The sequence below is a fragment of the Streptomyces cellostaticus genome (genome assembly GCF_023630175.1).
Classification (GTDB): domain Bacteria; phylum Actinomycetota; class Actinomycetes; order Streptomycetales; family Streptomycetaceae; genus Streptomyces; species Streptomyces cellostaticus_A.
On the sequence record NZ_JALLIN010000017.1, the window covers coordinates 1 to 115,343 of the forward strand.

Here is a 115,343-nt window from a genome sequence, read left to right on the forward strand (position 1 = left end):
GCGCCGCGGCGGTGAGCCGGCCGTCGTGCGTCGGGCCGGTGCCGGTTCACTCTCCGTCGCGGGGCCAGTTCTCGGCCTCGAACATCCAGCGCTGCTTCTCCAGGTCGGCCGTGACGGCGATCAGCAGGTCCTGGGTGACCGGGTCCGGCTCGTCGGTCGCGGCGACCCGCTCCCGCAGCCGGCCGATCGCCGACTCGAGGGCCGACACCATCAGCGCCACCACCTCGGTGTCGCGCAGCCAGCCCTCCTTGGCGCCGGGCAGGGCGAGAGCGGCGGCGACGGTCTCGGGCCGCCCGTCCGGCGGCAGGCCGAGGGCGGCGGCGCGCTCCGCGACCGTGTCGGAGTGGGCGCGGGCCGTGTCGACCACCTCGTCGAGCTGGAGGTGGATCGAGCGGAACCGCGGCCCGACGACGTTCCAGTGGGCCTGCTTGCCGATCAGCGACAGACCCAGCAGGTCCACGAGGGTGTCCTGCAGGGCGGTCCCGGTGATCCTGAGCGCCTCGTCGGACAGCGTGCTCTTCACCACGGTCATGGCGCTGTTCTCCCCTTCCGTCGTTCTCATGCGAGTCGTTCTTATGCGTGACGTACCGGTTCACGGCGTCGCGTCCGGCTTGATGCCGTGACGTCCGGCTTCGTGGGGTCACGTCCGACGATGCGGGTGCCCGGCGTCGTGTCGGGGCAAACGTGCCTGATCAGCGGGGGAGTGCCTGGTCCAGGAACCGGATCACCTCGGCGAGGACCTCCGCCCGGTTCGTCTCGTTGAACACCTCGTGCCGGGCCCCGGGGAAGATCCGCTCGGTCAGCCGGCCGCCGCTGAGCCGCTGCACGCCGACCCGGCTGCCCGGCAGCGGCACCAGCCGGTCGTCGTCGCCGTGCAGCCACAGCAGCGGCAGCGCCCCGACGTCCCCGCCCCGGTCGACGGCCTGCAGGGTGCGGGCGAACGCCTCCAGCGTCGGCCGCTTCATCGGGCCGTGCCACACCAGTGGGTCGGCGGCGTACGCGGCGCCCACGGCGGGGTCGCGGGAGAGCGCGGCGGGACTCACCGGGGTGTCCGGGATCTCGTCCAGGGCGAGCAGCCGCCCGGGCAGCTCCCAGGCGCCGATCACCGGCCCGGACAGCACCAGGGCGCTCAGCCCCGAGCCGTGGAGCTGGGCGTACCGGGCCGCGATCAGGCCGCCCATGGAGTGGCCGACCATGACCAGCGGCAGTCCGGGACGCGCGGCCCGGGCCAGGGCGGCCGTCCGGTGCACGTCCCGCACCACGTCCTCGAAGTCCTCGATCACCACCCGCTCGCCCGCCGACCGCCCGTGGCCGACGTGATCGGGGCCGAACACGGCCGCCCCATGGCCGGCCAGCGCCCCGGCCAGGCCGTCGTACCGGCGGACGTGCTCCCCGTACCCGTGCACCACCACGGCCAGGTACCGCGGTTCCGGGTGCGGCCACTCGGTCACGGCGATGCCGTCGAGGTCGTGCTCGCGGACGTCGGTCATCTCTCCTCCAGCCGGCTCGGCGCGGGTCACGGGAGGATCTTCCCAGGGGGCGGGTGGTGGGGCTATAGTCCAAAACTAGCAGTGCTAATTAAGGGTGCTGCCGAACGGACCCAGGTCCGTGCTGATCCACAACGTCGTCGGTCAGGAGTCCCAGCCGTGCGTCCCGTCCACTTCGCGGCCGCCCGCCGCACCCCCATCGGCAAGCTGCGCGGAGCCCTCTCCACGGTGCGGCCCGACGACCTGGCGGCGACGGTGATCCGCCGGCTCGTGGCCGACCTGCCCGCCCTGGACCCGGCCCGCATCGACGACGTCTACTGGGGTGCCGCCAACCAGGCGGGCGAGGACAACCGCAATGTCGCCCGGATGGCCGCGCTCCTCGCGGGCCTGCCCGAGTCCGTGCCCGGCGCCACCGTCAACCGGCTGTGCGCCTCCGGCCTGGAGGCGGTCACCGCCGCCGCCCGCACCATCGCCGCGGGCGAGGCCGACATCGTGCTCGCCGGCGGCTCCGAGTCCATGAGCCGTGCCCCCTTCGTGCTGCCCCGTCCCGACGAGGCCCTGCCGCACCGCATCGAGACCCACGACACCCGGCTGGGCTGGCGCCTGGTCAACCCCGCCATGAAGGAGCTGCACGGCCTGCTCGCCATGGGGGAGACGGCCGAGGAGGTCGCCGAGCGGTACGGCGTCTCCCGCGCCCGCCAGGACGAGTTCGCCCTGCGCAGCCACCAACGGGCCGCCGCCGCCCGCAAGGACGGCCACTTCGACGACGAACTCCTGCCCGTGGAGCGCCCCGACGGCCTCACCGTCGACCGGGACGAGTGCGTCCGCGAGGACACCTCGCTGGAGAAGCTCGCGCGCCTGAAGCCGGTGTTCCGCGCGGGCGGCACGGTCACGGCGGGCAACGCCTCCCCGATGAACGACGGCGCGGCCGGGCTGCTGCTCGTCAGCGAGGAGGCCCTGCACGAGCTGGGCCTGGAGTCCCTCGGCCGCTACGTCGCCGGCGCCTCGGCGGGCGTCCACCCCGACGTGATGGGCATCGGCCCGGTCCCCGCCACCCGCAAGGTGCTGGCCCGGGCCGGCTGGACGATCGGCGACCTGGGCGAGGCCGAGTTCAACGAGGCGTTCGCCGCCCAGGCCCTCGCGTGCGTGGACCAGTTGGGCATCGACCCCGACCTGGTGAACCCCACCGGCGGCGCGATCGCCCTCGGCCACCCGCTCGGCTGCTCCGGGGCCCGCATCCTCACCACCCTGCTGCACCGGATGCGGCGCACCGGCGCCGAACGCGGGCTCGCGACCATGTGCGTGGGCGTCGGGCAGGGCAGCGCCGTGCTGGTCGAGCGGCACTGAACGGCCGTCCCGCAACCCCCCTGATCGACGGCCGCCCCCTGCTCCTCGGCGCCGCGCTCGTGGTGTTCGTGGTGCCCGGCGTGCTCATCGGCCGATGGGCCGTGAAAAGGATCGACCAGCGGCTCCTCGGGCGACTGGCGATCGCCCCGACGGTCTTCGGCGGTGCGCGGCTACTGCTGCGCCAGGCCCAGCAGCGCCGGGAGGTCCGCGAAGGAGTCCACGACGTGGTCGGGCCTGCCGCTCGCGTTCTCGTGCGTCTCCGGCCGGTACTTCCCGGTCCGCACCAGGACCCCGGTGAGCCCGGCCCGCTGCGCCGCGAGCACGTCCGACTCCACGTCGTCCCCCACCATCAGCGCCTCGTCCGCACCCGCGCCGAGCCGGGACAGCGCGGCCTCGAAGAACGCCCGGGACGGCTTGCCCGTGACCTCCGCCTCGACCTGCGCCGCCCGTTCGAGACCGAGCAGGAAGGCACCGGAGTCCAGTTGCAGCCCGGCGTCGGTCCGCCAGTACAGGTTGCGGTGCATCGCGACCAGCCGCGCCCCGCGCTGCACCTGCCCGAAGGCCCGGTTCAGCGCCGCGTAGCCGAACTCCGGCCCCGCGCCGCCCACCACGACCACGTCCACGCGATCGTCGTCGGCCACGGTGATGTCGCCCAGGTCCGCACCCACGTCCCCGCTGTTGAGGAGGGCGCAGCGGGCGCCCGGGTAGTGCTCGGCGAGATGGACCGCCGTGGCGGCGGGCGCGGTCAGCACGTCCTCCACGGCCACCTCGAAGCCGGCCCGTGACAGCGTCCGCGCGATCGACGCCCGGGAGCGGGACGTCGTGTTGGTCACCAGGACCACGCCGAGACCGGCCCCGCGAATCCTCGCCAGCGCCTCCACCGCGCCCGGCAGCGGCTGCCAGGAGACGCTGAGGACACCGTCGATGTCGATCAGGACGGCACGCACGGATTCCATGCTCCGACGGTAGCCGTCCCGCGCGGCGCACCGGCCGTACGACGCCCCGGGCCCGGGCCGGCCGCGCCGCCCGGCGTGGCGCGACGGCCGGGCCTCAGCTCTCCCCGGGGTTCCGGCGCAGCAGATACGTGTCCATGATCCAGCCCTTGCGCTCCCGGGCCTCGGCACGCACCCGCTCGATGCGGGGGCCGGCCTCGGCGAGCGGACCGGAGACCAGGATCTCGTCCGGGGTGCCCAGGTACGCCCCCCAGTAGATGTCGACGTCCTGCTCCGCGTACCGCCGGAAGGCCTGGTGCGCGTCCAGCATCACCACGACGTCGTCCACCCCCTCCGGGAACCCCTCGGCCAGCCGCCGCCCGGTGGTGATCTGCACCGGGCGGGCCACCCGGTTCAGCCCGGTGCGGTGCCTGGCCACCAGGGAGGAGACGCTGCTGATGCCGGGCACCACGTCGTACTCGAACGCCACCGCGCCCCGGTCCAGCACCTCCTGGAGAATGCCGAGCGTGCTGTCGTAGAGAGACGGGTCCCCCCACACCAGGAACGCGCCGGTGCCGTCCTCGCCCAGTTCCTCGGTGATCAGCCGCTCGTAGATGCCCGCGCGCGCGAGACGCCAGTCCCCGACCGCCGGGGAGTACGCGGTCCCGCCCGCCGTACGGTCCCGCTCCGGGTCGCGGGCCGTCACCACCCGGAACCCGCCCTCGGGCAGATGCGCGTCGAGCATGTCCCGGCGGAGCCGGGTGAGGTCGCTCTTCACCTCGCCCTTGTCGAGCAGGAAGAACACGTCCGTGCCCCGCAGCGCCTTGACCGCCTGAAGGGTCAGCTGGTCGGGGTCGCCCGCGCCGATACCGATGACATGAATCTTTCGCACGCACAGAGTCTGCCGCATGCCACCGACAGTGATCCCACCGCCTCCGCGGCGGCGGTGCGCCGGGGAGGGCGGCGGAGGCGGTCAGGAGGCCAGCCGGGGCGCCTCGTCTGCCGCGTCGACGGGCCCCGGCCCCCGCTCCACCCGCCCGGCCAGCTCCCGTGCCCACACGACCAGCCCGGCGAGGTCGATCCCGTGCGGCCGGCCCTCCTCCCGCGCGAGCTCCCACTCCTCGACCGCGCCCGCGCCGCGCCGCAGCAGCCGCGCCCCGCCGGTGGCGTTGCCCCGGGCCGCGTGCGTGAGCCCCACGGCGAGCTGGGCGAGACCGCGCCACAGCGTGCGCTCGACCGCGGGCCCGGACTTCCAGGCGTCCTCGAACACCTCGTGGGCGTGGAACGGCCGGCCCGCGTCCAGCAGCGCCTGCGCCTCGGCGACCGTCTCCCGCGCGGTCCGCACGACCCCCTCCGGCTGCCGTTCGACCCCGTCGGCACCGTACGGCAGCGGCCGCCCCAGCCCGTCCCGGGGCCGGGCGTTGCGCGCCCGCCCGTCCGCGTCCCGGTCCCGCCCGTCCGCCGCACCGCCCGACGCCGTGTCCGCATCTGTCATAACCCCATTGTCCCGGCTCCGCCCCGGGGTCCTCTTCGGCGCACCCCGGCGCGTGGGGTAAAGTGCTGTTCGCGCGATCACGCGGATCACCGCGAGTGAGCGCACCGGGACGTGGCGCAGCTTGGTAGCGCACTTGACTGGGGGTCAAGGGGTCGCAGGTTCAAATCCTGTCGTCCCGACGGGAATCTTTTCCATAGTCGCAGCTCAGGGCCGGGTTCGGAGACATCCGAACCCGGCCCTTGATCGTTCTCCGCAATGCCGCCCGCCAGCGGACACGAACCCTGCGCCTGCCGCCCCTCGCGTCCGGGGAGTGCCGGAGTTCTCCGGACGTGAGGGGCGAACGCCCCCTCTTGCGGCGCGGGACGTCTCCGCCGGGCGCAGTGGGGAGCAGGGAAGCACCCTGCGTCGCTGAAGCCCGGCGGGGCGGGTGCGAGCCGGTGGAGTGATGGGCGCGACGCGATCTGCGTCGGCTACCAGACGGGTGTGATGCGCCAGTTTATATACGGGTATGACCATTTCGGCACGTGGGGGAGAGCTGCCCACCCAGTCTCGTGTCCCTCCGATGCTCGGTCAGGATCCGCCGATCCTCCGGGCCGGTGCGGAGGCCGCAGATCCGCCGTCCGGCCTCGCAGGCCTCCGGGACACCGCGGGACACACGGCACACGCCCCGCTGCGGCACGCGACTCTGGCCGTGGTCGGGCTTGGATACGTCGGGCTGCCCACCGCGCTGGCCCTCTTCGCCGCCGGCGCCGACGTCATCGGTGTCGACACCAGCCCGCACCGGCTGCAGGCGATCCACCGGGGCGCCGTCGATCTCCTCCCGGTCCATCGTGCGCAGCTCGCCCGTGCCGTCGGGAGCGAGAAGTTACGGCTCACCGGGAGCGTCACCGAGGCCGGTGACGCGGACGCCTTCGTCATCTGTGTGCCGACCCCCGTCGACGGGAGGCGTGAACCGGATCTCGCCGCACTGTCGTCCGCCTGCTCCTCGGTGGTGCGGCACGCCCGTGCCGGTCAGCTCATCGTGCTCACCTCCACGAGCTACGTCGGGACCACGCGCGACCTCCTGATCCGGCCGCTCGCCGAGCGGGGGCTCGTCGTCGACCGGGACGTGTGGGTGGCCTTCTCGCCCGAGCGCATCGACCCCGGCAACCAGCGCGACACCCCCGAGCGCACGCCTCGGCTGGTCGGCGGCGCGGGACCGGAGAGCACGCGCGTGGCGACCGCCCTCCTCGCGCCCACGGCCTCGCGCATCCATCCCGTGGACAGTCCCGAGACGGCGGAGATGGCCAAGCTCTGGGAGAACACCTACCGTGCCGTGAACATCGCCCTGGCCAACGAACTCTCCGACGCCTGCCGTGCGTTGGGACTTGCGCCACTGCCCGTCATCGAGGCTGCGGCGACCAAGCCGTACGGCTTCATGCCGTTCTACCCGGGCCCCGGCGTCGGCGGGCACTGCATCCCCTGCGATCCCCACTACCTCCGGTGGCAGTTGCGCGGCGCCCGGCACGAGACCCCGCTGATCGACACCGCTCTCGTGGCCAACGGCAGACGGCCGGCCCGGGTGGCCGACGAGGCCCTGTGGATGCTCGCCGAGGCGGCGGTCCCCGCCGAAGGGGCACGTGTGCTGATGGTCGGCGTGGCATACAAGGCGGGTGTGGCGGACATCCGGGAGAGCCCCGCGCTGGAGATCCTCGCCAGGCTCGGCGCGGCCGGCGCGATCGTCGCGTACAGCGATCCCCTCGTGCCGTCGGTCGAGGTGGCCGGGGCCCTGCTGGCCGACGTCCCGCACCCGGACCCCGCGGACTGGGACATGGTCGTCGTCCACACCAGGCAGCCGGGGCAGGACCTGACCTGGCTGGACGACGCCGCACTTGTTCTCGACACCGGGGAACGCCGGAACCGCACCAGGAACGGAGCGGAGCCATGACCGGGCCCCTCCGTCCCCCGTCGGCCGTCGGACGGGACGACTCGCCCCACGGACCGGCTGGTTCGAGCCCGGGGGCGGGGGTCCTCGCGGACTTCGACGCGCGGAACCCCGGGCCGCTCGCCGCACCCGTACTCCCTCGGCCGCGGTTCTCCGGCCTCACCGGTGCCGACCGCATCCGGGCGCGGCTCGACGCGCTCGACACGGACACGCGACGCGGTGCGGTCCGCCTGCTCGTGCTCGTCGCACTGCTGCCGCTCCTCGCCGTCCTCGCCACCAAGGCGGTGCGTCTGTCCCACGGCTTCGGCCTCGCCATGGTCTACGGGCCGGCCGTGCTGACCGGCACACTCTGCCTGCTCTACGCCGCCTACAGCCGCTACGACGACCCCGCGGTGCGGGAGCTGCGCCGGCGTCCCCGCGACCACGCCTCCTTCCCCGCTCTGCCCGAGCGGCCGCGCGTCAGCTTCCTGCTGGCCGTCAAGGACGAGCGGGACCACATCGAGGCCTGTGTCCGCTCCATGGCCGCCGTCGACTACCCCGACCTGCAGATCGTCGTGGTCGACGACGCCTCCGAGGACGGCACCGGTGAGCTGCTGGAACGCGTCGCACCCGAACTGGGCATCGCCCTGATCCGGTTGGAGGACAACGTCGGCAAGAAGGCCGCGCTCGTACGGGCCTGTGAAGTGGCCGACGGGGACGTCCTGTTGTTCACCGACTCGGACTGCGTCGTCGCGCCGGACGCGGTGACCCACTGCGTGGCCGCCCTGGTCCGACATCCGGAACTGGGCGCGGTCAGCGGTCACTGCCGGGCGCTCAACGCGGACTCCAGCCTGCTGGCCCGGGTCCAGGACGTCTGGTACGAGGGGCAGTTCCGGATCTCCAAGGCCGCCGAGGCGTCCTTCGGATCGGTGTCCTGCGTGTCGGGCCCCCTGGCAGCCTTCCGCCGCGAGGCGATCCTCAACTACCTGCCGGCCTGGGCGCAGGACACCTTCCTCGGAGCGCCCTTCCGCTTCGCCACCGACCGCCAGCTGACCGGCTACGTCCTCGGTCAGGCCTGGTGCGGCAAGGCCCTCAAGGAGCGGCACGCGGACTCGCCCTTTGTGCGAGACCACGACCACCCCGAACGTGCCTGGCAGGTCGGGTACACCCGCTCGGCCAGGGTATGGACCAGAGTGCCTTCCCGTCCCGGGTCGTTCCTGCGCCAGCAGATCCGCTGGAAGAAGAGCTTCATCCGAAACCTGTTCTTCACCGGATCCTTCATGTGGCGACGAGGACTCGCCCCCGCCGCTCTGTACTACGGCCACGCCCTGTGGGTCCTGGCGGCACCTCTCCTCGTCGCACGGCACCTCATCTGGGCACCGCTGCACCTCGCGGGCCTCCTCACGCTCCTCTACCTGTGCGGTGTCGTCCTGAAGGGCTGCGTCTGGGGCCTTGCCTACCGCGTCGACCATCCGACGGACCGCGCCTGGCGCTACCGGCCCCTGATGAGCCTGCTGTCGTGCTGTGTGCTGGCCTGGCTGCTGCCCTATGCCGCCCTCACCCTGCGCCGCAGCATCTGGTCGAGGAGCGCCTCGTGAAGGCATCCCTGCGTGCCCTGGGCCGCGCGGTCGCCGTCGCCGCCACCGCCCTGTTCATCGCACTCGTCTACCTGATCGTCATCACCCGGGGACAACCGTTGTGAAACGCACGGCCCCCCGCGGGACCCGGCCTCGGCAGAGCCCGCCGCGAAACCTCCACGATGACTTCGTGGCTGGTCAGCGGGCGGCCGGATATGCACCGGCGCCGGATTGCGCGGTTGACGGGAGGTGCCCCGCTCTTGTGGAGGCCCCGGCCGGCGTCGTCGACTCGGCGGCCTCTTCATGATTCCGACCGCTCGCTTCGAAGTGAAATGTGCGGGGGATCCCGGACAGCCCGAAAATGAAAGAAGTGAATCCGGTTGCGGGGCGGGCCGTCACGGTGCGCCCCGGAGACCTGGTCCCCCGGGGCTTCGGGGTGACAGGAGGTGCCGATGGCGCTCACAAGCCAGGCTCTCTACGGTCGCCTGTTCGATCGCTATGCCGCGGCCGCGGACGGCAAGCGACTGGTCGGGGCTGCCCTCGTCGAGTTGTTGCGGGCCCGCGGCGTGCGCACCGTCCTCGACGTGGGCGCCGGGGACGGACGACTGACCTCGTCCCTGGCGGCTGGTGGCCTGTCCGTGCTCGCCGCGGAGCCGAACCCGGACTTCGACGGTGCCCTGGCCGCACTGCGACCGCTGGGGGTGACCGCGGTGCGCGCCCGGGTGCAGGAATTGCCTCCCGATATCGGTCGGTTCGACGCCGTGCTGCTGTCCTACGTGCTGGACTCGGTCCCGGAGGAAGAGATCCGAGCCGTCCACACGGCGCTCCGGCGGGTCGTGGCGCCCGGGGGTTGCTTCCTGGGTGTCACGTATGCGGAGCAGTCCCCTTGGCGGACGTACTCGGCGGCAGTGGAAGCGGACATCGGCCCATGCCTGAGCGGCGGTCGGACGCGGGTCTTCACCGCGTTGGAGCAGGCGGGCCGCACAGTGCTCCCGCTCGTCACGGTGACCACGGGCCTCTACGCCGCCTCGCCGTACGAGCTGTTCGACGGGCTGGCCTTCTTCTACCGGCGTCGGCTCACCGCCTACCGGGCGGCTCGGGAACGGCTTCTGCCGCGGCTGGCACGGTTGGCGGTCACCGGCGGAGGCGTCTGCCGGCTGGCTGTCGACGAGGTCGTCTTCGAGTGGTCGTGAGTCCCGTCGCGCCGGGTGACGCTCACGTCAGATCCAGGACGAGACAGCCGACCGCGCGGTCGAGCTGCCGATATCGCTTGGTGAGTTCGCGTACGGAGGCCGCGACCACGGGCTCGTGTACCGGCAACTGAATGACGGCGAACCGCCGTCCGGAGCGGTCGGAGCGGGTGATGTGCTCGACCAGCTCGCCGACGGGCGGGTTGGTGCGACGCAGGTCCAGGCCCCTGTCGAAGGAGAATGCCGGTCCCCACGGCGGGGCCAGGACGAACAGGGTGGCGTCGACATCCGGCAGAGGGTCGAGGAAATAGGACGCCCATGACCCCAGGCGCATGGACGCGGGGAGATCGAGCACGCCGAAATTGCCGCGGGTCAGTTCGAACACCACCGGATCCGCGTCCATGCCCACGCAGGACGTCCCCAGGACGTCGCGGACATGGAGCATCAGGTTCCCGGAGCCGGCGAACAGGTCCACCACCCCGATCCGATCGAGGGTCGTGACAGGGGCCAGAGAGCGCCGGACGGTCTCGGCGACGCGACGGCTCGGCCCGTTCAGCGCAGCCTCCACGCAGGTACGCCCCGCGATCCGGACCCCGGCGGCGTACCAGTCGCCGGCCGGCATCCCGTAGAGGCCGATGCCGTCCGGCGCGCCGCAGAAGGCGAGCCCGGCCCGTTCGAGCTCCGCCATATCGAGGACCTCGTGTCGTCGAGGTCCGAGTAACTCCAGGCGAAGCTCATCCGCCCGACGGCGAGCCCGCAGCGAAGACAGGGGCTCCGCCGGACGGGATCCCGATGGCCGACGCGAGCAGGACCCGGTAGTCCCTGCCGACGCAGAACTCATCATATGCATCAGAATACCGCAATTATCACAGACCACTCCGAGCGTCACCGGGCGCCGATACCGCGGTGCGGGACCGGGTGCGCCGTACGGGGGCGCCGTGGCCGCGCCGCATCTCGTGAAAGCCCGTCCTTCTTCTCCAGCTCGGCGACCATCGCTGCCCGCGCGTCGACTGGATTCGCTTCGGCACCCGAAGGCGGACCTGTCGGCCGGCGGCCCTGCTCGCCCCGGTGTCCGGTCGACCGCGGCTGGGCTCGCGTCCAGGGCCGTCATCGTCCGTCCCGCCCCATGTGCGAGTACCAGCGCCCCGTGAGCACTTCGTCGATCGGGCTTCGGGACGGCCGGGGTGCCGGACCAGGCGCGGGCCCGGAGGAGGAGGCCGGTACGCGGGCGGGCGGACGGCGAGTCCACGGGGTGGACGAGGTGCACGAGCTCGGCGTGACCCGGCTCGATGATCAGCCTTGTTTCCACCTGAGCCTCCCGGATCAGGCATCCGATCGCTTCTTCCAGGTGGAGGTGGACACCCACGATGTGGGGCTCGGTCCCCTCCGGCGCCTCGTCGCTCAGCAGCCGGGCTCGCAACCGCCGGCCGGTCCCGCACGTCCCTAGGGGTGTACGGGACCGTACGAGCGCACGGGAGGGCCGAGTTGACGAACGAGGCGCACGAGCCGCACACGAAGCGTACGCACGAGCCGAACACGTCGAACCAGGCGCACGAGCCGAACGGGAGTGGTGAGCCGCGCGCGGTGCAGCGGCGGTCCGGACCGGACGCCGCCGCGACCGCGCGCCGGGCCCGGTTCGGCACCCTGCCGGATCGCGTCCGGCCCGAGGACACGGTCGAGACACGGCCCGCCACGCCGAGGGACCCGGCCCGTGACGCCTACAACCCCGACGAATGGCTGGTCCGCTACTGCCTGTGAGCCGCGCCCGGCTCGTCGTCCGGCGGGAGCGGACAAGGCGCGGTCAGTCCGACCGCACCTCCGCGACCCTCACCGGCCGGTGCTCGCGGAGAGACAGGACGCACGCCTCGGCGATCCAGCCCGCCTCGAGAGCGTCCTCGACCGTGCAGGGGGAGGGGCGGGCACCGGCCACCACCTCGGTGAACGCGGCGAGTTCGGTGCGGTAGGCGGCTGCGAAGCGGTCCATGAAGAAGTCGTGCGGGGTGCCGGACGGAAACGCCACCCCGGCCTCGGCCGAGCGCAGCGGCAGCTTGTCGTCCAGGCCCACCGCGAGGGAGTCCTCGAAGCCGAGCAGCTCCATGCGGACGTCGTACCCCCGCCCGTTGTGACGGGAGTTGGAGACCATGGCGAGCGTGCCGTCGTCCAGGGTGAGGACCGCGCCGGTGGTGTCGGCGTCGCCCGCCGCCCTGATGTGCCCGGCGCCCCGGTTGCCGCCCGCCGCGTACACCTCGGTGACCTCGCGCCCGGTCACCCAGCGGATGACGTCGAAGTCGTGGACGGAGCAGTCGCGGAAGATGCCGCCGGAGGCCGCGACGTACGCGGCGGGCGGCGGCGCTGGATCCAGGGTCGTGCAGCGGACCGAGTGCAGCCTGCCCAGTTCACCGCCCTTCACGGCCGCCCGGGCGGCCGTGAAACCCGCGTCGAAGCGGCGGTTGAAGCCGATCTGCACCGGCACCTCGCGGGCCCGGACCGTCTTGCGCACCTCCAGGCCCTCCGCCATGGTGCGGGCGACCGGCTTCTCGCAGAAGACCGGGACACCTGCCTCCACCCCGGCCCGGATCAGCGCGGGATGGGCATCCGTCGCCGCCGCGACGACCAGAGCGTCCACCCCGGCCGCGAGCAGCGCCTCCGGCGAGTCCGCGATCCGGGCACCGAACCGCTCGGCGGCGGCCCTCGCCGCGTCGGCGAACGGGTCGGCGACGACCAGCGATTCGACTGTGTCCAGCCCCGAGAGGGTCTCGGCGTGGAAGGCGCCGATGCGGCCGAGGCCGAGGATTCCGATGCGCATGCGAGGCAGCTCCTTGGTCGCCGTCGAGGCCACCTTTGTGCGGACATGCCCGGTGTGTCAATCCGGGCGCGGCCGGCCGGCCCGCGCGCGGCGCCCCTCACAGACTGATGGAATAGGCCTTGCGCAGCGTCTCGTGCACGGTCCACGTCGTACGGTCGCCCGCCCGCAGCACGGCCAGGTCGCCGGGTCCCACCCGCAGTGTGGGGCCGCCCTCGACCTCGATCGTCGCCGACCCGCTGATCACCACGAACAGCTCGTCCGCCTCGGTGTCGGTGACCACGCCCGGCGTGATCTGCCAGACCCCGTGGATCCGCCGGCCGTCCGCCGACTCCCACACCACCTTGCCCGTCACCTCCGGGGTCCCGGAGACGATCTGCGCCGGATCGAGCGGCTCGGGTTCGAGTTCGGCGTCGGGGATGTGGAGAGCGAAACTGTGCGTCATGCGGCGACCCTAACCAGCCGGGCCGCCGCTCGGCCGTCGACAGTGTGTGCGTCATCGGGCCCGGCGGCCGGACACTTCGTCGTGCCACCCGCGCCCGGCGCGGCCCGACGCCGCCCCGCCCCGGGCCGGACGCGGGCGACGGGGCCGGCGAGGACACCCGCCCGGGTGCGGTAGGGTTTGACCTGCGTGATCACGCGGCAGGGCCGCGTGGCAGGGCACCGGGACGTGGCGCAGCTTGGTAGCGCACTTGACTGGGGGTCAAGGGGTCGCAGGTTCAAATCCTGTCGTCCCGACTGGAGACAGTCGTAGAGCGGAGCCGGTTTCGGAGATGTCCGAAACCGGCTCCGCTCATTTCTGGGGGCCGGCGCCCTTGATGTGGGTCGGCGGGACACGACGATCAGGCGACCGGTGTGCGTTGCGTAACCCGATGGCGCGGTGGCGGTGTTCGCTGGCGGCTGACGAATGCCTGGCGGAGCGTTTCAGCGGTTCGGAAGCCGCACCGTGCGGCCAGGCTCGCCACGGGCAGTGAGGCGGAAGCCAGGAGGTCAGGATTCACGGAGGTGGCTGAACGGGACGTGGGCACCTCCCGTATGCAGGGGCGGGGCGGGCTGGCGACGGGCGACAGGGCGCTCCCGGAACGCGGAGGTGTACGACTCGTGGCCATCGGCCAAGCGGCCCCGCGGGACGAGCGCACCGGCCGGCCACCCCCGCCGGAGCAGCCGAGGCGGCTGACGTCTCCGCTCGTCCTGACCCTGCTGCTGCTCCTGCTCGTACTGCTGCAGAGCCCCATCCGGCGTGCCCTGTCCGCGCCGATGATGCAGAGCTGGACGACGGTGTTCGTGGCCGTCGTCATCCAGGCGCTGCCCTTCCTGGTGCTGGGTGTCCTGCTGTCGGCGGCGATCGCGGTGTACGTTCCCCCGTCCTTCTTCGCCCGAGCCCTGCCCTCCCGCCCCGCTCTGGCCGTCCCGGTAGCGGGCATGGCGGGCGCGGTGCTGCCGGGCTGCGAGTGCGCGTCGGTCCCGGTGGCGGGGGCGCTGGTCCGCCGGGGCGTGACCCCGGCCGCCGCTCTTGCCTTTCTGCTGTCCGCGCCGGCGATCAATCCGATCGTCCTGACGGCGACAGCCATCGCCTTCCCGCGCCACCCGGAGATGGTCGTGGCCCGTTTCGTGGCGAGCCTGCTGGTGGCGTGCGCGATGGGCTGGCTGTGGCAGCGCCTCGGCCGCCCCGGCTGGATGCGGACGCCGACGCACGCGCACCACGAGGGTCGGACCAGGGGCGCCGCGTTCTGGGACTCGGTCCGGCACGACGTGATGCACGCGGGGGGCTTCCTGGTGGTCGGCGCGATGGCGGCGGCCACGCTGAAGGCGGTCGCCCCGGACAGTTGGCTGCGCACGGCGGCCGGCAACCCGCTCCTGGCGGTCCTCGCCCTCGCCGTGCTCGCCGTGGTGCTGTCGATCTGCTCGGAGGCGGACGCGTTCGTCGTGGCCTCCCTGACCCAGTTCTCGCTGACCGCCCGCCTGGCCTTCCTCGTCGTGGGCCCCATGATCGACCTGAAGCTGTTCGCGATGCAGACGGGCACCTTCGGCAGCGCCTTCGCGCTGCGTTTCGCCCCGCTGACGTTCGTCCTCGCCATCGCGTCGGCCGTGCTGACCGGAGCGGTGCTGCTGTGAACCGACAGTCCCAGGCGGCCGTCCTCTTCCTCCTCGGCGTGGCCCTGCTGCACGCCGGCACCACCGACCTCTACCTGCGCTACGTCAAGGCGGGACTGCAGCCGCTGCTGCTGGCATCCGGATCGGTCCTGATCGTCGCCGCGCTCGCGACGGCCTGGTACGAGCGCCGCAGGGCCAAGGAGATGCGGGCGCCGAAGGGGCCCGCGCATCCCGAACCCGGAGTCTCCTGGCTGCTCGTACTGCCGCTGCTGGCCTTGATGCTGGTCGCCCCGCCGGCCCTCGGCTCCTACGACGCGACGCGCACCGGCACTGCCCTCCAGGAACCCCTCGCCTACCCGTCGCTCCCAGCCACCGACCCGCTGCGCCTGAGCGTGGTGGACTACGCGGGACGGGCGGCGTACGACCACGGCCGCACGCTGTCCGGGCGCCGCGTGCAGATCACCGGGTTCGTCGCCCTGGACCGTGCCGGGACGCCGTATCTGGTGCGCATGGCCCTCAACTGCTGTGCCGCGGACGCGCAGCCGGTCAAGATCGGTCTGATCGGCGACACCCCGCCGGTTCTGCAGCCGGACACCTGGCTGACCGTCACCGGCACCTACACCGCCCGCGAGTCCCGGGACCCCGTGAACGACGGGCGCATCCCGTTCCTGGACGTGCTGACCGCGAAGCCGGTACCGACGCCGCGCGACCCCTACGACGAGTCGTACAACAACTAGTGCGTCTGCAAACGGATCTCGCCCAGAGGAGGAACGACGCGAGACACGGACGGGTCGAACTTCGCTCAGCGGCCTCCGGTGCCAGGGGTGCGGTCAGATGCCCGCCCGGTCCAGGGCGCTCTGCAGGGACTGCCGGTAGCCCGCGCTGGTGTAGCTGGCGCCGGACACCGTGTCGATGTTCGCGCTCTGCGCCGCCAGGGTCTCCTGGTTGAGCTTGGGGACGTTGGTGGAGGAGATGTCCTGGCTGCGGGCCATCTCGTCGGGGTACTGCACGGCTCTCGCTCCGGTGATCGTGCTGCCGGAGAGGGTGATCCGTACCTGGACCGGGCCGTACTTCGTCGACGCGGTGGCCCCGGTGACGGTGCGGGTGGCGGGTTTCGGTGCGGCGGAGGTGGGCTTCGGCGCGGCCGGGGCGCTGGTGGTCCGGGCAGGGGCCGTGGAGACGGAGCGCGAGGCCGACGCGCTCGGGGACGACGAGGCACGCTTGTCCTTGGCGCTCTTCGACGGCGAGGCCGACGCCGACGGTGAGACCGCGGAGGCGGCCGGGGACGGGGACGCGGTCGGGGACGGGGAGGCCGTTGCCGTGGCCTGGACGCTGGGCGTGCCGCCGGCCTCCACGACGGCCGCGGGGTCGGTGCGGGGCTTGAGCGCGAGCAGCAGCACGATGGTGGAGACGGTGGCGGCGCCGAGCAGCACCGTGCGGCGCAGGGGGTGGTTCTTCCTCACATGCCTCATAGCGCACGCGGCCCGGGAACCGTCACCTTCCGCGTCGGCGTCGAAGCGGTTTCGGAACGGCTCGAGAGCGAAGTCAGAACTCGAAGGACTCGTGGTGGATACGCCGGTCGGGCACCCCGACCTCGCGCAGGGCGGCGTAGGACTCCTCCGCGAGGCCGGGCGGGCCGCACACGTACACGTCGTGGCGGGCGATGTCCGGCAGGATCCTGCGCGGCATCTTCGCCGTGATCGCCGGTCGCCTGCCGTCCGGGCTGTCGACCGCGTACAGCAGCTGAGCCCCGCGCTCGTCCGCGATCGCCTCCAGTTCGTCCCGCAGCGCCAACTCCTCCGGCGTGCGGGCCCGGTAGAGCAGGGTCGGGTCACCGGGCGCGCCGGGCAGCGTCTCGAACAGGGCCCGCAGCGGTGTGATACCGGCGCCGCCTGCGAGCAGCAGTACCTTGCCGCGGCTGCGACGAGCGCCGGTCAGCGCGCCGTACGGCCCCTCCGCCCACACCCGGGTGCCCGGCCGCAGCCCGGCCACGGGCCTGCCCTGTCGCGACGCGGCCGCCGCAGGTCCTGGCCGCGACCGCGGTGCCGCGGAGTCCGCGCCGGCTGCCCGGCTTCGAGACGGTCCGGAGGCTTCGGTGCGATCCGCGGCCGGGTCCCGGCGGGCCCGGGTCCGCGCCACCGCCGCGGACGACCGCCGCCCGGTACCGCCGGTCGCCCTCCGCGCCCGGGCGGCGGAGTCCGCCTCGCGGTCCGGCGCGGTCAGTCCCCGGCCGCCGCCCACAGGCCGCGCACATGGCCGAGGTGCCGGGTCATGATCTCGTGCACGGCCTTCTCGTCCCGCGCCAGCAGCGCGTCCAGGAGTTCGAGGTGCTCCTCGGCGGAGGCGAGCAGCCGGCCCGCCTCGACCAGGGACGTGAGGCCGTAGAGCCGGGAGCGGCCACGCAGGTCGGCCACCACCTCCACCAGGTGGGCGTTGCCGGCCAGGGCGAGCAGGCTGAGATGGAAACGGTTGTCCGCCTCCACATAGGCGATCAGGTCACCGGCCGCGGCCGCGGCGACGATCTCCCGGGCCGCCGGGCGCAACGCCTCCAGCGAGACCCGGTCGGCCGTCCGGGCCAGGTCCGCCACCGTGGGTGTCTCGATCAGCGCGCGGACGTGCGTGTACTCGTCGAGCTGCCGCTCGGAGACCACGGTGACCCGGAAGCCCTTGTTCGGCACCGTGTCGACCAGGCCCTCCTTGGCCAGGTCCAGCATGGCCTCGCGCACCGGCGTCGCCGACACCCCGAAGCGGGCCGCGAGCGACGGCGCCGAGTAGACCTGCCCTGGCCGCAGTTCGCCCGCGACCAGCGCGGCTCGCAGCGCGTCGGCGACCCGTTCGCGGTAGCTGCTCCGCCGGCCGCCCAGGCGGGGGAGCGCGGGTTCGTCCACGCCCTGCGGGCTCTGTGCCATGTCACGCATCGGCGAAGTCTAGAGGACGAACCCCTCCGGGAAGGGGTCGGCGGGATCGAGCAGGTACTGGGCGGTGCCCGTGATCCAGGCGCGGCCGGTGAAACTCGGCAGCACGGCGGGGAGCCCACCTACCCGCGTGGTGCCGAGCAGCCGCCCCGTGAAGCGGGTGCCGATGAAGGACTCGTTCACGAACTCGGTGTGCAGCGGCAGTTCGCCCCGCGCGTGCAACTGCGCCATGCGCGCGCTCGTCCCCGTGCCGCAGGGGGAGCGGTCGAACCAGCCCGGGTGGATGACCATCGCGTGCCGTGAGCGGCGGGCCGTGGAGTCCGGCGCGTACAGGTGGACGTGGTGGCAGCCGCGGATCGACGGGTCCTCGGGGTGCGCCGGCTCCGACTCCGCGTTGATCGCCCGCATCAGCGCGAGGCCGGCCGCCAGGATGTCGTCCTTGCGGGCTCGGTCGAAGGGCAGGCCGACGTCGCCGAGCGACAGGATGGCGTAGAAGTTGCCGCCGTAGGCGAGGTCGTAGGTGACGGCGCGGCCGTCGGGGAGCGTGATCGTACGGTCCAGGGCCACCGCGAAGGAGGGCACGTTGCGCAGGGTCACGTCGCGCGCCGCTCCGTCCTCCACCCTCACCTCGGCGACCACCACCCCCGCCGGGGTGTCCAGGCGGATGGTCGTCACCGGCTCCACCACCTCCACCATGCCGGTCTCGACCAGCACGGTCGCCACGCCGATCGTGCCGTGCCCGCACATCGGCAGGCAGCCGGAGACCTCGACGTAGACGACACCCCAGTCGCAGTCGGGCCGGGTCGGCGGCTGCAGGATCGCGCCGCTCATCGCGGAGTGCCCGCGCGGCTCGTTCATCAGCAACCGCCTGAGGTGCCCGCGGTGCTCCTGGAAGTACAGCCGCCGCTCGTTCATCGTGGCACCGGGTACGGTGCCGACCCCGCCGGTGATCACGCGGGTCGGCATGCCCTCGGTGTGCGAGTCGACGGCGTGCAGGACGAGTCTGCTGCGCATGCTCCGGCCTCCTCCGTGGCGGCGTCGGGCTGGTAGGGGCTTCTCGCCCCGGCGTGGGTGTCAGGCGAGACCGGCGGCCACGGCCTTCTCCGTGGCCGCGCGCACGGCCGCCTCCTGCTCCGGCCGCAGCGGACCGCGTGGCGGGCGCACCGGCCCGCCGCGCCGCCCGGCCACGTCCATGGACAGTTTGATCGCCTGCACGAACTCGACCCGGGAGTCCCAGCGCAGCAGCGGGTGCAACCGCCGGTACAGCGGGAGCGCGGTGCCCAGGTCCCCGGCCGTCGCGGCGCGGTACAGCTCGGCCGAGGCGCGGGGCAGCGCGTTGGGGTACCCGGCCACCCAGCCCTTGGCGCCGGCCACGGCGAGCTCCAGCAGGACGTCGTCGGCGCCGGCCAGCAGATCGAGTTCCGGGGCGAGTTCGGCGATCCGGTAGGCGCGGCGCACGTCGCCGGAGAACTCCTTGACGCCGTGGATGTGGCCCTCGCCGTGCAGCCGGGCGAGGAGTTCGGGCACCAGGTCGACCTTGGTGTCGACCGGGTTGTTGTACGCCACCACCGGCAGACCCGCCCGGGCGACCTCGGCGAAGTGCGCCAGCACGGACCGCTCGTCGGCGCGGTAGGCGTTGGGCGGCAGCAGCAGCACGGCCGCACAGCCGGCCTCGGCCGCCTGCTCCGCCCATCGCCGGGCCTCGGCCGAGCCGTACGCCGCGACGCCCGGCATCACCCGCGCACCGCCGACCGCGGCGACGGCCGTCCGCACGACCTCGGCCCGTTCCCCGGGGGTGAGCACCTGGTACTCGCCGAGGGAGCCGTTCGGCACGACGCCGTCGCAGCCGTTCTCCACCAGCCAGGCGCAGTGCTCGGCGTACCGGTCGTGGTCCACCGAGAGGTCCGCGCGGAACGGGAGCGCGGTCGCCACGAGGACGCCACGCCAGGGGCGGCGCTGCCGGAGGGTCATGAGGGTCCCCAATCCAAGGAGGTGTGACATTTCACTGAGACCGTGAGAGCGAGGCGGGGGGCGGGGGCGTACGGGTGTGGTCGTGGTCCGGTGGGCGGATCCCGGTGCCCGGTCCCTGGATTCCGGGTGCGGGCACCGGCGCGCTCAGTCCGGTCGCGGCTCCGGAAGGCCGGCCAGTACACCGAGCGGCACCGGCCGGGCGAACGGGCGGCGTCCCGGCGTGAGGGGGCAGCCGGTCAGGCCGGCCACCGCGGGGCCGCACATCCGGCCCTGGCACCAGCCCATCCCGGCGCGGGTGAGCAGCTTGACGCTGCGTGCGTCCCCGGCTCCGAGGGCGCCGACCGCCTCCCGGACCCGCCCGGCGCCGACCTCCTCGCACCGGCACACCGTCGTGTCGTCCGTCATCCGGTCGACCCAGTCCGAGGGCGGCGCGTACACCGCGTCCAGTGCGGCGGCGAACGCCCGCAGCCGGGTACGGGCCCGGTCGGCGACGGCCCAGGCACGTGGATCCGGAGCGGTGCCGCGCAGCCGGGCGGCGATCGAACGGCCGGCGATGTGGCCCTCGGCGAGGGCGAGGTCCGCGCCCCCGACGCCGGTGGTCTCCCCGGCCGCCCAGACGCCCGGCACGTCGGTGCGCTGCTCGGTGTCGACGCGGACGTCGGTTCCGGACAGGGCGCAGCCGAGCGTCTCGGCCAGGTCGGTGTGGGGCAGCAGCCCGTGCCCGACCGCGAGGGCGTCGCACCGGACGCGGCGGGCGGTGCCGGGCGCGAGCCGTCCGCCCCGGTCCAGCGCGGCGACGGTGACCGCCTCGAGCCGGTCGGCGCCGTGCGCCTCGACCACCGTGTGCCGGGCCAGGGGCCGCACCCCGTACCGCAGCAGCCGGGCCGCGTAGTGGACGCCCTCGGCGACCTTCCCGGGCTGTCCGGCCAGCGCGGGAGCCCTCCGCAGCAGTGCCCGCGGACCGGCGGACTCCACCAGCGCGGCCACCCGGGCGCCCGCCTCCGCGAGTCCGGCCGCCACCGGAAGCAGCAGCGGACCGGTGCCGGCGACGACGACCGTGCGACCGGGGAGCACCAGTTGGCCCTTGAGCACGGCCTGTGCGCCGCCCGCGGTGACGACGCCGGGGAGCGTCCAGCCGGGGAAGGGCAGCACGCGCTCGTAGCCGCCGGTGGCGAGCAGCACCGCGTCGGCACGCACGGTCACCCCCTCCTCCTGGGCGGGGCCGCACAGGGCGTGCACCGCGAACCCGCGGGAGGCCGGAAGGCGCTCCACACACCAGACGTGATGCTCGGTCAGGTGGGTGACGGTCCCGGCGGCACGGTACCGGTCCAGCGCGTCCCGCAGCCGTTCCCAGGTGTGTTCCCGGGGGTGCGGCGCGGGCGGGCGGCGCGCGGCGAAGGCTTCCGCGGGCCGCCGGAAGAACTGGCCGCCCGCCTGCTCGGCCGCGTCGACGAGGGTCACGCGCACACCGCGCGCGGCCGCGGCCAGGGCGCCGGCCAGTCCCGCCGGTCCCGCCCCGACGACGGCCAGACGCGTTCGCTCAGCCATCCTCGTGTCCCGTCCCCTCCTGTGTGCGGATCACATCGCCCGGCCGCAGCGGAACCAGGCAAGCCCGTTGGTTGGGGCGTCCGTTGACGGTGACGAGGCAGTCGAAGCACACCCCGATCCCGCAGAACACCCCGCGTGGCCGGCCCCCGCCGCGAGTGCCGCGCCAGGCGGTCACCCCCGCCGTCCACAGCGCGGCCGCGACCGTCTGCCCCGGCGACGCCGCGATGGGCAGGCCGTCGAAGGTGACGGTGAACACGGCGGCCGGACGCGACCCGGCGGGCTGCGCGGGGCTCATGGCGTCTGGCCTCCACGTGTCGCCGGGGACGTTCCCGGCGCCCCGAACCGGTCCGGGCGGAAGGGGCCGAGGTCCAGTTCCGTCGCCTCGCCGGTCAGCGCCTGTGCGATCAACCGCCCGGTCCCGGTGGCCAGCCCGATGCCGGCGCCCTCGTGTCCGCAGGCGTGCAGCAGCCCGGGCACCCGCGGATCCGGGCCGATCGCCGGGAGGTGGTCGGGCAGGTAGGGGCGGAAGCCGGCGTACGTCCGCAGCGCGCGCACCGGCTCCAGGAACGGGAACAGGCCGATCGCGCCCGCCGCGAGCGCCCGTACGGCCGGCAGGGACAACGCGCGGTCGAAGCCGATCCGTTCACGGCTCGCCCCGATCAGGACCGGCCCCGCGGAGGTGCCCTCGACCACCGGCGAGGTCCGCAGCGCGGCCGAGTCGCTCGCCACGTCGGCCACGTAGTCGGCGGCGTACACCTTGTGCCTGACCATCCGCGGCAGCGGCTCGGTCACCAGCACGAAACCACGGCGGGGGAGCACCGGCAGGTGGGTGCCCGCCAGGGCGGCGAGTTCGCCGCCCCAGGTTCCGGCCGCGTTCACCACGGCCGGGGCGTGGATGTCGCCGCGGGCGGTACGGACCCCGCGAACCGCGCCGCTCCGGCCGCGCAGCACGCCGGTCACGTTCGAGCCCGTGTGCAGCCGTGCCCCCGAGGCGCGGATCACGTGGGCGGCGGCGAGGGCGGGCATGACCTGGGCGTCCTGGGGGTGCAGCACTCCGCCCGCGAGCCCGGGGGACAAGTGGGGTTCCAGTTCCGCCAGTTCCCGGGGGCCGACCCGGACGGCGGCCACGCCCGCGGCCCGTTGGCGTTCGGCGAGGCCGTGCAGCGCGGAGAGCTCACCCGGCGTCTTGGCGACGACGAGGCCGCCCTTGGGTTCGTACTCGACGGCCGGACCCAACTCGTCCGCGAGCCCCGCCCACAGCCCGGCCGACAGCAGGGCCAGTTCGAGTTCGGGACCCGGGGCCTTGTCGGAGACCAGCAGGTTGCCCTCGCCGGCGCCGGTGGTGCCCCCGGCGACCTGGCCACGGTCCACCACGCACACGTCGAGACCCGCCCGCGCGGCGTACAACGCGCAGGCCGCACCCACCGCACCGGCCCCGACGACCACGACGTCACAGGTCAGTCGCATCGCCACGCCAGTAATATGTCACATGACGCACCGTCGGGACAGGCCCCCGGCGCGAGCACGGTCCCGAACCGGCGGTCAGTCCAGCGTCGTCGGGGTCGGCGACGGGGTCCTGCCGGCGAGCACCTGCTGCAGCCGCTGGGTGCCCTGCTGGACCGCGGTCCGGGTGCTGTCGTGATCGACACCGGACGGGCCGCCGTTGGTGACCAGGATCCCGGAGGAGCCGACCCGGACCGCGGCGACGTCCAGCCCGAGCGTGACGGGTTCGCCGTTCGCGGTGCCCTGCACCGTCAGGGTGAGGCCCTGCCGGCCGTCCCCCACGGCGGGCAGCGATCCGCTCACGACCTGCACCGTCCGCTTGCCGCCGTCCGAGCCGGTCACGGTGAACTGGTCGCAGGTGTCCGGGAGGCTCTTCAGCCAGTCCAGTGACTTCTCCAGGGAACCCTTGCCCCAGTCGCCCACCTGGTAGAGCAGCCGTGCGTCGCCCTCGGTGAAGCCGGTGAGCGCCGACGCCCCCACCGGCCGGCCGAGCAAGGTGTCCGAGTACAGGCCGTCGATCAGCTTCTGGCAGTCCTGGGAACCGGTCTTGCCGGTCAGGAACGAGGCGACGTCGACCTTGCCGACCAGCAGCTTGTCGCGCCAGCTCGACGCGTTGCTCACCCGGGTCCAGTCGTCCTCGATGTCGGCCTCGGTGATCAGCGCGGCCTTCGCCCCGTTCGTGGTCAGCGCCCGCGAGGCCGACGCGGACGGCGAGGAGGGCGAGGAGGAGGACGAGGACAGGGAGGAAAGCGACGGGGAGGACGGGGTCCGCCTCGCCGCCGGGGAGGCGGGGGCGGCCTCCGGGGACCCGGCGTCGCCCGCGCAGGCGGCGGTGACCAGCAGGGCCCCCGTCGCGAGCGCCGAGGCGAGAACACGTGCGGGGCGGGACGGACGGTGCATCGCGGCGGCCTCCTCGGAGCGCGGTACGTGCCTCCACATCAGCACCGGCGCGCCCCGCCGACGACCGCAGCGCGGCGTTCGGGTGACCCGGGGCCGGCCGGCCCTCCGCCGTGCCAGGGCCGCAGGGCTCGTTCCCGGCGCTGTGTCAGGACCGGAGCCATCGCTGGTGGCACCGCGGTGACGGCGCCAGGAGGACACGGCCGCGCCCGCGCCGCCGGGGCCGCGTGGACGCGACGCCGTCGGCCCGTTGCGCGGCCCGCGGGGCCGTCACCGCGTGCTCCGGCGCCCGCGTCGACCGAGCCGGCCGCGACCCCGCAGACGCCCGCGCGGAAGACCGCGCACGACTCGGACCCGGCGGCTTCCTCCCGCTGGTCGAGACCGGGCGCCGCCTCCTCGACGCCGAACCCGGCCTCATGGGCGAGGTCACCCCGTCCACGACACGAGCGCCCGGACGCCGGGAAGATCCGCGGCGTCCGGGCGCTCCACCCGGTCAAGCCAGCCAGTACGGGGCCTGGACGTCTCCCTCCCCCGAAGGCGACGTCCCCCGACCTGCTTCCCCCTGTGCCCGACCGTGGCCCGGGGCACCAGAGTGCCGCACCCGGCCGGCCGGGCGCCTGAGTCGAGGGGTACTCAAGTCGCCCTGTATCAGAACTGAGCAGGCGTGCTCCTGTTCGTGTGACGACTCACGAACAGGACGCGAAGACACTGGAACTGCCCTGGCCGTTCACCGGGCGGGACGACGAACTGGACCTGGTCCGCCGGGCGCTGGCGGCCGGGCGGCCGGGCGTCGCGGTGACCGGACCGCCCGGCCGGGGCAAGACCCGGCTGGTCGGGGAGGCGGTCCGGGGCCTGGACTGCGTCCGGGTGACCGGCACCCCCGGGACCCGGGGCCTGCGCTTCGCCGCCTTCGCGCACCTGCTGCCCGACACCGTCTCGCTGCACGGGGCGGTGCGGCTCCTGTCCGGAGTGCGACTCCTCGTCGTCGACGACGCCCATCTGCTCGACGGGGCCTCCGCCGCGCTCGTCCACCAACTCGCCGCGCACGGGGGCACGCGGCTGGCGGTGACCGCCACCGAGGGCGTGCCCGTGCCGGCCGCCGTCTCCAGGCTGTGGACGGCGGAGCTGCTGCCGCGCCTGCCGCTGCCGCCGCTGCCCCGCGAGGACACCGACCGGCTCCTCGCCGCGGCCGGACTCGAGCCCCTCACCACGGGCCGGCTGCACCGGCTGTGCCAGGGCGATCTGCGGCTGCTGCGCGACCTGCTGGGGGCGGTGTGCCGATCCGGCGCCCTGAGCGCCGTCCCGGGCGGCGGCGGACGGGCGTGGCGCGGGCCGGTCCCCGTCACCACGACGGTCCGTGAGCGTCTGGCCGCCGTCCTCGACCGGCCCGACGCCGACGAGCGCGAGACCCTGCACCGGCTCGCCTTCGCCGAGCCCCTGCCACTGGCCCTGGACGGTTTCGACCCGGGCGTCCTCGAACGTCTGGAGCAGGAAGGGCTGCTCGACGTCGACCACCACGGCTCGGCCACCCTCGCCCACCCCCTGTACGGCCCGGTCCTGCGCGCCACCGCCGGTCCGCTGCGGACCCGCCGGCTGGCCCGTACCCCGGACCGGTGCGATCGCGCCCTCTCGGCCGAACGGGCCGCACTGGAGCACCGGTTGGCGCGGCACGACGTCCGGACGGTGCCGACACCGGTCGGGGACTGGCTGCTGTCCGAGGGGCTGCCGGTCCCGGGCGGGTACGCCGCCGTGCGGGCGCGGTACGCCCGGCTGCGCGGAGAACTGCGCGAGGCGGCCGCCTGGGCACGGGAGGGCCTGCGCGCGGAGCCCGAGGACAGCGACTGCCTTACCGAACTCGATTTAGCGGCAGGACAGTTCGGCGACATCACGGGCACGGGCGTGTGGGCCGCGGCGGCACGCGGCGATCTGGGGTCCGCCCTGGACCGGATCGCCGGGGACGAGGTGTACGCGCTCTACGACGCCGTGCGGCTGGGGGCGCCGGAGCGGGCGGCCGGGCGGCTGCCGGGCGACGGGGTGTTCGCCGGGCACGCCGCAGCCCTCGCCCGCGGCGACGGCCCCGCCCTGGACCGGGCGGCCGAGGAACTGGCGGAGCGCGGCTTCCTGCTGTTCGCGGCCGAGGCGCACGCACAGGCCGTACCGGCCCACCGCGACCCACGCGCCGCCCGTCTCTCCCGCACCCGTGCCCACGCACTCGCCCGCCGCTGCCAGGGCGCCCGCACCCCGGCCCTCTCCGGTCTCGTCCTCGGCGAACTCACCGCACGGCAACGGCAGATCGTCGCCCTCGCGGCGTCCGGCCTCAGCAACCGGCAGATCGCCGAGCGGCTGACCCTCTCCGTCCGGACCGTCGGCAACCACCTGCACGGAGCCTACGCCCGCCTGGGCGCGAGCGACCGCGGAGCACTTCCGTGGCTCACCGAGCCGGCGGCGGAACCCGCCTGACCGGGAGGACCCGCACGGCACCAGGCGGAACCCGCTCGCCGTGCGGGTCCTCGCGCGGCCCACGTGACCCGCGGCGCCGTACGCCCGGAGCGGGCCGTGGCGCACGCGGTCGCGGCCGCCCCGGACGGCTCCGCACGCGTCCGCGCCGGTGGTGGCCGTGGCCCACGCGCCACGACGCGCGGAGCGGCCCGGCGGCCGGGCCCGCCCGACGGCGAGGGCCCGAGCCGCGCGCGGCGTCGTCTCAGGCGGCCCCGAACGCGGCGAAGGCCCACCCCGTCGCCTGGTGGACCGGGTCGCCCGGCTGGGCGGCGCGGGCGTCGCGGAGCGACTCGGCCAGGGAGAGGCCCGCGTCCAGGCCCTTGTGCAGGGCGAGCATCAACGGCACCACGGCCGCGTCGTTGACCGGCGCGCTGCTCGCCACCACCCCGGCCGTGCCCAGCGGCAGCAGCGCGGTGACCAGACCGAGCAGCTCGTCCGCGCCGACCGAGGCGAGCCGGGCGGTGTCGCAGCTCGAGAGGATGATCCGGTAGGGACTGCGGGCCAGGCGCTCGAAGTCGTGCGCGATCAGCGGGCCGTCGGCCATTCGCAGCGCGGAGAACAGCGGGCTGTCCGCGCGGAACGTGCCGTGCGCGGCGAGATGGGCGAGAGCCGCGCCGTCCAGGTGCTCCAGCACCCGGGGCACCTGCGCGGCGGGCCCCTCCAGTACCGTCGCCGCACCGTGCCGGCCGGCCAGCTCGGGCACCTCCGCGCCGCCCGTGGCCAGCCCCGGGCCGCGCACCAGCACGTGCCGGCCGCCGCGCGGCGGCGCGGTCTCCCGGGCACGCAGCCAACTGCCCGCCGACGGCGACACACTGAGCACCCGCTCCCGCAGCGCGGGCAGCAGCGCCCACGGCACCCGGTGCAGCGCGCCCGGCGGCACGATCACCGCGGGACCGGACCCGAGGTGCGCCGCCGCACTGCCCAGCAGCAGCTCCTCCAGGCGCCGGCCCGCCGCCTCCACCAGCGGCAGCCGCGCCTCGCCGCCCGGATGCGCGAGCCGGCGCAGCCCGGCCTGGACGTGCTCCGCCTCCGCCACCGCCTCCGCGAGCGCCCCGCCCGCGAACCGCCGGACCCGGCCCTGACCGCAGAGCAGGACGTGCACCCGGCCGTCCACCACGGCGAGTTCGACCAGCCGCGCGTCCCCGAGGCGCTCCAGCAGCCGGGCCGTGTCGAAGCGGTCGCCGTCGCCGGGCGCGTCGCCGCGCATGTGGTGGGTGCGGGAGCGGATCTCCCGTTCCAGCCGTCGCTGTTCGCGTTCCAGGGTGGGCACCGGCCGGCCCTCCATCCGCGCCTCCTCCGCGCGGGCCGCTATCTCCCGGTAGGCGGTGAGGCCGCCGAGCAGCACCGGATCGGCGGGCGGCCGGGCGGGCGGCGCGGCCAGCACGGTCGCCCGCCAGCGCTCGCTCCACTCCAGCAGCCGCCGCGGGCCGCCGTGCGCCAGGCTCACCTCCTGGGCCAGCGCGGCCAGTTCCGCCCCCTGCGCGGTGGCACGGGCCCGCAGCTCGGAGGCGCCGAGCGTCATCCGGTGGTCGTCCAGTACGGCCAGGCCCCGCCGGCAGGCGTGCAGCACACCGCGCCCGGATCCGGCCGCCCGGGCGCGCAGCGCCTGCGCCACCCACCCCGTCACCCTGGCCGGCGGCGGACCGGAGTGCCGGCTGCGCGCGGCGACCGCCAGGTGCCGCTCCGCGTCCGCCGTCCGGCCCAGCGCCAGCGCGATCCGCCCGGCGAGCAGCGAGGCCTCCGCCGCGGCCGGCGAACCGAAGGCGGCCAGCCGCTCGGCGACCCGCGCCGCGTCCCTGACCAGCCGGCCCGACCCGGGCCCCGCCGCCGCCCGCGCCTCCGTCAGCACCAGCCGGGCGTGCGTCTCCCACCAGGTCCGCCGCTGCCGGGCGAACAGCCGTACCGCGTGGGCGGCACGGTCCGTCGCGGTGTCCGCCTCACCGGCCGAGCGGGCGGCGCGCGCCGCGGCCAGCAGCAGCTCCGCCTTACGGGTGGACTGCCCGCCGATCCGGTCCAGCAACGCGATCGCGGTGTCCGCCTCGGCCAGTGCCTCCGGGGCGAGCCCGGCGGCCATCAGCACCTCGCAGCGCCGCACGGACAGCATGAAGGTGGGCGTGCCGAGCTTGGCGTACCGCTCCTCGGCCTCGTCCAGCAGCCGCAGCGCGGCCGGGATGTCCCCGGAGCGGAACGCGGCGAGGCCCCGGCTCTCCACCGCGTCGGCCTTGTCGTGTTCCTGGCCGGTGGTGTCCCACAGCCGCTCCGCCGCCGTGAAGTCCGCGACCGCCCGGTCCACCGCGCCCAGCGCCAGATGCACCGTGGCCCGCAGGGTCAGTGCCCGCGCGGTCCAGATCCCGTCACCGGCCTGCCGCAGTGCCGGAAGGGCCCGCCGTACGTCCTCGAGCGCCTCGCCGTGACGCCCCAGCACCCACCACACGTAGGCCCGCCGGTACCGCACCCGTGCCCTGGTGTGTCCGCTGCCCCGCGCGACCCCCCGCTCGAACGACGCCAGCCCTTGCCGGGTGCGCCCCGCGTGCACCAGTGCGACCCCCAGGGTCGCGAGCACGTCCGCCTCCCGCTCGGCCGACTCGGCGCGCGCGGCCAGGTCCCGGGCCCGGCGCAGATGTCCGAGCGCGATTCTCAGGTCGCCGAAGTCCCGCTGCCAGATGCCGAGCACCTGGTGCGCGACGCTGGCGTGCAACGGCGACGGGCCGGTGTGCAGCACGTGCTCCGCGCGCGCCCGGGCCTCGCCCGGGTCGGCGAACACCATCGGCAGCAGTTCGAGGACCGACTCCGTTCCCGCTGTCACCCCTCGCATGGTAGTGGCCTGCGCAAACCCGTCCCACGGGTTCGCCGTTGTCCCTCGCGGACGTACCCGCCGCACCCGCGGGCTGCGTCAAGCTGTATCAACCGGCGGTCGGGCGAATCTGACTGTCGGACACCGTCTCAGGGGGAGGACACGGCATGGCACCTCAGCGATTCCACGAACAGTTCGACCACATCCAGCGCTTGATGCCAGGCACCGCGCTGGCCATGGGGCCGGACGACGCCGCGGAGTTCCTCTACGAGAAGGGTGTCGTCCTCGCTCGCGACGGCGAGGAGGCCCGGCTGGTCGAGGAGACGGTGCGCGGCCACTTCACCGAGACCCGGGGCCTGGTCCCGGACCACGTGCGCCGGACCGGCCCGGCCGCCAACCGCACGGGCGTCACCCGGATCCGGGTCGGCGACCCCACCCTCGGCGAGGACGTCGTCCCGCACGCCCTGGGCGCCCTGCGCGCGGCCGAGGGCCGCCGGGGCCGCCGCCTGGTCAGCCGCAACCACGTCGTGCACATCGCGGTCAACGCCTGCCCCGGTGACGAGCCGGTCCCCGCGCCGCGCAGCGAGTCTCCCAACCCGGCCCCGGTGGAAGCCCCGTACGACCCGGCCACCGCCGTCGGCGTCCTCGTCATCGACACCGGTCTGGTGCACGACCACGGTGCCCATCCGCTGCTGGCCCACACGACCGGCGACCCGGAGGCCGGCGAGACCGGACCCGACGGTGTGCTGCGGCAGTACGTCGGGCACGGCACGTTCATCGCCGGGATCGTCGCCGCGGTCGCCCCCAACACCGACGTCACCGTGCGCGGCACGCTCGCGGACGCCGGCGCCGTCCTGGAGTCGGACTTCGGCGCCAGGCTCTTCGAGGCCGTCGACGAGGGCGGCTGGCCGGACATCATCAGTCTCTCGGCCGGCACGTCCAACGGCCGCACCGACGGCCTGCTCGGCCTCGACGCGTTCATGCGGGAACTGCGGGAGCGGGGGACCCTGCTGGTGGCCGCCGCCGGCAACAACGCCAGTGACAACCCGTTCTGGCCGGCCGCCTACGCCGCGCTGCCCGAGTACCGGGACTGCGTGCTGTCGGTCGGCGCGCTGCGCGCGGACGGCGAGTCCGCCGCCTGCTTCAGCAACCACGGACCCTGGGTGCGGGTCTACGCCCCCGGCGAGCGGCTCACCAGCACCCTCACCGGCTTCCGCACCCCCGTGCCGTACGTCTACCAGCACTCCACCTACGACGCCTGCCGGTACGGCTTCGAGTACCTCTGCACCTGCCAGTACCCGCGCCACACGGGCGTGCTGAGCGAGGCGCGGGAGAGCACCGCCGGCAAGGCCGACCAGGTGATGTTCGACGGCCTCGCGCAGTGGAGCGGCACCTCCTTCGCCACCCCGGTCGTCGCCGGGCTGGTCGCCGCCCACATGGCCGCGCACCAGCAGCGCGACCCGCGCGCGGCCCGGGCCCAACTGCTGCGCTCGGCCGACGAGTCCGCCGAGGTGCGCGGGGCGCACGTACCGGTGCTCCGCCCGTCCGCCTGGCGGCCGACTCCCGTCGCGGTCCCGGTCCGGCCGGTATGAGGTCCGGAACACTCACCTCCACGGCGTACGATGACGTGCCGTACACGAGGGGTGGAGCCGTGGACCGAACAGAGGTCGGCGCGCTGGTCCGGTCCGCGGTCGACGGCGACGCGGCGGCCTGGAAGGCGCTGGTGGAGGGACTGAGTCCGCTGGTGTGGTCGGTGGTGCGCGCGCACCGGCTCTCCGACGCCGACGCGCACGAGGTCTACCAGACCGTGTGGTTCCGCTTCGCCCAGCACCTCCACCGCCTCCGCGAACCGGACAAGGCGGGCTCCTGGCTGGCCAGTACCGCCCGGAACGAGTGCCTGAAGGTGCTCAAGGGGCTGACCCGGCTGACGCTGACGGACGATCCGCAGGTGCTGGACCGGGCCAGTGAGGAACGGACACCGGAGCAGACGCTGATCGACTCCGAGGAGGAGGCCGCGCAGGCCGAGCGGATCCGCCGGCTCTGGCAGGAGTTCGAGGCGCTCGGTGAGCGGTGCCGGCAGTTGCTGCGGGTCCTGATGGCCTCGCCGCCGCCGAGCTATCTGGAGGTCTCGGCCGCGCTCGGCATCGCGGTCGGCAGCATCGGTCCGCTGCGCCAGCGCTGCCTGCGCCGGCTGCGGGCCCGGATGGACGCCCGGGAGGCGGCATGAGCGGCATCGACGACGAACCCTTCCCCGAGGAGGGCTTCGACGACGCCGGGTTCGACGGTGAGCTGCTGGAGGAGGAACTGCGTCAGGCGGCCGCCGCGCTGGACCCGGTCCCGGCCGAACTGCGCCAGCTCGCCCTCGGCGCCTACGCGCTGCACGACCTGGACGCCGACATCGCCGAGCTGACCTTCGACTCGCTGGTGGACGCGCTGCCCGTCAGGGGAGTGCCGGACGCGCCGCGGATGCTGACCTTCCGCGCGGGCGCCCTGACCGTCGACATCGAGGTCACCGGTGAGGGTCTGATCGGGCAGGTACTGCCCCCGGGCCCGGCCCGTGTCGAGGTGCTGGGCGGCCCCCGGGCGGCCCGCCCCGTCACGGTCGACACCCTCGGCCGCTTCACCAGTGACACCCCGCCGGGCGGCCCGTTCGCACTCCGGCTCCGCGCGGGCGGCCAGGTCGTCGTCACGGAGTGGCTGCGGGCCTGAGGGCTGTCCCGTGATCCCCGGTGGGTCGGCGCACGGCGTCGGATGCGGCGCGTCGCACGGCGGAGGGCCGTCCTCATGCGGGGCGTATTCGGGCGATCCGGCAACGCGGCGAGGTGCCGTGGCCGTCGTCGTGCGCCCGCCGGGGATCACGGGACAGCCCTTTGGGGCCTGCCGCGAGAGTCCCGCCTGCCCCGGCGGCGCCCGGCACGCACTCCGGCCGCACCGGGCACAAGCCCGCGTCTGTCCAGTACGAGGGCCCGCCCCCGGCACGCCGGGATGGGACGCCTCAGGGCCCGGTCATCGGGTGCCGGGCAGCGGTCACCAGGTGACGGGCAGGGTGCGTGGACCGCGGATCATCGTCCTGTGCCGCCACCGGACCCGGTCCGGCGGGACGGCGAGTCGCAGGGCGGGCAGGCGGGCCAGGAGTGTGTCGACGAGCAGTTCGGTCTGGAGCCGGGCCAGGACGGCGCCGGTGCAGTAGTGCGGGCCGTTGCCGAAGGCCAGGTGCGGGTTGGGGCGGCGGTCCGGGTCGATGCGGTCGGGGTCGGGGAAGACGGCCGGGTCCCGGTTCGCGGCGAGGTAGGAGACGTAGACCGGTTCGCCCGCCGCGATCCGGTGACCGCCGATCTCGACGTCCTCCAGGGCGATCCGGGCGAGCCCGACCGAACTGCGGTGCGGGATGTGCCGCAGGAGTTCCTCGAGCACGGGGCCGCGCTCCTCGGGGCGGGTGCGCACCCGCTCCATCAGCTCCGGGCGGGTCAGCATCAGGAACAGCATCTGGCCGCAGTTGTGGGTGACCGCCTCCCCGCCGATCTGCAGCGGTCCGGCGAGCCCGACGGCCTCCTCCTCACTGATCTCGCCCCGGTGCACGGCGGCCCCGAGGAGCGAGTAGACGTCCTCGTCCGTGCTGCGCGCGCGGGACCGGACGGCCGTGGTGATCCATCCGTACAGTCCGGTCTTCGCGGTCCGGGCGGCCTCGGCGCCGCCGGAGGTGGAGATGATCTGCCGGGTCCAGGCGTGCACCTGCTCCCGGTCGGCGGGCGGCACGCCCATCACCTCGCTGACGACCGTGACCGGGAACGGCTCCAGCACCCGTTCGACCAGGTCGGCGGGCGGCCCGTCCCGTACGACGCCGTCGATCAGCCCGTCCAGGATCCGCTGCGCGCGGGGGCGCAGCCGCTTCATGGCGCTCACCGTGAAGGCGTCGGCGACCGGCTTGCGCAGCCGGTTGTGCTCGGGCTGGTCGGCCCAGGCCAGCGAGCCCGGACGGGGCGCGAAGTGCGGTGCCAGCCGGGTCACCTGACGGTGCGCCACCTCGGCGCGGCCGAAGCGCGGGTCGTTGGTGACCAGCTTCACGTCCGCGTAGCGGGTGGCGAGCCACGCCCAGCCCTCGCCGAACGGCAGCCGGATACGGGTCAGGGGGCCCTCGCGCATCAGGTCGGCGAGGACCGGGTCGAAGTCCGTCCCGTCCAGGTCGAGCGGCAGCCAGTCCCGCACGGGCGGCCGGTCCCGCTCGAGCGGTGCGGCCCGGCCGGTGAGCGTGATCTCCTCCGTCATGCCCACCACCTTCGTACGAGCCCCGCCCGCTGTCCTGCGGGAGTGCTCCAGCCGGAGGGCCCGGGCCCCCGTCGGGGACGGCCCCGCCGCTACACGGCGTCCACGAGCGCGGCCAGCGCCCCGGCGAGGTCCTCGAGACCCGGTCCGGCGGGGCCGCCGGGCTCCATCATGTAGGTGTCCCGGCGGAGCTCCACCATCAGCGCGCTCACCCGCGCCTCGCGCCCGTAGTACTCCAGCGGTACGTAGGTCCCGCTGAACGGGCTGTCGAGCCCCGTCCCCCCGCACCCGGCGAACGCCTCCAGGGCCGCCTCGCGCAGCCGGGCCGGCGTGTGGAAGGCGTCCGTGCCCAGGCACACGGGCGGCCGTGGACCGGCACCGTGCAGCTCGTACGGCAGGGGCTCGCTCGGATAGGAGTGCACGTCGATCACGATCGCGCGCCCGGTCGCGGCGAGCCGCCCGGCCACCGCCTCGGTCATCGCGCGGGCGTACGGCCGGAAGTACCGCTCGACCAGCGGCCCGGGGTCGGTGTCCGCGGCCCGCAGCGCACCGCGGTGGGTGGTCGCGGTGTACACGGCTCCCATGCCCACGGCGAGCATCTCCTCCCGCTCGTCCGGGAACCGCTCCGGGTCCACGACCAGCCGCGACAGCCGGTTGACGAACCGCCAGGGGGTGACCCCGGCGAGGGCGGCCGCCCGCTCCGCGACGCGGGCGGTGTGCGCGTCGGTGATGTGGTCCAGTTCCCGATCGAGCGCCGCGTCGTCCAGCACGATCCCCTGGCGGACATCACCCGGTATCGCGCGGGACGAGTGCGGCACGTGCAGCAGCACGGGCGACCCGGGGGCGCCGGGCAGGAGTTCGAACGAGGGGATGCGCTGCGGCACGGGCTGCTCCACGGGCGATGGTCGGACGGTGCACGATCAAGGTGCCACACGGCACCGACATCGCCACGAGGCGCCGGCGTCCCCGCCCGGCGCCGACGCCCCCCACGTCCGTGACGGCGCCCGGCGCGCCGGACGGTACGTGGCGCACCGGGACGGAGACGTGGCGCACCGGCCCCGGCACGCCTCCGCCCCGGCACGCCTCCGCCCCGGCCGGTGGCACCGGCCGGGGCGGAGGGTCACTCACTGCGGCGGCCGACCCGCCGCGGAGGTCAGCTCAGGGACGCGAGAGCCGAGTTCCAGGTCGCCGACGGGCGCATGACGGCGTCCGCCTTGGCCTTCTCCGGCTGGAAGTAGCCGCCGATGTCGGCCGGGCTGCCCTGCACCGCGATCAGCTCGTCGACGATCTTCTGCTCGCCGGCCGCGAGGGTCTGCGCGAACGGGCCGAACGCCTTCGCCAGGTCGGCGTCGTCGGTCTGGCCGGCCAGCTCCTGCGCCCAGTACAGGGACAGGTAGAAGTGGCTGCCGCGGTTGTCGATGCCGCCGAGGCGACGGGTCGGGGACTTGTCCTCGTTGAGGAAGGTCGCCGTGGCGCGGTCCAGGGTGTCGGCGAGGACCTTGGCGCGGGTGTTGCCGGTGGCCGCCGCGTACTGCTCGAGGGACGGCACCAGGGCGAAGAACTCGCCGAGGGAGTCCCAGCGCAGGTAGTCCTCCTTGACGAGCTGCTGCACGTGCTTCGGCGCGGAGCCGCCCGCACCGGTCTCGAACAGACCGCCGCCCGCCATCAGCGGGACGACCGACAGCATCTTGGCGCTGGTGCCCAGCTCCAGGATCGGGAACAGGTCGGTGAGGTAGTCACGCAGCACGTTGCCGGTGACCGAGATGGTGTTCTCGCCGCGGCGGATGCGCTCCACCGACAGCTTGGTGGCCTCGACCGGCGACAGCACCCGGATGTCCAGGCCCTCGGTGTCGTGCTCCGGCAGGTACTGCTCGACCTTGGCGATCAGGTTGGCGTCGTGGGCGCGGGTGGCGTCCAGCCAGAAGACGGCCGGGTCGCCGGTGGCGCGGGCGCGGGTGACGGCCAGCTTCACCCAGTCCCTGATCGGCGCGTCCTTGGTCTGGCAGGCGCGGAAGATGTCGCCGGCGGAGACCGCCTGCTCGATCACGACGTCGCCGGCCTGGTCCACCAGGCGGACGGTGCCGGTGACCGGGATCTCGAAGGTCTTGTCGTGGCTGCCGTACTCCTCGGCCTTCTGCGCCATCAGACCGACGTTCGGGACCGAGCCCATGGTCGACGGGTCGTAGGCGCCGTTGGCGCGGCAGTCCTCGATCACGGCCTGGTAGACACCGGCGTAGGAGGAGTCCGGCAGCACCGCGAGGGTGTCGGCCTCCTGGCCGTCCGGGCCCCACATGTGACCGGAGGTACGGATCATGGCCGGCATCGAGGCGTCGACGATGACGTCGGACGGCACGTGCAGGTTGGTGATGCCCTTGTCGGAGTCGACCATGGCCAGCGCCGGGCCCTCGGCCAGCTCGGCGTCGAAGGAGGCCTTGATCTCGGCGCTCTCGGGCAGCGACTCGATGCCCTTGAGGATGCCGCCCAGGCCGTCGTTCGGGGTCAGTCCGGCGGCGGCGAAGGTCTCGCCGTACTTCGCGAACGTCTTCGGGAAGAAGGCGCGCACCACGTGGCCGAAGACGATCGGGTCGGAGACCTTCATCATCGTGGCCTTCAGGTGCACGGAGAACAGGACGCCCTCGTCCTTGGCCCGGGCGACCTGCGCGGTCAGGAACTCGCGCAGCGCGCCGACGCGCATCACGGAGGCGTCGACGACCTCACCGGCGAGGACGGGCACCGACTCGCGCAGGACGGTGGTCGAGCCGTCGTCGCCCTTGAGCTCGATGCGCAGCGCACCCGCCTCGGAGATCACCGCGGACTTCTCCGTGGACCGGAAGTCGTCCACGCCCATCGTCGCCACATTGGTCCTGGAGTCCGAGCTCCAGGCGCCCATGCGGTGCGGGTGGGTCTTGGCGTAGTTCTTCACGGAGGCGGGGGCGCGACGGTCGGAGTTGCCCTCGCGCAGGACCGGGTTCACCGCCGAACCCTTGATCTTGTCGTACCGGGCGCGGATCTCGCGCTCCTCGTCGGACTTGGGGTCGTCCGGGTAGTCCGGCAGCGCGTAGCCCTTGCCCTGCAGCTCGGCGACGGCGGCCTTGAGCTGCGGGATGGACGCCGAGATGTTCGGCAGCTTGATGATGTTGGCGGCGGGCGTCTTGGCCAGCTCGCCCAGCTCGCTCAGCGCGTCGGGGATGCGCTGGTCCTCGTTCAGGTACTCCGGGAAGACGGCGATGATGCGCCCGGCCAGCGAGATGTCGCGGGTCTCCACGGGCACACCGGCCTGCGAGGCGTACGCCTGGATCACCGGCAGGAACGAGTGCGTCGCGAGGGCCGGGGCCTCGTCTGTGTAGGTGTAGATGATGGTCGAGTCAGTCACCGGGTGCTCCGCTCCACGTCTGCAACATTGCTCGACATCAAGATATCTCGTGACCGGGTCCGGCTCGACAGGGGTCCCGGCCGGAAATTCGTGCCGCGCCGGCGCAACCGATCCCGCCTTCATGTGGTCATGACAAACGATCACCACTGACCACGCGTGATCGCCTCCGGCAGGCGGCCGGATCCGACCACCCGGCCGCCCGAACGAAAGCGGACCATGAGATATCGCACCAGAGTGACGGCCCCGGCGGCCGCCCTGATCGGCACGGCCGCGGCACTGGCGACGGGCACCCCGGCCCAGGCACGCCCCTCCGGCCCCGGCGCGACGGCGCGCAGGGCGGCCGTCCTCGGCCCCGAGGCCCTCGGCGACCCCGTCTTCCCCACCCTCGGCAACAAGGGCTACCGCGCCACGTCCTACCACCTGGACCTGGCCTACGACGCGACGACCCGGAAGGTCGACGCGACGGCGACGCTGAAACTGCGTGTCGACCGCCCGCTCAGCCGCTTCTCGCTGGACTCCCTCGGCCTCGACATACGCGCCGTGAGCGTCGACGGCGTCGCCGCCGCCTTCGCTCAGGTGGACGAGAAGCTGCGGATCACCCCCGCCAAGGCCCTGCCGCCGGACGCGCTGGCCACCGTGACCGTCACGTACTCCGCCGACCCGCGCCGCGCCCTCGCCCACACCGCCTGGGTGCCCACCCCCGACGGCTTCGCGACGTGCCCGCAGCCGAACTCCGCGCACACCGTCTTCCCGTGCAACGACCATCCCTCGGACAAGGCGGACTTCACCTTCCGTGTCACGGTCCCCAGCGGCCTGCGCGCGGTGGCGAACGGCCTGCTCACCGGCACCGAGACGCTCAGCGGGGACCGCACGGCGTACTCGTACCGCTCGGCCTCCCCGATGGCCACCGAACTCGTGCAGATCACCGTCGGCGACTACGTGATCAAGGACCGCCAGGGCCCGCACGGCCTGCCGCTGCGCGACGTCGTGCCCGCCGCCCGCGCCACCGCCCTGGAGCCCGCCCTCGCCCTCACCCCCGGCCTGGTGACCTGGCTGGAGGACCGGCTGGGCGCCTACCCGTTCGAGACGTACGGTCTGCTCCCGTGCAACTCCGACGACCCGGCGGCCTTCGACTTCACCGGCCTGGAGACGCAGACCCTCACCCTGTACAAGCCGAACTTCCTGCTCCAGCCGGAGAGGAGCATCGGCTCGCACATGATGCACGAGCTGGTCCACTCCTACTTCGGCAACCTGGTCAGCCCCGCCACCTGGGCCGACCTGTGGCTGAACGAGGGCCACGCCGACTACTACGGGCTGCTCTACCGCTACGAGCGCGGCTGGGCCGACTCCCTAGGCCTGACCAGCCTGGAAGCCCGGATGAAGGACACCTACGCGCGCGGCGACCAGTGGCGCCACGACTCCGGCCCGGTGGCCTCCCCGAACGCGGCGAACCTCTTCGACAGCCAGCGCTACCTGGGCGGCGTGCTCGTCCTGTACGCCTTCCGGCAGCTCGTCGGCGAGCAGGTGTTCAACACCGTCGAGCGCACCTTCCTGGTGCGCTTCCGCGACTACTCGGCGACCACCGGCGACTACATCGACGTCGCCTCCGAGGTGTCCGGGCAGGACCAGTCCGGCTTCCTGGGCGACTGGCTCTACGGCACCAGGACCCCGCGCATGCCCGGCCACCCCGACTGGACGGTGAACCCGGTCGCCTCCTCCTTCGCGGCCCCGCACAGCAGGCGCGGCGGCCACCGGCACGAGAACTCGGCCACGCTCTGATCAGCCGTGGCGGGCGGCGTCCGGCCCGGCGCCGCCCGCCACCTCGCGCCCGGTCCACCGGCGGGTCACGTCCACCACGTACGCGTACTCACGCGCATACACGCCCGCGCCCGCGCTCACGTACGCGCGGCCGGCGCGGGGCGGCGCGGCCCGGCTCCCGCCCGCGGCACTACTCGGCCACGGCCGGCGCGGGCTCCTCACCGCTGCGCTGCTGCGGTATCACCACCGCGCCCTGCTGCAGGGCCACCGTCCTGACCGGGGACGGGATGCGGATGCCCTCCGCGCGGTAGCGGCGGTGCAGGCTCTTGATGAACTCGTGCTTGACGCGGTACTGGTCGCTGAACTCGCCCACGCCCAGGATCACCGTGAAGCCGATGCGCGAGTCGCCGAAGGTGTGGAAGCGGATGGCCGGCTCGTGCTCCGGGACGGCACCGGTGATCCCGGTCATCGTCTCGGCGATGACCTCGTGGGTGACGCGCTCGACGTGGTCGAGATCGCTGTCGTAGCTCACCCCGACCTGCACCAGGATCGTCAACTGCTGCTCGGGTCGCGTGTAGTTGGTCATGTTGGTCTTGGCGAGCTGACCGTTGGGGACGACCACCAGGTTGTTGGAGAGCTGGCGGACCGTGGTCTGACGCCAGTTGATGTCCACCACGTAGCCCTCCTCACCGCTGCTGAGCCGGATGTAGTCGCCCGGCTGCACGGTCTTGGAGGCGAGGATGTGGACGCCCGCGAAGAGGTTGGCGAGGGTGTCCTGGAGGGCCAGTGCGACGGCCAGTCCACCGACGCCCAGAGCGGTGAGCAGCGGGGCGATGGACACGCCGAGCGTCTGCAGCACCACGAGGAAGCCGATCGCCAGCACCAGCACCCGGGTGATGTTCACGAAGATGGTGGCCGAACCGGCCACGCCCGAGCGGGACTGCGTCACCGACCGGACCAGACCGGAGACCACCCGGGCCGCGGACACCGTCACGACGAGGATCAGCCACACCTGGAGGAGCTGGTCGGTGTGGTGCCGAACGGTCCGGGTCAGCGGCAGCACCGCGGCGGCCGCCGCCGCGCCGCCCGCGACCGCCGCCCACGGGACGACCGAGCGCAGCGCGTCCACGATGACGTCGTCACCGCTCCAGCGGGTCCGCTCCGCGTGCTTGCCGAGCCAGCGCAGCACCGTGCGGGACAGGAAGGCCAGCAGCAGCCCCGCGGCCAGGGCGATGCCGGCGAGGACCAGGTCGTGCAGGGTCAGCGCGCGGTTCACCGGTCACCTCCGGGACGCAAGGGGGCGGCGCGGCGCCTGGAGTGAAGTCTCGTCACGTTGTCACCTGCTCGATGTCCGTTCATGTGCGGTCGCGCCCGCCGACACCGCCGGCGGGCGCGACCGCTCATCCTGCCGCATCCGGCGGCCCGCTTCGCACCCGGACGGCGCGGATCACACGATGCCCTCGGCGAGTTCGGCCCGTTCTCGCGTTCCCGCAGCACGACCGGGCGACGATCACCGGGGAGCACACGCCCGCCCCATCGGTGCGGAGGCCGCCCGCGACGGGGTGGCGGCGGCCGGTGCGGTGCCGCGCCGACCGGTGGGGGGCAACCTGGCCCGGCACCCGACCCGACCGGCACGTCCGGCCGGCGGCGCGTCCCGGTGCGCTCACGACTCAGTGAACGACCCGTGCCGCCCCGCACCCCCCGCGAACCGGGCCGCCCCCTGGAGACCCTCCGCCAGGACGGCGACTCCGTGACGGAGTTCACCGCGCATCGCCGTCTCCTCCGTCAGGCCCTCCTGGTCCAGCACCGAGGCCCGGTCCCCGCGCAGGCAGGCCTGCGGGAAGCGGGCGAGGGCGGCCGCGAGTTCCTCGGCCTCGGCACGGGCGCGGCCGGTCGGCACGACACGGTCGGCCAGGCCGATGCCGTGGGCCTCGCGGGCCGGGACCGGGCGGCCGGTCAGGATCATGTCCATGGCCCGGCCGGTACCGATCAGGCGGGGGAGCCGTACCGTGCCGCCGTCGATCAGCGGCACGCCCCAGCGGCGGCAGAACACCCCGAACACGGCGTCCTCCTCGGCGACCCGGAGATCGCACCACAGGGCCAGTTCGAGGCCGCCCGCGACGGCGTGTCCGGCGACGGCCGCGATCACCGGCTTCGACAGCCGCATCCGGGTCGGCCCCATCGGGCCGTCGCCGTCCTCCGCGACCCGGTTGCCCCGCTCCGAGCCGACGGCCTTGAGGTCCGCGCCCGCGCAGAAGGTGCCGCCCTCGCCCCACAGCACCGCCACCCGCGCGGAGTCGTCGGCCTCGAACGCCCGGAAGGCGTCGGCGAGCTCGGTGGCCGTCGGGCCGTCGACCGCGTTGCGGGCCTCGGGCCGGGACAGCACGATCGTGGTGACGTGTTCCCTGCGCTCCACGCGGACCGGCACGGCGGTGCTCCTCTTCGGCGATGCGGGGCCAGGGTGTCTCTGGCGGCTCGAAGGGCCACTCTGCCTCAGATGACCTTCAGCCGCACCAGTGCCCCCAGCGTCAGCGCCCCCGGCACCAGCGGCACCCACACGGTGATGACCCGGTAGGCCAGCACCACCGCGGTGGCCATCGCGGCCGGGCCGCCCGCCGCGACCAGCGCCACGATCAGCGCCGCCTCCACGGAGCCGATCCCGCCCGGCGTCGGTACCAGTGCCACCGCGACCGTCGCCGCGAGATAGGCGAGCGCCATGTGCGCCGGCGGCACCGGTAGCTCCAGCGCCCGGCCCACGGCGGCGAGCCCGGCCGCCTGGCACGCCGGGAACGCCAGCGAGCCGCCCCACAGGGCCAGGGCCCGGGCCGGACGCGTGTGCACCGACCGCGCCTCGTCCAGGGCGTCCCGCAGGAAGGCGCGCACGGCCGTGCGCGGCCGCCGCGCGAGGGCGAGCGCGGCCGCCGCCAGCAGCACCAGCGCGCCTGCCCCGGCCAGCAGCGGCAGCGTGGCGCCGGCCGGCAGCAGCGTGCCCGGGCGCAGCGCGTCGGGGAAGGCGATCAGCAGCGCGGCCAGCAGGCCCAGCCGTCCCGCGCTCTCCGCCAGCAGATAAAGGGCCAGCGCCGCCGAGGAACGGGCCGGCGGCACTCCGCACACGGTCATGAAGCGCAGGTTCACCGCGCTGGCGCCGAGGCCGGTGGGCAGCAGATGGTTGGCCGCGCCCGCCGCGAACTGGGTGGCCAGCAGTCGCCGCTTCGGCAGCGGCTGCACCACCGCCCCCTGCCGGGTGAACGCGGCCGCCACCCAGGTCAGGCAGGTCGCGGTGGCCGCCGCCAGCAGCCACGGCCAGGAGGCGGTGCGCAGCTGGCCGAACCCCTCGGCGAGCACCGAACGGTGCCGCACCGCGGCCACGGCGACCAGCACGAGCGGCACCGCGCACAGGGCGTGCCGGACCGGGAAGCGCCGGGGTGCGCGGCCCCGGGGGACGTCGGGGAATCGGAGCGCTGTCACACCGGAAGAGGCTCTCCGCGCCGCGCCAACGGCGGATTGCGCGGGCGCGGACGGCGGCTTACGGACGGGCAGCGGGTGAGGGGAAGCAGTCATGGAGCCCTTCGGGTGCGGGTCAGCGGGCGGAATCAGGTGGGCGCGGACATTGACCTCAACGACGCTTGAGGTCCTACGTTCTCTTCCATGAGCATGGAGACCACCGCCTGGACGCAGTTGCACAGCGTCATGAACGCACAGGCCGAGCGCCGCCCCTTCGCCCGCGCCACGCTGCGCCGCATCGCCGCCTTCGCCCGTCCGCACCGCGCGGGCATCATCCGCTTCGTCCTGCTCGGGGTGGTGACGGCCCTGCTGGCCGTGGCCACCCCGGTGCTCGCCGGCCACGTCGTCGACGCGATCGTGGCGGGCCACGACTCCGGCGCCGTCGTACGGCTGTCCCTGCTGATCGCGCTGGTCGCGCTCGCGGAGGCGGGACTGGGCGTCCTCGGCCGGCGCCTGTCGTCGACGCTCGGGGAGGGGCTCATCCTCGACCTGCGCACGGCTGTGTTCGATCATGTGCAGCGCATGCCCGTCGCGTTCTTCACACGTACCCGTACGGGAGCGCTGGTCAGCCGTCTCAACAACGACGTGATCGGTGCCCAGCGCGCGTTCGCCAACACCCTCTCGGGCGTGGTGACCAACCTCGTCACCCTGGTGCTCACCCTCGCGGTGATGCTCACCCTGTCCTGGCAGATCACGCTGCTCGCCCTGGTGCTGCTGCCGGTGTTCGTGCTGCCCGCCCGCCGGATGGGCAGCCGCATGGCCCGGATGCAGCGGGAGGCCGCGGCCCTCAACGCGGCCATGGGCACCCGGATGACCGAGCGGTTCTCCGCGCCGGGCGCCACCCTGGTCAAGCTGTTCGGCCGCCCGGAGGAGGAGTCGGCGGAGTTCGCGGCCCGCGCCCGCCGGGTCCGGGACATCGGGGTGCGCACGGCCACGGCCCAGTCGGTGTTCATCACCAGCCTCACCCTGGTCTCCGCCCTCGCCCTGGCCCTCGTCTACGGCCTCGGCGGCTGGTTCGCGCTGCACGGCACCCTGGAGGCCGGCGCGGTCGTCTCCCTCGCCCTGCTGCTCACCCGGCTCTACGCCCCGCTCACCGCGCTCGCCGGGGCCCGCGTCGAGGTGATGTCCGCCCTGGTCAGCTTCGAGCGGGTCTTCGAGGTGCTCGACCTGAAGCCGCTCATCGAGGACAAGCCGGACGCCGGGGACGTGCCGCAGGGGCCGGTCGCGGTCGAGTTCGACGACGTCCGCTTCGCCTACCCGTCCGCCGACCAGGTCTCCCTCGCCTCACTGGAGGAGGTCGCCGCCCTGGACACCCGGGGCGGCACCGAGGTCCTGCACGGCATCTCCTTCCGCGCCGAACCCGGCCACACGGTCGCCCTGGTCGGCTCCTCGGGCGCCGGCAAGTCCACCATCGCGCAGCTACTGCCGCGCCTGTACGACGTCGGCTCCGGTGCCGTGCGGATCGGCGGGGCCGACGTGCGCGACCTGAGCGCCGCCTCGCTGCGGGCCACCCTCGGCATGGTCACCCAGGACGGGCATCTCTTCCACGACAGCGTCCGCGCCAACCTGCTGCTCGCCCGGCCGGACGCGACGGACGAGGAACTGTGGGACGCGCTGGGCCGCGCCCGTCTCGCCGACGTCGTGCGCTCCCTGCCGGACGGTCTCGACACGGTGGTCGGCGAGCGCGGCTACCGGCTCTCCGGCGGCGAACGCCAGCGCATGACCATCGCCCGGCTGCTGCTGGCCCGGCAGCGCGTGGTCATCCTCGACGAGGCCACCGCCCACCTGGACAACACCTCGGAGGCCGCCGTGCAGGAGGCTCTCGCCGAGGCCCTGGAGGGCCGTACCGCCGTGGTGATCGCGCACCGGCTGTCCACCGTGCGCGCCGCCGACCAGATCCTGGTCGTGGAGTCCGGCCGGATCGTGGAACGGGGCACGCACGACGAGCTGCTGGCGGCGGACGGGCGGTACGCGGAGCTGCACCGCACCCAGTTCGCCCGGCGGGACGGCGAGGTACCGGCCGTCTGACGGCCGGACCGCGCCGTCCCGGATCCGGCCGCCGCCCCCGTCCACCACCCGGTCCACCACGCCTCCCGGCCGGCCTTCTGGACGGCCGACCGTGACCGCCCGTGCGCGGGCGGCCCCGCCGACATGGGTGGGCGGCTCCGCCGACGACTGCGCGGGCGCCCCTTCCGCCCGGCCGGGATCTCCCTGCCCTGGCCGGTCCGTACCGGCCGCCCAGGCCGTCCGGTCCGCCCGGGGCGCCGGTCCGCGTCACGCCTGCCCGCCGCCGGGCCGGGCCGCGCGCCGTCCGGCCCGGCGACCGGGGCCCCGGGGCCGGAGCGGTGACGTGTCCGGTGGGGGTGGGTGGGGGACGGCGGGCCCGGAGTGGCCGGGACGTGTGAGGGGCCGCAGCCTGGATACGCGGTGTGCACGGACACCGCGGCCCGTCCGGAAGGTCCTGTCTGCCATGACCAGCGAGAACCGGCCAGACCCGCACGCGGAGGTCACCCGCCGCGTCGACGGCGAACCCCGCACGCTGCTCGTCGACCACCGGCGGGTCCCGCTGGACCCGCTCCGCGCGGACCTGGGCCCCACCGGGTCCAGGAAGGGCTGCGACCACGGTGGCCGCGGTGCCTGCACCGCCCTCAACGCCCGTACCGCGCGTTCCCGGTTCGTCGGCGGCACGACCATGGGCCTGGGCATGGCCCTGACCGAGGGCAGCACCATGGACGCCCGGTTCGGCGACTTCACCGAGGCCGGCCTCGCCTCGTGCCACCTGCCCGCCCACGCCGACGTACCCGGCATCGCGGCCCACGGGATCGAGGAGGGCGATCCGCACCTCGACGCGACGGACAGCATGGAGATCGCCGAGACCGGCGCCGTCGGCACCGCCGCCGCCCTCGGCGACGCCGTGCACCACGCCACCGGGATCCGGTTCCGTGAACCGCCCCTCACCCCGGACCGGATCCTCACCGGCCTGCTGTCCGAACGGTGACCGCCACGACGAGGGACACGGGAAGGGGGAGCCCCCAGGTGCCAGGACTGCTGTGGGAGTACGACGGTTACGACCCGGCCGAGGAACGGCTGCGGGAGTCCCTGTGCACCCTGGGCAACGGCTACTTCGCCACCCGCGGGGCGCTGCCCGAGTGCGCCGCGGACGACGTGCACTACCCCGGGACCTACGCGGCCGGCGTCTACAACCGGCTCACCTCCGAGATCGCCGGCCGCATGGTCGACAACGAGGACATGGTCAACCTCCCCGACTGGCTGCCGCTGCGCGTCCGCCCGGACGGCCACGACTGGCTCGGCCCCGACGCCACCCCGGTCGCCGAGCACCGGCAGGTCCTGCACCTGGACCCGGGCGTGCTCGAACGCCTCACCCGGTACCGGCTCGACGGCGGCGGCACGCTCCTCGTGCGCCAGCTCCGCCTGGTCCACATGGGCGACCCCCACCTCGCCGCCCTGCGCACGGACATCAGCGCGGAGGACTGGACCGGCGAAGTCGACGTCGAGGCCGCGCTCGACGGCCGCGTCACCAACTCCGGCGTGGCCCGCTACCGCGACCTCGACGGCCGCCACCTCACCCGGGTGGAGTCGGGCAGCGCCGAGTCGGGCGCCATGTGGCTGCGCTGCCACACCCGTACCTCGGACATCGCCGTCGGGCTCGCCTGCCGGCTGACCGCCGACGCGCCGGCGACCGACGCGCACGAGCCGGCGCGGGCCGTGCGGCGCCTGCGGATCGCCCTCGCGCCCGGCCGCACCGTCACCGTCGACAAGTGCGTCGCCCTGCACACCTCCCACGACCCGGCCATCAGCGACCCGCTGTGGGCCGCCGTCGACCGGGCCGAGACCGCGCCCGCCTTCGACGAACTGCTCGCCTCGCACGCCACGGCCTGGGAACAGCTCTGGCGGCGCGCCGAACTCGACGTCCCCGGTGAGCCGGGCAGCATCCTGCGCCTGCACCTCTTCCACGTGCTGCAGTGCCTCTCCCCGCACACCGCCGACCTCGACGTCGGCGTTCCCGCCCGCGGACTGCACGGCGAGGCGTACCGGGGACACGTCTTCTGGGACGAGCTGTTCGTGCTGCCCTACCTCAACCTGCACCTGCCCGAGGTGTCCCGTGCGCTGCTCCACTACCGCCACCGCCGACTGGACGCCGCCCTCCACACGGCCCACGAGGCCGGTCTGCGCGGCGCCCTGTACCCGTGGCAGAGCGGCAGCGACGGCCGGGAGGAGACCCAGGAGCTCCACCTCAACCCCCGCTCGGGCCGCTGGCTGCCGGACCACTCCCGGCTGCAGCGGCACGTCGGCTCGGCGGTCGCCTACAACGTGTGGCAGTACTGCGAGGCCGCCGCCGACACCGACTTCCTGCACACCGAGGGCGCCGAGATGCTGCTCCAGATCGCCCGTTTCTGGGCCGACTCGGCCACCTACGACGAACACCTCGGCCGGCACCGCATCCTGGGCGTGGTCGGCCCCGACGAGTACCACGACGCCTATCCGGACGCCACCGTGCCCGGCCTGGACGACAACGCCTACACCAACGTCACCGCGGCCTGGGTGCTCCTGCGCGCGCTGGGCCTGCTGCGCGACCTGCCCGAGCCGCGCCGCCGTGAACTCGCCGAGGGAATCGGCCTGGAACAGGACGAACTCGCCCGCTGGGAGGAGGTCTCACGCACCCTGCACGTGCCCTACCACGAAGGCGTGGTCAGCCAGTTCGCCGGCTACGGCGACCTCGCCGAACTGGACTGGCAGGGCTATCGCGAACGGTACGGCGACATCCGGCGCCTCGACCGGATCCTGGAGGCGGAGGGCGACACCGTCAACCGCTACAAGGCGTCCAAGCAGGCCGACGTGCTGATGCTGGGCTACCTGTTCTCACCCGCCGAACTCCAGTCCCTGTTCAGACGGTTGGGACACCGCCTGGATGAGGACATCTGGTCCGCGACGGTCGACCACTACCTGCACCGCACCTCCCACGGCTCCACCCTCAGCGGTCTCGTGCACGGCTGGATCCTGGCCCGCGCCCGCCGTGCCGACGCCTGGGGCTTCGTCCAGGAGGCGCTGCGCGGCGACATCGCCGACGTCCAGGGCGGCACCACCGGCGAGGGCATCCACCTGGGCGCCATGGCCGGCACTCTCGACCTGGTCCAGCGCTGCCTCACCGGACTGGAGACCCGTGACGGCGCCCTGTGGCTCGACCCGGTCCCGCTGCCGGAACTCTCCTCCTACGGCTTCTCCCTGCGCTACCAGGGCCACTGGGGCGTGAGCCTGCGCCTGCGCGCGGGCCTGCTGGAGGCCGTCGTGCCGTCCGCCTCCGGCCGCCCGCCCATCGACTTCCGCCTGCAGGACCGGGTGGTGCGGGTCGGGCCGGGGGAGAGGGTGCGCATGCGGCTGCTGGACTGACCCGCCCGCCCGCCGCACGCTTCTCGACGGCCACGGCTCCCGAGCGGCAGGATGCCCTCGGGCGGGTGCGGGGTCCGCGAGCCGCCGCGGGACGGCGGGGCGGACGACAGGGCGGGGGGACGAGCGGATGCGGTACATGGGCGCGAGCGCAGGGCCCGGACCACGGACCGGCGGCGGGCAGGAGCCGCTGCGCGTGCTCGCGGTGGACGACGAGGAACCCGCACTCGAGGAACTGCTGTACCTGCTCGGCGAGGACGAGCGGATCGGCACCGCCGTGCCCGCCCTCGACGCCGCCCGGGCGGTGCGCCTGCTGGAGCGGGCCACGGCGGCCGGGCCCGACGGCCCGGACGCCTTCGACGTCGTCTTCCTCGACATCAACATGCCCGGTCTGAGCGGCCTGGACCTGGCCGGTCTGCTCGGCGACCACCCGGACCCCCCGCTGATCGTCTTCGTCACCGCCCACGAGGACTTCGCGCTCCGGGCGTTCGACCTCAAGGCGGTGGACTACCTGCTCAAGCCGCTGCGCAAGGAGCGCTTCGCGGAGGCCGTACGGCGCGTCGCCGAACTGACCCGGGCCGGGCAGGGGCCGCGGCCGCCCCGGCGTCCATCCGGCGGCCCCGGCCCCGCCCCGGCCGGCCACCCCCGCGACCAGGTCCCCGTGGAACTCGGCGGGGTGACCCGGTTCGTGCCCGTCGCGGAGATCACCTATGTCGAGGCGCAGGGCGACTACGCCCGCCTGCACACACCGCACGGCAGCCACCTGGTGCGCGTCCCGCTCACCGCCCTGGAGGAGCAGTGGCGCTCGCGCGGATTCGTCCGGATCCACCGCAGCCGCCTGGTGGCTCTCGGCCGCATCGAGGAACTGCGCCTGGACGGCGGCAACCTGACCGTCCGGGTCGGCGACCGGATCCTCGCCGTGAGCCGCCGCAACGCCCGGGAACTGCGGGACCTGCTGGCCGCGCGGGCCCAGGGCGCGGTACGCGGTCGACGGTGACTCGACCCGGCCCCCGGGGCCCGGGCGAGCGGTCGCGGCGGCCCTGCGGCGATCCTCGTCCGGTACCTACCTGACCGCCCCGGCGCTGCGTACACTCACCGCAACAAGGTGATCACCGGGGCGTCGGGGAGTGCGTGATGGGTGCGGAATCCGTCCCTCGCAGAGAGGTGGTCACCGGACGGCCCCGCACCGACCGCGCCGGCCCGCCACCGGCCCGCGCCGTGAGCCCGTCCGGCGGCCGTCCCGCCGTCCCGGACGACGACACCCCCGTGCGGTTCCTGATGCGACGTCAACTCCGCGCCGCTCTCACGGCGACGGTCCTGCTCGCCCTCTCGCTCGGGCTGCTGCCCGTGCTCCTGCGCGTCCTGACCGCCGGCGGCGCCGGACACGACGTCCCGCTCGCCGTCTGGCTGCTGCTGGGCGTGGCACCGTATCCGCTCCTGCTGTGCACGGGAGCCTGGTACGTCCGCCGTGCCGAGCGCAACGAGGGTGACGTGACCGGACGTTGAACCAGACGTACGGAATCGCCGGCGTGTCCGCCGTGGTCCTGGCCACGGTGCTTGTCGGGGCGCTGGGCCTGCGCATCTCGCGCACCACCTCCGACTTCTACGTCGCCTCGCGCAGCGTCCCGCCGCGGCTCAACGCCTTCGCCGTCAGCGGCGAGTACCTGTCCGCCGCCTCCTTCCTGGGGGTCGCCGGACTCGTCCTCGCCCAGGGCGCCGACATGCTCTGGTTCCCCATCGGCTACACCGCAGGCTTCCTGGTGCTGCTCGCCTTCGTCGCCGCCCCGCTGCGCCGCTCGGGCGCCTACACCCTGCCGGACTTCGCCGAGGCACGCCTGGAGTCCCGCGCCGTACGGCGGATCGCGAGCGTGCTCGTCGTCGGCGTCGGCTGGCTCTACCTGCTGCCCCAACTGAGGGGCGCCGGGCTGATCCTCCGGCTGCTCACCGGCGCGCCGGGCTGGTTCGGCGGCCTGGTCGTGGCCGTCGTGGTCACCGTGGCGGTGGCCGCCGGCGGCATGCGCAGCATCACCTTCGTCCAGGCCTTCCAGTACTGGCTGAAACTCACCGCCCTGCTGGTGCCCGCCGTGTTCCTGCTCATAGCCTGGCGGGCCGACCGGGCCCCGGCGCCCGCCTGGGACGAGCGTCCCGTGTTCCAGCGCTCCACCCGGGTCGCCACCGACCGGCCGCTGACCCTCACCGTCCACGCACCGGTGCGCGTCACCGTCACCGGAACCGTGGACGGGCGGCCCCTCGACGGCCCGCTCACCCTCGGCGCGGGCACCCACCGCGTCGGTCCCGGCACCACCCTGGGCTTTCCGCGCGGTGCCCCCGTGCCGCTGCCCGACGGCGGCGGCCCCGGCACGGCCCCCACCGGCTGGGCGCAGCCCCTGTCGGCGGGACGCGAACAGCACGGGCTGTACGCCACCTACGGGCTCATCCTCGCCACCTTCCTCGGCACCATGGGCCTGCCGCACGTCGTCGTCCGCTTCTACACCAACCCCGACGGCGGCGCCGCCCGCCGCACCACCGTCGTCGTCCTCGGCCTGCTCGGCGCCTTCTACCTGCTCGTCCCGCTCTACGGCGTGCTCGGCCGGCTCTACGCGCCCGACCTGCTGCTGACCGGCGACACCGACGCGGCGGTGCTCGTCCTGCCGCAGCGGCTGATCGGCGGCCCCGGCGGCGACCTGCTCGGCGCGCTGGTCGCGGGCGGCGCCTGCGCCGCGTTCCTGTCCACCGTCTCCGGGCTCACCATGTCCGTCGCCGGGGTGCTCGCCCAGGACGTGCTGCCGACCCTCGGCATCCGGCACTTCCGGCTCGCCACGCTGCCCGCCATAGCGGTGCCCACCGCGGCCAGCACCGTCGTCACCGACCTCCCCGTGGCCGACGCGGTCGGGCTCGCCTTCGCCGTGTCCGCGTCGTCGTTCTGCCCGCTCCTGCTGCTCGGCATCTGGTGGCGCGGCCTGACCCCGCCCGGCGCGGTCGCGGGACTGCTCCTCGGCGGCGGATCCGCGCTCACCGCGGTGACCGTGACCATCGCCGGCGGCGCGACGTCCGGCCCGCTGCACACCCTGCTGGCCTGGCCGGCGGTCTGGTCGGTCCCCGCCGGCTTCGCGGCCATGGTGCTGATCTCCCTGGCCACCCGGCACCGCGTCCCCGCGTCCGCGGCCGCCACGATGGCCCGGCTCCACCTGCCCGAGCCGCCGCGCGGCCCGGCCACCGCACCGGGCGCCGGTCCGAAGCGGTCCCGGGAGCGCCGTCCGTGACCGCGCTCGGCACCGTCGTCCTCGCCGTGGCCGCGCTCGGGCTGTTCGCCCTGGGCGCCGCCCTCGGCCATGCCGGGGCCCGCCGTCAGCAGGAGAACCCGGCCGACGTCGGCACCCCCGTGGAGCGGGCCACCTTCCACACCCTGCACACCGCCTCACTCGCCGCGCCGCCGCTGCGTGCCGGACTGACCCCGGACACCGCCCGCAAGGCGGCCCGGCGGCTGCGGCCGCTGCTCGGCACGGTCGCCCTCGCCCTCGCCGACGAGGAGTCCGTGCTCGCCTGGGACGGTACCGGCGAGCACCACCGGGCCGCGGCCGCAGCCCGCCCCGCCCACACGGCGCGCACCAGGACGTTCCCGCTGACCTGCCCCGACGCCCGCTGTCCCGTCCGCTGGGGGGTGGTGGTCCCGCTGACGGTCGACGGCCGGGCCGCGGGCGCCCTGGCCGCCTTCACCGACCGGGAGTCCGCCGTCGTCGTACGGGCCGCCGAGGAAGTGGCCCGCTGGGTCTCGGTGCAGCTCGAACTCGTCGACCTGGACCGGGCGCGGTCCGGCGCGATCGAGGCCGAGATCCGGGCCCTGCGCGCCCAGATCTCGCCGCACTTCGTCTACAACTCCCTCGCCTCTATCGCCTCGTTCGTCCGCACCGATCCCGAGCGGGCCCGCGAACTGCTCCTGGAGTTCGCTGACTTCACGCGGTACTCGTTCCGGCGCGGCGGCGACTTCACCACGCTCGCCGAGGAGCTGCGCTCGATCGAGCAGTACCTCGAACTGGCCCGCGCCCGCTTCGGCAGACGCCTGGAGGTGACACTGCGGATCGCCCCCGAGGTACTGCCCGTCACGCTGCCCTTCCTCTGTCTGCAGCCCCTCGTCGAGAACGCGCTCAAACACGGGCTGGAGGAGTCCGTGGAGCGGGGCCGGATCACCATCACCGCCGAGGACGAGGGCACCGAGGCCCGCGTCGTCATCGAGGACGACGGCGTCGGCATGGACCCGCAGCGCCTGCGCGACCTGCTGCGCGGCCGGGGCGGCCCGTCCGCCGGCATCGGCCTGAGCAACGTGGACATGCGGCTGCGCCAGGTCTACGGCGACGACCACGGCCTCGTCATCGAGACCGGCGTCGGCGCCGGCACGAAGATCACCGTCCGGCTCCCCAAGTTCCACCCGGGCTCGGCCCGCTGAAGGGAGCGGACGCACGAAGCAAGGGAACCGGACACCTGCGTACCCGCCGGCGCGGCGGACCGGGCCCGGGCCGGTGCGGGCCGCACCACCGCGGGACACGGCGGCGCGGCCGCGGACCTGAAGGCCGTCGCGTCGGCGCCCCGGCCGCCGTGCCCTACGGTGACCGGGGCGCCGTCCGGCGTCAGTCCTTCAGCGCCGTGCCGGCGGCGGTGAGGGCCTTGGTGTTCTTCGTCTTCGCGGCCGTCAGGCTGCTCCTGTGGGCCGTGATCTGCTGCTTCTGGATCTTGGTCTCGGCCTTGAACCAGACCTTCACCAGGTTGGTCCGCTGCTTGCAGTCGATCTCCGCCAGGGCGACGTCGATCTCCTTCTGGGTGGCCGGGTCGGTGTGCGGGACCAGCTCCGCCGACTCGGTCGGCGTCGCGGCCTGGTACCCCTTGGCCTTCATGCACTGCGACCAGGCGCCCATGGCCTTCTTGACCGTCGGGACCCGCATCGACTCGAGGAACGACTGGCCGTTCAGCTCCGAGACGAGCTGGAAGTCGGCGGCCGGCTTGCCGATCTTCTCGGCCGCGTAGCCGACACAGCCCTTCGCCGGGATCTTCTTGCCGTTGTAGGTCTTCGGGGCGGCCTTGGCGACGAAGGAGCCGTTCGCGCCCGCCTTGGTCGGCTTGCCGTGCCCGGTCAGCACCTCCACCTGAGCCTCGCTCAGGCTGGGCAGCTTCTGCCGGGGCTGGTCGGTCAGGGCGTCGGGCAGGCCGTAGCCGTACTTGGCGGCGGTCGCGCGGTCGGTCAGGCCGTAACGGCGCTCCATGTTGGCGTCGTTGTCGTTCGGCGGCGGGGTGGCGCCGGCCACGCTGAGCCTGACGTCGAAGCCGTAGCCGGCCATGCACTTCTCCTGGAGGTGGCGGGTGGCCGTGTCCAGGGTGACGGTGTCGGCGTAGGTCTGCATGTAGGTCTCGAGCGGCAGCGACAGACCCTTGGCCAGGCCGCGCTGCGGGGTCGCCTTGGGCCAGTTGGCCTTGTTCACCAGCGGTTTGTCCGCCGCGACCGGGGCGGCCGCGTCATGGCCGGAGCCGCTCGTTCCGCAGGTCGAGAGCATTCCGGTTGTCGCGATCATGACAGTCGTGGCGATGAAGACGCGCTTGTTCCACATGGGGGGTCACTCCTCGGTCGGATCAGGCGAAGTGCTGGGAGGCGTTGTTGTTCTTCAGCGCCGAGATCAGGTTGGTGAGGTTGCAGTCACCCCAGGGCTCGTTGTGCGCGAAGTACTGCGAGGTGCCGCCGTAGCCCGAGTTGTAGTACACGCGGTAGTTGTCGGCCGGGGCGCAGTTCTGCACCGAGGCCGCGTTGTTCTTCATGTACTGGCCGGAACCGTTGCCGTTGCCGTTGAACACGTAGCGGTACGTGGACAGCGTGGAGCCCTGATACTGGCTGGTGCCCCAGTAGTCGCTCACGTTGCCGTAGAACGACGACCAGCTCGTCACGTATCTGCCGCCGCTGATCGCCAGGTCCTTGGAGTTGTACAGCAGCCACAGATCGCCCTCGGAGCAGTTGATCCAGGGCACGTCGCAGTTGTCCGTGACCTTGAACTCGGCGGCGTGGGCGGGAGTGGCACCGACCATGAGCGCGGCGGTCGCGGCGAACGCGGAGGCCACCGCCCCGATCCTGGACCGCAGGCGGACGTTCTTCATGCTGGAGGAACCCTTCGCTCGGGTTGTGATGATCATTTGAAGTGGATCTTACAGAGAGGGCCCGGAAAGGCGACCGGATTTCCACCGCCCGCGGACGGCCTCGCCGTGCTCGCGTCCGTCCCCGGCGGGGGACGGACGCGAGCACGGTCGAAGCGGACCTCGGAGGCGGTGTGTCAGGCACCCGCCGGACTCACCAGGGGAACGCGCCGGACCCCTGGAAGGAGAACAACGCCCAGATGACCAGGGGGAGAAGGACCAGGAGGACGACGGCGGCCAGCACCTTCGCCCACCCGGCGGTCCTCCCCCGACCGTCAGCCGGCACGGCGGATCACAGCTTGCCCACGGCGCGGACGAACGCCTTCGCGTAGGCGCTCGTACCGGTCCCGTTGGGGTGGTAGCTCTCGCGGCTGACGCACCAGCTTCCGCCCAGTTCGCAGCGGAAGTCACCGTCTCCCTGGGAGGCGAGGACGATCTTGTTGATGCCCTCGGGGTCGTCGCAGGCGCGCCGGCCCTCGAAGTCGGGATCGGGTGATTCGTAGCTCACCGGAAGGCCCGACGAGCGCAGTGACGTGACCATCTGCTCCTGCTTGCTCGCCATGGTCCGGGCCATGGCGTTGACGCGGATCATTCCCACCCCGCCGACGCCGCTGATGCAGGTCAGGGAGTCCTCGTTGAAGAGCTGCGGGTAACCCAGCAGGACGATCTCGGCGTTGGGCGCCTGGTCGTGGATCTCCCGCAGGGTCTTCTCGATCTTCGGCATGGTGTCGTCGATGTCCCGGCTGACGTCGTCCTCGGCGGGACAGCCCGTGGTGGCGCACGACTGCATCACGCTCGGGAAGCCGGCGTCGTTGCCGCCGACCGTCAGGGCGACCAGGGTGGTGTCCGTGCTGAGCACACCGGACTTGATCTGCCCCATCTCGTGGAACTGCCCGTCGGCGCTTGCGTACTTGCTCCGGTCGTCCCACGACACGGGCCAGGTGTCGTAGTCGTTGCCCTGGTCGTCCGTCGCCTTCCCGCGCACGTTCCACGTCAGCGCACCGGAGCAGGCCACGTCCAGGAAGTCGGCGGAAGTGGTGTGCTGGTCGGCGACCTGGCCGAGGGTGGCGGACCGGCCGGGCAGGGTGGCCTTGCGCGCCCAGGAGTTGTCGCTGCGCCGGCAGGCGTTCCAGGTCTCCTTCTCGCTGTCCCGGTCGGACTCGGGGGAGTAGGCCCCCGCGCCCTCGCCGGCGGAGTAGGAGTCGCCCATCACGACGACCATGTCCTTCGGTTTGCCCGGCAGTTCCTGGAAGGCGATCGACGTGAACGCGATGTCCTCGTCGGCCGTGCCGTCGTCCGTGGTGTTGGTGAGCCGCACCCGGGGCGTACCGGTGAAGTGGTAGACGCCGAGTTCCACCCAGGTGTTCCTGCCGTAGTGCGTGTTGATGTACCGGTCACGGTCACCGCCCGCGACCCCCTCGACCACGTAGTGGGCCTGCTGCGTGTGGGCCCCGGTGTCGGGGACGTGCGCGAACACCCGCGCCCAGTCCAGGCTCTGGCCCAGCGTCCAGGTGCCGCTGACGGTCATCGGGCCGTAGTCGCCGCCCAGGTGACCGGAGTTGCGGGTGTGGGCGTACCAGAAGTGCCCGCCGTAGCCGCCGCCCACCTGGTGCAGGTCCGCCTTGGCCTCGTAGTGGTTCGCGGTGTCCGCGTTGAAGTCGAACTGGAAGCTGCCCGAGGAGGTGACCTGTCCGCAGTCGCCCCATGACTCGGTCCCGTTGGGTACGGAGGCGACGACATGGGTGCCGGGGGCGCCGGAGCACACCGGTTCGCCGTGCTGCAGGCGGTAGCCGCGCCCGGGCTCGGAGACCAGCGTCTGGTACTTGATGCTCTCGTGACCGCAGTCGGTCGCGCAGTCCTCCTTCCAGGTCGCGTTCGGCGCGTGCCACCAGTACTGCGAGTAGCAGGACTCGGTGTCGCACTCCGGCGGACTGATCGAGTCGCAGTAGTTGTACTCGTTGCAGAACGTGCTGAGGGGCGGCGAGACCTGGCTGCGCTGCTCCTTGGTGACCCACCATGCGGGCCGGAAACCGGCCGAGGAGAAGCCGGATTCACCGGGCCAGTCCTGGCGGCCGGACGTGGCGTAGGAGTAGCCGGTGTCCATGGACCAGGCGGCCCAGCCCATCACCTTCTCCTCGTACGGCCAGTCCTGCGGGTGCGCCGCGTCCTTGTTCGCCTCCGTGCCGTCCACGTCGGTGTCCATGAACGGGTGGCCCCAGCTCTTCTTGTAGATGGGGTTGGCCGGGTTGTTGTACCAGCCCAGACCCCAGGGGCCGGTGGTGTGCGGGGTGGGGGCGTTGAAGCCGAGGTTGTAGTTCCACACGGCGGTGAACCAGTTCTCCACCCGGGAGGCGTCGTCGTCGTTGACGGTGACCTTCTGCCCGTCCGTGTGCACCTCGTTCCACTTGTCCGCGAGGATCTTCATGGAGGCGGCGATGTTCGTCGCGTAGTCCACGGCGACGGCCTTCTGCAGGGCCGGCGACAGGCTCGTCTCACCGGTCTTCTCGTGCCCGGCGAGCCGCATCCCGTCGGTGACCTGTCCGACGCCGTAACCGCAGTCGGACTTGTCCCAGTTGATGTGCCAGTACGCGTCCGGGTCGGCCGGGTCGGCCTTGTGCCCGTAGTAGCCGTCCACGGCGGCCAGCGGGCTGCCCATCTGGCCGGGGATGGAACCGGACTCGGCCTGCCAGAGGTTGGACTCCTGGGCCATGATGCCCAGCATCACATTGGCGGGGATCCGCCCGCCACCGGTCAGGGTGGGCGCCGGGAACAGGCCCTGCGGGTCGATGGTGCCGATCCCGGTCTGGTTGCGGTACCCGCCCTGGCGGATGTACTGGGAGCGGAGCTGGCCGCGGACGGCCATGTCCACGGCCCACTCGACCTGGTTGGGCGTGGGCTGCAGCGCCTGCGCGTTCACGTCGTTGCGGGAGACGGAGCACCAGCGGTCCGGATCCGTCGGATCCTGCGAGGCGACGGCCGCGGCGGCGGTGAGCATCGACCGCTCGGGTCCGCTCGCGCCGGAGTCCGGCGCGCTCGCGCCGGTCAGGGCGGGGGAGAGCCGGCTGTTTCCGGTGGAGCCGTCGGTCCTGGTGACGGTCTGCTCGATCCTCGCGCCGGTGCCGGTGGCCGTGGAGGTCACCGTCACCGGCGTGTGCGCCGCCACGGTGGCCGGGGACTGGGCGTCCTCGCCGCGCGGCGCGGGGTCGGCCTTGGTGAAGCCCTTGCCCGCCCTGGCGATGTGGTCGAGTCCCGCCCGTACACCGGGGGTGAGGACCGCGTCGACGGCCAGCCGTCCCTGGCTGGAGATGACCGTGTCGGCCGGAGCGCTCACCCGGGTGATGCCGGTGCCCGCCGTGTGGGTGGCGCCGGCCGGACGCCCGGTGAGGAACACCTGGTCGGAGCCGCCGCGTTCGAGATCGAGCTTGCCGAGCCTGCCGGTGGCGACCGTGGCCGGGGTGCCGTGCCCGCCCCACACCCGGGCCCGCGCGACCTCGGTGCCGCGCCGCTCCACGAAGGCGATCCTCCCGCCGTGGACCGGGTGGATGTCGTAGGGCACCCCGCCGGCCGTGAACAGCTTCTCGACCTTGCCGGTGCGGTGGCCGAGCCGGACCACGGCGTGGCCCAGGGCGCCGACCGCGCCGCCCTCGACGGGCACCGCGCTGGTGACCTCGCCGCGTGCGGAGGCCTTGCCGACGGTCCTGCCGGTGGTGTCCACGGTCACCACCCGGGTCCGGGTGGCGGCCGGGTCGTTCATGTCGCGGAAGGCGGTGAACGCGGCGGTGTGGGTCGCCGGGTTGCAGGACGGGTCGAAGTAGGCGAGCGACGCGGTGAACGGGAGCTTGGTCACCTCGCCGGTGGCCAGGTCCACGACGGCGGTGAAGGCGCCGCCCTGCATCAGGTCCGGCTTGTTGGTGAAGGTGCGGGGCGCGTAGACGACGGCGGCGTGGTCGCGGTCCATGACGCACACGTTGCCGAGCCACGAGTCCGCCGGCATGCCGGGCTCGCCGAGCACGGCGGCGGTCCGCCAGTCGTAGGCCCGTGCGCTGTCCGCGACCAGTACGTGCAGCCCGTCCACGTCGGCGGCGGCGGTGACGGCGCGGTCCTTGCTGCCCCGCCATCCCTTTCCGAGCTTCTTGTCCGGGTCGGCGACCTGCCCGCCGCGGGCGGTGGCGGCACCGGCTCCGGTGCCGGGCTCGTTGCTGGTGGGCCCGGGCCTGGGCGCGGCGTGCGGCGCCGCGAGCGCGGTCGCGCTCTGCAGCAGCCCGCCGGCCAGCACGGCACAGGCCAGCACGGCGCCGAGCCGCCCGCGTATGCGTCTGTTGGGTCTCAAGGAGAGTGTCCTCGCTTCTCGGTGGGGTGTCCCGCGCCCGTGCGCGGGCACGACTCGGCCCGGAAGGGCCCGTGGACCGGGCGGGAGTTCGGGGAGCCGCCCGGAGGCGCGGGCGGGAAGCGGGCCGCGGGACCGGTGCGCGCCGCGGCCCGCTCCGTCACCCGCGGTTCATGAAGCCGCGCCGTTCGTCGAGGAGTTCCGCGGCGCGCCGGCCGGCGCGGCGGTGGCACAGAGCTGTCTCGGACACGTGCTGAGCCCCCTCATGGCCATCCGTGACAGGCGAGCGCGCCTTCGACACGTAGCCCCCCGCCCCGTGAATGTCCCCGTTGGTGTCGTACGGTCACGACACAGAACCGGCGGTTGGTCTAGTCCACCCGCCCGGCGCGTTGTCATCCTATGCCCAGCATGCACATGCCACGCAAGATCCACGTTCCCCCTTCTGCCGCTTTCCCCGCGGGGTCAGTCCTCCAGGCGCACCGGCATCAGGAGCGAGAAGGGGTGCTCGTCGTCGGGGTGGCGGATCGCGAGGGGGGCCGTCGGGGACGTGGACTCCAGGACGAGATGGTCGTGGGCGGCGGCGGTGAGGGCCTGGAGCAGGAACTCGCGGTTGACCGCGATGCGGCCGGGGCCGGTCTCGGCGTCCTCGCGAATGGTCACCGTGCCGCCGGCCGCCAGTTCGAGCACGGTCAAGTCGGCCGTGGAGCCGCTGTGTTCGTGGACAGGGCCCGTCTCGAGCGCCGCGCGGAAGGCCGGCACGCCGACCAGGGCGCGGCGGCCCGCCGGCAGGTGGACCAGGCGGCGGTAGTCGGGGAAGTCGTGGTCGAGACGACGTCCGGCCACCTGACGGTCGCCGGCCTCCAGGGCCACCCGGTCGCCGTCCAGCTCCAGCCGGACTGACTCCCGCCCGCCGAGCAGCGCGCGCACGGCGTCCGCGAGCGCGGTGGGCACGACGGCCTGGACGCGCGGACCGCCGTACCCGGCGACCGCTGCCCGGGCGACGGCCATCCGGTAGCGGTCGGTGGCCACGACGTACAGCGTGTCGCCGTCGATGTCGAACAGGACGCCGCCCAGCACGGGCAGTTCGGGATCGGTGCTCACCGCGAAACGGACCGCGTCCAGGGCCGCCGCGAGTGCGGGTGCCGGGACGGACAGGTGGACGGGGGCGGTGTGGAGCGGGGGCATGTGCTTGTCCCTGTGGTCGAGTAGGGCCCGGAGTGCGGAGAACTCGACGCGGGCCTCGGACAGTCCCGACTCCAGCCGACGCAGATGTGCCTGCAGCAGCGAGCGGGCCAGACCGGTGTCGGTACCGGGCCAGGCGGCCAGCACCAGCCGGACGTCCGCCAGCGGCATGCCGGCCCGGCGCAGGCGTGCCAGCACCCGGGCCTCCTCCAACTGCCCCCGGCCGTACCAGCGGTACCCGCTCACCGGGTCCACCCGGGCCGGGACCAGCACGCCCGCCCGGTCGTAGAACCGCAGGGCGCTCACGCCCAGTCCGCTGTCGCGGGCCATCTCCCCGATACTGCGCATCTCGCTCTCCACATCCGGAACTCTGGACCCTCGACCAGGTCGAGGGTCAAACCCCGGCCGGGTCAGGCGTCCCACCGGACCCGGCCGGGGCCGCCGTGGGCGTGGTCGACGCCCGAACCAGACGGTCCAGGACCTTCAGCCTCGTCCACCGGTTCTTCCTGAACACCGGGCGGGTGGACAGGCTGTGGCGTCCGGTGGAACCGGCCCTCGACACGCCCTCGCACCACCGCGTCCACCACGGATCGAACAGCGAGTACCTGGACCGCGACCACGGCGGCATCCTCATCATCCGGGACCGGCTCTTCGGGACCTTCGAACCGGAGGGCGCACGCGTGGTGTACGGCCTCACGAAGAACATCGGAACCCGCAACCCGCTACGGGTGGCCTTCCACGCGTACACGGCCGCCTGGCGGGACGTCCGCGCGGCCCGGACCTGGTGCGCCAACGCGCCGGGTACCTGTTCGGGCCGCCCGGCCGGGCACCCGGGGCCGAGAAGTGATCCGCGCGCCCGGCCCCGCCCGGCGGGGGTGACGTCGCGGCGGGCTCCGGGCAGCCCGGCGGAGCCCGGGACGCACCCGGCCGGTGACCGCCCGTGGCCGCTCCGGTCGGCCCGCACCGGTCACACCCGCGGGTGATGCGCCGGGCCGGCGGTGTTTACCCCGCCGCCTCCGGGTCACGCGGCCTGTGGGAAACGAAGGGCCGGTGGGATCGCTCCGCCGCGTCCGCGTCGCACGCGGCGCACGGAGCCGGCGGCCACACTACGGAAGGCAGCAGAGCGATGACGGAGATCCGACCCGCCACCACGACCGACTCCGGCGCGCCGGTGGAGAGCGACGAACACTCCCTGACCGTGGGGCCCGGGGGACCGATCCTCCTGCAGGACGCCTACCTGATCGAGCAGATGGCCCAGTTCAACCGGGAGCGGATTCCGGAGCGCCAGCCGCATGCCAAGGGCAGCGGCGCGTTCGGCCACTTCGAGGTCACCGACGACGTCAGCGCGTACACGAAGGCGGCCTTGTTCCAGCCCGGCGTCCGCACCGACCTGGTCGTCCGCTTCTCGACCGTCGCGGGGGAGCGTGGCAGCCCGGACACCTGGCGTGACCCGCGCGGCTTCGCGGTGAAGTTCTACACCAGCGAAGGCAACTACGACATGGTCGGGAACAACACTCCGGTGTTCTTCGTGAAGGACCCGATGAAGTTCCAGCACTTCATCCGCTCCCAGAAGCGCCGCGCCGACAACAACCTGCGCGACCACGACATGCAGTGGGACTTCTGGACGCTCTCCCCGGAGTCCGCCCACCAGGTCACCTGGCTGATGGGGGACCGCGGCGTGCCCCGGACCTGGCGCCACATGAACGGCTACACCTCCCACACCTACCTGTGGATCAACGCCGCAGGTGAGCGGTTCTGGGTGAAGTACCACTTCAAGACCGACCAGGGCATCGAGTTCCTCACCCAGCACGAGGCCGACCAGATGGCCGCGGTGGACACCGACTACCACACCCGTGATCTCTTCGAGCACATCCGGGACGGTGACTTCCCGAGCTGGACCCTGTACGTGCAGGTGATGCCGTACGAGGAGGCCGCGAACTACCGCTTCAACCCGTTCGATCTGACCAAGGTGTGGCCGCACGGGGACTACCCGCTCATCCGGGTCGGCCGGATGACGCTCGACCGCAACCCCACCGACAACCACGCCCAGATCGAACAGGCGGCGTTCCAGCCCAACAACTTCGTCCCCGGCATCGGACCGAGCCCGGACCGCATGCTGCTGGCCCGGCTGTTCTCCTACGCGGACGCCCACCGCCACCGCATCGGCGGCAACTACCAGCAGCTCCCCGTGAACGCGCCTGTCGTCGACGTCCACACCTACTCCAAGGACGGGGCGATGGCGTACCGGAACACGACCGACCCGGTGTACGCCCCCAACTCCAAGGGCGGCCCCGCGGCGGACACCGAGCGGTACGGATCCCCGCCGAGCTGGACGGCCGACGGCGAGATCACCCGTTCCGCCTACGTCTCCCACTCCGAGGACGACGACTGGGGGCAGCCGGGAACCCTGGTGCGCGAGGTCATGGACGACGCGGCCCGCGACCGACTGGTCGACAACGTCGTCGGCCACCTGCTCGACGGAGTGACCGAACCCGTCCTCGAACGCGCCTTCGCGTACTGGTCCAACATCGACGAGACCATCGGCAAGCGCATCGCCGACGGTGTCCGGGCCAAGGCCGACGAGAAGGACCCGAAGGCCACCGAGCAGGGCAACCCGGCACGGAGCTCCATGCGGCACAAGGCCTGAGCTCCGCCGCCCGGCGCCGGCGCACCGCCGCGCCGGGCGGAACTCACGCTCCCCAGAGCGTGACGTACACCGGGGGCCGGAACCGGGAGGGCGGGACGCCCGCGCCGGGTGCGCGCATGATCCGGGTCGCCGCGGGTGTGCGCAGGAAGTACAGGAAGGCGTCGGTGGCCGGGGAACGGTGTCCCGGCCGCGCGACCGTGACGTGCCACGTGGCGTCCGACGGCGTGGCCGGCGTCTCCAGCAGACGCAGCTCGTCGCGCCGGACGCGGGGCGACACCAGATGCTCCGTCGCCGGTGCCACTCCCGTGCCCTCGGCGGCGGCCGCCAGGGCGGCGGTCTGGTTGGGGAACACCCGCACGTTCGCCTCCGGGACCTCGAGCCGCCGCAGCAGCCGCCCGGAGTCGGCGTCCGGATCGGTCCCGGAGGAGTCGACCAGCCACGGCCACCGATGCGGCGGACCGGGCGGCCGGGGCGTCCTGGCACCGGTCACCACGACGAGCCGGGCGCGGAACAGCGGCTCGCTGACCAGCTCGCCCCCGCCGTCGTCACCCGGACACGGCCCGAGCGCGACATCGGCCAGCCGGTTCTCCACCAGCGCGCGCATCCCGCTGCCGGCGGCCACCCCGAAGGACGTCTCGGTCCTGGGTCCGGAGCGGCAGGCGAAGGCCTCCGCCAACGAGGGGAGCACGAACTCGGCCAGCGTGCTCGTGGCGACGACCCGCAGTTCGTCCGGCGCGCCCCGGGCCGTTCGCACCGCGGCCTCGGCGTCCGCGCTCAGCGCGACCATCCGCGAGGCGACCGGCAGCAGCCGCGCCCCGGCCGGGGTCAGCCGCATCCCGCCGCCGCCGGTGCGTCTGATGAGCGGATCGCCGAAGTGGGCACGCAGCGCGGCGAGCGTCTGCGACACCGCGGACTCGCTCACGTCCAGAGCGCGTGCCGCGGCGCCCACCGACCCGAGCCGGGCCACCAGCACGAAGGTGCTGAGCTGTGTGACCGTCACCGTCCCATTTTCTCGCGTTCGGGTCGATAAGTGAATGCTTATCCACCGCTTGCACGGCCGGTGCGGCGGAGCGCAGCATCGTCACGGCAACGGGCACAGCGTCCCAGGAGGGCCCGATGCAGGTACCGGCCGCATTCCAGTACGAGAGGGCCAGCAGCGTCGAGCAGGCGATCGAGCTGCTCGGACGGTACGGCCCCGATGCCCGGGTGGTGGCGGGCGGGCACAGCCTGCTGCCCATGATGAAGCTGCGGCTGGCCCAGCCCGAAGCGCTGATCGACATCAACGGCCTCGGCGAGCTGGCGTCGATCCGGGTGGACGGCCACGACCTGGCCGTCGGAGCGATGGTCCGCCACGCCGAACTGCTCGCCTCGCCGGTCGTCGGCGAACACTTCCCCATCCTGCGGGACGCCGAGCGGGTCATCGCGGACCCGCTCGTCCGCAACCGCGGCACCGTGGGCGGCTCCCTGTGCCAGGCCGATCCGTCGGAGGACCTGTCCGCGGCGTTCTCGGCGCTGCGGGCGACCCTGGTGACCCAGGGCCCCGCCGGCAGGCGCACCGTGGCGATCAGGGAATTCTTCCTCGGGCCGTACGAGACCGCGCTGACCGAGGCGGAGCTCCTGGTGGAGATCCGCGTGCCCATCCGCTCGCACGCCAGTGCCTACCGCAAGGTCGAGCGCCGGGTCGGCGACTGGGCGGTCGTCGCCGCGGGAGCGGTGCTGGAGATCTCCGGCGGCCTGGTCACCGAGGCCGGGATCGGGCTGACCGCGGCGGGTGCCCCGCGGTTCGTGGCCGAGCGGGCCGAGGACTTCCTGCGCGGCGGGCGGCCGGACGACGAGCGCTTCGCCGAGGCCGGCCGGCTCGCCGCGGCGGAGTGCCGGCCGGCCGCCGACCAGCGAGGCCCGGCCGACTACAAGCGGCACCTGGCGGGAGAGCTCACCACGCGGGCACTGCGCGCCGCCGCCGCACGCGCCCGGGGCCAGGAGGCGTGACATGCGGATCACCGTGACCGTGAACGGCGAGCAGCACACGAGGGACGTGGAGCCCAGGCTGCTGCTCGTGCACTTCCTGCGCGACGAACTCGGGCTCACCGGCACCCACTGGGGCTGTGACACCTCCAACTGCGGCGTGTGCACCGTCTGGCTGGACGGCACACCGGTGAAGTCCTGCACCGTGCTCGCGGTGATGGCCGACGGCCACGAGGTGCGGACCGTCGAGGGGCTGGCGCACGGTGCCGAACTCGACCCGGTGCAGCAGGGGTTCATCGCCTGCCACGGACTGCAGTGCGGCTTCTGCACGCCGGGCATGATGATGACCGCCCGCTGGCTGCTCGACCACGACGCGGACCCGTCCGAGGAGGACGTCCGCGAGGCCATCTCCGGACAGATGTGCCGCTGCACCGGATACGAGAACATCGTGCGCGCCATCCGCTGGGCCGCCGGACACGGCGGGGCGCGGGGGACCGCCGACGCGGGCACCGAGCCGGCGCCCGGCCGCGAGGAGGTGCGGGCATGACGACCACCGAGGAACGGCCGGTCGGTTTCGGACGGATGCCCCGCAAGGAGGACGCGCGCTTCGTCCGCGGTCACGGAACCTACGTCGACGACGTGACGCTGCCCGGGATGCTCCACGGCGCGATCCTGCGCAGCCCGCTGGCGCACGCCCGGATCGTGTCCGTCGACACCAGCGCCGCGGAGGCGCACCCGAAGGTCAGGGCCGTGATCACCGGGGAGACCCTGGCCGGTCTCGGGCTGGCCTGGATGCCCACCCTCTCCTCCGACACACAGGCGGTGCTCGCCACCGACAAGGTGCGCTTCCAGGGCCAGGAGGTCGCCTTCGTCGTCGCCGAGGACCGCTACGCCGCCCGGGACGCCCTCGAACTGATCGACGTGGAGTACGAACCGCTCCCGGCGGTCGTCGACGCCCGCCGGGCACTCGACCCGGACGCGCCGGTGATCCGCGACGACCAGGAGGGGCGGACCGACAACCACATCTTCGACTGGTCGGCGGGTGACGAGGCGCGGACCGACGAGGTCTTCGCCGGCGCCGACGTCGTGGTGGAGCAGGACATGCTCTACCCGCGGGTCCACCCGGCGCCGCTGGAGACCTGCGGCACCGTGGCGGACATGGACGCCATCACCGGGAAGCTGACGGTGTGGTCCACCACCCAGGCCCCGCACGCCCACCGCACGATCTACGCGATGGTGGCCGGCATCCCGGAGCACAAGATCCGGATCATCTCCCCGGACATCGGGGGCGGCTTCGGCAACAAGGTCGGCATCTACCCCGGTTACGTGTGCGCGGTCGTCGGCTCGATCGTCACCGGTAAGCCGGTGAAGTGGGTGGAGGACCGCTCGGAGAACCTGATGAGCACCTCCTTCGCCCGCGACTACCACATGCACGGCGGGATCGCGGCGACGAAGGACGGCAAGATCCTGGGCCTGCGCGTCCATGTGATCGCCGACCACGGCGCGTTCAACGCCACCGCGCAGCCGACCAAGTTCCCGGCCGGTTTCTTCGGCGTCTTCACCGGCTCGTACGACCTGGCCGCCGCGCACTGCACCGTGACCGGCGTCTACACCGACAAGGCCCCCGGCGGCGTCGCCTACGCCTGCTCGTTCCGGGTCACCGAGGCCGTGTACCTGGTCGAGCGGATGGTCGACCTGCTCGCGGACAGACTCGGCACGGACCCGGCCGAGCTGCGGATGCGCAACCTGCTGCGGCCCGGGCAGTTCCCGTACCGGACACGGACGGGATGGGAGTACGACTCCGGCGACTACCCGAGAGCGCTGCGACTGGCCATGGACATCGCGCACTACGCGGACCTGCGCCGCGAGCAGGCCGAGAAGCGCGAGCGCGGCGAGCTGACGGGCATCGGGGTCAGCTTCTTCACCGAGGCCGTCGGCGCCGGTCCGCGAGGGCACATGGACATCCTGGGACTGGGCATGGCGGACGGCGCCGAGTTGCGGGTCCACCCGACCGGCAAGGCCGTCCTGCGGATCTCCGTGCAGAGCCAGGGGCAGGGCCACGAGACGACGTTCGCGCAGATCGTCGCCGAGGAACTGGGCATCCCGCCCGAGGACGTCGAGGTGGTGCACGGCGACACCGACCAGACCCCGTTCGGGCTCGGCACCTACGGATCCCGTTCCACGCCGGTCTCCGGGGCCGCGACCGCGATGGTCGCCCGCAAGGTGCGCGAACGGGCGAGGATCGTCGCCTCCGCGATGCTCGAGGTGAGCCCGGACGACCTGGAATGGGAGAAGGGCCGCTGGTTCGTCACGGGCGACCCCGACCAGGGACGCACCATGGCGGAGATCGCGCTCGCCGCGCACTCCAGCCTGGAGCTGCCCGAGGGCGTCGAGGGCCACCTGGACGCGAGCTGCGTCTACAACCCGCCGAACCTCACCTTCCCCTTCGGCGCGTACATCTGCGTCGCCGACGTCGACGCGGGCACCGGACAGGTGAGGGTCCGCCGGTTCATCGCCGTGGACGACTGCGGCAACCGGATCAATCCCATGATCGTCGAGGGGCAGGTGCACGGCGGCCTCGCCGACGGCCTGGGCATGGCGCTCATGCAGGTGATCGCCTTCGACGAGGACGGCAACTGCCTCGGCGGCTCGTTCATGGACTACCTCCTGCCCACCTCGGTCGAATGCCCTTCGTGGGAGCTGGGCGAGACCGTCACCCCCTCCCCGCACCACCCCATCGGGGCCAAGGGCATCGGCGAGTCCGCGACGGTCGGCTCGCCCGCCGCCGTGGTCAACGCCGTGGTCGACGCCCTGAAGCCGCTCGGCGTGCACCATGTCGACATGCCGCTGACGCCCGCCGCGGTGTGGCGGGCCGCCCAGGGCCGGCCACTGCGCACCGACCTGGCGATCACCTGAGGCGCCCGCGATGACGAACCCCGAACTGCTGACCCGGGCGGACGTGCTGCGGCACGGCCGGACCCCGTTCGTCCTGGCCACCGTCGTCCACGTGGAACGGCCCACCAGTGCCAGGCCCGGGGACAGCGCGCTGGTGCTGCCCGACGGCACCGTCGAGGGTTTCGTGGGCGGAAGCTGCGCGGAGACGACCGTGCAGTCGCAGGGCCTGCGGGTGCTGCGGACCGGCGAGTCACTGCTGCTGCGGATCACACCCGCCGGCGACAGCGGGACCACCGGCGCCGAGGAGCCGGCCGATGGGCTGGTCACGGTGGCCAACCCCTGCCTGTCGGGCGGGACGCTCGACATCTTCCTGGAGGCCAACCTCCCCCCGGCGCTGGTGTACGTCTACGGACACGCCCCCATCGCCCGTGCCCTGCTCGACGTCGGCCGTGTGCTCGGCCTGGACGCCCGGCCGGCCTCGCCCGGGGAGCCGCTGCCGCCGGATCTGCGCGTCGTCGTCATCGCCACGCACGGCCGCGACGAGGAGACCGTGCTGACGGAGGCCGCACGCGCCGGGGTCCCCTACATCGGGCTGGTGGCCAGCGCGAAGCGTGGTGCCGCGGTGCTCGCCGCGCTGGACCTCGACGAGGAGCGACGCGCGCGCGTCCACACCCCGGCGGGCCTGGACATCGGCTCGCGGACCCCGGCGGAGACGGCGCTGTCGGTGTACGCCGAGATCATCGCCCTGCGGCCGCAGGCGGCACGAGCCGATCTCCCCGGAGCGGGCTCCACCGGGCCGCGGCCCGTGCCCGAGGAGGTGGACCCCGTGTGCGGCATGACCGTGGCGATCACGAACGACACCCTCTGGCTGGAGCGGGCGGGCCACCGGGTGTACTTCTGCGGGCCGGGCTGCCGGCACGCCTTCGCCGACGACCCCTCCCGTTACGCGCATGCCTGACCGCGATCCCCTCCCACCCGACGTCCCCGCCCTGCGCGCACGTCTCGAGGCGGTCGGATACCTGGCCGACGACGCCCTGGTCACGGCGCTGCTGCTGGCCGTGCGCATGCGGCAGCCGATCCTGCTGGAGGGCGAGCCGGGCGTCGGCAAGACCGAGGCGGCCCGCGCCCTCGCCGCCGTGCTCGACACCCCGCTCATCCGGCTGCAGTGCTACGAGGGACTGTCCTCCGCAGAGGCCCTCTACGAGTGGAACTACCCGCGGCAGCTCCTGGCGATCCGGCTGGCCGAGTCGCGCGGCGAGTCCCTGCGGGACTCCGACCTGTTCACCGAGGACTACCTGCTGCCCCGGCCCCTGCTCGCCGCGATCCGCCACCCGGGACCCCGGCCGGCGGTGCTGCTCATCGACGAAGTGGACCGCGCCGACGACGAGTTCGAGGCGTTCCTGCTGGAACTGCTCGCCGACGCCGCGGTCACCGTCCCCGAACTCGGCACCCGCACGGCCGTGGTGCCACCGGTCACCGTACTGACCTCCAACCGCACCCGGGACCTGCACGACGCGCTCAAACGCCGCTGCCTCTACCACTGGATCGACCACCCGGACACCGCGCGAGTCGCCGCGATCATCCGCGAACGGGTGCCGGAGTCGGCCGAGTGGCTGGCCGCGCGCGTGGCACGCGGGGTGGCACGGCTGCGTGCCCGGCAGGAGCTCACCAAGCCGCCCGGCGTCGCCGAGGCGATCGACTGGGCGGCCGCGCTGCGGGCGCTGGGACTCACCGTGCTCGACACCGACACGGCCGACCGCACCCTGGGAGCGGTGCTCAAGTACCCGGAGGACCTCCAGGCCGTGCGCCGGGCCGGACTGGCGGAGCTGGTCGACGCGGAGCCGGGCACCGATGCCTGACCTGCCGGAACTGGTCGCCTCGTTCACCGCCGCCCTGCGCGACGCGGGGATCGACGTGGGCCCCGACCGCGGCCGCGGCTTCGCGCGGGCCCTCACCCTGCTGGCGCCGACGACGACGCGCGAGCTGCGGTACTGCGCGCTCGCCACGCTGGTGTCGTCCCGAGAGCAGATCGAGCCGTTCGACGCGGTCTTCCGGGCGGTGTTCGGCGGCGGCCCGGCCGACCACGGGGCACGGCGCGGGCAGGCCGGCGACCCGGCCCGGCCACTCCCGGACGCCGTCCCCGCACGCGTGCCCGGCATCCGGAGGCCCTCCGCGGACGGACCGGGCCGGGACCCCGGAGCACGGCCGCGCGAGGCCGCCGTCCCCGTCGCCGCCAGTCCACTCGACCGGCTCGCGAACCGTGACTTCGCCGACCTGTCCGCCGAGGAACTGGCGCGGCTCTCCGAGGTGATGCGCACCATGGTGCTGCGCACCCCGGCCCGGCCGTCCCGCCGGCACCGCAGCGCACGCCACGGCACGCGCGTCGACGTCCGCCGCACCCTCTCCGGCAGTCGCCGCACCGGCGGACAGCCGCTGCGGCTGCGCCGCTTCGTGCCCCGCACCCGGCCCCGCGACCTCGTCGTGCTCTGCGACATCTCCGGCTCGATGGAGCCCTACGCCCGTGCGATGCTGCAACTGCTCTTCTGCGCCGCCCGTGCCACCCACGCCGAGGTCTTCACCTTCGCCACCCGCCTCACCCGTCTCACCCCCGTCCTGCGGCGGTCCGGGCCGTACGACGCCCTGGCGCGGGCCGGACGCGCGGCCCCCGACTGGTCCGGCGGCACCCGGATAGGGGAGTGCCTGGCCGAGTTCAACGAGCGGTTCGGCCGGCGCGGCATGGCGCACGGCGCCGTGGTCGCCATCGTCTCCGACGGCTGGGACACCGGCCGGCCCGCCGACCTCGCCACCCACATGGCGCGGCTGTCCCGTGTCGCCCACCGCGTCGTGTGGGTCAACCCACGCTCGGCAAGCCCGCGTTACCGTCCGCTGGTGGCCGGCATGGCCGCCGCGCTGCCCTACTGCGACACGGTCGTCAGCGGCCATGACCTCGCGGCACTGGACGACTTCGCCGCCGCGCTGTCCGCACCGCGCCACCGCCGATGGTGAGGTCACCGGTTTGGTGCGGGGCTCATCCGGAGGAAGCGGCCGTGCCAGGTGTGGTACCACACCTCGCCGCTGGTCGCGTTGACCGAGAGCATGCCGGTGATGTGGCCGTCGCGCAGAGTGTGCAGGGTGTAGTAGCCGGGGAAGGCGTCGGGCTCGGCGGCACGCAGCCCGGGGCGGTGGTCGCGCAGCCACTGGTCGGCGATCCGCACGGCCTGGTCCGGGCCGATGTCCCGGGCGTCGCCCGGGGCGCGGCCGCGTGTCATGCCGTTGCCGGGCACCATGCCGTACGCGGTGTTCCACACCATGGCCGGGCCGTACTCCAGGTGCACGGCGCCCGAGCCCGGCTCGACGAGGACCTCGGTGGCGTGCTTGCCGTGGCCGTCGAGGAGCTGCGCGTAGTAGTTCCTGGTGAAGCGCATGACCTCGCCCACATGGAGGTGCCACCGGTCGGCGAAGTGCCGGGCGGCCCGGTCCGCGTCGGCCAGGTCGCGTACCGGGCCGTCGCGGGCGGCGGCGCCCGGCGGGGCCGTGAGGCCGGGCCTGTCGAAGCCGCTGCCCGTCAGCCAGACGACGGACGCGATCAACGCGGCCAGGGCACCGACCAGGACGGTCAGCGGCAGCAGGCGGCCGCGCCGCCGGTTCACTTCGGACCCGGCCGGTAGGACGCGAGGTGCTCGCGTGCGTCGCGATACGCGCCCGCGTCGATCTCACCGGCGGCGAAGCGCCGGTCGAGGATCTCCTCCGGCGTCTCCCGCGGCGGCCCGCCGGGCGTCCACCCCTGAGCCGTACCGCCGCCGCCGCGGCCGTCGCCCTGGTGCCGCGTCAGGCGGAACACGGCCCAGACCACCAGCCCGATCAACACGATCCACAACAGCGGCATGAACGTCATCCAGGCCCAGCCGCCACCGTTCCAGTACATCACCGGGACTCACCCTCTCGGAGGCTTCTCACCTCCTCATGCTCCGTCCGGACCGGTCCGGGCACCAGGGCCCTTCGCCCCGGGCGACGGGCCGTTCGGACTCGGTTCCGGCCGCCGTCCCCGGCGTCGGGGCCGGCGTCGGCGGGGCGGGTCGCGCCGGGTGCCGTCCGCTCCCGGCACCGGCGTGTCAGAACGGGCCGCTGAGGGCTCCGAGCCGGTCGGTCAGGCGCAGGTTCTCGGAGTAGTCGACGGGGCAGGCGATCACGGAGACGCCCTCGTGGTCGAGGGCGCTGCGCAGTGCGGGCAGCAGTTGGCCCGCGGCCTCGACCCGGTGGCCGCGGGCCCCGAAGCTCTCCGCGTAGGCGACCAGGTCCGGATTGGTGAACCGGGTGTGGCTGTGGCGGCCGAGTTCGAGTTCCATCTTCCAGGTGATCAGGCCGTACTCCTCGTCCACGAGGACGAGCACGACCAGCGGGACGCCCTCGCGGACGGCGGTCTCCAGTTCCTGGGAGTTCATGAGGAAGGAGCCGTCGCCCATCACCGCCAGGACACGCCGCTCCGGCCGGGCCAGCTTCGCGGCGATGGCGCCCGGCAGCGCGAAGCCCATCGTGGACAGGCCGTTGGAGACCAGGCAGGTGTCGGGCTCGTAGGTCGGATAGAGGCGGGACATCCACATCTTCCCGGCGCCGGTGTCGGCGAGCACGATGTCCTGGCGGTCCAGCGCGGCGCGGACATCGGCCACCACACGCTGCGGGACCAGGGGGAACGCGTCGTTGCCGCGCCCGTACTCGAGTTCCGCGTCGAGCAGCGCGCGGATCCTGGCGCTGCTGGCGCTGCTTCCCGATTCGAAGCCGAGCCCGTCGGGCAGCGCCGCCGCGAGTGTGTCCAGCGCCTCCGAGGGATCACCGTGGATGCCGACCGTGACCGGGTAGTGCGCGTCCACCTCGGCCGGGAAGCGGTGCACGTGCAGGATGCGTTTGTCGCCGTCCGGGTTGATCTTGGCCGGGTCGAACTCCTGGATCTCGTAGCCGACGCAGATCAGGACGTCGGCGCTGTCGAAGCCGAAGTTGCCGTAGTCGTGACGCATGAAGCCGACGGCGCCGAGGGCGTTCGGGTGGTCGTCCGGGAAGACGCCCTTGCCGTGGAAGGTGGTCGCGACCGGGATGTCCAGCCGCTCGGCGAACCGCACCAGTGCGGCCGAGGCCCCGGCCCTGGCGGCGCCGTGGCCGGCCAGCACCACCGGGCGGCGCGCGTCGGTGAGCACCCGGACCGCCCGTGCGATCTGCGTGAGCGACGGGGCGTCGGCGTGGACCGCGTCGATCTGCAGGGGTTCGACCGGCCCGGACGGCCGCTCCGCCTCGATGTCCTCCGGCACCGCCAGGAACACGGCGCCCGGGCGTTCGCTCTGCGCGGTCTTGAAGGCCTTGCGCACCATCTCCGGCACCGCGTCCGGGCACTCGATACGGGACGCCCACTGGGTGACGGGGGCGAACATCGACACCAGGTCGATGACCTGGTGGGATTCCTTGTGGGTGCGGCGCAGGGAGCCCTGGGCGGCCAGGGCCACCAGGGGCGAGCTGTTGGTCAGGGCGTCGGCGGTGCCGAGCAGCAGGTTGATCGCGCCGGGGCCCAGGGTGGCCGAGCACACCCCGGCCCGGCCGGTCAGCCTTCCGTAGATCTCGGCCATGAAGGAGGCGGCCTGTTCGTGGCGCACCAGGACGTAGCGGATCCCGGAGCCCCGCAGGGCGTCCACGAAGCGGATGTTCTCCTCACCGGGAATCCCGAAGACGTACTCCACCCCCTCGGCCCGCAGACAGCGGACCAGCAGGTGGGCGACGTCCGTCTGCGCTGCCGTGTTCGGTGACCCGGCCGGTTCCTCGTTACCCATGGGGGGAACGTACGCAGGCCCGCCCGCCCCGGCCACTCGTCCGCCGCCGACCGGGTGCGGAGCGCCGGAGCCATTCGGAGGCGCTGTTGTGGCGGCTCCCGGAGGCGGCCCGCATTCTGGGCGAAGTGGACCTGCGGCCGGGCACAGCCCGGCGACGAGAGCTGGGAGGACCCCCGTGACCGCACCTTCGCCCGACACCGGCGCGCCACCGGCGCGGTACGACGACCTGCGGGCCCTGGTGATCAACTGCACCCTGAAGCGTTCGCCGGAGACGAGCAACACCCAGGGGCTGATCGACCGCAGCACCGCCGTCATGGACGCGCAGGGCGTACGCGTCGACGTCGTACGTGCCGTGGACCACGACCTGGCCACCGGTGTGTGGCCCGACATGAGGGAGCACGGCTGGGAGACGGACGCCTGGCCGGATCTGTACCGGCAGGTGCTGGCGGCCGACATCCTCGTCCTGGCCGGCCCGATCTGGCTGGGTGACAACAGCTCCGTCATGAAACAGGTGATCGAGCGCCTGTACTCCTGCTCCAGCCTGCTCAACGACGCGGGACAGTACGCCTACTATGGCCGCGTCGGCGGCTGCCTGATCACGGGCAACGAGGACGGCGTGAAGCACTGCGCGATGAACGTCCTCTACAGCCTCCAGCACCTCGGCTACACCATCCCGCCCCAGGCGGACGCCGGGTGGATCGGCGAGGCCGGGCCCGGCCCCTCGTACCTCGACCCCGGATCGGGCGGCCCGGAGAACGACTTCACCAACCGCAACACCACCTTCATGACCTGGAACCTGCTGCACCTGGCGCGGGCGCTGAAGGACCTCGGGGGCATTCCCGCCTACGGCAACCAGCGCACCGCCTGGGACGCCGGGTGCCGCCGCGACTTCGAGAACCCCGAGCACCGGTAGCGGGATGCCGGAGGCAAGTCGCGGCCGGTCCCCGGGTTCGCAGCCACCCGGCGCGGGCCGCCGACGATCACCGGCGGGCCGGCGGGCGCGCGACCGGCTGACGCGCGCACGGGCCGCGGGGGCGGCCGCTGCGTCGAAGGCCGCGGCTCGCGCCCGAACGGCGAAGCGGCGCATCGTGCACTCAGACCCGCCCCCGGGGCCGTTCCGCCCCGGTTTCTGGCGCAGTCCGATCCGCGGACCCTGGCTGACCTCGGTGTTCGGCCTGGTGCTGCTGATCGGCATTCCGCTGATGTTCGTCACGGGACTGCTGTCCTACGCCTCCTACAACCCCGGGCTGAGCCCCCTCAACGACCAGACACCCGACAAGGGCGTGCTGGGCTTCTACCTCTTCGGCTGGCCCACGCACCCGTACTGGCTCTACCGGCTGCTCCAGGGCGTGCACGTGACGCTCGGCGTCGTGCTGGTGCCGGTCCTGCTGGCCAAGTTGTGGTCGGTGATCCCGAAGCTGTTCGCCTGGCCGCCGGTGCGCTCCGTCGCCCACGGCCTGGAGCGGCTGTCCCTGCTCCTGCTCGTCGGCGGCGTCATCTTCGAATTCGTCACCGGCATCCTCAACATCCAGCTCTACTACGTGTTCCCGGGCTCCTTCTACCGCCTGCACTTCTACGGCGCCTGGGTGTTCATCGCCGCCTTCGTGGTCCACGTCTGTCTCAAGCTCGGCCGGATGACCCGTGCCCTGCGCTCGCGCAGCATGACCGCCGAACTGCGTACCGGCCTCTCCCGCACCCTGCCCGAACCCCCCGATCAGGACGGCCTGGTGGCCGCCGCCCCCGCCGCACCGACCATGACCCGCCGCGGCGCGCTGGGCATGGTGGGTGCGGGGTCGCTGCTCCTCCTGGTCGTGACCGCCGGGCAGAGCATCGGCGGCCGGCTGCGCGCGACCGCGCTGCTCGCACCGCACAACCGCGATCCGGGGTCCGGCCCCAACAGTTTCCAGATCAACAAGACGGCGGCGGCCGTCGGCGTCACCACCGCGCTGACCGGGCCGGACTGGCGACTGGAGGTGCGGGGACGCGGGGCCCCGCGGATCTTCACCCGCGAGCAGCTCCTGGCGATGCCGCAGCACGCCGCCGCACTGCCGATCGCCTGCGTGGAGGGGTGGTCCACAGATGATCAGCACTGGAGCGGTCCGCGACTGGCGGACCTCGCCGCGCTCGCCGGGCTGCCCGACGCCGGCAGCGTGCTGGTCCAGTCGATCCAGCCTCCCGGCCCCTTCACCAGGGTGGTGCTGCGCGGCAACCAGATCCGTGATCCACGGTCCCTGCTCGCCCTCCGCGTCAACGGCGCCGACCTGTCCCTCGACCACGGCTATCCGGCCCGCGTCATCGTCCCGGCCAACCCCGGCGTGAACAACACCAAGTGGGTGCACCGGCTCACCTTCAGGGCGTGACCATGGCACGATTCGTCCGCTGGTACGGCTCCGGCCCGCTGCACCTCCTGGTCCTGATCGCCTCGTTCGCCCTCACCGGTTACGCCATGGTCCGGCTGTTCGCCGTGCAGCCGGTGCGGGTGGCGATCTGGTTCGTCGGAGCGGCCGTCCTCCACGACCTGTTGCTGCTGCCCCTGTACTCGCTGGCCGACCTGTCCGCCGTGGACGTCCTGCGGCATCGTGCCGCCGACCGACCGGCGGTGCCGTGGATCAACCACCTGCGCGTCCCCGCCTTCCTGTCGGGTCTGCTGCTACTGGTCTGGTTTCCCCTGGTCCTGCGCCTGGCGACCCCGTACCCCGGTGCCACCGGGCTCTCGTACAGCGTCTACCTCGGCCGATGGCTGGCGATCACCGGCACGCTCTTCGCCGTGTCCGCGGTGGCCCTCGCGCTCCGGCTCCGCCGTTCCCGGCGGGCCGTCCCCGCCGGGAACGCGTCCGGCCCAGGGCGTGGCGGGACACCGTGACGACCGGCGAGGACGAGCTGCACAGCCCCGACGAGGACCCCTACGCGATGGCCCTCAGGCCCGACCGGGGCCCGGTCTTCCTGCGGCTGATCGACGGACGCCGGATCCCGATGCCGGTGCACCGCTGGCACGAGCGGCCCACGGCGGCCGACACCACCGTCCTCGAACGCTGCGTCGGCCCCGTCCTCGACGTCGGCTGCGGGCCGGGCCGGCTGTGCAGAGCCCTCCTGAGCCGGGGAGTCTTCGCCCTCGGGGTCGACGTCGCGCCGCGCGCGGTGGCCCTGACCACCGCGCTGGGCGGGCTCGCGATCCGCAGATCGGTCTTCGACCGGCTGCCGGCCGAGAGAGGCTGGCAGACGGTTCTGCTCATCGACGGCAACATCGGCATCGGAGGGGATCCGCGCGGCCTGCTGCGCCGCTGCCGCGGCCTCCTGGCCCCCTCCGGTCGCCTCGTCGTCGAAGTCGACCCCCAGGACGTCGAAGAGCTCTGCACCGCCCGTCTGGAGGACCCCCACGGCCACAGCGGACCGCTCTTCCCCTGGGCGCGGCTGGGAAGCCGGGCGCTCCGCACCGCGGCCGAGGACCTCGCCCTGCGCATGACCGAGCAGTGGACGAGCGGGCGCCGGTGCTTCGCCACCCTCACCCGGCAGGGACACTGACGCGACCGGGATCCGCCCGGGCGCGTCGGCACGGCGCGCATCTGCGCTCCTGCGCAGCGGCTCCTCCGCCCCCGCGCCGGGCTCCTCGGCCGCGTCGGTCGCCGGCCGTGGTCGGGAAGGGCGGCCCGGCGCGGTAGAAAGGATGTATGGCGGAGTCGGAAACCCCGGTCGGGGACGTGGATGACGTGGACGTGGTCACGCGAGCGGTGCTGACCGCTTCCCGGTTGCTGGTGGCGGTCTCCGCACGCTCGCTCGCCGAGGTCGAGGAGCGGGTCACCCTGCCGCAGTTCAGGATGCTGGTCGTGCTGGCGAGCCGCGGCGCCACCAAACTGGTCGACCTGGCGGAGCTGCTGCACGTCGCGCCGTCGACGGCCATGCGCATGGTGGACCGGCTGATCGCGGCCGGGCTCGCGGACCGGCAGCACAACCCGGCCAACCGCCGGGAGACCATGCTGCGGCTCACCGAGGAGGGGCGGCGCACGGTCGAGACGGCGACCGCCCGGCGCCGGGCCGAGATCGCCGCCATCGTGCAACGGCTCCGGCCGACGCAGCGGCTGGCGCTCGTCGAGGCGCTCGACGCCTTCAACGAGGCAGGCGGAGAGCCTCCGGCCTCGGCCGGAGGCGTGGATACGCACCCGCTCGGCTGGGCGCTCGACCTGCCGGCGGGGCGTGGCGGCTGACCGCGACGCGGCCGTCGCCTGTGATGCGAATCACGTTCGTGTCGAGCCGCCGATTGCATAGGCTAAACGTGCTGGTCGGGTCACGCGCCCGGTGACGCGCACGGCCGGCGGGTCCGCCCCTGGCATGCGGGTCCGGCGCGGCCGGGTGCCGTGCCGGTCGGGTGTCCGGCCGCGGCGCGATCGGCCGATGCGCGTGTGGCAGCCACCTCGAAACACTACGCTTGCACTATGCAAAGGGTGTCGGCGTGTCTCCGTCCGGCGGCGAGCCACGGGGGCCGTCGGCGGGAGAGGCGCACCGACCGGCGGAGGGGCTGCTGGACGGCTGGTGCCGTCGGCGCTGCGGAGTCTGTGGGCGCTGGGAGCGAGCGGATCGAATGGGCGGGGACACCGCAGGACACGACCGGCCGGCCGGCGCGCCGTTCAGGGTCTCCGCCGCCTACGAGGGCAGCACCCCCGACATCGCGCGAGCGCGCGAGCTGGCGCGCTCCTTCCTCGGCCAGGTGTGGTCCGCCCATGGCCTGCCGGTGTCGGAGCGCGCTTCCGGCACGGTGCAGCTCGTGGTGAGCGAACTCGTGACGAACGCCTTCAAGTACGCGCCGGGGCCGTGCCTGCTCGACATCGAGCTGCTGGAGGCAAGCGTGCGGATCACCGTCTGGGACAGTGCGCTCGACCTGCCGGTGATCATGGCTCCTGAGCCGGGCCGGGCCGGGCAGCACGGTCTGGAGATCGTCACGGCGCTGAGCGAGAGCTTCGCCGTGTATCCGGAGCCGGTCGGCAAACGCACCGTGGCGACCGTGCCGCTCACGGGCGGTCCCGGAGAGGCCGCGGCCGGTCGGCGCCCTTGACGAGCCGGTACGGGCGCCGGGCTCCGGCCATGACGGAGGTCCGGGCGGCCCCGGTGGGAGTGCCGCGCCCGGCCGCCGCGATGTCGGGTGGTTCGCGGCGGAGGGGTCACGGCGGCCCGGTCACGGCGGAGGGGTCACGGCAGAGGGGAGCCGCGGCCAGCCTCCAGGCGGACGAAGGGAATGGCTCGGCCGGCTTCCCGGAACCCGGCCTCGGTGCCGTCCGCGGGTAGACCGAGGAACGCGCACAGGCGGCGTGCGACCCGGGGATGCCGCGGCCCGTAGCGCGCCATGACGTCGGCACCCTCGTCCTGCGTGAGGAAGTGGGCGGTGACGGCGAAGTGGCGATTGCCGAGCTGGATCACCGTCTCCGGCCGGGCCCGCAGGTTCTGGTACCAGGCGGACCCGGAACCGAACCCGGAGGCCACGATCAGACTGCCGTCGGCCGGCGCGTACTCCACCACCTCGAGGACCACTCGGCGGTCGAGGCCACTGACCCGGCCGGTGTGGTGGAGCAGCAGCAGTCGCTTGCCGAAGACCCATCCCAGCCCGCACCGGAACAGCACGATGGGTAGCCGCGCGGCGAAGCGCTGCCAGCCGCGGGGCGGGTGGCGGCGGGTCGGGGTGGTCTGCCGGTCGGACATGTTCGCCTTCCTGCGGTCGGACGTGCCGGCCCTCGCCCTCGGTTCCGCCGGAGGGCTTGGGGGAGAGCCACTTGCTCGCGGGCATATTTGCATAGTCTAAAACAGAGGGGTGGGCGCGTCTCAGGGCATCCGGGCGGCTCCCGTGAACTGTGACATCGCTGGAGGACGCATGACCGGGGACAAGCCGACGTCGGGTTCCGCCCTGCTGACCTGGATGCCGGTGGCGGTGATGATCGTCGTCGCCGCGGTGGACGTGGTGGCCGGTCCGGGAGTGGGATTCCTGCCGCTGGTCTCCCTGGGCCCCGCGTTCGCCGGCCTGGTCGGCGGGTGGCGGCGGACGGTGCTGATCGGATCCGTGGCGCTGCTGCTGTGCGTCGTCCTGGGGATGTACGACGGACTCTTCGAGGAACGGCGGGGGTTCACCGCGATGGCGTCGGTCGGCGGGGTCACCGGGGTGGGCATCGCGGCCGCGGTGATGCGCTCGCGCAGGGAGGCGGAGCTGGCCAGTGTGCGGTCGATCGCCGAGGTGGCGCAGCGGGTGCTGCTGCGGCCCGTGCCGCGGACCGCCGGCCCCTTGCAGGTGGCGGTGTCCTACACATCGGCGGTCGCGGAGGCGCGCATCGGCGGCGATCTGTACGAAGTGGTCGCCTCTCCGCACGGGATCCGGGTGATCGTGGGCGATGTGCAGGGCAAGGGGCTGGCCGCGGTGGAGACCGCCGCCGTGGTGCTCGGCGCCTTCCGGGAGGCGGCCCACGACGAGGCCGACCTCGTCGGGCTCGGGGAGCGTCTCGAGAGATGCGTCGGCCGTGAGGTGGACGGAGAGAAGTTCGTCACCGCCGTCCTCGCCGAGATCGGCGAGGGCCACGAGGTCACGTTCCTGAACTACGGCCATCCCGCTCCCATGGTGGTGCGGCGGGACGGAACCTCCGACTTCCCGGAACCCCCGGCCTACGCGCTGCCCCTGGGCCTGGGCGCCCACGACGGCGACGCGCCGGAGCCCTACCGGGTGCCGTTCGGTCCCGGCGAGCAGTTGTTGCTGTACACGGACGGCGTCACCGAGGCGCGGGACGCGAGGGGCTCCTTCTATCCGCTGGGCGAGCGCGGGGCGGACCTGCTGCAGGCGCCCGCGGCGCACGGTGCCCTGCAACGGCTGCGCGAGGACCTGGTGCGTCACGTCACCGGACCCCTTCACGACGATGCCGCCATGCTTCTGCTGCGGTACCACAGTCACGGTGGGGCGAAGGAGCGCGCCCCCGCGTGAGGCCGATCGGCCGCCTCGCACGTGCGCAGGCCCGGGCGTGCCCCCGCTCGGTCGTCCCGGTGCCAGGCGGAGGTGCGCGTCATCGGCCGGCGGACACCGGCCCGGTGGATGCGTAATTGTTTGTCTCATGCAAAGATTGCAGGGGGTCACGCCGCCGGTTGGCCGTCCGGCGCGCAGGAGTGATCGGCACAGGAATCGCGGGCAGGGGCATGAGCGACCGGCGGCGGGGCCCCGCCAGCCGAGGGCAGGACGCATACGCTCGTCACACAGGGGAGACACAGTGGCCGCCGAAGTGCCGGGCCAGGGGCACAGGTCAGGGGAAGGCGACGATGCCATACCCGTGCCGGACGCCGTATGGCGCCGATTCCTGGACGACACCGAACAAGCGATACGGGCTTCCGCTCCCAGGGAGCTGTCCGCGTACGAACGGTTGGCCAGGGCCCGCCGCGCCCCGGTCGACGCGGTCGGCGCGGTCGGCGAGTTGTGGCAGGCGGAGGAGCCCCGGCGCCGTTCCGCCTGGCGGCATCTGGACCGTCGCGCCCGGTACCGCCAGGCCGGACGCGTCCTGTGCGCGATCGCCGCGGTGGTCCTCGCCGTGGCGGCCCTCTCCCGTCTGCCTCCGGCGCAGGGCGCCCGCGCGGACGAGCGAGGCGAGGACACCCCGCGGCGGTCGGGGGTCGTGCTGCCGGACGGAGTGCCCGTCGACACGGTGGTGTCGTCCGCGGAATCCCGTCCGTTCGACGGCGCGCCGCCGGTACTCGGCAGCGTCGACCACTCGCCCTGGTAGCCGCTCGCGACGGGCGCACCGACGGGGCGGGGCAGTCCGCACCCGGCCGGGGGCGCGCCCGCACCCGCGCGCGCCCGGGGTGCCGGCACCCACCCCCGCGGCCGTGCCGGGCGGCGGATCCCGCGCGCCGAGGCCGTGCGCGGCTCCGGGCATCGCCGTCACCCGGCTCCACGATGAAGATCATCACCTCGGTCGCGCCGTCCGGCCGGGCGGGTCCGACCGCGAACGGTCCCGCTCCCTGCACGGACTCGGTGGTGGCCGGCAGCCGGCTCTGCCACGACGAGGCGGGGTGCGGGCCGATCCCGGGGCCGCCGTGGCCCGGGGGTTCACCGTGTCGGCTCCCGGATCGCCGTCGCGGCACCCGCCGAGGGCGGCCGCTCGGCGTCGACTCCGCCGGCCGTGCCGTCCGGCGGCTGCGGACCACCCGTTGAGGAGTGACTTTCCGGGCACTATCTCTTCGTCGCCGGCGCCGTGTCCCTATGAGGACGAGGGCAAGGGTGGACAGAATGCGTCATGGTGAGGCTGCCTCGGCAGCGTCCGCTGGGCGGGGCTCCCCGCCGACCGGCCGCGCGGCCGGCTGCCTCACCTTGACGGCGGGCAGTTCCAACGGAAGGGGAGCCGATCGTGCGGGCACGCGACCTGGCAGTGGAGTACGAGACCGTGAGCGTCGACACCGACGCCGTGACGGCGGCGCGGCTGATGGCCGAGCACCGGCTGCCGGCACTCCTGGTCGTCGACGAGGACGGGGTGCCGAAGGCGATCCTCCCCGCCTCGCAGATGATCAAGATCCTCGTGCCGTCGTACGTGATCGAGGACCCGACGCTGGCCGCGGTGGTCGACGAACGCCACGCCGACCGGCTGTGTCAGGCACTCCAGGGCCGTACGGTCCGTGACTGCCTGTCCAAGACCTTTCCCGCGCCCCCGCTCGCCGAGCCCGACGCGACCGCGCTGGAGGTCGCGGCGCTGATGGCCCAGGTCCGCAGTCCGCTGGTGGCGGTCGTCGAGGAGGGCAGGACCGGGAAACGCCTGCTGGGCGTCGTCACCGCGTCCCATCTGCTCGAGCGGCTCCTGAGCGCCGGTTCCTGAGGCGGGCGGACCCGGTGGCGCGGAACGTTGCCGGGACACGGCAATGGCCACCGCGGCCGGCTGCGGGCAACCAACCTGTCAAAGACGCTTCAAGGAAAGGTAAGGTTCCCTCTGGTGTGCCGGGAAGCCTGGTCGGCGAGCAGGGGACAGTTCTCTCTTCCGATCGGGGCGTCGGCCATGGTTCTCATAGCGGTGTTCGGTGTCGCGCTGCTGGTGGCGGTGCTGCTGTCGGGCCTCGCGGCCCGGACGGTGCTCTCCACCTCGCTGCTCTTCCTCGCCGGCGGCGCTCTCGTCGGTGACGGCTTCCTGGGCCTCGTCCACATCACGCCGGACAGCGGACTCGTGTCGGTGACGGCCGACCTGGCCCTCTTCTCGGTGCTGTTCACCGACGGCATGCACGTCTCCCTGCCCAAGCTGCGCGCGCACTGGAAGAACCCGGCACGCGCCCTGGGCCTGGGCATGCCCCTGGCGTTCCTCTTCACGGGGCTGGCCGCGCACTGGCTGGCCGGCCTGGACTGGACGACGGCCTTCCTGGTCGGAGCGGTGCTCGCGCCCACGGACCCGGTGTTCGCGTCGGCGATCGTGGGCCGCGTCGCGGTCCCGGCCAAGCTCCGGCAACTGCTCAACGTGGAGAGCGGCATCAACGACGGCCTGGCCCTGCCGGTGGTCCTGGTGCTCATCGCCGCCTCCGGGCCGACCGGCGGTACCGTCGACGCCGCGCCGGGCACCATCGCGGTCGAGCTGCTGCTCGGCCTGCTCCTCGGTGTCGCCCTGCCGCTCCTCGTCAACGGGCTGGTGCGTTTCCGGCTGCTGGGGGCGGAGCCCAAGCTCCAGCCTTTGCTGCCGCTGGCCACCGGGGTCATCCTCTACGCGGTGTGCCACCTCACACACGCCAACCCGTACCTGGCGGCCTTCTCCGCGGGTGCGGTGCTCGCGCACGTGTCGCCGGAGGCGAAGGTGTCCTTCGAGCCGCTGGGCGAGGCGCTGGCGGAGCTGGCGAAGTTCGCGGCGCTGCTGGTCTTCGGCGCGCTGCTGACCCCGCAGTTGTTCGTCGGACTGTCGCTCGGCGGGTACGCGGTGGTGCTCCTCGCCATCGTCCTGTTCCGCCCGGCCTCGTTGCTGTTGTCACTGCTGGGCACCCGCATCTCGCGGCGGGAGAAGCTGGTGGCGGCCTGGTTCGGCCCGAAGGGCTTCGCCTCGGTCGTGTACGGGCTGCTGGTGCTGCAGTCCGGCATCCCCCAGGCACAGGAGGCGTTCACCCTGATCGCGGTGTGCATCGCCTTCTCGATCATCGCCCACAGCTCCACGGACGTCCCGATCGCCCGTGCCTTCGACGTCGAGGACCTGGCGGGCGTCCCGGCCGGGGACGACGACGCCGAAGTCCCGCCCATGAAGACCGCACCGACAGCAGAAGGAATCGGAGGACTGTGAACGACTGGCACAGCTGGGCGGCGATCGTCGTCTTCGTCGGCGCCTACGCGCTGATCATCAGCGAGAAGATCCACCGCGTCGCCGTGGCCCTGGGCGGTGCGGGCCTGATGCTCGCGATCGGCGCCACCGACGACATCTCGGCCTTCTACTCGGAAGAGTCCGGCATCGACTGGAACGTCATCTTCCTGCTGATGGGCATGATGATGATCGTCGGCGTACTGAAGAAGACCGGTATGTTCGAGTACCTGGCGATCTGGGCGGTCAAGCGGGCGCGGGCCAAACCGTTCCGGGTCATGGCCATGCTCGTCGTCATCACGGCGGTGGCCTCGGCCCTGCTCGACAACGTCACGACCGTCCTGCTGGTCGTCCCGGTCACCCTGCTGGTGTGCGAGCGGCTGGCGCTGCCGTCCTCGCCGTTCCTCATCGCGGAGGTGATGGCCTCGAACATCGGCGGCACCGCGACCCTGGTCGGCGACCCGCCGAACATCATCATCGCCAGCCGCGCCGGGCTCACCTTCAACGACTTCGTGGTCCACCTCGCCCCGATCGCCGCCGTGCTGGTGGTGGTCCTGCTGGTCCTGTGCCGGGTGATGTTCCGCAAGTCGTTCGTCTACGACGAGGACCGCGCCGCCGAGATCATGGCGCTGGAGGAGCGCGAAGCCATCAAGGACTCCCGCCTGCTGGTCCAGGGCCTCATCGTCCTGGCCCTGGTCGTCGCCGGCTTCGTGCTCCACCCGGTGTTCCACTACGCGCCCAGCGTCGTCGCCCTGCTCGGGGCCGGACTGCTCGTCGCCGCTTCCGCGGTCGAGACCCATGAGGTGCTCGCCGAGGTCGAGTGGCCCACCCTCGCCTTCTTCGCGGGCCTGTTCGTCATGATCGGCGGGCTCATCGACACCGGTGTCGTCGGCCAGGTGTCCCACCAACTGGCCGGCCTGATCGGCGGGAACGAACTGGCCGGCTCACTCACCCTGCTCGGTGGTTCGGCGGTCCTGTCGGGCGTCGTCGACAACATCCCGTACGTCGCCACCATGGCGCCCATCACCGCCGACCTCGTCCACGACATGGGCGGCGCGGGCGACCACGTCATGTGGTGGGCCCTCGCGCTCGGCGCCGACCTGGGCGGCAACGCCACCGCGATCGGGGCCTCCGCCAACGTGGTGGTCCTCGGCATCGCCGAGCGCAACCGCCGGCCCATCTCCTTCTGGGAGTTCACCAAGTACGGGCTGATCGTGACAGCCACGACCGTGGCGATCTCGCTGGTCTACGTGTGGCTGCGCTACTTCGCCCTCTCCTGACCGCTCACGGGCCGGCCGCCGTCCTGGACGCCGGCCGGCCCGTGAGCGGCGCCGGACCGTGGCCGGACCGGCCGGGCGGTCGGACGGGGAGCCGCCGCGCGCCCCGGCCGGCCGGCCCGTGGGCGAGTCCAGCCGCACCCGGCACCCGCGAGGCGGGCCCGGTGTGCCCGCGCGACGCCGGGAACGGCCGGTGCACGGGCCTGCGCGAGAACACCTGATCCGCCGGTCCCCGGGCCTCGTGCGAGCCGGGACCGCAGCGGACCGACCTGTGGTGAACGGCGTGGACGCGCCACCCGCTGCCGGGAAATGAGTGTCACCCGGGGCGCCCGAAGGCCCCGGGGCGCGCGGCTCAGATGTCCTTGGCCGGCCAGTCGAGCAGCCGGGCGCCGATGACCGCTGTCTGCAGCATGTAGCGGTGGGCGGGGTCGGCGGGGTTGGCGCCGGTGAGTTTGTGGATGCGTTCCAGGCGATAGGTCATGGCGCGCACACTGAGGGACAGCCGGCGCGCGGCCTCGGCCGCCACGCAGCCGGAGTCGAAGTAGGCGGTGAGCGTGTCCAGGAGCGGCTCGGCGCCGCCGCGTGCCGTGGTGAGCCGGCCGAGAGCGCCGAGAACGAGGTCGGCCATGGCCTGCCGGTCGCGGGTCAGGACGGGGTAGACGAGCAGGTCGGCGGAGTGCAGCACCGGGTCGTCCAGGCCCAGCCGCTCCGCCAGTTCCAGAGTGTTCAGGGCCTCCTCGTAGGACTGGACCACTCCTCCGGGGCCCGGTTGCGGGCGGCCGATCGCGACCGTGCCGCCGTCCGTGGCGGCGTGGGCCTGCTTGGCGAAGTAGGGGAGGATCTTGTCCTCGTGACCGGGGGCGACGCACAGCAGCCGGCCGTCCTTCGTGGTGAGCAGCACGTTGCGGTTGCCGAAGCGGGCCAGCAGCGCCTGCTCCACCTGCCGTGCGACCGGCGCGCCCTCCTCGTAGGCCACCGGGCCCTCGGCGACGGCGACCGCGTGGGCCTGCGAGAGGCGCAGACCGAAGCGCTCGGCGCGTTCGGCCAGGCGGCCCAGATCGCTGCGACCGTAGAGCAGGTCGTCGATGAACTCCCGTCGCGCGGCCTCCTCCTGGCGCACGGCGAGGCGCTGGGCGTGCTCGTAGCCCTCGGCGAAAGCGTCTATCGCCTGCTGCACGGCGGCCAGGGTGCTGTCGGCCGAGCCGGAGCTGAGTGACCGGACGGCGCGCGACGCGGTGAGGTGGGCGCTGACGAGGGCCCGCAGCCCGTAGCCGGCCTCGGCCGCCTGCTCGCCGAGGGCCCGCCGGGACTCGACCTCGTCCCTGGTGAGACGACGGCCCGTTGCCGAGACGTCGGTCAGGATACGGGCGTAGCCGTCCAGATACTGCTCGGGTACGTCCCGATCCGTCACACCGGCCCCCTGGTCCTGTCACCCCGGCGACGCCCTCCTGGCGGGTCACCGGCATGCAGACCTTAGTGAACACTGCCGGACATCGGCAATGCGGGCGGGAACACCGGTCCTCCATCATGACGCAGGGGGAGCGCCGCGGAGCGTTTCGATGCCGGACACCGGCAGGTGCGGGGCACCGGCGGGTACGGCCCCGGAACCCGTACCCGAGCAGTGGGCCCTTCCCCGACGCGCGCCTGTCTCTCTCCACCGCCCTACGCCCCAAGGACGTATGCCATGTCTGTCATCGGCGTCCTCGCCGCCGCCTTCCTCCTTTTCGCCGCCCTCGCGCTGCTCTTCGTCTCCCGGCTGTTCCGGAAGGTGGAGCAGGGGAAGGCGCTGATCGTCTCCAAGATGCGCAAGGTCGATGTGACCTTCACCGGGCAGGTCGTGCTGCCGGTGCTGCACAAGGCCGAGGTGATGGACATCTCGGTGAAGACCATCGAGATCACCCGGGCCGGCAAGGAAGGACTGATCTGCCGGGACAACATCCGCGCGGACATCCGCATCTCGTTCTTCGTCAAGGTCAACAAGACGGTGGAGGACGTCATCAAGGTCGCGCAGGCCGTCGGCACCCAGCGGGCGAGCGACCAGGGCACGCTGCAGGAGCTGTTCCACGCGAAGTTCTCCGAGGCCCTGAAGACCGTCGGCAAGCAGATGGACTTCACCGACCTGTACACCCAGCGTGAGGAACTCCGCTACAAGATCATCGAGTTGATCGGGGTGGACCTCAGCGGCTACCACCTTGAGGACGCCGCGATCGACTACCTGGAGCAGACGCCGCTCACACAGCTCGACCCGGCCAACGTGCTCGACGCACAGGGCATCCGCAAGATCACCGAGCTGACGGTCGTGGAGCACGTGCGTACCAACGAGGCGCAGCGCACCGAGGAGAAGGAGATCACCCGGCAGAACGTCGACGCCCGTGAGGCCATCCTGGAGCTGGAGCGCCGGCAGGCGGACGCGGAGATCAAGCAGCGCCGGGAGATCGAGACCGTCCGGGCCCGTGAGGAGGCCGAGACGGCGCGGGTGGTGGAGGAGGAGCGGCTGCGGGCGCAGTCCGCGTTCCTGAGGACCGAGGAGCAGCTCGGCGTGCAGCGGGAGAACCAGGCCCGCGAGGTCGCCGTCGCGCAGAAGAACCGCGAGCGGGTCATCGCCGTGGAGAACGAGCGCATAGAGAAGGACCGCCTCCTCGAGGTCATCGCCCGGGAGCGCGAGACCCAGTTGACGCAGATCGCCGCCTCCAAGGAGGTCGAGGGGGAGAAGCGGGAGATAGCCGAGGTCATCCGCGAGCGGGTGGCGGTGGACCGCACCGTCGCCGAGCAGGAGGAGGCCATCAAGAAGCTGCGCGCCGTCGAGGAGGCCGAGCGGCAGCGCCAGGCCGTGATCATCGCCGCGGAGGCCGAGGCGCAGGAGAAGCTGGTCAAGGACATCAAGGCGGCCGAGGCGGCCGAACAGGCCGCCGTGCACCGCGCAGCCGAGGAACTGACGCTCGCCGAGGCCCGGTTGAAGAGCGCCGACCTCGACGCCCAGGCCAGGAGCCGCCTCGCCGAGGGCATCCAGGCCGAAACCGCCGCCGAGGGCCTGGCGGCCGTCCAGGTCCGCGACAAGGAGGCCGAGGTCCTCCAGAAGGCCGGCCGCGCGGAGGCCGAGGCGACCGAGGCCCGGATGCGGGCCGAGGCGGAGGGCGCCCGGGCGAAGGCGCTCGCCGACGCCGAGGGCATCGGCGAGAAGCTGAAGGCGGAGGCGGCCGGCCTGACGGAGAAGGCGGCGGCGATGGCCGCGCTCGACGACGCGTCCCGCGGCCACGAGGAGTACCGGCTGCGGCTCCAGGCCGAGAAGGACATCCGGCTCGCCGGACTCGACGTGCGAAAGCAGGTCGCCGAGGCGCAGGCCACGGTCCTCGCCACCGGACTGGAGAACGCCGACATCAACATCGTCGGCGGGGAGTCGGTCTTCCTCGACCGCCTCGTCTCCTCGATCGCGCTCGGTGAGAGCGTCGACGGATTCGTCCGGCACTCGCAGACGGCCCAGGCACTCGCCGGGCCCTGGCTGGACGGCTCGTCGAACTTCACCGACGACCTCGGCCGCGTCCTCGGCTCGGTCTCCACGGCGGACATGCAGAACCTGACCGTCTCCGCGCTGCTGATGAAGCTGATGAACGGCGGCGCCACCGACGCCGGGCGGCTCGGGCAACCGCTGGACAGGGCGGCGGAGCCGGCTCCGGCCGACGCCCCGCCGGCCACGCTCAACGGCAGCGCCAAGGCTTGACGGACCCGCGGTCCGCGGCCGCCGCGCAGGGGACGGCGGCCGCGGACCGCGCTCCTTCCTCCCGACTTCCTGAGAGGGACCCCATGACCACCGGCCCGGACACGGGTACGTACGAGGTGCTGCGCGACCGCCTCACCGCGCAGGCGGCCGAACTGGCCCGCCGCGCCGAGGCACTCAACCTCCGCCGAGCGCAGGAGTTCGGCTCCACCCGGCTCGAACTCGCCGGCACCCGGCGACTGCGCACCGAACACACCTGCGTGCCCCGGGACCTCGTCGCCGTCGGCGGCAGCCTGCTCCTCGGCCACGACGTGGTCCCCGGCCGGGGGCCCGGGACGACCGTCGGCGATGTCCTCGCGCTGTACGACCGCGACCTGAACCCGCTGCCTCCGGACGCCGTACCCGGGCTGCTAGACGACCCCGCCTTCGTCGACGAGTTCGCCGCCCTGCACCGCTACTACCGGCAGGCCCGCCTCCTGCGGCTCCGCCGCGTCGACGGCAGGCTGCTGGCCGTCTTCCAGACCGGCGAGAAGACGGGCGACATCCGCGTCCTGCGCTGGGCCGTGACCGACGACGGGCGGGTCTCCTTCCTGGACGCGCGCGGGGACCGGGACCATGTCCTCCCGCCCGCCCACGACTTCGAGTGGCGGCCGACGTCGCGCGAGGACCACGTCCTCGGCCGTCACCCGCACGTCGCCATCGAGGGCGAGGTCTTCGTCGGGACCGTCGGCGGCACCCTCACCGTCAAGATCGAGAACGACACGGAGACCGGCGAGGGCGTCCACGCCGAGCCGGTCGACGAGCCCCTGCAGTCCCTGGCCGACGCGGACATCATGTACGCACGCGTGGGCGCCCTGATCCTGCTCAGGGTGCGCCCCTACAAGGAGGACGCACACCGCCACCTGGTGTTCAGCACCCTCACCAGGACGGTCGTCCGCCTGGACGGCGTCGGGCAGGCGTGTCGCCGGCTGCCCGACGACCAGGGCATCGTCTTCCCCGGCGGATACTGCCTGGCCACGGGCGCTCACAAGAGCTTCGACGGCGCCGGCACCGACGGCCTGGCGTTCGAGCGGGTGATCCGCTCGCCCAACGGCGAGGACGTGCTGTTCGCCTTCCACGCGCCCGAGGACGGCCGCGGCCTGCTGCTGCCGTACAACGTGATCCGCAAGGAGGCCGCGACCCCGCTGTCCTGCCACGGCTGGGCGCTCTTCGACGACGGCGTGCTCGTCGTGCTGCGTGCGGACGGCGACGAACCGCAGCGCGTCCACCCCGTCCAGCTCTGGAACTCCGCCTTCGTCTCCGACACCCACGCCGCCGCCCGGCCCGCCGGCACCGGGCCGCTGGCCCGCGTCGGCAACGCCGACCTCGTGCGCGGCATCTCCGCGTGTCTCTCCGTCACCCGCGCCGTCACCGGGACCACCCCGACGAGCGAGGTGTACGAGGCACTGGTGGCGGCCTGCGTCCGTGCCGCGGACTCCCACCACTGGCTGGGCGAGCCCGGACTCGGAGATCTGCACGAGCCGCTCACGCAGGTGCGGGCCACCGCCGAGCAGGTCCTGGCCGAGTTCGAAACCGTTCAGGCCCTCACCCGGCAGGCGGCCGACGCGCTCACGGAAGCCGGCGCGCGGATGGCCGCCGTCGTGCGGCGGCTGCGCGGCGAGACCCCTCGAAGCGCCGCCGACTGGGTCGCGGGGCTGACCGAACTCCGCCACGCCCAGGGCCGTCTGCTCGCCCTCAGGGAGGTGCGCCACACCGACACCGCCCGTATCGACGAACTGACCGCCGAGGCCGAGGCCGCCCTCGCCGCCTTCGGCAGGCGGGCCGTCACCGACCTCGCCCGCGAGGACGCGTTCGCCGCCCACCGGGCCGAGGTCGGGCAACTCGCCGCCGACGCCGAGGCGGTGCCCACCGTCGCCGAGGCCGCGCCCGTCGCCGCCCGCCTCGACCAGCTCGCCGACGGGCTGCGCACGGTCACCGACGTGGTCGCCGGCCTCGACATCGCCGACACCACCTCCCGTACGTCCATCCTCGGGCGGATCGCCGAGGTCCTCGGCGGGGTGAACCGGGCCCGTGCCCTGCTCGACGGCCGTCGCCGCGCACTCCTGGACCGGGAGGGACGCGCCGAGTTCGCCGCCGAGTTCGCCCTGCTGGGCCAGGCGGCCGCCGGTGCCCTCGCCGTCGCCGAAGGACCCGAGGAGTGCGACGAACAACTCGCCCGCCTGCTCGTGCAGTTGGAGAATCTGGAGTCGCGGTTCGCGGAGTTCGACGACTTCCTCGGCGACCTCACCGACAAGCGCGAGCACCTGTACGAGGCGTTCTCCGCGCGAAAGCAGTCCCTCCTCGACGCCCGTGCCCTGCGTGCCGAACGCCTGGCGGACTCGGCCGCCCGGGTCCTGCGGACCGTCGGCCGCCGGGCCGCCACGCTCCCCGACACGGACGCCGTCACCACCTACTTCACCTCCGACCCCGTCGTCGCCAAGGCCCGCCGGGTCGCCGACGACCTGCGCGCACTGGCGGACCACGTCAGGGCGGAGGAGATCGACGGCCGTCTGGAGTCCGCCCGTCAGGAAGCCTTCCGGGCCGTGCGGGACCGTACCGACCTCTACGATGACGACGGCCGGACCCTCCGTCTCGGCGCCCACCGCTTCGCGGTCAACACCCAGCCACCGGACCTCACGCTCGTCCCGCACGGCGAGGGACTGGCCTTCGCCCTGACCGGTACCGACTACCGCTCCCCGGTCACCGCCCCCGACTTCGCCGCGACCCGCCCGTACTGGGACCGCCCGCTGCCCTCGGAGTCGCCCGAGGTCTACCGGGCCGAACACCTCGCCGCCCGGCTGCTGGACGAGTACGGCACGGCGGCCCTGGAGGCGGCGGACCTGCCGGCCCTCGTGGGGCAGGCGGCGCAGGCGGCGTACGACGAGGGGTACGAACGCGGTGTCCACGACCACGACGCGGCCCTGATCCTCACCGCCGTCCTGCGGCTCTGCGCGCAGGCGGGCCCTCTTCGCCACGAGCCCGCGGCGCGTGCCGCCGCGCAGATGTTCTGGGCCCACCGCACGACCGCCGAGGCCCGGCAGGAGTGGCGGCGGCGCGCGGTCTCGCTGGCCCGCGCGCGGGACACGTTCGGACCGGCGCCCGCCGTCGACGACCTTCGGCGGGAGCTGGCGGAGGCGATCGGCACCCCGGCGGCCGCCGCCTACCTCTTCGAGGAACTGACCAGCGGCCCCGGCGGCTTCGTCATCAGCGCGCGTACCCGCACCCTTCTCGGCAGGTTCCACCACGCGGTCGGCACGTCGGGCTACCAGGAGGACCTCGGCGCGCTCGGCGACCCGGCCGCACGTGAACAACTCGTCCACGCCTGGCTGTCGTCGTACACCGCCTCGACCGGTGCGGACACCACCCCCGGTGACCTGGCCGAGGCGGTGGCCGCCGAACTCTGCCCCGACCTCGACCGCTACGACTCCGACGCGCCGCTGACGAGGACGGTCGAAGGGCTGCTCGGGGTCCATCCCCGCATCACCGACCGGTCCCTGCCGCTCCGCATCGACGAGTTCCTCGCCCGGACCCAGGCGTTCCGCACCCATGACGTCCGCGGCCACCGCGCCTACCTGCGGCGCCGCACGGAGCTGGTGGCGGCCGAGCACGAGCGGCTGCGCCTGGACGAGTACCGGCCGCGGACCACGTCCTGGTTCGTGCGCGGCAGACTCGTCGACGAGGTGTACCTCCCGCTGATCGGCGACAGCCTCGCCAAGCAGCTCGGCACCACCGGTGAGTCCAGGCGCACCGACACCGGCGGCCTGCTGCTGCTCGTCTCACCGCCCGGTTACGGCAAGACGACCCTCATGGAGTACGTCGCGGAACGCCTCGGCCTGATCCTGGTGAAGGTCGACGGCCCCGCCCTCGGGCACGCCGTCACCTCTCTCGATCCGGCCGCGGCCCCGAACCTGACGGCCCGCCGGGAGGTCGAGCGGATCAACTTCGCGCTGGAGGCGGGCAACAACACGCTGCTGTACCTGGACGACATCCAGCACACCTCGCCCGAACTGCTGCAGAAGTTCATCCCGCTGTGCGACGCCACCCGCCGCATCGAGGGCGTCCGGGACGGCGAACCGCGCTCGTACGACCTGCGCGGGAAGCGTTTCGCGGTGTGCATGGCCGGCAACCCCTACACCGAGTCCGGCGCCCGATTCCGTGTCCCCGACATGCTCGCCAACCGGGCCGACGTCTGGAACCTCGGCGACGTCCTGACCGGCAGGCAGGACGCGTTCGCGCTGAGCTTCGTGGAGAACGCCCTCACCGCGAACCCCGTCCTCGCCCCGCTCGCCGGCCGCGACCGCGCCGATCTGGAGCGGCTGATCCACCTCGCGCGGGAGGACCGGGCGCGGGACGACCCGGCGGCCCGCGCGGACCTGCTCACCCATCCCTACGCGCCCGCCGAACTGGAACAGATCCTGGCCGTGCTGCGCCACCTGCTGACCGCCCGCGACACCGTCCTCGCCGTCAACCGTGCCTACATCGGCTCGGCGGCCCAGTCCGACAGCACGCGGACGGAACCGCCGTTCCGGCTCCAGGGCTCCTACCGCGACATGAACAAGATCGCCCAGCGCATCAAGCCGGTCATGAACGAACCCGAACTGTCCGCGCTGATCGACGACCACTACACGGCCGAAGCGCGGACCCTCGCCCGCGACGCCGAGGCCAACCTGCTGAAACTGGCCGAACTGCGCGGCACGCTCACGTCGGCGCAGGCCGACCGCTGGACCGACGTCAAGACCTCCTTCATCCGCACCCGGGCCCTCGGCGGGCCGGAGGACGACCCGCTCTCCCACGCGATCGCGGCGCTCGGCCTCCTGGCGGACCGCATCGAGGCCGTGGAGTCGGCCATCACCCGCGCCGCGGACCCCCGCCGCCTCATCAGCGGCCCGGCGGGCCCACACACGGTCCGGTCGCAGGGCGAGCGGCACCTCTGACGGGCACCGGTGCGCGGACGGCCGTCGGACCGGCCGCCGCGGATGCCGGTGGCGCCGTACGGCACCGCGGAGCGACCGAGCCGGAGACCGCCGCCGCGGCCGTCGCCGGCCGGCTCCGGCCGACCCAGCGGCCGGCCGGCGCCCGACCCGTTCCACCGGGCGCCGGAGGCGGGCCTGAGGCGCCCGGGACGGACGGTACGGAGCAGCGTCCCGCCCGGCCGGATCGCCGCCGGACCACCCGCGCACCGTGTCCGACGCGGACCCGGCCGGCCGGGCGCCGCCCGAACTCCTTTCCCTCCCTCCACCATGTTTTGCATAATGCAAGCCAAGCGGACGAGCATCGGCGGGCGTCGCCGGGCAGGGACAGGAGGGGCGGGGCGTGGCACGTATGCGCAGGCGGCGTCGGCCCTCGTCCGCCGCCGAGTCGTCTCTCATGGCGCACCTGCGGGCCGCGGTGTGGGGGCCGGCGGAGTTCGTCGGGCTGCCGCCCGGATGGCTCGTCGCGGAGGGCGTCCTCGTGGGGGCCGTCGCCAACGCCGCGATCATCGGTGCGGCACTCTTCGGCGCCTGGACCGGCAGAGCCTCGCTGGCCGACGGCGAAGCGGGGCTGGTGTGCGGTGCCGCGCTGGCCCTCTACCTGACGTCGGTCGGGGCCGGCCGCGCGCTGATAGGCGTCACCGCCCTGCTCGGAGTGTGCCTCGCGCTCCAGACCCCGCAGGCCGCCGCCGGCATGGTGCTGGCGGAGCGGGGGCGGGTGCAGTCGGCGGTGGTGACATCGGTCGAGGAGGGCAGGCCGCCGAACGGCGGCCACGGCCGCTATCTCTGCGCGGTCGTGGACCACGACGGCGTACCCTTCAAGGCCCCGATCTGGCGCGGTTGCGGGGAGGCGACGCGGCCGGGTGACGCGCTCGCCGTCGTCTACGACCCCGAGGGGCTGGTGTCGCCACGAGGGCTGTCCGGGGCGACGCAGCCGTGGTGGGACCTGGCCCCGTGGGGCACGGCCCTCATGGCCGCGAGCGTGACCGCCGTGGTGCGCTCGTACCGGCTCTCCAGCGCGCCCGACCTGCCGGAACACAGCGGCTGACGCGCCCCCGCGAGCCGCTGCCGGACCGTGGTCCGGGCGGTGGGCCCCGCGGCGCGGGGCCCCGGCCGCCGGTGGCGCGTCACCGCTCGTGCAGGCGCGCCGACGCCACCCGCCCCGGTCGCATGATGCGGATCTTGCGGCCCTCGCAGTCCGGGCAGCGCGGCGACTGGAGGGGTGAGGGAACGAGCGCGCCGTCGAGGTGGTACGTGGCGATGATCCGCTCGTGGTCGTCCACCGTCACATCGATGTCGTACGTGCTCTCCCACCCGTGTCCGCAGTCGAGGCAGACGAACGAGTAAGCGCGCTGGACGTGCTTCGCGTCCACGGTGCACCTCCTTGGAGTGAGTTCCCGATGAGGTCCTCCTATCCGTTCTTGCAGGGTGCAAAAGTAAAGCTCGGGCATCGATCGCACGGCCCGGGACGGACTCACGCGGTCCGGTGCACCGCGCGCAGCGCGCTCTGGTGGCTGAGCCAGCCGACCGGCTCGCCCCGCTCCTCGTCCAGGACGGGAACCCCCGTCCCGGCGGCCGAGAGGAGCGCGTGCAGGGCCTGGGCGAGGGGCTGGTCCGTGGTGACGAGCGCGGGGGCCGCGGCAAGCTGCTCGACCGTCTTCGGGGCGGCGTCCGGCTGTTCCGCGAGGGCCTCGGCCACCGCCTGGGCGGTGACCACGCCGACGTACTTTCCGGTGTCGGCCACGACGGGCAGCGCGCCATGGCCGGAGAGGCTCAGGAGATCCGCGGCGTCCGCCAGGGCCGTGGTCGTGGGCAGGGGGGAGGGCAGCGCCTCCATGACGGTGCCGACGCGCTGGGTGCCGATGGGGGCGCCGGGGGCGGGACCTTCGAGGTCGATGCCGCGACGGCGGAGCTTGAGCGTGTAGATGGTGTCGCGGGACAGGCTTCGGCTGGTGACGGTGGCCAGCACGATGGCCAGCATGAGGGGGAGGATGATCGAGTACTCGCCCGTCAGCTCGAAGAGGATGACCACGGCGGTGATCGGGGCCCGGGCCGAGCCGGCGAAGGTGGCGCCCATGCCGATCAGGGCGTACGCGCCCACCGCTCCGGCGGTGCCGGGCAGCAGGTGGTGGACGCCGATGCCGTAGACCGAGCCGAGCATCGCGCCGATGAACAGGCTGGGCGCGAAGACGCCGCCCGAGCCGCCGATACCGATGGTGAGGCTGGTCGCGAGCATCTTGCCGACCAGCAGCAGGAGGAGGAAGCCGATGGCGTAGCCGCCCTCGGTCGCCTTCTCCAGTACCGGGTAGCCGACACCGTACATCTCGGGCAGCGCCAGCAGCACCAGGCCGAGCAGGAGGCCGCCGGCCGCGGGGCGCAGCCACTCCGGGCCGCGCCAGAGCCAGTCGCAGGCGTCCTCGATCAGGTAGAGGAACCGGGCGAAGCCCATGCCGACGACGGCGGCGACGATGCCGAGCAGGGCGAACAGGCCGTACTGCGCGAGGTGCTCGACATGGAAGGCGGGCAGGCTGAGGAAGGCCACGTCGCCGAAGGACGCGCGGCCGATGATGCTCGCCGTGACGCTGGCCAGTACCGTCGCGCCGAACGCCTCCGCGCTGAAGGTGCCCAGGATCAGTTCCATGGCGAAGAAGACACCGGCCAGGGGAGCGTTGAAGGTGGCCGCGATGCCGCCCGCCGCGCCGCACGCGACCAGGAGCTTCGTGCGTCCCTCGGTGGCCTTCGTGAACCGGCCGAGGGTGGAGCCGAGCGCGGAGCCGATCTGCACGATCGGCCCCTCGCGGCCGACCGAGCCGCCGGAGCCGATGGTCAGGGCCGAGGCGAGGGTCTTCACGACGGCGACCTTCGGACTGATCTGCCCACCGCGCTGGGCGACGGCCAGCATGACCTCGGGTACGCCGTGTCCGCGGGCTTCCTTGGCGAAACGCTGCACCAGGGGGCCGTACAGCAGTCCGCCGACGACCGGGGCGAGGAGCACGAAGTACGGGCCGAGCCAGGGCACGTGCGGATTGCTCGCGCCGGGAACGGCGGCGTAGTCGGAGTGTCCGGACAGCAGACGGGTGAAGGTCGTGATGCACCAGCGGAAGACCACCGAGCCCGCACCCGCTCCGGCCCCGACCATCACGGCCAGCGTGATCACGGCCCACGGGGCGTTCCGCAGCCCCGCGATCCTGGGTGTCGCCGCGCGGCTCACCGTCGTCGCGCTCGCTCCCTGTTTCCGATCCACCGTTGCCCGTACACCACTCATCGATTCCCCTTCCTTATTTTTGCATTATGCAAAACTCGGGAGGTGGTGCGCCAGTCGTCCACCCCTCGGGACGGGCCCCGGCCCGGGGCGACCTCCCTCCGGGACGGTCACCGCGTCCGTGGGCGGCGGCCTGCGGGGTGGGCCGCCTGCCAGTACGTCGGCTTCGGGGGAGCCGTGGTGGGGTGACGCGAGCACGCCGTGCGGAACGGCCGCCGGTCGTGCGCGGAGATCCCCGCGATGTCGGCCCGGACGGCCGGAACCCCCGTCCGTCGCGCGGTCAGCCGCCGTCGTCGGGCTCGACGGCGGCAAAGGCAGTGGAGGACCACCGGTGCCGATGAACGGACGTCGTGTGTTGGAAAGCCGCTGCCGAAGCACGCGACCGTATTGTTCTCGGGTGGACGGTATGCACCGTGATGGTCACCCCCGGGATCGCTGGTGCGCGGCCCCGGGTACCGGCCGCCCGCGTGCCCGCCGGGGACCCGCGGGCCGTCGTCCGCACGAGCCGGCCGCGGGCCGGGCGGACTCGGGTGCCCACGCCAGGGCGGCGCTCGCCGGGATGCCTGCCGGCACGTCGCCGCAACGCGAGCCGCGCGGACGGCCGTGCCTCCGGGCGCCCGGCGGCACGGGGCCGGGTGGCGGAACGAAGGAGGCGGTGGGGCGGGCCCGCCGCGCCCGCACGGCCGGCGCGGCCGCCACGAGGACCGGGTAGCGGCCGTGCCGTCGTCGCCGCCCGGCGCGGGGCCGAACCGAGCTTCGGAACAGGTGGAAGCCCTCATGGCCGACGTGATGCGCGAGACCGGCGCGTCGGCCGGACTGCTCTACCTGGTGCCGCCCGGGGACCGGCTGCTGTGGCTCGCCCTGCTGTCCGGGGTTTCCTGGCAGATCGCCGCGCCCTGGGCCCGCGCCTCGCTGGCCGCGTCGACGCCGGTCACGGACGCCATACGCGGGCGGCGTCCGATCTGGCTGGACAGCCAGGAGGAGGTGGCCCGCCGCTACCCGCAGCTCGGCCTCGTCCTGCCGTACGACTTCACGCTCGCCGCGGCTCCCTTCGTCAGCGGTACCAAGGTGTGGGGAGGCATCGCACTGCTGTGGCCCGTCGGACATCCTCCGCGCCTGACCTCGCACCGGCGTGAGGCCGTCACCGCGTGCTGCCGGCGCACGGCACAGGTGCTGGAGCAGGCCGCCGCCCAGGGCGACCCGCTGCTGCCGCCGGGCGAACCCCGCTACCTCCCGGCACCGCTCAAGGGCACCGACCCCGCCCAGGCCATGGCCGCGCTCGGCTTCACCGAACGGCTTCCCATGGGCTGCTGCGCACTGGACCTGGACGGCCGGCTCACCTTCATCAACTCCGCGGGCGCCGATCTGGTGGGCGCCGACGCCGACTCCCTCGCGGGCCGGCGGCCCTGGGAAGCACTGCCATGGCTGCACGCGTCGGTCGGTGAGGAGAGCTACCGAGCGGCGGTGCTCACCCGACGGCCCACCTCGTTCACCGCCGTGCGCGCCCCGGACAGGCCGCTGCTCTTCCAGCTCTACCCCGACGACAGCGGCATCAGCGTCCACATCACACCCGCCCCCGGGCGGCCGGACACCGCGCAGGCTCCGCCCTCCGGTGAGGCGGTCGGGTCCATGGGGCTCTACCACCTCACCCACCTGGCGGCCGCCCTCGCCGAGGCCGCGACCATCCACGACGTGACCGACGTCGTCGCCGGCCAGATCGTGCCCGCCTTCGGACCCCAGGGCCTGGTCCTCATGCTCGCCGAGGAAGGCCGGCTGCACATCATCGGCCACCGCGGCTACAGCACCGAATTCCTCGACCGCTTCGACGGGATGCCCCTGACCTCCCGCACCCCGGCCGCGCACGCACGGGTCACGGGCGAACCGGTCTTCTTCCCCAGCTACGCGGACTTCCAGCGCGCCTACCCCGACGCACCCCGCCACGAGACCAGGAACGCCTGGGCCTTCCTGCCCCTGTTCGTCTCCGGCCGCGGCATCGGATCACTCGCGCTCTCCTACGACCGGCCCCGCCCCTTCCACCCGGCCGAACGCGCTCTCCTGGCCTCCCTGGCGGGGCTGATCGCCCAGGCCCTGGACCGCGCCCGGCTCTACGACGCCCAGTACGCCCTCGCCCACACCCTGCAGATCAGCCTGCTGCCCCCCGCGCTGCCCCGCGTCCCCGGCCTGGACGTCGTCGCCCGCTACCAGTCGGCCGGCCACGGCATGGAGATCGGCGGCGACTTCTACGACCTCATCAACGGGCCGACCGCCACCACGGCCGCGATCGGCGACGTCCAGGGCCACAACACCGCCGCGGCCGCGCTGATGGGGCAGGTCCGCACCGCCGTCCACGCCCACGCCACCGCCGGCACCTCCCCCGGCGACCTCCTCGCCCGCACCAACCACCTGCTCACCGACCTCGACGCCGGCCTGTTCACCAGTTGCCTGATCGCCCAGCTCGACCTCACCCACCAGCGAGTACGTCTCGCCACCGCCGGACATCCCCCACCCCTGCTGCGCCACCCCGACGGCCACGCGGAGGTCCTGAGCCTGCCGCCCGGACTCCTGCTGGGCATCGACCCCGACGCCGCCTACCCCACCACCGGGGTCGCCCTCCCGCCCGGCGCCGTACTCGTCCTGTACACGGACGGCCTCGTCGAAGTCCCCGGCCTCGACATCGACGACACCACCGACGCCCTCGCCAGGTACCTCGCACAGAGCCCGGTCCAGGACCTCGACCGCCTCGCCGACCGCCTCATCCGCCACGCCGAGCGCTCCGCCCGGCACCACGACGACATCGCCCTGCTGCTCATCCGGCCCAGCCGGTGACACCGGACGCCGCGCCGGTCGGTCCGGGGGCCCGAGCCGACCGTGCTCCGGCCACCCCGTCCGGGCGCGCGGAGCCCGGACCCGGTCACGACCCGCGTCGCACGGCCGATCCGTAGGGCACCGCACGGGAGGCTCTCCGGCCGGCGTGGATCATCCGCTGGGGCGGAACCGCGGGCCGTAGGTCTTCTCGGTGCCGGTGACGGGCATCTCCATCAGGTCCACGGCGGTATCCTCCAGCCCGCGCATGCGGCGTACGGCCGTCCTGAGGCCACGGGAGTCCCCTTCGTGCCACGCCGTGTCGAGTGCTTCCAGGACCCCGGTGTACGAGCTGTCGAAGTCGTCCAGGAGCCGGCGGGCGCCGGCGGGCGGCCGGTCCCAGCCGCCCGCCGGGACCACGGACATGGGCCGCGCGTCGGGGAAGGGGACCGCTGTCCCGGTGAACCGCCACTCGCCGCCGGTCTCCCGCAGTTGCCGGCCGTGGTAGATCTCGGCGAAGGCGTAGTAGTGCGCCATGTGGCCCTCGCCCGAGCCGTCGGCCGGGGAGCGGGAGGTGCCTTCCCCCTGGTCCTTGATGATCTCGATCGAGCGCTCGATGTCCTCCAGGGTCCTGGCCGGTCTCAGGGTGTCCTCACCGATGTGCTCGTGCAGTTGCCGGTCGACGGACAGGTCGGGTGCCACCACCCGGAAGGCCTTGAGCAGTTCGTCGTAGAAGCGGCCGATGCTGAGGGCGTCGCGCGTGGGGTCGGTCAAGGGCGCCGCGGGCGCCTCGATGGCCATCATCACGTCCCGCACGAGTGCCTTGGTCAAGCCCGACAGGTACACGTTGACCCCCGGGTGCACGCCGCCGGGCAACGGACCCGGGTAGACCGGTGCCGACTCCTTGATCCGCGGCCGGCCTCCCAACCCCACCAGGAGATTGCAGACGATGCCGAGGTGGTACATCTCGTCGGAGATGACGCGCCGGATCAGCCGCGCGGCGTCGCACTTGCGGTTCCTGATGGACCACCAGCCGCACAGATAGGGCGGGATGGTGGAGAACTCGATCTCCACGGCCACGTGAAGGGCCGATCGGAGCCAGTCGACGCCGCGGTGCTCCTCCGGGGTGGCGACCAGGCGGGCCACGGTCCCGTGCCGCGGTGGGGCGTGCCGTTCGGGCCCCGAGCCCCTGGAGTCGTGGGTGCAGGCGGCCACCGAGGCCGATGTGCCCGCCGCCCACGCGGCCGACGCCAGGACGCTGCGACGCCGGACACGAACACCGGCCGGCTCCTCGGGAAGTCCACTCGCCACCGCCACCTCCGCACCCGCCGGTGATCCCGGCGCCGCCGTCGAACCAGGTGCGCGAAGCTAGCAGCCCGTCCAGGTCCCCGCGTGGCGCCCGCGGCCCGGGTCGCGCCTCACCACGCCGACGGCCCAGGCCCGGGAACCGAGCGGCCGTCGGCCCCGACTACCTGACGATGGAGGTGCCCCGGTGAGGCAGGTCCTCGTGGTGCGCCCCGGGGGAGCGGGGCGCGACCGGCGGACCACGCGGCGCGGCTCCGCCGTGGGTCTGTCCCTGGTCGCCGGTGGGAGCGAGCCCGCGGGGGCGGGTCCAGGTTCGACGCACAGGGCGACACGGCCCGCCGGTACGTGACCGGCGCCGACGCCGACGCGGCGGGCGACTGCCCCGCCGTCTCGCCGAGCGGCGTCGACCCGACGGTGCCCGGGTCCTCGGAGGCGTGGCGTTCGGGTGATCTCGGCCCGTTCACCCCGGAGTTCCGACGCGGCGGCCCGGTCAGGGCCCCGGCCGCAGTGGCGCGGGCCGGTACGGTGTCGCTGCGGTGGTCGCTCCCAGTGGTCCCCGAGTTCCCGTGTGCCTGCTGTGAGTTGTGACACTTCCTTGTCGGTGAGTCGGAGGGAGGGGGTTCCCACGTACCCCCTGACGACGATCGGTCCCCGGGTGCGAGGATGAGCGGGCTATGACTGTCCCGGGGTGGTGCCGCACAGCGCGGGCGGGCGTGTTCGCCGCCGCCTGCGTGCTGCTCGCCGCTCTCGGCCACGCGACCATGTCGGCAACCCCCGTCCCCTGGTGGGCCATGGCCGCGGGAGTGGTCGGGACCTGCGTGGCAGGCTGGCTGCTGGCCGGGCGGGAGCGCGGCCGCACCGTGATCGTCGTGGTCGTGACCGCGGCCCAGGCGGTGCTCCACGAGACCTTCTCGCTGGCCCAGTCGTCGGCGCTCGGCCCCACCACCCTGCCCCGCATGCGCCCCGCCATGGGCAGTGGAGCCATGGACACGGGGTCGATGGGCTCGACGGACATGGGGGCCATGGGCCACATGGGCATGGGCTCCATGGGCCGGATGGACATGGGCTCGGGCGGTCACACGGTGCACGGCACGGCCGGCCTCGCCCCCGTGCACGGCATGCGCGACATGGCCGACATGAGCGGCGCGGCCTCGGTCGGCATGTTCGCCGCGCACCTGCTGGCCGCCGTCCTGTGCGGGCTGTGGCTCGCCCACGGCGAGCGGGCCGTCTTCCGCGTTCTCCGGGCGACGGCGGCCTGGCTGGCGGCGCCCCTGCGGCTGCTGGGAGCCCTGCCCACGCCGTTCCGCCGCCCTGGTGTGCACAGGCGCCGCGCCGTCGACGCTCCGGCTCCGGTGCGCCTGCTTCTGCGCGGTTGCCTCACCTTCCGGGGGCCGCCCGCGGGTGCCGCTGTCCGCTGAGGCAGCCGGATCCACCGGAGCCCCCTGTCCGCTCGTCCTGCCGCGTTCCCGGGCGCGGGTGTGTCCCCACTCCTGCACCCGGTACACCCCCCGCGCCGCCACGGGCGGACCGTTCCCGACGGGCTCCGCGCATCGCCCTGCCGCCGCGCACGGGCGCACCCATGCGCCGGTGAGCCGTGCCCTGTGCCGGGCCGGCCCCGGAAGACCCGAGAAGGACATCACGAGATGATCCCTGTCATGCCCGTTTCCCGGGCGGATCGTGCCTCCGTGGACGCTGCGGCGACCGCGTGGGCGCTGGCCGCCCGCGGCGGAGACCCCGACGCGGCCGAGCACTTCGTGCGCGCCCTGCACGGTGACGTGCTGCGCTACGTGGCCCGCCTCAGTGGTGATCCCCGGACCGCCCACGACCTGACCCAGGACACCTTCGCGCGGGCGTTCGGCAGCCTGCACCGCTACGAAGGCCGGGCCTCGGCCCGCACCTGGCTGCTGTCGATCGCGCGCCGCGCGGTCGCCGACAGCCTGCGCCGCGCCGCGGTCCGCCCCCGGATCGCGGACGCCGTCGACTGGCAGGCGGCGGTGGAGGGCGCCCAGCCCCGCGGCCTGCCGGGCTTCGACGACGGCGTCGCCCTGCTCGACCTCCTGCGAAGCCTGCCCGAGGAACGCCGGGAGGCGTTCCTGTGGACCCAGGTGGTCGGGGTGTCGTACGAGGAGGCGGCCGCATTCGCCGGCTGTCCCGTCGGCACCGTCCGTTCCCGGGTGTCCCGGGCCCGCGTGACCCTGGAACGGCTGCTGCGGGACGCGGAGACGGCGAGCGCCCTCGACGCCTGACGCCTCCGGGCGCCGTCGATGCCGTCTCCGTCCCCGGCGGCACGGTCCTCGACCGGGCCGTGCCGCCGGGACCCGGCGCGAGGGGCGAGTCCCTTGCCGCTGCGTGGAACTGACGTAATGTCACGGGAACTCATGGTCCTCCCGCCCCGACTACTACTGCGACACCGGCCCGGCGGCCCGCGCCGACGGCAGCGGTCAGGAGGAGCCCGCATGACACCCGAGAGGTCCTTCGCGGTGATCAGGGACGAGCGCGGCGCGGACTCCGTCCCACGCGTGGAACGCATGCCCGAGCGCAGGCTCCTCCCGGCGGACGGCCCGCGTGACCGCCTTCGCCGATCCGGCGTCGGCGGTGCGCCGGCCGGGCACCGGCGGGATCCCGCTCCCGGGGTTCTACCGGTGCACGCCCCCGAGGCGGCCCGGCCCGGCTCGTCCGCCCCGCTCGGCGCCGCACTCGCGCCCACCCCGGACGGCCGTTTTCGCGCTCGTCGAGAGCCGCCGGCTCGCACTCGCCGGGGCGGCTCCAACCCCCCGCTGCCGACCGGCAGCGTGCTCCTCGGACCCGGCCGGCCGCCGACGGCCCCCGCGCGAGCACCGCACGCCACGCCGACGGCGCCGTGCGGATCACGTACGCGGCCGGGCCGCTCGCGGCGGACGCCCGCGCGGCTGAATGAATGGCCCCTCCCGTCCGTAAGAGGCGATGAGTCCATCGACAGGAGGAGTTGACCGGTGTCCCGGAGTCGGCGCGGCGCGGCGCGTCCGATGCCCCGCGTGGCGTCGGCCGGAGAACGCGTCGGTCTCCCGCGCGCGCTGTCGGCGGCGGTCTTCGCGGCCGTCTGCGTGGTGGTGACCGCACTGGGGCACGCCTTGATGTCCGGCGACCTGCTGCCCTGGTGGGCGCTGGGGGTGGCGTTCACGGGGACCGTCTCGGCCGGACGGTGGCTGACCGTCAGGGAACGCGGCCCCGGGACCGTGGTCGGTGCCACGACCGTCGCGCAGGGGCTGCTGCACTCGCTGTTCGACCTGGCTCACGCGATGGCTCACGGGCCGGGACGCGTGCCGGTGGCCGGATCGGCGTCCGGCACGGACCACGCGATGACGTTCTCCCCTTCCGGAATGGTCATGCACATGGACCACTCCGGTCCGGGCGCGGCCCCGGCCCACCGCGGTACGGCAGGCGCCTCCCACAGCCTGTCCACGCTCCCCGCGGCCGACCACGGCGCCGCCGCGATGTTCCTGGCGCACCTTCTCGCCGCCGTCGTGTGCGGGGTGTGGCTCTGGCGCGGCGAGGCGGCGATGTACCGGCTGGGACGGGTGCTCGCGGTCGTGCTCCTCGCGCCGCTGGGGCGCGTGGGCCGGCTGCTCGGGCACGCCGCCCTCGATCGCCCGGCTCGCGCGGGCCGTCCGGCACCGGACACCGTCCCCGCCTCGCCCACGGCTCTCGCCGCGCTCAGACACGCCGTCGTCCGCAGGGGGCCGCCACGGGAAGGTCCGGCAGTCCCTCGCGTGTCCCGCGGCCCGTCGTCCGCCCTGCGTTCCTGATCCTCCGGGTCCGCCCGGGCCGACCGGACCGGTGCACGCGCGCTGCCGCCACCCGCCCCGTGTGTTCCTGTCCACCCAGGCCCGGCACGCGCGCGTCCGCCCGGCGGCGGCGCGTGCCCCCATGCTTCGATCGGGATTCCCATGCAGCACGTCACGTTCGTCCCCCCATCCGCGACCGACTCCCCGCCGGCGCGCCGGCCCCTGCGCCGAGCCTCCCGGCCGGCCCTAGGCGCCGTCCTCGCCGCCACCCTGACCGCCCTGCTCACCGGCTGCTCGGGGGACTCGGACACCCACGCCTCCGCCCACGGCGGAGCATCCGCCTCGTCCACCGCCCACGGCATGCAGGGCATGTCCGACAAGGCGATGGGCGACCCTTCGGCCACCCCCGCCTACAAGATGCCCGGGGCGGCCGTGACGAAGGGCACCTTCACCCTGCTGGACACCCGTCCGCCGGGCATGGACGACGTCAAGGGCACCGCCTGGCTGGCGCAGGGCTCCAAGGGCTCCACGGTCACCGTCTCCCTGACCGGTCTCGAACCGGGGCACGTCTACATGGCCCACCTGCACGCCCAGCACTGCTCGGACGGCAACGGCGGGGCGCACTTCCGGTTCGACAAGGGCGGCCCGGCCAAGCCCCCGAACGAGATCCACCTCATGTTCACCGCCGACAAGTCCGGTATGGGCATGACCACGGTGACCAACTCCCGCAAGACCGGCAAGGACGCGGTCGCCCTCGTCGTCCACCCCAACGAGGCACAGGACAACCGGATAGCATGCGCCGACTTCGACTTCTGACGACGACGGCCGGACCCGCCGCCTGTGCGGGCGCGCTGCTGCTCCTGGGCGGCGCACCCGCACACGCGCACACCGCGCTGGAGAAGGCCGCACCCGCCCCCGGTGCCACCGTCGGCGCCGGAACCGAGGTGGTGGCGCTGACCTTCGGCGGCCTGGCGCCCGGCATCGCGCCGAGGATCAGGGTGATGGGACCGGACGGCGAGGAGATCCCGGTCGGGCAGCCGGTCGTCACCGACAGGACCACGGCCTGTGCCGCCGTGTCGCCGCTGCCCGCGGGCGTCATCACCCTCACCTACACGGTCACCGCGGGAGACGGTGACGCCCAGACCAACGCCTACCAGTTCGAGGCCGCCGACGGCACCGAGCCCGCCGGAACCCCGGCGGCCTGCGCGCAGCTGAGCCTGCCCGCCCCGCAGGCGGCAGGCCCGGACTCCGCCGGGGGCCTGGGCGCCACCGCGGCGACCGCCGCCGTCGCGGGAACGGCCGCCGTGGCGGTGGGCGGCGGATTCCTCGCCGTCCGCACGCTGCGGCGCCGCAGAGCACGGGAGGGGGGCGCCGCGGGGTGACCTGGTACCCGGACTCCCGTACCGCCGTGCACGGGAGTCCGGTCCGGGGCCGCCAGGTCGCGGCGATCGCCGGTGCCGTGGCCAGGACTCCGCCACCGGCCCACGGCGGCGGTCGCGGAGTCCTGGCCGCCACGGCCGGCGGCCAAGGGGCGACCTGTGCCGGCACGTGGGAACGGCCCGCACCCGCCGACGGCCGGTACGTCACTCCCGGCTCACCGGCCCGGCCGCCGAAGGAGATTCGAGCGCTCACCCGGGAACCGGGGCGCCCCGCCGTCCGACTGCCTCAGGACAGCGGCCGACTCGGGCCGCTGCAGTGACGTCACGGCGGTCCGGCCGCCGCGCGTCGACCGTCCGGCACGCGTGCCCCGCACCGCCGCCCCCAGCACGAGGTATACCCATGACATCCACGGACTCCGAGAAGTCCGGCCCGCCCGCACCAGCCGGTGACGGAGCCGAGGCCGCGGCCACCGCGACGGTCACGGGACCGGCCGCACCGGTTCCCGCCCGGCGACCGGGGGGCCCGGGCGCCCTGGTGGCACGGCTGCACTTCTACGCCGGGATCCTGGTGGCGCCGTTCCTGCTGGTCGCGGCGGTCACCGGCCTGCTGTACACCTTCACGCCCCAACTGGACTCGCTCGTCTACGGCCAGGAGCTCCACGTCGCCCGCGAGGGCGACAGCGCCCGGCCGGTGTCCGAACAGGTGGCCGCCGCACGGGCGGAGCACCCGAAGGGCACCCTGACGGCCGTACGCCCGGGAAGCGGCGACGGCACCACACAGGTGGACTTCGCGCTGCCCGAGCTCGGGGAGAAGACCCACACCGTCTACGTCGACCCGTACACGGGCAAGGTCAGGGGACAGCTCACCACCTGGTACGCCGAGACCCCGCTCACCACGTGGCTGGACGGCCTGCACCGCGATCTGAACCTCGGGACCGCCGGCCGGTACTACTCGGAGATCGCCGCGAGCTGGCTGTGGGTGCTCGTCCTCGGCGGTCTGGTCCTGTGGTGGCGACGCCGGCACGGCAAACGGACCGCTCGCCGTCTGCTGCTGCCGGACCGGGCGGCGAAGAAGGGGGTGCGGCGTACGCGCGGCTGGCACGCCGCGACCGGACTCTGGCTCTCCGTCGGCCTGCTGGGCCTCTCGGCCACCGGCCTGACGTGGTCGCGCTACGCCGGAGCGAACTTCGGCGAGGCGCTGGACGCGCTGCACTCCCACACGCCCGCGGTGACCACCACCCTCACGGCCGGCGCGACGGGTTCCGGTACGAAGGGCGTCGACCCGGCGGCGATGGACGACGTGCTGAAGGCGGCTCGCAACGACGGCCTCGGCGGGCCGGTGGAGGTCGCGGTGCCCCAGGACGGCGCCGGCGCCTGGACCGTGACGCAGACCCGCGACCTCTGGCCGGTCGGACGCGACAGCGTCGCCGTCGACGCGGCCACCGGCCGGGTGACCGACCGGGTCGACTTCGCCGACTGGCCGGTCATGGCCAAGCTCACCCGCTGGGGCATCAACGCCCACATGGGCACCCTCCTCGGACCGGTCAACCAGATCCTCCTCGCTCTCCTCGCGGTCGGCCTGATCTGCGTGACGGTCTGGGGGTACCGCATGTGGTGGCAGCGCCGCCCCACCCGCTCCGACCGCCGTGCCGTCCTCGGCGCCCCGCCGGCCCGCGGAGCCTGGCGCACCCTGCCGTCCTGGACCGTCGCCCTCGGCGTCGTCGTGGCCGCCGGACTCGGCTGGGCCCTCCCCCTGTTCGGCGTGCCACTGGCCGCCTTCCTCGTCGTCGACCTGGCCGTCGGAGCCCTTCGGAGCCGCCGTACGGCCGGATCCACCTCCACGGACTGACCGCCGCCCGGGCCGGGGAGCGTGCCGTGCCACGACCCGGGCGACGGCCTCGTGAGCCGTGCGGAGCGGCTCGGCGGCCTCCTCGGCGCTCGGGACGCGGGGGAGTGGACGTCGTGGACGCCGGGTCCGGGACCCGGAGGGACCGCACGGCCGGGTGCCCGGGCCCTGGTCCGGTGACGGCGGGGGCGCAGCCAATATGGCCATATGTCAGCGGAGTTCCCCGTGGCGGCAGTAGATTCCGTGCAGCGCGACGCAGGAAGGCGGCTGCCGGAAGACATGTCCCTGATAAAGCGGATCACCACTGCCCGCGCCCTGCACCAGGCCATCTCCACGGCATCCGCGCTCTACGACGACCAGCAGTACGGCCGTGCGGCCGAGGCCGCGGGAGGGGCGGCGGAACTGGCGAGTTCCGTGGGACGCGCCAACCGGGCGGCCTTCGCCCGGATGCTCCAGGCCAGGGCACGGCAGGCGCTGCAGGACCCCGCGTGGTGCGAGCCACTGGACCTCGCGCTGCGCGAGTTACCCCGTATCGGCTCGGAGGAACGCGCCGTGGTCGAGTGGGAGGCGCGCATGGTGCAGGCCGCGGGTCTGGTCGCCGAGCAGCGGATCGACGAGGCGGCCGGAGCGTACCTTGACGCCATCGACGCGGCTGGACGTCCGGCAGTGGCTGGACCGCCCCCTTCTGACCGACCGGGCACGCGCCGGCGGCCCGTCGTCACGCGGTGTCCGAGGAGCGCTCAGTCGCCGACGGTTCCGGCGTCGATGCGCTGGCCGCGCTGGGTGTCCACCACGACCGGGATGCCGTTCGGGATCCGGCCGGCCAGCCGTTCGAGCAGGGACCGCACCGGGGGGAGGTCTTCGGGGGAGCGGACGTGGATCTGCATCGTGCGGGACGCCGTGTCGACACCGGTGACCGATGCGCCGGGCGAGTCGGCGAGCCACTGTTGCGCCGCGGCCCTGGTCCGGCTGGTCCAGGTGTTGATCAGGAGCGTCAGCGCGGTGTTGGCCGCCAGGGGAACGAACACGACGACGAACAGCACGCCCAGGACGGCGTAGGCCCGGCGTCCGGGCCGCCCGGTGGCCTGGTCGTGCCGGGCGCCGTAGCTGAGCGCGCCGAAGATCATCATGCCGCCGAAGACCAGGGCGAAGAGGTTGGACACGAACAGCACCAGTGCGCCCAGCGCGAGCCAGCCCGCCAGGTGCGCGAGGCAGACTCCGACCACGACGAGCGGCGGGACGAGGGAGATGGCGATCGCGACCCCGGGCAGCACGCTGCCGACGTCCCGCCGGGCGAGTGCCACCGCGCCGGCGAAACCCGTCGCGAGGGCGGCCACCAGGTCCATCAGCCCAGGTGACGTGCGGGACGCGATCTGGCTGTTCGAGAGCAGGTCGTAGTTGCCGGGGAGCAACAGGGCGAACACCGCACCGACCGCGATCACCAGCGCGCACGCGGCCAGGACGACCCGGACCGATCCGGTCCGCCGGCGCTGGACCGAGCCCAGGGCGATGCCCATGATCGGGGTCGAGAGCGGCGCGATGATCATCGCGCCGATGACGGTGGCGGTCGAGTCCGTGAGCACCCCGCCGGCCGCGATGACCGACGACAGGGTCAGCATGGTCCAGAAGGCCGATCGTTTGGACCTGGTGTCCCCGGACGACAGGTCCAGGTCCAGCGCCAGTTCGTCCAACGAGCGGCGCTGGGAGGTGGGCAGAATGAGGGCGCGAACGCGGCTGAGCATGCCCCTCAACCAACCACGGAGGCGTGCCGGTGGTGGGCAGGACACGGTTCGCGCGCCCAAGTACGGCTTCTTGGGTCCGTCGGCGGTGACACCGGTCCACCGCCGGCCGGCCCGTACTCGCGGGGCCGGCGCTCCCGTCAAGGCCAAGGAGAACTCCTCATGACCACGCCCCCTCCCGTCCCGCTGCTCGGCGGCACTCCCTTCGGGCGCAACCCCTGGCTGAACGGCCGCCCCCTCACGGTGACCCCCGAGCGTCATCTGTACTGCTTTCCCCACTCGGGCGGGCTCCCGGGCGAGTACGTCCGCTGGGGCCAGTACCTGAGCGGCACCCAGGTCTACGGGGTCTGCCCGCCGGGACGCGGCAGCCGCGCCGCCGAACCGGCCCTGACCGACCTGCACGGCCTGGTCCACGGCCTGCTGGCGGAGACGGAGTTCGTCGCCCCCTACGACCTGTTCGGACACAGCCTCGGCGCGCTGGTCGCCTACGAGGTGACGCGCGAGCTGGCCGCCCGGGGACGGCCGCTGCCCGAACGGCTGGTCGTCTCGGCGTTCCCGGCTCCCCACCTGCCGCGCCGCGGGGCCCGGCTCTCCGCCCTGCCGGACGAGGACCTGGTCGCGGTCCTGAAGGAGCGCTACGGCGGCATCCCGCCGCAGATCGCCGCCGACCCCGACCTGCTGGCGCTGCTGCTGCCCGCGTTCCGCGCCGACTTCGCCCTGCTGGAGAACCACCGGTACCGGGAGTCCGGTCCGCTTCCGGTCCCGCTCGTCGTCCTCGGCGGCGAGGCCGACAGCGTCACCCCGGAGCAGCTCGACGCGTGGGAGCGGCACAGCACCGCGCCCGTGCGCCGGCACACCTTCGCCGGCGGTCACTTCTACTTCCGTGACGACATGGCACCGCTGGCCGCCGTACTGGCTCCCTGAAACCCCGGCCCGGCGCCGCGCGGAAGGGGCCCGCCCGACCCCGCAGCGCCGGGCCCGGCCCGGTCTCCGTGTCACGGGGCGGCACCGCCGACCGCCCGGCCCGGGGGGCGCTCAGCGGCGGGTGCGCGGCAGGGGTGTCACTGCCATTCCCAGCGGATTCCGGCGTGGCCCGGTTGCTGGTCCAGGGAGACCAGGTGGGCGCCGGCCGAGGCGCCGAGCCAGAGCTGCCGGCGGGTCCGGTCGACGTCGGAGCCCGGGTCGCGTTCGTAGCGGTAGCAGTGGGCGGGGGTGGCGCCGGGGGTGAACTGGACCTGGAGCACGTACTGCCGCACCGGTACCGGGAAGCGGCGTCCATAGCAGGTGGCCGGGCTGTTCGCGGAGAACCGCACCTCGTATTCGAACACGGCGGTGTCACCGGCGCTCAGGGGCATGTCGAGCAGCAGCTCCGCGGCGACGATACGCGTCGTCGGCTCCCGGCGGACTCGGCCGAGGCGGGCGTGGCGCACCGCGCCGATCCGGGGAAGCTCGTCGGTGTCCTCGTCGGCGGCGTGGACGACCAGACAGCGGGAGACGCCGTTGGCGCCGGCCCGCACCACCTGGTTCATGCGCAGCACGCACTCCCCGGGACCGGAGGGCACCTGCAGCACGTCGTGCATGCTGAGCCGCTCCAGGTCGTCGCCGAGGGTGACCCCCAGTTCGTCGCAGACCTCCGCGATCCACTGTTCACCGGGCCACAGTTCGGTGGGGTGGAGGCGTTCGGCGGCCGGCGGTGCCGCGTACCGGCCACGGGGGCGGGGCGGTCCCAGCAGGGCCCTGAGGGTGCCGGAGGGCAGCTCCAGCACCTCTTCGAGCAGTTCCACCGCGACCATGGACGGGGCCCGTTCGGGCTGGCTGCGGCCACGTCGCCAGTAGCTGAGCGTGGTGACGCTGATGCGGACGCCGCGTGCGGCCAGGGCGTGCCGGATGCGGTCCAGGCTCAGGCCGCTGGCCTCGATGGCTGCGTGCAGGGTGTCCGCGAAGGTGGCGTGCCGTGGCAGGACCGGTCTCGCCGGCTCCTCGAGTTGCTGCGGCGGTGCCATGACCGTCCTCTCCCCCCACCCGGCGGACCTGAGGGGCACCGGTCCGATTCCGGCCCGCACCACCGAGTGGGAAGGACAGTACGCAATGCGGGGTGTGCGGGTCACGGCATACCCACTATGAGAATGCCCACGACAAAACGAGGCACCCGCCGGGGCAGGCGTCCGTGGCCTTCCCCGGCGGGGCGTCGGAGGGAACGTCAGGAGACGTTCAGGGCGGTGTCGTCGATGACGAAGCTCGTCTGCTGCGAGGAGTCCTCCGTGCCGGTGAACTTCAGCGCGATCGTCTTGCCCGCGTAGGCCGAGAGGTCGAACGACTTCTGGGCGTAGCCGGAGTTGGCGTTCAGGTTGGAGTAGCCGGCAAGGGTGCCGAGCACCGAGCCGCTCGAGTTGAGCACCTGCACCTGGAGCTTGTCATAGGCGGTGCCGGTGGTGCTCTCGTCCGTGTCGATGTGCATCCAGAAGGAGAAGGTGGCCTTGCACCCGGAGGCGATGGTCACGTTCTGGGAGAGGGTGTCCGTGTGGGTGCTGCCGTAGCCGCCGAGCCAGGCCTTCCAGGAGCCGCCGTGGGCGGCCTCGGAGGACGAGTTGTCCACCACGCCGGACGAGGCGGACCACGGCGCGGCGGTGCCGGTCTCGAAGCCGGTGTTGCCGAGTAGCTGGGCGGCGGTGCAGGTGCCACCGCCGCTGCCGCCGGTGCCGCCCATCAGGGCGCTGGTGAGGCCGTCGGCGATCGGGGAGCCCCAGCCGGTGACCCGGTCGTAGCCGGTGGCGGTGCTGTAGTCCTGGTTGCTGCCCGAGGTGATGTCGTGCAGGGCCGAGGCGTAGCCGCTGCCGCTCGCCACCGAGTAGATCTTGGGGTTGACCTCGCCCAGGGCGGCCTTCCCGGCCGCTGCGGCCTTCTGGTTGTACAGCGCCGCGTAACCGGACCACAGCGGGGCGGCGGCGCTGGTGCCGCCGTAGACCTGCCAGCCGCCGACCGTGTAGATGGCGAAGCCGGACGCCGGGTCGGCGTTGGAGGCGACGTCGGGCACGGTGCGCTTGGTCGCCGTGCCGGTCTGCCAGGACGGCTTGGAGAAGACGGTCGAGACGCCGCCGCCACTGGTGCTCCACGCCCGCTCGGAGCCGTAACTGGTGCCGGAGACCGACAGGTTGGTACCGCCGACCGCGGTGTTGTACGGGCTGGACGCGGGGAAGTCCACGGCCTTGACCGACGACCCGCTGGTGCTGCGGGTGCAGTCGCGGGAGCCGTCGTCGCCGGAGGCGCTGAAGATGCTGATGCCCTGGGCCGCGGCCTGCTTGAAGGAGTTGTTGACCGAGGTCATCGAGGAGGACGTGGTGTCCGGCTCGCAGGAGCCCCAGGAGATCGAGATGACCGAGGCGCGGTTGTCCGAGACGATCTTGGCGGCCATGTCGACCTCGCCCGCGTCCGAGTTCGGCGCCTCGTAGATCAGTTGGGTGGCCTTGGGGGCGACTCCGCGGACGATCTCGCTGTCCAGCTCGACCTCGCCCTGGCCGTCGCCGGGCGAGCTGTCGTAGGCGGCGCCGTCGACCGAGACGGTGCTGACGGAAGGCCCGGTGAGGCCGTACTGGCTGTCGTAGGTGGTCAGATTGCTCTTCTTGTAGCCGTCGAACTCCCAGAGGGCGACGGTCTGGCCGGTGCCGTCGGCGCCGAGCTTGTCGAAGCGGTACGCGCCGTTGTACTGGCTGGGGCCGAGACCGCCGGAGGTCGCCCGGGGGGCGGCGGCCGGACGGGCCAGGTTGTGGTGGCGCACCGTGTGGTTGTCGAGACCGGAGACGCCCTGGACCACGGCCGCGACGTCGGACGGCAGCGTGGCCGCCTTGTCGTTGGCGTAGAAGTGACGGTGGCGCGCCGTGTCGAGGTAGGTGTTCTCGTGGGTGCCGAACGCCTTGTTGATCTTGCTTGCCGTGCCCGTGGCCGACACGACCTGGCGGTTGCGGCTGACGCCGGTGACGGTCAGGCCCTGGCCGCGCAGGTAGTTCCGGACGCTGTTCACGGCGGCCTTGGTGGGCGCGTAACGCGCCGCGAACCGGGCCGGGGTCAGGTAGTGACCGTACTCGGGCGATCCGGGGGTGCTGACCGCCGTGAGGAAGCGGTCGAGTCCGGCCGGGTCGCGGAGCTTGAGGCTCACCGAGACCGAGAGCTTCTGCTCGGCCGGGAGGGCGCCGATCCGATGGGAATGGGCGACCGAGGGGTTCACGGTCTGGGGGAGCGGGACGCGCGGGTTGGACGCTGCGTCGGCACTGGTGGCGCAGAGCGCCGTGATGCTCAGTGGTAGCAGCGCGAACGCCGCCGCTGTGGCAGCGAGGTGACGGGATATCACGCGGGGTCCTCCTGGATGTGTGCGTCCCGTGGGGTGGAACGCAGAGATGAACCTCGCAAGGAATCGCGTGAAACTTGACCATGTTCAGACAATGAATTCCCAAAGAACAGTCAACCGTTCATATACAGTGAGGTTCCGTCCCGGTGGCGTCGCGGGCGCCGCTCCCGGTCCGGGAGACCCGGACGGCCCGGCTCGGGGCGCCGAACGGATCACGCATCGAAGCAGGCCTTCCGTGTGCCGGCGGCCGGGGTGCCGGTGATCCGCTGCCGGCCGTCCCCATGGGGCCGGGCGCGGTCCGGTGGGCCGCCGGCGTACGGCGGCGTACGTGAGAGCCGGCGTGGCCCGTCCGCCCGCGGAGGCGTCGAGGCGGACGAACCGATCGGCCGAAGCGGATCACCGGTACCCCGCACCCTGCCCCGCCCGTCGTCGCCAGCCCGGCCCCCGCAACGAGCGGTGCGAGAGGCCACCCGGACGGGGAAAACGCAACTTCGACAGGACCCGCAGAGGCGGCTACCTTCACCTGGTCCTCGGCGATCGCCCACCGTCGCACGGGAGTTCCTCCGGGCCGAGCCACCCGTGGACCACACCAGGCACCCCGACCAGGGAGAGACACATGCCTCAACTCGCGCTGTACACGTTCGGCGTCCTCAAGTCACCCCTCGCCGACCCCGCGCCCCTCACGCGCGAACTCCACGACAGCGGCGAGGCCGTCTACCCGGAGATCAGCCGGCAACCCGGGTACCTCGCGCATGCCGAGCCGGCGTACGGCGCCGGCGGCACGCACTTCGACCTGGACTGGGGTGCGTGGGGAGAGTTCGCCGTACCGAGCTGGTACGGCAAGGGCCGCACGGCGGAAACCACCGCGCTGGCCGCGACGCTCTCGCTCTGGACCGACCTGCGCCCCGCCTTCGACGCCGTCTACACCGGTCTGCACCGTGAGGCGCTGAACAGGCGTCACGACTGGTTCGAGAGGACGGGACACCCGAGTCACGTGTTCTGGTGGGTCTCCGACGGCGTGATACCCACCTGGCAGGACGGGGTCCGCAGGCTGGAGCACCTCCACGACCACGGCTCCGTGCCGCGCGCCTTCACCTTCCACCGCTCGTTCGCCCCGGACGGCACCGCGACCGGCGTCAAGGACATCGGGCCGAAGAGCGACCGGGTTCGCTGACGAGGAACCCTCGACGGCCGGGTCCGCCGTCGAACACCTCGATCCGTCGAGCGCTACGTCGAGGTGGGCGGGTGCGGGGAGCGGAGCACGAGCAGGGTGATCTCGCTGGGGGCGAAGACGCGGAACGGCGGGCCCCAGAAACCGGTGCCGCGGCTGGTGTAGAGCAGGGTGCGCGAGCCGTGGTGGCTGAGTCCGGCGAGGGCGGGCTGGTCGATGCGGACGAGGTGGTGGAAGGGCCAGATCTGGCCGCCGTGGGTGTGGCCGGAGAGCTGGAGGTCGACGCCCGCGGCTGCCGCCCGGTCGACGAACTTGGGCTGGTGTGCCAGGAGCAGGACGGGCAGCTCGGGGTCGGCGCCGTTCAGGGCTCCGGCGAGGTGGGCGCGGTGGCCGGCCAGGCCGGAGGACTCGGCGGTGACGTCGTCCACGCCGGCGACCACGAGGGTGTCGCCTCCGCGTTCGAGCAGCAGATGGCGGTTGCGGAGCGGTTCCCAGCCCAGTTCGTCCATCAGGGCGACCCAGCCCTGGGCCTCGCTGTAGTACTCGTGGTTGCCGGTGACGTAGACACGGGCCCGGGTCGCCCGCACGGTCCCGAGCGGGGCGGCCTGGGCGCGGCGGCGTTCGGCCGTGCCGTCCGCGATGTCACCGGTGTGGCAGACCAGGTCGGCCTCCAGGGTGTTCACGGTCTCGCACACCCGTGCCGACCAGCGGGCGCGGTCGAGCGGGCCGTAGTGGGTGTCGGTGACGAGGACGACGCGGGTGCCGTCCAGCCCGGCGCCCAGTCGGGGCAGTGGCACGTCGAGCCGGCGCACGCGTGGCACGCGGCGGGCCTCGGCGTATCCCCAGGCGAGCAGTACGGCGCCGACGCCGAGGACGGCCCATGTGACGATCCGGGCCCGGTCCTGGCCCTCACCGACGCCGGCCAGGGTCAGGGCGAGCCGCAGCAGGACGCCCAGCAGGACGGACCAGGTGAACAGCACCCAGCCGGTGCCCAGCAGGGTGTCACCGACGACCGCCGCGCGGTCCTGCTGGCGCGGGCCGTGACCGCGCGTCATCGCGAGCGGCATTCCGATGAGGCCGAGGGCGGACAGGGCGGTGCCGGCGAGCGTGACCGGCAGCGGCCAGTGCTGGCCGGTGTACAGGAGCGTCCAGCAGGGCACCACCCACAGCAGGACGGGGGCGACCAGGGGGATGTAGCGCATCAG

90 protein-coding genes, 2 tRNA genes and 3 pseudogenes (1 of these 95 running past the window's edge) are annotated in these 115,343 nt (G+C 73.6%); 53 read left to right on the forward strand and 42 right to left on the reverse strand.

The features are described from left to right. Nucleotides 1-46 precede the first annotated feature (46 nt). Together MXD57_RS13045 and MXD57_RS13050 are read right to left on the reverse strand one after the other, a co-directional pair. Entirely contained in the window at nucleotides 47-532 is a 486-nt protein-coding gene (locus MXD57_RS13045; protein ID WP_250401637.1) for a Dps family protein, read from the reverse strand. Nucleotides 533-692: 160 nt separating this feature from the next. After that, nucleotides 693-1,490, reverse strand: coding sequence for an alpha/beta fold hydrolase (locus MXD57_RS13050; RefSeq protein WP_250401546.1), 798 nt, complete (start codon nucleotides 1,488-1,490; stop codon nucleotides 693-695). Between the two features lie 156 nt (nucleotides 1,491-1,646). Between MXD57_RS13050 and MXD57_RS13055 the strand changes: the two genes are divergently transcribed. Then, nucleotides 1,647-2,834, forward strand: coding sequence for a thiolase family protein (locus MXD57_RS13055; protein WP_250401547.1), 1,188 nt, complete (start codon nucleotides 1,647-1,649; stop codon nucleotides 2,832-2,834). A gap of 20 nt (nucleotides 2,835-2,854) precedes the next feature. Next, a pseudogene (locus MXD57_RS13060) lies at nucleotides 2,855-3,016 on the forward strand (sulfite exporter TauE/SafE family protein); the annotation flags it as partial. Here MXD57_RS13060 and MXD57_RS13065 read toward each other — a convergent pair. From MXD57_RS13065 to MXD57_RS13075, 3 genes are all read right to left on the reverse strand, one after another. Beyond that, complete coding sequence (locus MXD57_RS13065) at nucleotides 3,005-3,790, reverse strand: TIGR01458 family HAD-type hydrolase (RefSeq protein ID WP_250401548.1); 786 nt, start codon at nucleotides 3,788-3,790, stop codon at nucleotides 3,005-3,007. The pseudogene MXD57_RS13060 and the gene MXD57_RS13065 sit on opposite strands and share 12 nt — an antisense overlap. Nucleotides 3,791-3,884: 94 nt before the next feature. Further along, nucleotides 3,885-4,658 (reverse strand): precorrin-6A synthase (deacetylating), encoded by a 774-nt coding sequence (gene cobF / locus MXD57_RS13070; RefSeq protein ID WP_250401549.1) that lies wholly within the window; start codon nucleotides 4,656-4,658, stop codon nucleotides 3,885-3,887. Between the two features lie 81 nt (nucleotides 4,659-4,739). Next, on the reverse strand, nucleotides 4,740-5,261 hold the full coding sequence (locus MXD57_RS13075; RefSeq protein ID WP_250401550.1) for a DUF309 domain-containing protein: 522 nt from the start codon (nucleotides 5,259-5,261) through the stop codon (nucleotides 4,740-4,742). A gap of 105 nt (nucleotides 5,262-5,366) precedes the next feature. Between MXD57_RS13075 and MXD57_RS13080 the strand changes: the two genes are divergently transcribed. From MXD57_RS13080 to MXD57_RS13095, 4 genes are all read left to right on the forward strand, one after another. Then, nucleotides 5,367-5,440 (forward strand) — tRNA-Pro (locus MXD57_RS13080). A 512-nt stretch (nucleotides 5,441-5,952) separates the two neighbouring features. Beyond that, nucleotides 5,953-7,188 carry a nucleotide sugar dehydrogenase gene (locus tag MXD57_RS13085; protein WP_250401551.1) on the forward strand — a complete coding sequence of 412 codons (1,236 nt, stop codon included), beginning with the start codon at nucleotides 5,953-5,955 and terminating at the stop codon, nucleotides 7,186-7,188. Further along, nucleotides 7,185-8,762, forward strand: coding sequence for a glycosyltransferase family 2 protein (locus MXD57_RS13090; protein WP_250401552.1), 1,578 nt, complete (start codon nucleotides 7,185-7,187; stop codon nucleotides 8,760-8,762). The genes MXD57_RS13085 and MXD57_RS13090 overlap by 4 nt, the downstream gene beginning before the upstream one ends. Nucleotides 8,763-9,193: 431 nt before the next feature. Next, nucleotides 9,194-9,934: a class I SAM-dependent methyltransferase gene (locus MXD57_RS13095; RefSeq protein WP_250401553.1), complete on the forward strand. Its 741-nt coding sequence runs from the start codon at nucleotides 9,194-9,196 to the stop codon at nucleotides 9,932-9,934. Between the two features lie 22 nt (nucleotides 9,935-9,956). On the opposite strand, the gene MXD57_RS13100 is transcribed toward MXD57_RS13095, so the two are convergent. Beyond that, nucleotides 9,957-10,619, reverse strand: a complete 663-nt coding sequence (locus MXD57_RS13100) for a hypothetical protein (RefSeq protein ID WP_250401554.1) — start codon at nucleotides 10,617-10,619, stop codon at nucleotides 9,957-9,959. A 797-nt stretch (nucleotides 10,620-11,416) separates the two neighbouring features. On the opposite strand from MXD57_RS13100, the gene MXD57_RS13105 reads away from it, so the two are divergent. Continuing rightward, entirely contained in the window at nucleotides 11,417-11,689 is a 273-nt protein-coding gene (locus tag MXD57_RS13105) for a hypothetical protein (protein ID WP_250401644.1), read from the forward strand. A gap of 43 nt (nucleotides 11,690-11,732) precedes the next feature. Here MXD57_RS13105 and MXD57_RS13110 read toward each other — a convergent pair whose 3' ends face one another. Both MXD57_RS13110 and MXD57_RS13115 read right to left on the reverse strand, forming a co-directional pair. Beyond that, on the reverse strand, nucleotides 11,733-12,737 hold the full coding sequence (locus MXD57_RS13110; protein WP_250401555.1) for a Gfo/Idh/MocA family protein: 1,005 nt from the start codon (nucleotides 12,735-12,737) through the stop codon (nucleotides 11,733-11,735). Nucleotides 12,738-12,834: 97 nt separating this feature from the next. Continuing rightward, the gene (locus tag MXD57_RS13115) at nucleotides 12,835-13,179 is read right to left on the reverse strand and encodes a cupin domain-containing protein (RefSeq protein ID WP_250401556.1); all 345 of its coding nucleotides are present in this window, start codon (nucleotides 13,177-13,179) and stop codon (nucleotides 12,835-12,837) included. A gap of 219 nt (nucleotides 13,180-13,398) precedes the next feature. On the opposite strand from MXD57_RS13115, the gene MXD57_RS13120 reads away from it, so the two are divergent. From MXD57_RS13120 to MXD57_RS13130, 3 genes are all read left to right on the forward strand, one after another. Then, nucleotides 13,399-13,472, forward strand: a tRNA-Pro gene (locus MXD57_RS13120). 363 nt (nucleotides 13,473-13,835) lie between these two features. Continuing rightward, complete coding sequence (locus MXD57_RS13125) at nucleotides 13,836-14,849, forward strand: permease (RefSeq protein ID WP_250401638.1); 1,014 nt, start codon at nucleotides 13,836-13,838, stop codon at nucleotides 14,847-14,849. After that, complete coding sequence (locus MXD57_RS13130) at nucleotides 14,846-15,565, forward strand: TIGR03943 family putative permease subunit (RefSeq protein WP_250401557.1); 720 nt, start codon at nucleotides 14,846-14,848, stop codon at nucleotides 15,563-15,565. Before MXD57_RS13125 ends, MXD57_RS13130 begins: the two co-directional genes overlap by 4 nt. A gap of 93 nt (nucleotides 15,566-15,658) precedes the next feature. Here MXD57_RS13130 and MXD57_RS13135 read toward each other — a convergent pair whose 3' ends face one another. From MXD57_RS13135 to MXD57_RS13175, 9 genes and pseudogenes are all read right to left on the reverse strand, one after another. Beyond that, on the reverse strand, nucleotides 15,659-16,291 hold the full coding sequence (locus MXD57_RS13135) for an FMN-binding protein (RefSeq protein ID WP_250401558.1): 633 nt from the start codon (nucleotides 16,289-16,291) through the stop codon (nucleotides 15,659-15,661). Between the two features lie 82 nt (nucleotides 16,292-16,373). Continuing rightward, nucleotides 16,374-16,880: pseudogene (locus MXD57_RS13140) on the reverse strand (ferric reductase); the annotation flags it as partial. 167 nt (nucleotides 16,881-17,047) lie between these two features. Next, nucleotides 17,048-17,746, reverse strand: a complete 699-nt coding sequence (locus MXD57_RS13145; RefSeq protein ID WP_250401559.1) for a GntR family transcriptional regulator — start codon at nucleotides 17,744-17,746, stop codon at nucleotides 17,048-17,050. Between the two features lie 9 nt (nucleotides 17,747-17,755). Next, nucleotides 17,756-18,757 carry a proline racemase family protein gene (locus tag MXD57_RS13150; RefSeq protein WP_250401560.1) on the reverse strand — a complete coding sequence of 334 codons (1,002 nt, stop codon included), beginning with the start codon at nucleotides 18,755-18,757 and terminating at the stop codon, nucleotides 17,756-17,758. A gap of 60 nt (nucleotides 18,758-18,817) precedes the next feature. Beyond that, a complete protein-coding gene (locus MXD57_RS13155) occupies nucleotides 18,818-19,714 on the reverse strand; it encodes a dihydrodipicolinate synthase family protein (protein WP_250401561.1) in 897 nt (298 codons plus the stop codon). A 144-nt stretch (nucleotides 19,715-19,858) separates the two neighbouring features. Continuing rightward, nucleotides 19,859-21,262, reverse strand: coding sequence for an FAD/NAD(P)-dependent oxidoreductase (locus MXD57_RS13160; RefSeq protein ID WP_250401562.1), 1,404 nt, complete (start codon nucleotides 21,260-21,262; stop codon nucleotides 19,859-19,861). Next, entirely contained in the window at nucleotides 21,255-21,557 is a 303-nt protein-coding gene (locus tag MXD57_RS13165) for a (2Fe-2S)-binding protein (protein WP_250401563.1), read from the reverse strand. The genes MXD57_RS13160 and MXD57_RS13165 overlap by 8 nt, the downstream gene beginning before the upstream one ends. Beyond that, nucleotides 21,554-22,735 carry an NAD(P)/FAD-dependent oxidoreductase gene (locus MXD57_RS13170; protein WP_250401564.1) on the reverse strand — a complete coding sequence of 394 codons (1,182 nt, stop codon included), beginning with the start codon at nucleotides 22,733-22,735 and terminating at the stop codon, nucleotides 21,554-21,556. The genes MXD57_RS13165 and MXD57_RS13170 overlap by 4 nt, the downstream gene beginning before the upstream one ends. Before the next feature lie 69 nt (nucleotides 22,736-22,804). Beyond that, the gene (locus tag MXD57_RS13175) at nucleotides 22,805-23,665 is read right to left on the reverse strand and encodes a hypothetical protein (protein WP_250401565.1); all 861 of its coding nucleotides are present in this window, start codon (nucleotides 23,663-23,665) and stop codon (nucleotides 22,805-22,807) included. A gap of 675 nt (nucleotides 23,666-24,340) precedes the next feature. Here MXD57_RS13175 and MXD57_RS13180 point away from each other — a divergent pair. Further along, a complete protein-coding gene (locus tag MXD57_RS13180) occupies nucleotides 24,341-26,122 on the forward strand; it encodes a LuxR family transcriptional regulator AbsR2 (protein ID WP_250401566.1) in 1,782 nt (593 codons plus the stop codon). 241 nt (nucleotides 26,123-26,363) lie between these two features. Here MXD57_RS13180 and MXD57_RS13185 read toward each other — a convergent pair whose 3' ends face one another. Next, a complete protein-coding gene (locus tag MXD57_RS13185; RefSeq protein WP_250401567.1) occupies nucleotides 26,364-28,976 on the reverse strand; it encodes a CHAT domain-containing protein in 2,613 nt (870 codons plus the stop codon). Between the two features lie 146 nt (nucleotides 28,977-29,122). Here MXD57_RS13185 and MXD57_RS13190 point away from each other — a divergent pair, with 146 nt between their 5' ends. The 3 genes from MXD57_RS13190 to MXD57_RS13200 are packed head-to-tail and all read left to right on the forward strand — an operon-like array spanning nucleotide 29,123 to nucleotide 31,664. Then, a complete protein-coding gene (locus tag MXD57_RS13190) occupies nucleotides 29,123-30,547 on the forward strand; it encodes a S8/S53 family peptidase (RefSeq protein ID WP_250401568.1) in 1,425 nt (474 codons plus the stop codon). Next, a complete protein-coding gene (locus tag MXD57_RS13195) occupies nucleotides 30,544-31,182 on the forward strand; it encodes an RNA polymerase sigma factor (RefSeq protein WP_250401569.1) in 639 nt (212 codons plus the stop codon). The genes MXD57_RS13190 and MXD57_RS13195 overlap by 4 nt, the downstream gene beginning before the upstream one ends. Then, the gene (locus MXD57_RS13200) at nucleotides 31,179-31,664 is read left to right on the forward strand and encodes a hypothetical protein (protein ID WP_250401570.1); all 486 of its coding nucleotides are present in this window, start codon (nucleotides 31,179-31,181) and stop codon (nucleotides 31,662-31,664) included. Before MXD57_RS13195 ends, MXD57_RS13200 begins: the two co-directional genes overlap by 4 nt. A 318-nt stretch (nucleotides 31,665-31,982) precedes the next feature. On the opposite strand, the gene MXD57_RS13205 is transcribed toward MXD57_RS13200, so the two are convergent. From MXD57_RS13205 to MXD57_RS13215, 3 genes are all read right to left on the reverse strand, one after another. Next, nucleotides 31,983-33,221 (reverse strand): cytochrome P450, encoded by a 1,239-nt coding sequence (locus tag MXD57_RS13205; protein ID WP_250401571.1) that lies wholly within the window; start codon nucleotides 33,219-33,221, stop codon nucleotides 31,983-31,985. 89 nt (nucleotides 33,222-33,310) lie between these two features. Continuing rightward, on the reverse strand, nucleotides 33,311-34,102 hold the full coding sequence (locus MXD57_RS13210) for an N-formylglutamate amidohydrolase (RefSeq protein WP_250401572.1): 792 nt from the start codon (nucleotides 34,100-34,102) through the stop codon (nucleotides 33,311-33,313). Between the two features lie 269 nt (nucleotides 34,103-34,371). Beyond that, nucleotides 34,372-36,591: an NADP-dependent isocitrate dehydrogenase gene (locus MXD57_RS13215; protein WP_250401573.1), complete on the reverse strand. Its 2,220-nt coding sequence runs from the start codon at nucleotides 36,589-36,591 to the stop codon at nucleotides 34,372-34,374. A gap of 216 nt (nucleotides 36,592-36,807) precedes the next feature. Between MXD57_RS13215 and MXD57_RS13220 the strand changes: the two genes are divergently transcribed. Then, on the forward strand, nucleotides 36,808-38,370 hold the full coding sequence (locus tag MXD57_RS13220) for a M1 family metallopeptidase (protein ID WP_250401574.1): 1,563 nt from the start codon (nucleotides 36,808-36,810) through the stop codon (nucleotides 38,368-38,370). A gap of 169 nt (nucleotides 38,371-38,539) precedes the next feature. On the opposite strand, the gene MXD57_RS13225 is transcribed toward MXD57_RS13220, so the two are convergent. The 3 genes from MXD57_RS13225 to MXD57_RS13235 all read right to left on the reverse strand — a co-directional run bounded on the left by MXD57_RS13225 (nucleotide 38,540) and on the right by MXD57_RS13235 (nucleotide 41,910). Further along, the gene (locus MXD57_RS13225; protein WP_250401575.1) at nucleotides 38,540-39,625 is read right to left on the reverse strand and encodes a mechanosensitive ion channel family protein; all 1,086 of its coding nucleotides are present in this window, start codon (nucleotides 39,623-39,625) and stop codon (nucleotides 38,540-38,542) included. Between the two features lie 387 nt (nucleotides 39,626-40,012). Continuing rightward, nucleotides 40,013-40,777 carry a crotonase/enoyl-CoA hydratase family protein gene (locus tag MXD57_RS13230; RefSeq protein WP_250401576.1) on the reverse strand — a complete coding sequence of 255 codons (765 nt, stop codon included), beginning with the start codon at nucleotides 40,775-40,777 and terminating at the stop codon, nucleotides 40,013-40,015. Between the two features lie 65 nt (nucleotides 40,778-40,842). Continuing rightward, nucleotides 40,843-41,910 carry a lysylphosphatidylglycerol synthase transmembrane domain-containing protein gene (locus MXD57_RS13235; protein WP_284505500.1) on the reverse strand — a complete coding sequence of 356 codons (1,068 nt, stop codon included), beginning with the start codon at nucleotides 41,908-41,910 and terminating at the stop codon, nucleotides 40,843-40,845. A 93-nt stretch (nucleotides 41,911-42,003) separates the two neighbouring features. Between MXD57_RS13235 and MXD57_RS13240 the strand changes: the two genes are divergently transcribed. From MXD57_RS13240 to MXD57_RS13270, 7 genes and pseudogenes are all read left to right on the forward strand, one after another. After that, nucleotides 42,004-43,881 carry an ABC transporter ATP-binding protein gene (locus tag MXD57_RS13240; protein ID WP_250401639.1) on the forward strand — a complete coding sequence of 626 codons (1,878 nt, stop codon included), beginning with the start codon at nucleotides 42,004-42,006 and terminating at the stop codon, nucleotides 43,879-43,881. Nucleotides 43,882-44,500: 619 nt separating this feature from the next. Continuing rightward, a pseudogene (locus tag MXD57_RS13245) lies at nucleotides 44,501-44,851 on the forward strand (molybdopterin cofactor-binding domain-containing protein); the annotation flags it as partial. Nucleotides 44,852-44,889: 38 nt separating this feature from the next. Next, the gene (locus MXD57_RS13250) at nucleotides 44,890-47,262 is read left to right on the forward strand and encodes a glycoside hydrolase family 65 protein (protein ID WP_250401578.1); all 2,373 of its coding nucleotides are present in this window, start codon (nucleotides 44,890-44,892) and stop codon (nucleotides 47,260-47,262) included. A gap of 136 nt (nucleotides 47,263-47,398) precedes the next feature. Then, entirely contained in the window at nucleotides 47,399-48,256 is an 858-nt protein-coding gene (locus MXD57_RS13255; protein WP_250401579.1) for a LytR/AlgR family response regulator transcription factor, read from the forward strand. A 137-nt stretch (nucleotides 48,257-48,393) separates the two neighbouring features. After that, nucleotides 48,394-48,765 (forward strand): hypothetical protein, encoded by a 372-nt coding sequence (locus MXD57_RS13260; RefSeq protein ID WP_250401580.1) that lies wholly within the window; start codon nucleotides 48,394-48,396, stop codon nucleotides 48,763-48,765. Beyond that, nucleotides 48,762-50,522 (forward strand): sodium/solute symporter, encoded by a 1,761-nt coding sequence (locus tag MXD57_RS13265; RefSeq protein ID WP_250401581.1) that lies wholly within the window; start codon nucleotides 48,762-48,764, stop codon nucleotides 50,520-50,522. Before MXD57_RS13260 ends, MXD57_RS13265 begins: the two co-directional genes overlap by 4 nt. Beyond that, entirely contained in the window at nucleotides 50,519-51,703 is a 1,185-nt protein-coding gene (locus tag MXD57_RS13270) for a sensor histidine kinase (RefSeq protein WP_250401582.1), read from the forward strand. The genes MXD57_RS13265 and MXD57_RS13270 overlap by 4 nt, the downstream gene beginning before the upstream one ends. A 181-nt stretch (nucleotides 51,704-51,884) precedes the next feature. Here the strand turns inward: MXD57_RS13270 and MXD57_RS13275 are convergent, their stop codons facing one another. The 5 genes from MXD57_RS13275 to MXD57_RS13290 form a co-directional block, all read right to left on the reverse strand. Beyond that, nucleotides 51,885-52,856, reverse strand: coding sequence for a hypothetical protein (locus MXD57_RS13275; protein ID WP_250401583.1), 972 nt, complete (start codon nucleotides 52,854-52,856; stop codon nucleotides 51,885-51,887). Between the two features lie 22 nt (nucleotides 52,857-52,878). Then, nucleotides 52,879-53,430, reverse strand: a complete 552-nt coding sequence (locus tag MXD57_RS13280; protein WP_250401584.1) for a hypothetical protein — start codon at nucleotides 53,428-53,430, stop codon at nucleotides 52,879-52,881. Nucleotides 53,431-53,584: 154 nt separating this feature from the next. After that, nucleotides 53,585-53,716, reverse strand: coding sequence for a hypothetical protein (locus tag MXD57_RS31505; RefSeq protein ID WP_284505501.1), 132 nt, complete (start codon nucleotides 53,714-53,716; stop codon nucleotides 53,585-53,587). Between the two features lie 6 nt (nucleotides 53,717-53,722). After that, entirely contained in the window at nucleotides 53,723-57,760 is a 4,038-nt protein-coding gene (locus MXD57_RS13285) for a GDSL-type esterase/lipase family protein (protein WP_250401585.1), read from the reverse strand. A 459-nt stretch (nucleotides 57,761-58,219) separates the two neighbouring features. Then, nucleotides 58,220-59,287 (reverse strand): MerR family transcriptional regulator, encoded by a 1,068-nt coding sequence (locus MXD57_RS13290; RefSeq protein WP_250401586.1) that lies wholly within the window; start codon nucleotides 59,285-59,287, stop codon nucleotides 58,220-58,222. Between the two features lie 101 nt (nucleotides 59,288-59,388). Between MXD57_RS13290 and MXD57_RS31795 the strand changes: the two genes are divergently transcribed. Continuing rightward, entirely contained in the window at nucleotides 59,389-59,922 is a 534-nt protein-coding gene (locus MXD57_RS31795) for a sterol desaturase family protein (protein WP_308290737.1), read from the forward strand. 143 nt (nucleotides 59,923-60,065) lie between these two features. Beyond that, a complete protein-coding gene (locus tag MXD57_RS13300) occupies nucleotides 60,066-61,586 on the forward strand; it encodes a catalase (RefSeq protein ID WP_250401587.1) in 1,521 nt (506 codons plus the stop codon). 43 nt (nucleotides 61,587-61,629) lie between these two features. Here MXD57_RS13300 and MXD57_RS13305 read toward each other — a convergent pair whose 3' ends face one another. Beyond that, entirely contained in the window at nucleotides 61,630-62,586 is a 957-nt protein-coding gene (locus MXD57_RS13305) for a LysR family transcriptional regulator (protein WP_250401588.1), read from the reverse strand. Between the two features lie 116 nt (nucleotides 62,587-62,702). Here MXD57_RS13305 and MXD57_RS13310 point away from each other — a divergent pair, with 116 nt between their 5' ends. Genes MXD57_RS13310 through MXD57_RS13335 form a run of 6 tightly spaced genes read left to right on the forward strand, consistent with a single transcriptional unit; the run spans nucleotide 62,703 to nucleotide 69,452 of the window. Further along, entirely contained in the window at nucleotides 62,703-63,575 is an 873-nt protein-coding gene (locus tag MXD57_RS13310) for an FAD binding domain-containing protein (RefSeq protein WP_250401589.1), read from the forward strand. 1 nt (nucleotide 63,576) lies between these two features. Further along, nucleotides 63,577-64,098, forward strand: coding sequence for a (2Fe-2S)-binding protein (locus MXD57_RS13315; protein ID WP_250401590.1), 522 nt, complete (start codon nucleotides 63,577-63,579; stop codon nucleotides 64,096-64,098). Next, nucleotides 64,095-66,467: an aerobic carbon-monoxide dehydrogenase large subunit gene (locus MXD57_RS13320; protein ID WP_250401591.1), complete on the forward strand. Its 2,373-nt coding sequence runs from the start codon at nucleotides 64,095-64,097 to the stop codon at nucleotides 66,465-66,467. The genes MXD57_RS13315 and MXD57_RS13320 overlap by 4 nt, the downstream gene beginning before the upstream one ends. Nucleotides 66,468-66,477: 10 nt before the next feature. Next, nucleotides 66,478-67,404, forward strand: coding sequence for an XdhC family protein (locus MXD57_RS13325; RefSeq protein ID WP_250401592.1), 927 nt, complete (start codon nucleotides 66,478-66,480; stop codon nucleotides 67,402-67,404). Further along, a complete protein-coding gene (locus MXD57_RS13330; protein ID WP_250401593.1) occupies nucleotides 67,397-68,305 on the forward strand; it encodes an AAA family ATPase in 909 nt (302 codons plus the stop codon). The genes MXD57_RS13325 and MXD57_RS13330 overlap by 8 nt, the downstream gene beginning before the upstream one ends. Continuing rightward, nucleotides 68,298-69,452: a vWA domain-containing protein gene (locus tag MXD57_RS13335; RefSeq protein ID WP_250401594.1), complete on the forward strand. Its 1,155-nt coding sequence runs from the start codon at nucleotides 68,298-68,300 to the stop codon at nucleotides 69,450-69,452. The genes MXD57_RS13330 and MXD57_RS13335 overlap by 8 nt, the downstream gene beginning before the upstream one ends. Nucleotides 69,453-69,454: 2 nt before the next feature. Here the strand turns inward: MXD57_RS13335 and MXD57_RS13340 are convergent, their stop codons facing one another. The 3 genes from MXD57_RS13340 to MXD57_RS13350 form a co-directional block, all read right to left on the reverse strand. After that, nucleotides 69,455-70,096, reverse strand: coding sequence for a hypothetical protein (locus MXD57_RS13340; protein WP_250401595.1), 642 nt, complete (start codon nucleotides 70,094-70,096; stop codon nucleotides 69,455-69,457). After that, nucleotides 70,093-70,371 (reverse strand): SHOCT domain-containing protein, encoded by a 279-nt coding sequence (locus MXD57_RS13345; protein WP_250401596.1) that lies wholly within the window; start codon nucleotides 70,369-70,371, stop codon nucleotides 70,093-70,095. The genes MXD57_RS13340 and MXD57_RS13345 overlap by 4 nt, the downstream gene beginning before the upstream one ends. A gap of 187 nt (nucleotides 70,372-70,558) precedes the next feature. Further along, a complete protein-coding gene (locus tag MXD57_RS13350) occupies nucleotides 70,559-72,259 on the reverse strand; it encodes an acetolactate synthase large subunit (protein ID WP_250401597.1) in 1,701 nt (566 codons plus the stop codon). A gap of 175 nt (nucleotides 72,260-72,434) precedes the next feature. Here MXD57_RS13350 and MXD57_RS13355 point away from each other — a divergent pair, with 175 nt between their 5' ends. From MXD57_RS13355 to MXD57_RS13380, 6 genes are all read left to right on the forward strand, one after another. Continuing rightward, complete coding sequence (locus MXD57_RS13355; RefSeq protein ID WP_250401598.1) at nucleotides 72,435-73,172, forward strand: flavodoxin family protein; 738 nt, start codon at nucleotides 72,435-72,437, stop codon at nucleotides 73,170-73,172. 175 nt (nucleotides 73,173-73,347) lie between these two features. Then, nucleotides 73,348-74,619 carry a molybdopterin-dependent oxidoreductase gene (locus MXD57_RS13360; RefSeq protein ID WP_250401599.1) on the forward strand — a complete coding sequence of 424 codons (1,272 nt, stop codon included), beginning with the start codon at nucleotides 73,348-73,350 and terminating at the stop codon, nucleotides 74,617-74,619. Between the two features lie 2 nt (nucleotides 74,620-74,621). Further along, nucleotides 74,622-75,122: a hypothetical protein gene (locus MXD57_RS13365; RefSeq protein WP_250401640.1), complete on the forward strand. Its 501-nt coding sequence runs from the start codon at nucleotides 74,622-74,624 to the stop codon at nucleotides 75,120-75,122. After that, nucleotides 75,119-75,781 carry a class I SAM-dependent methyltransferase gene (locus tag MXD57_RS13370; RefSeq protein WP_250401600.1) on the forward strand — a complete coding sequence of 221 codons (663 nt, stop codon included), beginning with the start codon at nucleotides 75,119-75,121 and terminating at the stop codon, nucleotides 75,779-75,781. The genes MXD57_RS13365 and MXD57_RS13370 overlap by 4 nt, the downstream gene beginning before the upstream one ends. 146 nt (nucleotides 75,782-75,927) lie before the next feature. Beyond that, complete coding sequence (locus tag MXD57_RS13375; RefSeq protein WP_250401601.1) at nucleotides 75,928-76,461, forward strand: MarR family winged helix-turn-helix transcriptional regulator; 534 nt, start codon at nucleotides 75,928-75,930, stop codon at nucleotides 76,459-76,461. A gap of 374 nt (nucleotides 76,462-76,835) precedes the next feature. Continuing rightward, nucleotides 76,836-77,306, forward strand: coding sequence for an ATP-binding protein (locus MXD57_RS13380; protein ID WP_250401602.1), 471 nt, complete (start codon nucleotides 76,836-76,838; stop codon nucleotides 77,304-77,306). A gap of 134 nt (nucleotides 77,307-77,440) precedes the next feature. Here the strand turns inward: MXD57_RS13380 and MXD57_RS13385 are convergent, their stop codons facing one another. Next, the gene (locus tag MXD57_RS13385; RefSeq protein WP_250401603.1) at nucleotides 77,441-77,947 is read right to left on the reverse strand and encodes a nitroreductase family deazaflavin-dependent oxidoreductase; all 507 of its coding nucleotides are present in this window, start codon (nucleotides 77,945-77,947) and stop codon (nucleotides 77,441-77,443) included. A 169-nt stretch (nucleotides 77,948-78,116) separates the two neighbouring features. On the opposite strand from MXD57_RS13385, the gene MXD57_RS13390 reads away from it, so the two are divergent. From MXD57_RS13390 to MXD57_RS13410, 5 genes are all read left to right on the forward strand, one after another. Then, nucleotides 78,117-79,208 (forward strand): PP2C family protein-serine/threonine phosphatase, encoded by a 1,092-nt coding sequence (locus MXD57_RS13390; RefSeq protein ID WP_250401604.1) that lies wholly within the window; start codon nucleotides 78,117-78,119, stop codon nucleotides 79,206-79,208. Between the two features lie 340 nt (nucleotides 79,209-79,548). Continuing rightward, on the forward strand, nucleotides 79,549-79,995 hold the full coding sequence (locus tag MXD57_RS13395) for a hypothetical protein (RefSeq protein ID WP_250401605.1): 447 nt from the start codon (nucleotides 79,549-79,551) through the stop codon (nucleotides 79,993-79,995). 624 nt (nucleotides 79,996-80,619) lie between these two features. After that, on the forward strand, nucleotides 80,620-81,081 hold the full coding sequence (locus MXD57_RS13400; RefSeq protein WP_250401606.1) for a CBS domain-containing protein: 462 nt from the start codon (nucleotides 80,620-80,622) through the stop codon (nucleotides 81,079-81,081). A gap of 177 nt (nucleotides 81,082-81,258) precedes the next feature. Beyond that, entirely contained in the window at nucleotides 81,259-82,512 is a 1,254-nt protein-coding gene (locus tag MXD57_RS13405; protein WP_250401607.1) for a cation:proton antiporter, read from the forward strand. Continuing rightward, nucleotides 82,509-83,807, forward strand: a complete 1,299-nt coding sequence (locus MXD57_RS13410) for an SLC13 family permease (protein ID WP_250401608.1) — start codon at nucleotides 82,509-82,511, stop codon at nucleotides 83,805-83,807. The genes MXD57_RS13405 and MXD57_RS13410 overlap by 4 nt, the downstream gene beginning before the upstream one ends. Nucleotides 83,808-84,156: 349 nt before the next feature. On the opposite strand, the gene MXD57_RS13415 is transcribed toward MXD57_RS13410, so the two are convergent. Then, nucleotides 84,157-85,215, reverse strand: coding sequence for a PucR family transcriptional regulator (locus MXD57_RS13415; RefSeq protein WP_250401609.1), 1,059 nt, complete (start codon nucleotides 85,213-85,215; stop codon nucleotides 84,157-84,159). Between the two features lie 273 nt (nucleotides 85,216-85,488). On the opposite strand from MXD57_RS13415, the gene MXD57_RS13420 reads away from it, so the two are divergent. From MXD57_RS13420 to MXD57_RS13430, 3 genes are all read left to right on the forward strand, one after another. Continuing rightward, nucleotides 85,489-87,522 carry an SPFH domain-containing protein gene (locus MXD57_RS13420; protein ID WP_250401610.1) on the forward strand — a complete coding sequence of 678 codons (2,034 nt, stop codon included), beginning with the start codon at nucleotides 85,489-85,491 and terminating at the stop codon, nucleotides 87,520-87,522. 83 nt (nucleotides 87,523-87,605) lie between these two features. After that, on the forward strand, nucleotides 87,606-92,492 hold the full coding sequence (locus MXD57_RS13425) for a DNA repair ATPase (protein ID WP_250401611.1): 4,887 nt from the start codon (nucleotides 87,606-87,608) through the stop codon (nucleotides 92,490-92,492). 388 nt (nucleotides 92,493-92,880) lie between these two features. Further along, complete coding sequence (locus tag MXD57_RS13430) at nucleotides 92,881-93,576, forward strand: hypothetical protein (RefSeq protein WP_250401641.1); 696 nt, start codon at nucleotides 92,881-92,883, stop codon at nucleotides 93,574-93,576. A 79-nt stretch (nucleotides 93,577-93,655) separates the two neighbouring features. Here MXD57_RS13430 and MXD57_RS13435 read toward each other — a convergent pair whose 3' ends face one another. Together MXD57_RS13435 and MXD57_RS13440 are read right to left on the reverse strand one after the other, a co-directional pair. Further along, nucleotides 93,656-93,901 carry a hypothetical protein gene (locus MXD57_RS13435; RefSeq protein ID WP_250401612.1) on the reverse strand — a complete coding sequence of 82 codons (246 nt, stop codon included), beginning with the start codon at nucleotides 93,899-93,901 and terminating at the stop codon, nucleotides 93,656-93,658. A 101-nt stretch (nucleotides 93,902-94,002) separates the two neighbouring features. Next, complete coding sequence (locus MXD57_RS13440; protein WP_250401642.1) at nucleotides 94,003-95,682, reverse strand: chloride channel protein; 1,680 nt, start codon at nucleotides 95,680-95,682, stop codon at nucleotides 94,003-94,005. Nucleotides 95,683-96,567: 885 nt separating this feature from the next. On the opposite strand from MXD57_RS13440, the gene MXD57_RS13445 reads away from it, so the two are divergent. Continuing rightward, on the forward strand, nucleotides 96,568-98,616 hold the full coding sequence (locus tag MXD57_RS13445; RefSeq protein ID WP_250401613.1) for a SpoIIE family protein phosphatase: 2,049 nt from the start codon (nucleotides 96,568-96,570) through the stop codon (nucleotides 98,614-98,616). 150 nt (nucleotides 98,617-98,766) lie between these two features. Here the strand turns inward: MXD57_RS13445 and MXD57_RS13450 are convergent, their stop codons facing one another. After that, the gene (locus MXD57_RS13450) at nucleotides 98,767-99,903 is read right to left on the reverse strand and encodes a ferritin-like domain-containing protein (protein WP_250401614.1); all 1,137 of its coding nucleotides are present in this window, start codon (nucleotides 99,901-99,903) and stop codon (nucleotides 98,767-98,769) included. 668 nt (nucleotides 99,904-100,571) lie between these two features. Between MXD57_RS13450 and MXD57_RS13455 the strand changes: the two genes are divergently transcribed. From MXD57_RS13455 to MXD57_RS13480, 6 genes are all read left to right on the forward strand, one after another. Then, nucleotides 100,572-101,315, forward strand: a complete 744-nt coding sequence (locus MXD57_RS13455; protein WP_250401615.1) for a hypothetical protein — start codon at nucleotides 100,572-100,574, stop codon at nucleotides 101,313-101,315. Nucleotides 101,316-101,540: 225 nt separating this feature from the next. Further along, nucleotides 101,541-102,143: a sigma-70 family RNA polymerase sigma factor gene (locus MXD57_RS13460; protein ID WP_250401616.1), complete on the forward strand. Its 603-nt coding sequence runs from the start codon at nucleotides 101,541-101,543 to the stop codon at nucleotides 102,141-102,143. Nucleotides 102,144-102,902: 759 nt separating this feature from the next. Continuing rightward, nucleotides 102,903-103,682 carry a hypothetical protein gene (locus MXD57_RS13465; RefSeq protein WP_250401643.1) on the forward strand — a complete coding sequence of 260 codons (780 nt, stop codon included), beginning with the start codon at nucleotides 102,903-102,905 and terminating at the stop codon, nucleotides 103,680-103,682. Between the two features lie 141 nt (nucleotides 103,683-103,823). After that, nucleotides 103,824-104,477, forward strand: coding sequence for a superoxide dismutase family protein (locus MXD57_RS13470; protein ID WP_250401617.1), 654 nt, complete (start codon nucleotides 103,824-103,826; stop codon nucleotides 104,475-104,477). Further along, entirely contained in the window at nucleotides 104,456-105,043 is a 588-nt protein-coding gene (locus MXD57_RS13475; RefSeq protein ID WP_250401618.1) for a copper resistance CopC family protein, read from the forward strand. The genes MXD57_RS13470 and MXD57_RS13475 overlap by 22 nt, the downstream gene beginning before the upstream one ends. 397 nt (nucleotides 105,044-105,440) lie before the next feature. Beyond that, complete coding sequence (locus tag MXD57_RS13480) at nucleotides 105,441-106,889, forward strand: PepSY-associated TM helix domain-containing protein (protein ID WP_250401619.1); 1,449 nt, start codon at nucleotides 105,441-105,443, stop codon at nucleotides 106,887-106,889. A gap of 737 nt (nucleotides 106,890-107,626) precedes the next feature. Here MXD57_RS13480 and MXD57_RS13485 read toward each other — a convergent pair. After that, nucleotides 107,627-108,628, reverse strand: a complete 1,002-nt coding sequence (locus MXD57_RS13485) for a DUF389 domain-containing protein (RefSeq protein WP_250401620.1) — start codon at nucleotides 108,626-108,628, stop codon at nucleotides 107,627-107,629. Nucleotides 108,629-108,787: 159 nt separating this feature from the next. Here MXD57_RS13485 and MXD57_RS13490 point away from each other — a divergent pair, with 159 nt between their 5' ends. Next, entirely contained in the window at nucleotides 108,788-109,549 is a 762-nt protein-coding gene (locus MXD57_RS13490; RefSeq protein WP_250401621.1) for a thioesterase II family protein, read from the forward strand. Between the two features lie 137 nt (nucleotides 109,550-109,686). On the opposite strand, the gene MXD57_RS13495 is transcribed toward MXD57_RS13490, so the two are convergent. Both MXD57_RS13495 and MXD57_RS13500 read right to left on the reverse strand, forming a co-directional pair. Continuing rightward, nucleotides 109,687-110,628 carry a hypothetical protein gene (locus MXD57_RS13495; protein WP_250401622.1) on the reverse strand — a complete coding sequence of 314 codons (942 nt, stop codon included), beginning with the start codon at nucleotides 110,626-110,628 and terminating at the stop codon, nucleotides 109,687-109,689. A 197-nt stretch (nucleotides 110,629-110,825) separates the two neighbouring features. Then, nucleotides 110,826-112,970, reverse strand: a complete 2,145-nt coding sequence (locus tag MXD57_RS13500; protein ID WP_250401623.1) for a protease pro-enzyme activation domain-containing protein — start codon at nucleotides 112,968-112,970, stop codon at nucleotides 110,826-110,828. Between the two features lie 613 nt (nucleotides 112,971-113,583). Here MXD57_RS13500 and MXD57_RS13505 point away from each other — a divergent pair. Next, the gene (locus MXD57_RS13505; protein WP_250401624.1) at nucleotides 113,584-114,141 is read left to right on the forward strand and encodes a DUF3291 domain-containing protein; all 558 of its coding nucleotides are present in this window, start codon (nucleotides 113,584-113,586) and stop codon (nucleotides 114,139-114,141) included. Between the two features lie 53 nt (nucleotides 114,142-114,194). Here MXD57_RS13505 and MXD57_RS13510 read toward each other — a convergent pair whose 3' ends face one another. Continuing rightward, nucleotides 114,195-115,343, reverse strand: the 3' portion of a protein-coding gene (locus tag MXD57_RS13510; RefSeq protein ID WP_250401625.1) for a metallophosphoesterase. Its footprint extends 78 nt past the window's final position; the window shows 1,149 of its 1,227 coding nt (coding positions 79-1,227); its start codon lies off the right edge, out of view — the gene reads right to left on this strand; it ends in the stop codon at nucleotides 114,195-114,197.

Excerpts from the sequence above, each read along its gene's own strand:
- MXD57_RS13045 (WP_250401637.1), bottom strand. The coding sequence starts at position 532 with ATGACCGTGGTGAAGAGCACGCTGTCCGACGAGGCGCTCAGGATCACC.
- MXD57_RS13050 (WP_250401546.1), bottom strand. The coding sequence starts at position 1,490 with ATGACCGACGTCCGCGAGCACGACCTCGACGGCATCGCCGTGACCGAG.
- MXD57_RS13065 (WP_250401548.1), bottom strand. The coding sequence starts at position 3,790 with ATGGAATCCGTGCGTGCCGTCCTGATCGACATCGACGGTGTCCTCAGC.
- MXD57_RS13075 (WP_250401550.1), bottom strand. The coding sequence starts at position 5,261 with ATGACAGATGCGGACACGGCGTCGGGCGGTGCGGCGGACGGGCGGGAC.
- MXD57_RS13090 (WP_250401552.1), top strand. The coding sequence starts at position 7,185 with ATGACCGGGCCCCTCCGTCCCCCGTCGGCCGTCGGACGGGACGACTCG.
- MXD57_RS13095 (WP_250401553.1), top strand. The coding sequence starts at position 9,194 with ATGGCGCTCACAAGCCAGGCTCTCTACGGTCGCCTGTTCGATCGCTAT.
- MXD57_RS13100 (WP_250401554.1), bottom strand. The coding sequence starts at position 10,619 with ATGGCGGAGCTCGAACGGGCCGGGCTCGCCTTCTGCGGCGCGCCGGAC.
- MXD57_RS13110 (WP_250401555.1), bottom strand. The coding sequence starts at position 12,737 with ATGCGCATCGGAATCCTCGGCCTCGGCCGCATCGGCGCCTTCCACGCC.
- MXD57_RS13115 (WP_250401556.1), bottom strand. The coding sequence starts at position 13,179 with ATGACGCACAGTTTCGCTCTCCACATCCCCGACGCCGAACTCGAACCC.
- MXD57_RS13145 (WP_250401559.1), bottom strand. The coding sequence starts at position 17,746 with ATGCGTGACATGGCACAGAGCCCGCAGGGCGTGGACGAACCCGCGCTC.
- MXD57_RS13150 (WP_250401560.1), bottom strand. The coding sequence starts at position 18,757 with ATGCGCAGCAGACTCGTCCTGCACGCCGTCGACTCGCACACCGAGGGC.
- MXD57_RS13155 (WP_250401561.1), bottom strand. The coding sequence starts at position 19,714 with ATGACCCTCCGGCAGCGCCGCCCCTGGCGTGGCGTCCTCGTGGCGACC.
- MXD57_RS13160 (WP_250401562.1), bottom strand. The coding sequence starts at position 21,262 with ATGGCTGAGCGAACGCGTCTGGCCGTCGTCGGGGCGGGACCGGCGGGA.
- MXD57_RS13165 (WP_250401563.1), bottom strand. The coding sequence starts at position 21,557 with ATGAGCCCCGCGCAGCCCGCCGGGTCGCGTCCGGCCGCCGTGTTCACC.
- MXD57_RS13175 (WP_250401565.1), bottom strand. The coding sequence starts at position 23,665 with ATGCACCGTCCGTCCCGCCCCGCACGTGTTCTCGCCTCGGCGCTCGCG.
- MXD57_RS13185 (WP_250401567.1), bottom strand. The coding sequence starts at position 28,976 with ATGCGAGGGGTGACAGCGGGAACGGAGTCGGTCCTCGAACTGCTGCCG.
- MXD57_RS13190 (WP_250401568.1), top strand. The coding sequence starts at position 29,123 with ATGGCACCTCAGCGATTCCACGAACAGTTCGACCACATCCAGCGCTTG.
- MXD57_RS13195 (WP_250401569.1), top strand. The coding sequence starts at position 30,544 with ATGAGGTCCGGAACACTCACCTCCACGGCGTACGATGACGTGCCGTAC.
- MXD57_RS13200 (WP_250401570.1), top strand. The coding sequence starts at position 31,179 with ATGAGCGGCATCGACGACGAACCCTTCCCCGAGGAGGGCTTCGACGAC.
- MXD57_RS13205 (WP_250401571.1), bottom strand. The coding sequence starts at position 33,221 with ATGACGGAGGAGATCACGCTCACCGGCCGGGCCGCACCGCTCGAGCGG.
- MXD57_RS13220 (WP_250401574.1), top strand. The coding sequence starts at position 36,808 with ATGAGATATCGCACCAGAGTGACGGCCCCGGCGGCCGCCCTGATCGGC.
- MXD57_RS13235 (WP_284505500.1), bottom strand. The coding sequence starts at position 41,910 with ATGACTGCTTCCCCTCACCCGCTGCCCGTCCGTAAGCCGCCGTCCGCG.
- MXD57_RS13240 (WP_250401639.1), top strand. The coding sequence starts at position 42,004 with ATGGAGACCACCGCCTGGACGCAGTTGCACAGCGTCATGAACGCACAG.
- MXD57_RS13255 (WP_250401579.1), top strand. The coding sequence starts at position 47,399 with ATGGGCGCGAGCGCAGGGCCCGGACCACGGACCGGCGGCGGGCAGGAG.
- MXD57_RS13260 (WP_250401580.1), top strand. The coding sequence starts at position 48,394 with ATGGGTGCGGAATCCGTCCCTCGCAGAGAGGTGGTCACCGGACGGCCC.
- MXD57_RS13275 (WP_250401583.1), bottom strand. The coding sequence starts at position 52,856 with ATGTGGAACAAGCGCGTCTTCATCGCCACGACTGTCATGATCGCGACA.
- MXD57_RS13280 (WP_250401584.1), bottom strand. The coding sequence starts at position 53,430 with ATGATCATCACAACCCGAGCGAAGGGTTCCTCCAGCATGAAGAACGTC.
- MXD57_RS13290 (WP_250401586.1), bottom strand. The coding sequence starts at position 59,287 with ATGCGCAGTATCGGGGAGATGGCCCGCGACAGCGGACTGGGCGTGAGC.
- MXD57_RS13300 (WP_250401587.1), top strand. The coding sequence starts at position 60,066 with ATGACGGAGATCCGACCCGCCACCACGACCGACTCCGGCGCGCCGGTG.
- MXD57_RS13310 (WP_250401589.1), top strand. The coding sequence starts at position 62,703 with ATGCAGGTACCGGCCGCATTCCAGTACGAGAGGGCCAGCAGCGTCGAG.
- MXD57_RS13315 (WP_250401590.1), top strand. The coding sequence starts at position 63,577 with ATGCGGATCACCGTGACCGTGAACGGCGAGCAGCACACGAGGGACGTG.
- MXD57_RS13320 (WP_250401591.1), top strand. The coding sequence starts at position 64,095 with ATGACGACCACCGAGGAACGGCCGGTCGGTTTCGGACGGATGCCCCGC.
- MXD57_RS13325 (WP_250401592.1), top strand. The coding sequence starts at position 66,478 with ATGACGAACCCCGAACTGCTGACCCGGGCGGACGTGCTGCGGCACGGC.
- MXD57_RS13330 (WP_250401593.1), top strand. The coding sequence starts at position 67,397 with ATGCCTGACCGCGATCCCCTCCCACCCGACGTCCCCGCCCTGCGCGCA.
- MXD57_RS13335 (WP_250401594.1), top strand. The coding sequence starts at position 68,298 with ATGCCTGACCTGCCGGAACTGGTCGCCTCGTTCACCGCCGCCCTGCGC.
- MXD57_RS13345 (WP_250401596.1), bottom strand. The coding sequence starts at position 70,371 with ATGTACTGGAACGGTGGCGGCTGGGCCTGGATGACGTTCATGCCGCTG.
- MXD57_RS13350 (WP_250401597.1), bottom strand. The coding sequence starts at position 72,259 with ATGGGTAACGAGGAACCGGCCGGGTCACCGAACACGGCAGCGCAGACG.
- MXD57_RS13365 (WP_250401640.1), top strand. The coding sequence starts at position 74,622 with ATGGCACGATTCGTCCGCTGGTACGGCTCCGGCCCGCTGCACCTCCTG.
- MXD57_RS13375 (WP_250401601.1), top strand. The coding sequence starts at position 75,928 with ATGGCGGAGTCGGAAACCCCGGTCGGGGACGTGGATGACGTGGACGTG.
- MXD57_RS13380 (WP_250401602.1), top strand. The coding sequence starts at position 76,836 with ATGGGCGGGGACACCGCAGGACACGACCGGCCGGCCGGCGCGCCGTTC.
- MXD57_RS13385 (WP_250401603.1), bottom strand. The coding sequence starts at position 77,947 with ATGTCCGACCGGCAGACCACCCCGACCCGCCGCCACCCGCCCCGCGGC.
- MXD57_RS13390 (WP_250401604.1), top strand. The coding sequence starts at position 78,117 with ATGACCGGGGACAAGCCGACGTCGGGTTCCGCCCTGCTGACCTGGATG.
- MXD57_RS13405 (WP_250401607.1), top strand. The coding sequence starts at position 81,259 with ATGGTTCTCATAGCGGTGTTCGGTGTCGCGCTGCTGGTGGCGGTGCTG.
- MXD57_RS13420 (WP_250401610.1), top strand. The coding sequence starts at position 85,489 with ATGTCTGTCATCGGCGTCCTCGCCGCCGCCTTCCTCCTTTTCGCCGCC.
- MXD57_RS13425 (WP_250401611.1), top strand. The coding sequence starts at position 87,606 with ATGACCACCGGCCCGGACACGGGTACGTACGAGGTGCTGCGCGACCGC.
- MXD57_RS13430 (WP_250401641.1), top strand. The coding sequence starts at position 92,881 with ATGCGCAGGCGGCGTCGGCCCTCGTCCGCCGCCGAGTCGTCTCTCATG.
- MXD57_RS13445 (WP_250401613.1), top strand. The coding sequence starts at position 96,568 with ATGGCCGACGTGATGCGCGAGACCGGCGCGTCGGCCGGACTGCTCTAC.
- MXD57_RS13455 (WP_250401615.1), top strand. The coding sequence starts at position 100,572 with ATGACTGTCCCGGGGTGGTGCCGCACAGCGCGGGCGGGCGTGTTCGCC.
- MXD57_RS13460 (WP_250401616.1), top strand. The coding sequence starts at position 101,541 with ATGATCCCTGTCATGCCCGTTTCCCGGGCGGATCGTGCCTCCGTGGAC.
- MXD57_RS13465 (WP_250401643.1), top strand. The coding sequence starts at position 102,903 with ATGCCCCGCGTGGCGTCGGCCGGAGAACGCGTCGGTCTCCCGCGCGCG.
- MXD57_RS13470 (WP_250401617.1), top strand. The coding sequence starts at position 103,824 with ATGCAGCACGTCACGTTCGTCCCCCCATCCGCGACCGACTCCCCGCCG.
- MXD57_RS13475 (WP_250401618.1), top strand. The coding sequence starts at position 104,456 with ATGCGCCGACTTCGACTTCTGACGACGACGGCCGGACCCGCCGCCTGT.
- MXD57_RS13480 (WP_250401619.1), top strand. The coding sequence starts at position 105,441 with ATGACATCCACGGACTCCGAGAAGTCCGGCCCGCCCGCACCAGCCGGT.
- MXD57_RS13485 (WP_250401620.1), bottom strand. The coding sequence starts at position 108,628 with ATGCTCAGCCGCGTTCGCGCCCTCATTCTGCCCACCTCCCAGCGCCGC.
- MXD57_RS13490 (WP_250401621.1), top strand. The coding sequence starts at position 108,788 with ATGACCACGCCCCCTCCCGTCCCGCTGCTCGGCGGCACTCCCTTCGGG.
- MXD57_RS13495 (WP_250401622.1), bottom strand. The coding sequence starts at position 110,628 with ATGGCACCGCCGCAGCAACTCGAGGAGCCGGCGAGACCGGTCCTGCCA.
- MXD57_RS13505 (WP_250401624.1), top strand. The coding sequence starts at position 113,584 with ATGCCTCAACTCGCGCTGTACACGTTCGGCGTCCTCAAGTCACCCCTC.